108 protein-coding genes and 2 tRNA genes (2 of these 110 only partly in view) are annotated in these 115343 nt (G+C 29.8%); 60 read left to right on the top strand and 50 right to left on the bottom strand.

What is annotated here, in order from left to right; genetic code table 11:
* The 5 genes from HN587_01395 to HN587_01375 form a co-directional block, all read right to left on the bottom strand.
* Positions 1 to 796 carry the 5' portion of a pyruvate synthase subunit beta gene (locus tag HN587_01395; protein ID MBT7902487.1) on the bottom strand. It extends 86 nt beyond the left edge of the window, so the window shows 796 of its 882 coding nt (coding positions 1-796); the start codon lies at positions 794 to 796; its stop codon lies off the left edge, out of view.
* Positions 797 to 922: 126 nt separating this feature from the next.
* On the bottom strand, positions 923 to 1132 hold the full coding sequence (locus HN587_01390) for a hypothetical protein (protein MBT7902486.1): 210 nt from the start codon (positions 1130 to 1132) through the stop codon (positions 923 to 925).
* A 112-nt stretch (positions 1133 to 1244) separates the two neighbouring features.
* Complete coding sequence (gene porA / locus HN587_01385) at positions 1245 to 2408, bottom strand: pyruvate ferredoxin oxidoreductase (protein MBT7902485.1); 1164 nt, start codon at positions 2406 to 2408, stop codon at positions 1245 to 1247.
* 117 nt (positions 2409 to 2525) lie between these two features.
* Positions 2526 to 2840 carry a pyruvate ferredoxin oxidoreductase gene (locus HN587_01380; GenBank protein ID MBT7902484.1) on the bottom strand — a complete coding sequence of 105 codons (315 nt, stop codon included), beginning with the start codon at positions 2838 to 2840 and terminating at the stop codon, positions 2526 to 2528.
* 80 nt (positions 2841 to 2920) lie between these two features.
* Positions 2921 to 3484, bottom strand: a complete 564-nt coding sequence (locus tag HN587_01375) for a pyruvate ferredoxin oxidoreductase subunit gamma (protein MBT7902483.1) — start codon at positions 3482 to 3484, stop codon at positions 2921 to 2923.
* 184 nt (positions 3485 to 3668) lie between these two features.
* Here HN587_01375 and HN587_01370 point away from each other — a divergent pair, with 184 nt between their 5' ends.
* The 3 genes from HN587_01370 to HN587_01360 all read left to right on the top strand — a co-directional run bounded on the left by HN587_01370 (position 3669) and on the right by HN587_01360 (position 6881).
* On the top strand, positions 3669 to 4685 hold the full coding sequence (locus tag HN587_01370) for a hypothetical protein (protein MBT7902482.1): 1017 nt from the start codon (positions 3669 to 3671) through the stop codon (positions 4683 to 4685).
* Positions 4686 to 4747: 62 nt separating this feature from the next.
* Entirely contained in the window at positions 4748 to 5422 is a 675-nt protein-coding gene (locus tag HN587_01365) for a fibrillarin-like rRNA/tRNA 2'-O-methyltransferase (GenBank protein MBT7902481.1), read from the top strand.
* Positions 5423 to 5468: 46 nt separating this feature from the next.
* Positions 5469 to 6881 (top strand): cysteine--tRNA ligase, encoded by a 1413-nt coding sequence (locus HN587_01360; GenBank protein ID MBT7902480.1) that lies wholly within the window; start codon positions 5469 to 5471, stop codon positions 6879 to 6881.
* 92 nt (positions 6882 to 6973) lie between these two features.
* Here HN587_01360 and HN587_01355 read toward each other — a convergent pair whose 3' ends face one another.
* Together HN587_01355 and HN587_01350 are read right to left on the bottom strand one after the other, a co-directional pair.
* Positions 6974 to 7708: a hypothetical protein gene (locus tag HN587_01355; protein ID MBT7902479.1), complete on the bottom strand. Its 735-nt coding sequence runs from the start codon at positions 7706 to 7708 to the stop codon at positions 6974 to 6976.
* A 160-nt stretch (positions 7709 to 7868) separates the two neighbouring features.
* Positions 7869 to 10277: a valine--tRNA ligase gene (locus tag HN587_01350; GenBank protein ID MBT7902478.1), complete on the bottom strand. Its 2409-nt coding sequence runs from the start codon at positions 10275 to 10277 to the stop codon at positions 7869 to 7871.
* 232 nt (positions 10278 to 10509) lie between these two features.
* On the opposite strand from HN587_01350, the gene HN587_01345 reads away from it, so the two are divergent.
* From HN587_01345 to HN587_01315, 7 genes are all read left to right on the top strand, one after another.
* Positions 10510 to 11538 carry an adenosine kinase gene (locus tag HN587_01345; GenBank protein MBT7902477.1) on the top strand — a complete coding sequence of 343 codons (1029 nt, stop codon included), beginning with the start codon at positions 10510 to 10512 and terminating at the stop codon, positions 11536 to 11538.
* Between the two features lie 186 nt (positions 11539 to 11724).
* On the top strand, positions 11725 to 12960 hold the full coding sequence (locus HN587_01340; protein ID MBT7902476.1) for a replication factor C large subunit: 1236 nt from the start codon (positions 11725 to 11727) through the stop codon (positions 12958 to 12960).
* 128 nt (positions 12961 to 13088) lie between these two features.
* Positions 13089 to 14627 carry a glycine--tRNA ligase gene (locus HN587_01335; protein MBT7902475.1) on the top strand — a complete coding sequence of 513 codons (1539 nt, stop codon included), beginning with the start codon at positions 13089 to 13091 and terminating at the stop codon, positions 14625 to 14627.
* Positions 14628 to 14641: 14 nt separating this feature from the next.
* The gene (locus HN587_01330; protein MBT7902474.1) at positions 14642 to 15583 is read left to right on the top strand and encodes a hypothetical protein; all 942 of its coding nucleotides are present in this window, start codon (positions 14642 to 14644) and stop codon (positions 15581 to 15583) included.
* A gap of 85 nt (positions 15584 to 15668) precedes the next feature.
* Entirely contained in the window at positions 15669 to 16157 is a 489-nt protein-coding gene (locus HN587_01325; GenBank protein ID MBT7902473.1) for a hypothetical protein, read from the top strand.
* A 294-nt stretch (positions 16158 to 16451) separates the two neighbouring features.
* A tRNA-Phe gene (locus tag HN587_01320) sits at positions 16452 to 16601 on the top strand.
* Between the two features lie 97 nt (positions 16602 to 16698).
* Positions 16699 to 17538: a hypothetical protein gene (locus HN587_01315; protein ID MBT7902472.1), complete on the top strand. Its 840-nt coding sequence runs from the start codon at positions 16699 to 16701 to the stop codon at positions 17536 to 17538.
* Positions 17539 to 17549: 11 nt separating this feature from the next.
* On the opposite strand, the gene HN587_01310 is transcribed toward HN587_01315, so the two are convergent.
* From HN587_01310 to HN587_01300, 3 genes are read right to left on the bottom strand one after another with little or no spacing between them, the layout of a single operon-like run.
* Positions 17550 to 17948 carry a hypothetical protein gene (locus HN587_01310; GenBank protein ID MBT7902471.1) on the bottom strand — a complete coding sequence of 133 codons (399 nt, stop codon included), beginning with the start codon at positions 17946 to 17948 and terminating at the stop codon, positions 17550 to 17552.
* A gap of 13 nt (positions 17949 to 17961) precedes the next feature.
* The gene (locus HN587_01305; protein ID MBT7902470.1) at positions 17962 to 18369 is read right to left on the bottom strand and encodes a DUF2073 domain-containing protein; all 408 of its coding nucleotides are present in this window, start codon (positions 18367 to 18369) and stop codon (positions 17962 to 17964) included.
* A 20-nt stretch (positions 18370 to 18389) separates the two neighbouring features.
* A complete protein-coding gene (locus HN587_01300; protein MBT7902469.1) occupies positions 18390 to 19022 on the bottom strand; it encodes a GTP-binding protein in 633 nt (210 codons plus the stop codon).
* Positions 19023 to 19240: 218 nt separating this feature from the next.
* Here HN587_01300 and HN587_01295 point away from each other — a divergent pair, with 218 nt between their 5' ends.
* The 5 genes from HN587_01295 to HN587_01275 all read left to right on the top strand — a co-directional run bounded on the left by HN587_01295 (position 19241) and on the right by HN587_01275 (position 24404).
* Positions 19241 to 19786, top strand: coding sequence for a hypothetical protein (locus tag HN587_01295; GenBank protein MBT7902468.1), 546 nt, complete (start codon positions 19241 to 19243; stop codon positions 19784 to 19786).
* 65 nt (positions 19787 to 19851) lie between these two features.
* Complete coding sequence (locus HN587_01290; protein MBT7902467.1) at positions 19852 to 20580, top strand: hypothetical protein; 729 nt, start codon at positions 19852 to 19854, stop codon at positions 20578 to 20580.
* A gap of 216 nt (positions 20581 to 20796) precedes the next feature.
* Positions 20797 to 21306 (top strand): histidine biosynthesis protein HisIE, encoded by a 510-nt coding sequence (locus tag HN587_01285; GenBank protein MBT7902466.1) that lies wholly within the window; start codon positions 20797 to 20799, stop codon positions 21304 to 21306.
* 239 nt (positions 21307 to 21545) lie between these two features.
* On the top strand, positions 21546 to 23126 hold the full coding sequence (locus HN587_01280) for an ATP-binding protein (GenBank protein ID MBT7902465.1): 1581 nt from the start codon (positions 21546 to 21548) through the stop codon (positions 23124 to 23126).
* Positions 23127 to 24404 (top strand): DNA repair exonuclease, encoded by a 1278-nt coding sequence (locus HN587_01275; GenBank protein MBT7902464.1) that lies wholly within the window; start codon positions 23127 to 23129, stop codon positions 24402 to 24404.
* A 65-nt stretch (positions 24405 to 24469) separates the two neighbouring features.
* Here the strand turns inward: HN587_01275 and HN587_01270 are convergent, their stop codons facing one another.
* Together HN587_01270 and gatB are read right to left on the bottom strand one after the other, a co-directional pair.
* Complete coding sequence (locus tag HN587_01270; protein ID MBT7902463.1) at positions 24470 to 24844, bottom strand: NUDIX hydrolase; 375 nt, start codon at positions 24842 to 24844, stop codon at positions 24470 to 24472.
* A gap of 139 nt (positions 24845 to 24983) precedes the next feature.
* Complete coding sequence (gene gatB, locus HN587_01265) at positions 24984 to 26423, bottom strand: Asp-tRNA(Asn)/Glu-tRNA(Gln) amidotransferase subunit GatB (GenBank protein ID MBT7902462.1); 1440 nt, start codon at positions 26421 to 26423, stop codon at positions 24984 to 24986.
* Between the two features lie 191 nt (positions 26424 to 26614).
* Between gatB and HN587_01260 the strand changes: the two genes are divergently transcribed.
* Both HN587_01260 and HN587_01255 read left to right on the top strand, forming a co-directional pair.
* Complete coding sequence (locus HN587_01260) at positions 26615 to 27091, top strand: hypothetical protein (protein ID MBT7902461.1); 477 nt, start codon at positions 26615 to 26617, stop codon at positions 27089 to 27091.
* 63 nt (positions 27092 to 27154) lie between these two features.
* Positions 27155 to 27616: a hypothetical protein gene (locus tag HN587_01255; protein MBT7902460.1), complete on the top strand. Its 462-nt coding sequence runs from the start codon at positions 27155 to 27157 to the stop codon at positions 27614 to 27616.
* A gap of 90 nt (positions 27617 to 27706) precedes the next feature.
* Here the strand turns inward: HN587_01255 and HN587_01250 are convergent, their stop codons facing one another.
* From HN587_01250 to HN587_01220, 7 genes are all read right to left on the bottom strand, one after another.
* A complete protein-coding gene (locus HN587_01250) occupies positions 27707 to 28591 on the bottom strand; it encodes a hypothetical protein (protein MBT7902459.1) in 885 nt (294 codons plus the stop codon).
* Between the two features lie 139 nt (positions 28592 to 28730).
* Positions 28731 to 30173, bottom strand: coding sequence for an Asp-tRNA(Asn)/Glu-tRNA(Gln) amidotransferase subunit GatA (gatA, locus tag HN587_01245; GenBank protein MBT7902458.1), 1443 nt, complete (start codon positions 30171 to 30173; stop codon positions 28731 to 28733).
* Positions 30170 to 30913 carry a PHP domain-containing protein gene (locus tag HN587_01240; GenBank protein ID MBT7902457.1) on the bottom strand — a complete coding sequence of 248 codons (744 nt, stop codon included), beginning with the start codon at positions 30911 to 30913 and terminating at the stop codon, positions 30170 to 30172. Before HN587_01240 ends, gatA begins: the two co-directional genes overlap by 4 nt.
* A gap of 96 nt (positions 30914 to 31009) precedes the next feature.
* Entirely contained in the window at positions 31010 to 31309 is a 300-nt protein-coding gene (gene gatC, locus HN587_01235; protein MBT7902456.1) for an Asp-tRNA(Asn)/Glu-tRNA(Gln) amidotransferase subunit GatC, read from the bottom strand.
* Between the two features lie 105 nt (positions 31310 to 31414).
* Complete coding sequence (locus HN587_01230; GenBank protein ID MBT7902455.1) at positions 31415 to 31870, bottom strand: hypothetical protein; 456 nt, start codon at positions 31868 to 31870, stop codon at positions 31415 to 31417.
* Positions 31871 to 31977: 107 nt separating this feature from the next.
* The gene (aspS, locus tag HN587_01225) at positions 31978 to 33753 is read right to left on the bottom strand and encodes an aspartate--tRNA ligase (GenBank protein MBT7902454.1); all 1776 of its coding nucleotides are present in this window, start codon (positions 33751 to 33753) and stop codon (positions 31978 to 31980) included.
* A 69-nt stretch (positions 33754 to 33822) separates the two neighbouring features.
* Positions 33823 to 34281 carry a hypothetical protein gene (locus HN587_01220; GenBank protein MBT7902453.1) on the bottom strand — a complete coding sequence of 153 codons (459 nt, stop codon included), beginning with the start codon at positions 34279 to 34281 and terminating at the stop codon, positions 33823 to 33825.
* A 214-nt stretch (positions 34282 to 34495) separates the two neighbouring features.
* Here HN587_01220 and tgt point away from each other — a divergent pair, with 214 nt between their 5' ends.
* Positions 34496 to 35620 (top strand): tRNA guanosine(34) transglycosylase Tgt, encoded by a 1125-nt coding sequence (gene tgt, locus HN587_01215; protein ID MBT7902452.1) that lies wholly within the window; start codon positions 34496 to 34498, stop codon positions 35618 to 35620.
* On the opposite strand, the gene HN587_01210 is transcribed toward tgt, so the two are convergent.
* On the bottom strand, positions 35588 to 36685 hold the full coding sequence (locus HN587_01210; GenBank protein MBT7902451.1) for a hypothetical protein: 1098 nt from the start codon (positions 36683 to 36685) through the stop codon (positions 35588 to 35590). The two genes, tgt and HN587_01210, sit on opposite strands and share 33 nt — an antisense overlap.
* A 221-nt stretch (positions 36686 to 36906) precedes the next feature.
* Here HN587_01210 and HN587_01205 point away from each other — a divergent pair, with 221 nt between their 5' ends.
* Positions 36907 to 37878, top strand: a complete 972-nt coding sequence (locus tag HN587_01205) for a hypothetical protein (GenBank protein MBT7902450.1) — start codon at positions 36907 to 36909, stop codon at positions 37876 to 37878.
* A gap of 50 nt (positions 37879 to 37928) precedes the next feature.
* Here the strand turns inward: HN587_01205 and HN587_01200 are convergent, their stop codons facing one another.
* The 3 genes from HN587_01200 to HN587_01190 form a co-directional block, all read right to left on the bottom strand.
* A complete protein-coding gene (locus HN587_01200) occupies positions 37929 to 39161 on the bottom strand; it encodes an ArgE/DapE family deacylase (protein ID MBT7902449.1) in 1233 nt (410 codons plus the stop codon).
* A 59-nt stretch (positions 39162 to 39220) separates the two neighbouring features.
* Positions 39221 to 40282 (bottom strand): hypothetical protein, encoded by a 1062-nt coding sequence (locus HN587_01195; protein MBT7902448.1) that lies wholly within the window; start codon positions 40280 to 40282, stop codon positions 39221 to 39223.
* 110 nt (positions 40283 to 40392) lie between these two features.
* Positions 40393 to 40971: a hypothetical protein gene (locus HN587_01190; GenBank protein ID MBT7902447.1), complete on the bottom strand. Its 579-nt coding sequence runs from the start codon at positions 40969 to 40971 to the stop codon at positions 40393 to 40395.
* Between the two features lie 271 nt (positions 40972 to 41242).
* Between HN587_01190 and HN587_01185 the strand changes: the two genes are divergently transcribed.
* Positions 41243 to 47044, top strand: coding sequence for a S8 family serine peptidase (locus HN587_01185; GenBank protein ID MBT7902446.1), 5802 nt, complete (start codon positions 41243 to 41245; stop codon positions 47042 to 47044).
* Positions 47045 to 47065: 21 nt separating this feature from the next.
* Here the strand turns inward: HN587_01185 and amrB are convergent, their stop codons facing one another.
* From amrB to HN587_01160, 5 genes are all read right to left on the bottom strand, one after another.
* Positions 47066 to 47953 carry an AmmeMemoRadiSam system protein B gene (amrB, locus tag HN587_01180; protein MBT7902445.1) on the bottom strand — a complete coding sequence of 296 codons (888 nt, stop codon included), beginning with the start codon at positions 47951 to 47953 and terminating at the stop codon, positions 47066 to 47068.
* 39 nt (positions 47954 to 47992) lie between these two features.
* Positions 47993 to 49057, bottom strand: coding sequence for a hypothetical protein (locus HN587_01175; GenBank protein MBT7902444.1), 1065 nt, complete (start codon positions 49055 to 49057; stop codon positions 47993 to 47995).
* A 133-nt stretch (positions 49058 to 49190) separates the two neighbouring features.
* Entirely contained in the window at positions 49191 to 49796 is a 606-nt protein-coding gene (locus HN587_01170; GenBank protein ID MBT7902443.1) for a hypothetical protein, read from the bottom strand.
* 354 nt (positions 49797 to 50150) lie between these two features.
* Positions 50151 to 52151, bottom strand: a complete 2001-nt coding sequence (locus HN587_01165; protein ID MBT7902442.1) for a hypothetical protein — start codon at positions 52149 to 52151, stop codon at positions 50151 to 50153.
* A gap of 120 nt (positions 52152 to 52271) precedes the next feature.
* Positions 52272 to 53144, bottom strand: coding sequence for a hypothetical protein (locus HN587_01160; GenBank protein MBT7902441.1), 873 nt, complete (start codon positions 53142 to 53144; stop codon positions 52272 to 52274).
* Positions 53145 to 53394: 250 nt separating this feature from the next.
* Here HN587_01160 and HN587_01155 point away from each other — a divergent pair, with 250 nt between their 5' ends.
* The 10 genes from HN587_01155 (at position 53395) to HN587_01110 (ending at position 59351) form a co-directional block, all read left to right on the top strand.
* Positions 53395 to 53892: a hypothetical protein gene (locus HN587_01155; GenBank protein ID MBT7902440.1), complete on the top strand. Its 498-nt coding sequence runs from the start codon at positions 53395 to 53397 to the stop codon at positions 53890 to 53892.
* 44 nt (positions 53893 to 53936) lie between these two features.
* Complete coding sequence (locus HN587_01150; GenBank protein ID MBT7902439.1) at positions 53937 to 54371, top strand: hypothetical protein; 435 nt, start codon at positions 53937 to 53939, stop codon at positions 54369 to 54371.
* A 1-nt stretch (position 54372) separates the two neighbouring features.
* Positions 54373 to 54813 (top strand): hypothetical protein, encoded by a 441-nt coding sequence (locus HN587_01145; GenBank protein ID MBT7902438.1) that lies wholly within the window; start codon positions 54373 to 54375, stop codon positions 54811 to 54813.
* Between the two features lie 75 nt (positions 54814 to 54888).
* Complete coding sequence (locus HN587_01140; GenBank protein ID MBT7902437.1) at positions 54889 to 55350, top strand: hypothetical protein; 462 nt, start codon at positions 54889 to 54891, stop codon at positions 55348 to 55350.
* A gap of 30 nt (positions 55351 to 55380) precedes the next feature.
* Complete coding sequence (locus HN587_01135) at positions 55381 to 56178, top strand: hypothetical protein (GenBank protein MBT7902436.1); 798 nt, start codon at positions 55381 to 55383, stop codon at positions 56176 to 56178.
* Between the two features lie 14 nt (positions 56179 to 56192).
* Positions 56193 to 56843, top strand: coding sequence for a hypothetical protein (locus HN587_01130; protein MBT7902435.1), 651 nt, complete (start codon positions 56193 to 56195; stop codon positions 56841 to 56843).
* The gene (locus HN587_01125; GenBank protein ID MBT7902434.1) at positions 56837 to 57262 is read left to right on the top strand and encodes a hypothetical protein; all 426 of its coding nucleotides are present in this window, start codon (positions 56837 to 56839) and stop codon (positions 57260 to 57262) included. Before HN587_01130 ends, HN587_01125 begins: the two co-directional genes overlap by 7 nt.
* A 15-nt stretch (positions 57263 to 57277) precedes the next feature.
* The gene (locus HN587_01120; protein MBT7902433.1) at positions 57278 to 58129 is read left to right on the top strand and encodes a hypothetical protein; all 852 of its coding nucleotides are present in this window, start codon (positions 57278 to 57280) and stop codon (positions 58127 to 58129) included.
* Positions 58119 to 58946: a hypothetical protein gene (locus HN587_01115; GenBank protein MBT7902432.1), complete on the top strand. Its 828-nt coding sequence runs from the start codon at positions 58119 to 58121 to the stop codon at positions 58944 to 58946. The genes HN587_01120 and HN587_01115 overlap by 11 nt, the downstream gene beginning before the upstream one ends.
* 27 nt (positions 58947 to 58973) lie before the next feature.
* Complete coding sequence (locus tag HN587_01110) at positions 58974 to 59351, top strand: hypothetical protein (protein MBT7902431.1); 378 nt, start codon at positions 58974 to 58976, stop codon at positions 59349 to 59351.
* Positions 59352 to 59548: 197 nt separating this feature from the next.
* Here the strand turns inward: HN587_01110 and topA are convergent, their stop codons facing one another.
* Positions 59549 to 61918, bottom strand: coding sequence for a DNA topoisomerase I (topA, locus tag HN587_01105; protein MBT7902430.1), 2370 nt, complete (start codon positions 61916 to 61918; stop codon positions 59549 to 59551).
* Between the two features lie 87 nt (positions 61919 to 62005).
* Here topA and HN587_01100 point away from each other — a divergent pair, with 87 nt between their 5' ends.
* From HN587_01100 to HN587_01085, 4 genes are all read left to right on the top strand, one after another.
* Positions 62006 to 62491 carry a hypothetical protein gene (locus HN587_01100; GenBank protein ID MBT7902429.1) on the top strand — a complete coding sequence of 162 codons (486 nt, stop codon included), beginning with the start codon at positions 62006 to 62008 and terminating at the stop codon, positions 62489 to 62491.
* Between the two features lie 142 nt (positions 62492 to 62633).
* Positions 62634 to 63719, top strand: coding sequence for a hypothetical protein (locus HN587_01095; protein ID MBT7902428.1), 1086 nt, complete (start codon positions 62634 to 62636; stop codon positions 63717 to 63719).
* Between the two features lie 196 nt (positions 63720 to 63915).
* Positions 63916 to 64260 (top strand): hypothetical protein, encoded by a 345-nt coding sequence (locus tag HN587_01090; GenBank protein MBT7902427.1) that lies wholly within the window; start codon positions 63916 to 63918, stop codon positions 64258 to 64260.
* A 79-nt stretch (positions 64261 to 64339) separates the two neighbouring features.
* Positions 64340 to 64684: a hypothetical protein gene (locus HN587_01085; GenBank protein ID MBT7902426.1), complete on the top strand. Its 345-nt coding sequence runs from the start codon at positions 64340 to 64342 to the stop codon at positions 64682 to 64684.
* A gap of 81 nt (positions 64685 to 64765) precedes the next feature.
* Here the strand turns inward: HN587_01085 and HN587_01080 are convergent, their stop codons facing one another.
* Positions 64766 to 66064, bottom strand: coding sequence for a terpene cyclase/mutase family protein (locus HN587_01080; protein ID MBT7902425.1), 1299 nt, complete (start codon positions 66062 to 66064; stop codon positions 64766 to 64768).
* Between the two features lie 226 nt (positions 66065 to 66290).
* Here HN587_01080 and HN587_01075 point away from each other — a divergent pair, with 226 nt between their 5' ends.
* Together HN587_01075 and HN587_01070 are read left to right on the top strand one after the other, a co-directional pair.
* Positions 66291 to 67205, top strand: a complete 915-nt coding sequence (locus HN587_01075; protein ID MBT7902424.1) for an MBL fold metallo-hydrolase — start codon at positions 66291 to 66293, stop codon at positions 67203 to 67205.
* Between the two features lie 130 nt (positions 67206 to 67335).
* Complete coding sequence (locus HN587_01070; protein MBT7902423.1) at positions 67336 to 68211, top strand: hypothetical protein; 876 nt, start codon at positions 67336 to 67338, stop codon at positions 68209 to 68211.
* Positions 68212 to 68243: 32 nt separating this feature from the next.
* On the opposite strand, the gene nucS is transcribed toward HN587_01070, so the two are convergent.
* On the bottom strand, positions 68244 to 68981 hold the full coding sequence (gene nucS / locus HN587_01065) for an endonuclease NucS (protein MBT7902422.1): 738 nt from the start codon (positions 68979 to 68981) through the stop codon (positions 68244 to 68246).
* A gap of 127 nt (positions 68982 to 69108) precedes the next feature.
* Positions 69109 to 69654 carry a CBS domain-containing protein gene (locus tag HN587_01060; protein ID MBT7902421.1) on the bottom strand — a complete coding sequence of 182 codons (546 nt, stop codon included), beginning with the start codon at positions 69652 to 69654 and terminating at the stop codon, positions 69109 to 69111.
* Positions 69655 to 69800: 146 nt separating this feature from the next.
* Between HN587_01060 and HN587_01055 the strand changes: the two genes are divergently transcribed.
* Both HN587_01055 and HN587_01050 read left to right on the top strand, forming a co-directional pair.
* Positions 69801 to 70961: a methionine adenosyltransferase gene (locus HN587_01055; protein ID MBT7902420.1), complete on the top strand. Its 1161-nt coding sequence runs from the start codon at positions 69801 to 69803 to the stop codon at positions 70959 to 70961.
* A gap of 156 nt (positions 70962 to 71117) precedes the next feature.
* Positions 71118 to 72779: a hypothetical protein gene (locus HN587_01050; GenBank protein ID MBT7902419.1), complete on the top strand. Its 1662-nt coding sequence runs from the start codon at positions 71118 to 71120 to the stop codon at positions 72777 to 72779.
* On the opposite strand, the gene HN587_01045 is transcribed toward HN587_01050, so the two are convergent.
* The gene (locus HN587_01045) at positions 72762 to 73733 is read right to left on the bottom strand and encodes a methyltransferase domain-containing protein (GenBank protein MBT7902418.1); all 972 of its coding nucleotides are present in this window, start codon (positions 73731 to 73733) and stop codon (positions 72762 to 72764) included. The two genes, HN587_01050 and HN587_01045, sit on opposite strands and share 18 nt — an antisense overlap.
* A gap of 169 nt (positions 73734 to 73902) precedes the next feature.
* On the opposite strand from HN587_01045, the gene HN587_01040 reads away from it, so the two are divergent.
* The gene (locus tag HN587_01040; GenBank protein ID MBT7902417.1) at positions 73903 to 74232 is read left to right on the top strand and encodes a hypothetical protein; all 330 of its coding nucleotides are present in this window, start codon (positions 73903 to 73905) and stop codon (positions 74230 to 74232) included.
* Here the strand turns inward: HN587_01040 and HN587_01035 are convergent.
* The 5 genes from HN587_01035 to HN587_01015 all read right to left on the bottom strand — a co-directional run bounded on the left by HN587_01035 (position 74229) and on the right by HN587_01015 (position 81502).
* Positions 74229 to 75773 carry a hypothetical protein gene (locus HN587_01035; protein MBT7902416.1) on the bottom strand — a complete coding sequence of 515 codons (1545 nt, stop codon included), beginning with the start codon at positions 75771 to 75773 and terminating at the stop codon, positions 74229 to 74231. The genes HN587_01040 and HN587_01035 overlap by 4 nt on opposite strands.
* 33 nt (positions 75774 to 75806) lie before the next feature.
* Positions 75807 to 77309 (bottom strand): hypothetical protein, encoded by a 1503-nt coding sequence (locus tag HN587_01030; GenBank protein MBT7902415.1) that lies wholly within the window; start codon positions 77307 to 77309, stop codon positions 75807 to 75809.
* Between the two features lie 2 nt (positions 77310 to 77311).
* A complete protein-coding gene (locus tag HN587_01025; protein ID MBT7902414.1) occupies positions 77312 to 79513 on the bottom strand; it encodes a hypothetical protein in 2202 nt (733 codons plus the stop codon).
* Positions 79513 to 80034, bottom strand: coding sequence for a hypothetical protein (locus HN587_01020; protein ID MBT7902413.1), 522 nt, complete (start codon positions 80032 to 80034; stop codon positions 79513 to 79515). Before HN587_01020 ends, HN587_01025 begins: the two co-directional genes overlap by 1 nt.
* A 268-nt stretch (positions 80035 to 80302) precedes the next feature.
* Positions 80303 to 81502 carry a redox-regulated ATPase YchF gene (locus HN587_01015; GenBank protein ID MBT7902412.1) on the bottom strand — a complete coding sequence of 400 codons (1200 nt, stop codon included), beginning with the start codon at positions 81500 to 81502 and terminating at the stop codon, positions 80303 to 80305.
* 85 nt (positions 81503 to 81587) lie between these two features.
* Between HN587_01015 and HN587_01010 the strand changes: the two genes are divergently transcribed.
* From HN587_01010 to HN587_01000, 3 genes are all read left to right on the top strand, one after another.
* Entirely contained in the window at positions 81588 to 82103 is a 516-nt protein-coding gene (locus tag HN587_01010; GenBank protein ID MBT7902411.1) for a metal-dependent hydrolase, read from the top strand.
* Positions 82104 to 82223: 120 nt separating this feature from the next.
* Positions 82224 to 82799 carry a hypothetical protein gene (locus HN587_01005; GenBank protein MBT7902410.1) on the top strand — a complete coding sequence of 192 codons (576 nt, stop codon included), beginning with the start codon at positions 82224 to 82226 and terminating at the stop codon, positions 82797 to 82799.
* A 79-nt stretch (positions 82800 to 82878) separates the two neighbouring features.
* Positions 82879 to 83673 carry a ribonuclease Z gene (locus tag HN587_01000; GenBank protein ID MBT7902409.1) on the top strand — a complete coding sequence of 265 codons (795 nt, stop codon included), beginning with the start codon at positions 82879 to 82881 and terminating at the stop codon, positions 83671 to 83673.
* A 17-nt stretch (positions 83674 to 83690) separates the two neighbouring features.
* Here HN587_01000 and HN587_00995 read toward each other — a convergent pair whose 3' ends face one another.
* A complete protein-coding gene (locus tag HN587_00995) occupies positions 83691 to 84188 on the bottom strand; it encodes a hypothetical protein (protein MBT7902408.1) in 498 nt (165 codons plus the stop codon).
* A gap of 394 nt (positions 84189 to 84582) precedes the next feature.
* On the opposite strand from HN587_00995, the gene HN587_00990 reads away from it, so the two are divergent.
* Positions 84583 to 86208 (top strand): hypothetical protein, encoded by a 1626-nt coding sequence (locus tag HN587_00990; protein MBT7902407.1) that lies wholly within the window; start codon positions 84583 to 84585, stop codon positions 86206 to 86208.
* A 44-nt stretch (positions 86209 to 86252) separates the two neighbouring features.
* Here the strand turns inward: HN587_00990 and HN587_00985 are convergent, their stop codons facing one another.
* The 3 genes from HN587_00985 to HN587_00975 all read right to left on the bottom strand — a co-directional run bounded on the left by HN587_00985 (position 86253) and on the right by HN587_00975 (position 89769).
* Positions 86253 to 87695 carry a deoxynucleoside kinase gene (locus HN587_00985; protein MBT7902406.1) on the bottom strand — a complete coding sequence of 481 codons (1443 nt, stop codon included), beginning with the start codon at positions 87693 to 87695 and terminating at the stop codon, positions 86253 to 86255.
* Between the two features lie 165 nt (positions 87696 to 87860).
* The gene (locus HN587_00980) at positions 87861 to 89126 is read right to left on the bottom strand and encodes a radical SAM protein (GenBank protein MBT7902405.1); all 1266 of its coding nucleotides are present in this window, start codon (positions 89124 to 89126) and stop codon (positions 87861 to 87863) included.
* On the bottom strand, positions 89101 to 89769 hold the full coding sequence (locus tag HN587_00975) for a hypothetical protein (protein ID MBT7902404.1): 669 nt from the start codon (positions 89767 to 89769) through the stop codon (positions 89101 to 89103). The genes HN587_00980 and HN587_00975 overlap by 26 nt, the downstream gene beginning before the upstream one ends.
* A 219-nt stretch (positions 89770 to 89988) precedes the next feature.
* Between HN587_00975 and HN587_00970 the strand changes: the two genes are divergently transcribed.
* From HN587_00970 to HN587_00955, 4 genes are all read left to right on the top strand, one after another.
* Positions 89989 to 90873, top strand: a complete 885-nt coding sequence (locus HN587_00970) for a hypothetical protein (protein ID MBT7902403.1) — start codon at positions 89989 to 89991, stop codon at positions 90871 to 90873.
* A gap of 52 nt (positions 90874 to 90925) precedes the next feature.
* Positions 90926 to 92326, top strand: a complete 1401-nt coding sequence (locus HN587_00965) for a hypothetical protein (GenBank protein ID MBT7902402.1) — start codon at positions 90926 to 90928, stop codon at positions 92324 to 92326.
* Between the two features lie 141 nt (positions 92327 to 92467).
* Positions 92468 to 92968, top strand: coding sequence for a Fic family protein (locus tag HN587_00960; GenBank protein MBT7902401.1), 501 nt, complete (start codon positions 92468 to 92470; stop codon positions 92966 to 92968).
* 143 nt (positions 92969 to 93111) lie between these two features.
* Positions 93112 to 93912, top strand: coding sequence for a BtpA/SgcQ family protein (locus HN587_00955; protein MBT7902400.1), 801 nt, complete (start codon positions 93112 to 93114; stop codon positions 93910 to 93912).
* 17 nt (positions 93913 to 93929) lie between these two features.
* On the opposite strand, the gene HN587_00950 is transcribed toward HN587_00955, so the two are convergent.
* The gene (locus tag HN587_00950; protein MBT7902399.1) at positions 93930 to 94412 is read right to left on the bottom strand and encodes a peptidylprolyl isomerase; all 483 of its coding nucleotides are present in this window, start codon (positions 94410 to 94412) and stop codon (positions 93930 to 93932) included.
* A 3-nt stretch (positions 94413 to 94415) separates the two neighbouring features.
* Complete coding sequence (locus HN587_00945; GenBank protein ID MBT7902398.1) at positions 94416 to 95171, bottom strand: hypothetical protein; 756 nt, start codon at positions 95169 to 95171, stop codon at positions 94416 to 94418.
* 139 nt (positions 95172 to 95310) lie between these two features.
* Between HN587_00945 and HN587_00940 the strand changes: the two genes are divergently transcribed.
* The 6 genes from HN587_00940 to HN587_00915 are packed head-to-tail and all read left to right on the top strand — an operon-like array spanning position 95311 to position 98741.
* The gene (locus HN587_00940; protein MBT7902397.1) at positions 95311 to 95733 is read left to right on the top strand and encodes a hypothetical protein; all 423 of its coding nucleotides are present in this window, start codon (positions 95311 to 95313) and stop codon (positions 95731 to 95733) included.
* A 5-nt stretch (positions 95734 to 95738) separates the two neighbouring features.
* Complete coding sequence (locus HN587_00935; GenBank protein ID MBT7902396.1) at positions 95739 to 96671, top strand: hypothetical protein; 933 nt, start codon at positions 95739 to 95741, stop codon at positions 96669 to 96671.
* A gap of 4 nt (positions 96672 to 96675) precedes the next feature.
* Entirely contained in the window at positions 96676 to 97053 is a 378-nt protein-coding gene (locus HN587_00930) for a hypothetical protein (protein ID MBT7902395.1), read from the top strand.
* Positions 97054 to 97092: 39 nt separating this feature from the next.
* Positions 97093 to 97584 (top strand): hypothetical protein, encoded by a 492-nt coding sequence (locus HN587_00925; protein ID MBT7902394.1) that lies wholly within the window; start codon positions 97093 to 97095, stop codon positions 97582 to 97584.
* A gap of 54 nt (positions 97585 to 97638) precedes the next feature.
* Positions 97639 to 98466, top strand: coding sequence for a hypothetical protein (locus tag HN587_00920; GenBank protein MBT7902393.1), 828 nt, complete (start codon positions 97639 to 97641; stop codon positions 98464 to 98466).
* A gap of 2 nt (positions 98467 to 98468) precedes the next feature.
* Positions 98469 to 98741: a hypothetical protein gene (locus tag HN587_00915; GenBank protein MBT7902392.1), complete on the top strand. Its 273-nt coding sequence runs from the start codon at positions 98469 to 98471 to the stop codon at positions 98739 to 98741.
* 31 nt (positions 98742 to 98772) lie between these two features.
* Here HN587_00915 and HN587_00910 read toward each other — a convergent pair whose 3' ends face one another.
* A complete protein-coding gene (locus HN587_00910) occupies positions 98773 to 99444 on the bottom strand; it encodes a hypothetical protein (GenBank protein MBT7902391.1) in 672 nt (223 codons plus the stop codon).
* 121 nt (positions 99445 to 99565) lie between these two features.
* Between HN587_00910 and HN587_00905 the strand changes: the two genes are divergently transcribed.
* The 3 genes from HN587_00905 to HN587_00895 all read left to right on the top strand — a co-directional run bounded on the left by HN587_00905 (position 99566) and on the right by HN587_00895 (position 108766).
* On the top strand, positions 99566 to 100873 hold the full coding sequence (locus HN587_00905; protein ID MBT7902390.1) for a hypothetical protein: 1308 nt from the start codon (positions 99566 to 99568) through the stop codon (positions 100871 to 100873).
* 123 nt (positions 100874 to 100996) lie between these two features.
* Positions 100997 to 102394 (top strand): hypothetical protein, encoded by a 1398-nt coding sequence (locus HN587_00900; GenBank protein ID MBT7902389.1) that lies wholly within the window; start codon positions 100997 to 100999, stop codon positions 102392 to 102394.
* Between the two features lie 90 nt (positions 102395 to 102484).
* A complete protein-coding gene (locus HN587_00895) occupies positions 102485 to 108766 on the top strand; it encodes a hypothetical protein (GenBank protein ID MBT7902388.1) in 6282 nt (2093 codons plus the stop codon).
* A gap of 30 nt (positions 108767 to 108796) precedes the next feature.
* On the opposite strand, the gene HN587_00890 is transcribed toward HN587_00895, so the two are convergent.
* Positions 108797 to 109918, bottom strand: a complete 1122-nt coding sequence (locus HN587_00890) for a LysM peptidoglycan-binding domain-containing protein (GenBank protein MBT7902387.1) — start codon at positions 109916 to 109918, stop codon at positions 108797 to 108799.
* Positions 109919 to 110163: 245 nt separating this feature from the next.
* Between HN587_00890 and HN587_00885 the strand changes: the two genes are divergently transcribed.
* Complete coding sequence (locus HN587_00885; protein ID MBT7902386.1) at positions 110164 to 111033, top strand: hypothetical protein; 870 nt, start codon at positions 110164 to 110166, stop codon at positions 111031 to 111033.
* 206 nt (positions 111034 to 111239) lie between these two features.
* On the opposite strand, the gene HN587_00880 is transcribed toward HN587_00885, so the two are convergent.
* Positions 111240 to 111346, bottom strand: a tRNA-Thr gene (locus HN587_00880).
* Between the two features lie 242 nt (positions 111347 to 111588).
* On the opposite strand from HN587_00880, the gene HN587_00875 reads away from it, so the two are divergent.
* Both HN587_00875 and HN587_00870 read left to right on the top strand, forming a co-directional pair.
* Positions 111589 to 112041: a hypothetical protein gene (locus HN587_00875; GenBank protein MBT7902385.1), complete on the top strand. Its 453-nt coding sequence runs from the start codon at positions 111589 to 111591 to the stop codon at positions 112039 to 112041.
* A gap of 6 nt (positions 112042 to 112047) precedes the next feature.
* Positions 112048 to 112695, top strand: a complete 648-nt coding sequence (locus HN587_00870; protein MBT7902384.1) for an adenylate kinase — start codon at positions 112048 to 112050, stop codon at positions 112693 to 112695.
* A 25-nt stretch (positions 112696 to 112720) separates the two neighbouring features.
* Here HN587_00870 and HN587_00865 read toward each other — a convergent pair whose 3' ends face one another.
* The gene (locus HN587_00865) at positions 112721 to 113113 is read right to left on the bottom strand and encodes a hypothetical protein (protein MBT7902383.1); all 393 of its coding nucleotides are present in this window, start codon (positions 113111 to 113113) and stop codon (positions 112721 to 112723) included.
* Between the two features lie 5 nt (positions 113114 to 113118).
* Positions 113119 to 114009: a hypothetical protein gene (locus tag HN587_00860; GenBank protein MBT7902382.1), complete on the bottom strand. Its 891-nt coding sequence runs from the start codon at positions 114007 to 114009 to the stop codon at positions 113119 to 113121.
* A gap of 127 nt (positions 114010 to 114136) precedes the next feature.
* On the opposite strand from HN587_00860, the gene HN587_00855 reads away from it, so the two are divergent.
* Positions 114137 to 115000, top strand: coding sequence for a hypothetical protein (locus HN587_00855; GenBank protein ID MBT7902381.1), 864 nt, complete (start codon positions 114137 to 114139; stop codon positions 114998 to 115000).
* An 18-nt stretch (positions 115001 to 115018) separates the two neighbouring features.
* On the opposite strand, the gene truD is transcribed toward HN587_00855, so the two are convergent.
* Positions 115019 to 115343: the final stretch of a tRNA pseudouridine(13) synthase TruD gene (truD, locus tag HN587_00850; protein MBT7902380.1), read on the bottom strand. It continues 722 nt past the right edge of the window; the window shows 325 of its 1047 coding nt (coding positions 723-1047); its start codon lies beyond the right edge, outside the window; the stop codon is at positions 115019 to 115021.

Below are 115343 nucleotides of genomic sequence, written 5' to 3'. Positions count from 1 at the left end.
ATGGAGTTACATGTCTAAACCTTCCTTGATGTTTAAGATATTCTTGAACTGGAGTGTGATTTGAAGGTTTTCTAGTTATTGTCACAACTCCATTTTCGATTTCATACATTGGATAAATGTGTGTTTTAAATGCAAGTTTTGCAATTTCAATTGTCATGTGTGACGGAAATTTCCAGCCTGTAGGACAAGGTGATAAAATTAAAATAAATGCAAATCCATTATGTTCTAGTCCTTTAGTAATTCTTTTGATGATATCATGAGGGAATGCAACATTAGTTACTGCAACATATGCATTATGTGCTGCAAGGATGAATGGGAGATTTTTTTTAAATTCAGTTTTTCCATGAATTTTTTTACCATCTGGGCTAGTAGTTGTTGACGCAAATTTAGGTGTTGAACCACTACGTTGAATTCCTGTATTCATGTAAGCCTCATTATCATAACAAACATAACAAATATTTTCTCCTCTTTCGGCTGCACCTGATAAAGATTGAAAACCAATATCAAAAGTTCCGCCATCTCCGCCAAAAACAAGAACGTTAGAATTTTTATTAGTTTTTTTTAATGATCGTACAACTCCACTTGCAACGGCAGAAGCATTTTCAAATGCTGCATGAACCCAGGGTACTTTCCAAGAGGTCACGGGATATGGAGTTGAAAAAACTTCTAAACAACCCGTAGCATTAACTACTACTGTATCTTTTCCTGCAGCTTTTAATGCGTGTCTCACAATAATTGGAGTTGAACAACCCGCACATGCAGAATGCCCTTTAGTAAATAGTTCTTTTTCAGGAATTGCATTGATTGTTTTTTCAGGTCTCAATTTGATCCTCCAGTTTGATAATTTTTTTGAATTTTAATCATTATTTTGTTTTTGATGATTTTTTTTTATGATTTTTTTGTGATGTAAAATTTTTAATAGTTACATTAATTCTTTTGTTTCAAAATGTTTTATGCGACCATCCAATGAATTTTCATCGACAAGTATTTCTTTTCCGCAGTCACATTTGATTACGTTATAATCCCAATTTAAATGATGGATCTTTTCTGATTCTTGTGATTTAAATTCTGTTTTGCAATATGGGCAAACATCATTTAAGTTTGATGATTTAATCAAGTGGTGTGCAGTCATTTATGTTACCTCTGTAAATTATTAATTTCTGTTGTTAATGTTTTTTTGTAAGTTAATTAATTTTTATGAATTTAATATTTATTGATTTTTTGTGTGTGTTGTATTTTACTTTTTATTCTTTTAATAACCATTCGCAAATTGGTTTTTTAGTTTTAATAATTTTATTAAAAATTTCTTCAAAATCTTTAGTATTAATATCTTTCCCACCTAAACCTCCGACGAACGAATGCACTAGTGGTTTATTTTTTTCATTAAATAATGTTGATTTTACATCTGTAAAAAAAGCACCTTCAAATCCGAATGAAAAACTTTTATCAATAACTGCTAAGCCTTTTAATGATTTACACGCATTAATTAATGAGTCAACAGGAAAAGGTCTATAACTTTTGAGTTTGATTAACCCAATTTTCATATTTTTTGTTTTGCGTAAATTATCAATAACTACGCGTGCAGTTCCACAAATAGTTCCAGCACATAAAACTGCATATTCTGCATCTTTCATATTATACATTTCAATTAGTCCATCTCCATATTTTCTATGGAACTTAGAGTTAAATTCACTATTTATTTTTTTAATAATTTGTAATGCGTTAAGCATTGCTTCTTTTTGTTGATTTTTAAAATGAATAAATGAATCGGGATATCCAATTGGTCCCATAGTAACGGGTTTTTTTGTGTCTAATTTAATTGAAGGTTTATATTTTTGAAGAAAACGATTGACATTTCCTTGTTGAGGAATATCAACTGGTTCGTAAACATGAGTTAGGGTAAATCCATCTAAACAAACCATGATTGGTAGCATAACTTTGTTATGTTCTGCAATTTTAAATGCTTGAATTGTAGTATCGATTGCTTCTTGAGCTGATTCAACATATAATTGAATCCAACCAGTATCTCTTGCTGCAACTGAGTCTGAATGATCATTCCAAATATTAATTGGTGCTGATAATGCTCGATTAGCAACATTCATAACAATTGGAAGTCGCATTCCTGATGCTACAAATAATATTTCGTGCATTAATGCTAGGCCTTGCGATGCAGTTGCAGTATATGTTCTTACTCCGCTAGAACTAGAACCTACTGCAGCACTAATTGCTGAGTGTTCACTCTCGACGTGAATTAATTCGCAATCTAGATCTCCATCATTAACAAATTCAGAAATTCTTTCAACGATGTGAGTTTGAGGGGTTATTGGATACAAAGGAATTACTGCTGGTTTACAAAGTTTAACACCTTCAGCAACAGCCGTTGCAGCTTCCATGACCTTTCTTACCATTTAATCACCGTCTTATTTTTTTATAATTATTATTTGTGTTGTGATATTTTATTTTAATTATTTATGTGTTGATTTTATTTGATAACATATTTTTTTGATTTTTAGTTTTTTGTTGTATTATTTTTTTTCTTTGATCATGACAATTGAACTAAAAATGCATTCTTTTGCACAAATTCCACAACCTTTGCAAAATTCAAAATCAGTTTCAATACGTTTATTGTTTAATACAGGAATTGAACAATCAGGACAATACATCCAACAAGACATACATTGAGTGCATTTTTTTTTATCCCACTCTGGGCGAAGAGATCTCCAACTACCGGTTTTATTAATTATTGAAGATCCTGGTTCTGTAACGACTGCTCCAGGATTGATTTTGTGGGGCTTACATTTTTTGTGTTTTTTTCCAATAATCATTTTAGTTTTATTCATGTTAATTATCATATTTTTTATTGTTTAGTATGTTTGATTGTTGTTTATTTATTGTTTTTTTTTGTGTTTGTTTCGAATTTTTAGTTGTGATTTGCGTGCATATTTTTTTTAACAAGATTATACACTTCTTCAACTGCTTTTTTATTTTTTTCAATAAGATCTGAACGACGTTTGAATCTTTCTTCTAGTGATTTGTTAATTGATTTAATTGAAAGTTTGCCCGTTACTGCAGCATATGCTCCAAGCATTGCAGTGTTTACAATATCTGCGCCAAAAATAGAAAGTGCAACGTGGGTTGCATCAACATTAAATACTTTGAAATCTTTAAACATGTTTTTAGGAATTTCTTCTGAAGTATTAATAATAATTAATCCTCCTTTTTCTAGTCCGTGACAAACATCAACTGTGTCCATGAGTGAAGAATCTAGAATGATTATTAATTTAGGATTATATACTTGATCACGAAGATTAATTTGTTTTTTAGAAACTCTACAATAGGCTTCAACGGGAGCGCCTCTACGTTCTACACCAAACTTAGGGAATGCTTGAGTCTCAAATCCTTCATAAAACCCAGCGATTGCCAATAATTGCGCAAAAGTTACTGCGCCTTGTCCACCCCTGCCATGAACGCGAATTTCTTCGATTTCAGCCATTTTAACTGTATTTATTAAAGTTTTAGTACTGCTTCTTTTAAATACTTTTCTTGTTACTGGATAATAGAAAACTTTTTTTTGAGTTATTTTGGTTGTATTGGCCTTTTTAGGCAATGATAATTTGATTTAAACTGAAACATTTAAAAATCAATGCTTATTATTCTAATTTAATAAAATGTATATTTACTCAAATATTATCGGGACTTTTGTATTTGATTCGAAGTTTTTAGTAGTTGAAAAAGTGTTGTTTGACACTGCTCGATTAAGTTCTATTTTAAGTAAACTTGCAGTAGGAGAAATTTTAGATTCTGAGACTATTTTAATTGAGAAATATTCTTCAAAAAATCCAATTCTTGTAGGAAAAGAAAAAGAAAAAGTACCTCTTCAAATTCTTAGATATTTTAGAACTGAAAAACATTTGAATCTTATTCGCAGTTTAGTTATTGATGATGTGAAAAGAAAAATTGCGAAAGCTACCGGTCGAGATCATTTAATCATGCAAACAATAAATCAAATTGAAGAATTAGATAAAATTGCAAATAATATTGCTAAAAGATTAAGAGAATGGTATGGACTTTACAATCCAGAATTTGGGCATACTATTGAAAGTCATGAAAAATATGCAGATCTCATTATTAAAAAATCAAAAAAAGAATTACTTGATGAACTTGGAGTTATTCAAACTATGGGTATTGATTTAGAAGAACCTGATTTGGAAGCAATACGACGAGTTGCAAATCAATTAAGTGGACTTTATTTATTAAAAGAAACACAAAAAGAATATTTAGAATCAGTTATGAAAACAGAATGTCCTAATGTACTTGAATTATGTGGTCCTCTTATTGGGGGAAAATTTGTTAGTCTTGCAGGAGGTATTGAGAAATTAAGTTCATTTCCTGCGTCAACAATACAATTATTGGGTGCTGAAAAAGCATTATTTAGACATATTAAAACTGGTGCTAGATGTCCAAAATATGGAATTTTACTTAATCATCCACTAGTCACTCAAACTAATAAAAAAGATAAAGCCAAAGTTGCTAGGTTGATTGCTGATAAAGTATCAATTGCTGCCAAGGTAGATTTTTTTAAAGGAGAATTTATGGGTGCTAAATTAAATAAAGAAATTGAAACAAAAATCAATCATATAAAATCTCAATCAAAATCAAATTCGCGTACATCACGTACATATTAAACAAATATGCTGTGCTGATTAAACAAACAGCATATACTGATTAAACAATTGAATATATTAAAATGAGACTAAACGAATATAAGCTCAAAGGAATCTATGTTCTAGAAGGACGAAGAAAAAGATATCTGACTAAAAATTTAGTTCCTGGACAAGATGTTTATGGTGAAGAATTAATTAATGATTCTACTGGTGAGTATCGAGTTTGGGATAAAACACGATCTAAACTTGGTGCAGCACTATACAAAGGAGTAACTCAAATTGGAATATATCCTGGAGGACTAGTTCTTTATTTGGGCGCTAGCACGGGAACCACCGTATCACATGTTTCTGATATTGTTGGATCTAGGGGTAAAGTATTTGCTCTTGATTTTGCTCCAAGAACTACTCGAGAACTAGTATTTTTATGTGAAGATCGTAAAAATATTATTCCATTACTAGAAGATGCACATCATCCTGAAAATTATGTTCACATAGTTCCTGAAGTTGATTGTGTATTTCAAGATATAGCGCAGAGAAATCAAGCAACAATTTTTATTAGAAACTGCAAACAATTTTTGAAAAAAGATGGTTTTGGATTTTTATCTGTAAAATCAAGAAGTGTTGATGTTTCCAAAAATCCTAAAAAAATATTTAAACAAATTCGAGAAGAATTAGAAAAAGAATTAACCATTGTTGATTACAAAGAATTAGATCCTTTTGAAAAAGATCATTGTGTGTTTGTAATTAAGAAAAAATGAATTAGTTTTTTTATTTTATTATTTGTGTATTAAGTGGTGAATTAAAATGGTATTAAGATTTTATAATACGCTCACAAGAAAAAAAGAAGAATTTAAACCTTTGATAGAAGGACAAGTAAAACTTTATAGTTGTGGACCCACAGTTTATTCTTATGTTCATATTGGAAATTTACGTGCAGCAGTATTTAATGATTTGTTGAGAAGATATCTAAAATATAAAGGATTTAAGTTAACTCATGTCATGAATATAACTGATGTTGATGATAAAACAATACGAGACTCGCAAAAAGAAGGCAAGTCTTTACTTGAATTTACTACGTTTTACACTCAAGAATTCTTAAAAGATTTAAAAGAACTTAATTGTGAGACTCCTGAAATAATGCCCAAAGCCACTGATCATATTAAAGAAATTGTTAAATTGGTACTTGATCTTAAAGAAAAAGGGCTTGCTTACAAATCTGAATCAGGAAGTTGGTATTTTAAAATTAGCGGAATGAAAGAATATGGTCGTCTTGCAAATTTAAATTTTGAAGATTTAATGGAAAATGCAGATGGTCGATTGAATAGTTCTGATGAATATGATAAAGAAAATGCACGAGACTTTGCACTTTGGAAATCTTATTCTTCTGATGATGGAAATATTTATTGGGAAACTGAACTTGGAAAAGGTCGACCTGGATGGCACATAGAATGTAGTGCTATGAGTATGAAATACTTAGGAAAAACATTTGACATTCATACAGGAGGAGTTGATTTAATTTTTCCACATCACACAAATGAAATTGCACAGAGTGAAGGATGTACTGGTGCTAAATTTGTGAATTATTGGATGCATAATGCTCACTTAATTGTTAATGGAGAAAAAATGAGTAAGAGTTTAGGCAATTTTTTTACTCTGAAAGATTTGCGTGACAAAGGATATAGTTCAAAAGCAATAAGATATGAATTATTAAGAACTCATTACCGACAACAATTAGACTTTAGAGAAGATGAACTTAAACAAATACCTCAAACATTACAAAAATTTAATGATTTTTTAATTAAGTTAGACGAAATTTCTAAACCTGGAGAACTAAGTTCTGATATTTCAGAAAAAGTTAAATTAGTTAAACAAAAATTTGAAGAATCGCTGGATGATGATTTGAACATTAGTGGCGCAATTGCTGCAATATTTGAATTTATGACTTTTGTTAATACTATGATTGCAGCCAGTACTTTAAATTTAATTGAAGCAACTTTTATTAAAAAAACAATGTTAGGATTTGATTCTGTTATGGGTGTAATAACTGAAGATAAAGGAAGTCTTAGTTCTGACGAAGAAACAATAATTAAAGAACGCGAACAAGCAAGATCCCAAAAAAATTGGGCTAAGTCAGATGAACTTCGAGATTTATTAAAAGAAAAAGGAATTATTGTTGAAGATTCAAATAAAGGTACTCGCTGGAAAAGAGTTAATTAATTTTTTTTATTAAAAACGTTTTGTTTTAAAAATTATGTTTAAAATAAGAAAAAATAAAAAATTTTAAATGATTTCTATTTAATTTGTTATTGTTATTCTTGTAGATAATCTTGTAGGTCTTTAGGTCCTATGCTATCAGGTAGTTCTCCACTTATGAATTGGTGTACTATATCTGGCGCACCATAAGTTGTGGCTGCGGTTAAAACTAGCGGTGCTAATTCTAACTCTCCCTCATCTACCTCATCAGGTGTCAACATAATTAATCCAGATTCGTCATCAATTGCGTCGAGAAGCGATTCTTGGGGTCTAGTTCTTTCTTGTAATTGACTTAAATCTCCTAAAAGAACTAATTCTTGTCGATCTGGATCAAGATCAATTAAGTACTCGTTTTTTCCTACTGTTTCAACCATTAAATGAGTTTGTTGTTGTGCTAATGCGAGAACCATTGTTGGATTATTGTATAAATCTAATTCCCCATTACCTTCTTCAAACACTGCTTGTGCTCGAGAGGTAAAATAAACTGTAGCATCTCCAAAAAGTTTATAGCTAATGGTTGTGTCAAAACAATTTTCTGGATTGGTATCTCTAGGATCATCAATAACAAAAATTCCTTGAGCAATGTTATCTGCACGTAAACCTGCAATTTTTCTTGAGTTCATTACTATTGTGGTTGCAGGAGTTCCATTAATGCTGCCTCTCATTTTTTCATATCTTGCTAAGCCTCTTTCTGTGATGTGTACTGTGGGATTGCCGTTAGTTACACAAGCAATTTTGGATCCTTGATAACTTACTAATTCTTCTAATATTGTGTCTCTTCCTGCGCTCATTTAACTTCGCCCTCCGTAATGCGATTAATTTTTTTTGTATGGTGCAGTCTATCTAGCTGCCATCAATTTTTGTAAGTTGCTTTCCGCCAAAAAAGCAAGAATGAGACATAACTATTGTCTCTGTCTTAACGAGGGTAATAATCATATTTGAGTTTTAATTTTATTCTTCTTTTTTCTCTTCTTCAACTAATTCAATTTTGAATTCTCCTTCTTTAATCTCAATTGCTTTAGTAACTGATTTAAAATCGTTTAAAACTGAATTAAGTTTTTCTATTTTTTCTTTTTCAAGAGTTAAAATAACTTCAGTCTTCATAGATTTTTGATTATTAGTTTTCTCTTGTCGAATTTTTGAAAGAATATCTAAAAATAAACTTCCAATTTCTTCAATGTTATCGTCGTGAGTTACTTGAAGCGTTGGCCATTGAGATATGTGAATTGAATTTGTAGGTTCGAATTCATTAAAATACGCCAGATAAATTTCTTCAGTAATAAAACACGTAATTGGTGCAAAAACTTTAAGTGTTGAAATTAATACTTCATACAAAGCATGTTGTCCTGATCTTTTATCGTTTCCCGTTCCTTTGTAAACTCTATCTTTAACAATTTCTAAATAGTTATCGCAGAAAAAATGCCAGAAAAACTTCTCAGCTTCTCTTTTTGCTGCAGGAATGTTATAACTTTCATAATGTTTTTTTACTGAGTCTAACATTTTTTTTGTATTTTGTATTGCCCATTTATCAATTGGTAAAAGTTTTGAATCATCTGGCTTATCTGTTTTAGGATTGTAATCTTTTAATTGCATAAATACAAATCTAGATGCATTCCATAATTTTGTTAAAAACTTTTGACCTGCAACTAATTCTTGTTCATTAAATGGGAGATCGCTACCAAGACTTGCGCCTCCAACCCAGAATCTGAACGCATCAACATTATATTTGTCGATAATTGCATCAACCCATACTGCATTACCTTTACTTTTTGACATTCCGCGTCCTTTAGAATCCAGAACAAATGTGTTAATTGTAATATCTTCCCAAGGAATTCTATCAAAAAGTAAGTGACTTTTTAGAATGGTATAAAATGCCCAAGTTCTAATAATATCGTGAGACTGAGGTCTTAGACTCATAGGTGCAATTTTTTTATAAATTTCAGGATTTTTTGTCCATTGAGATGCAACTTCTGGACTATTAGATGAAGTCATCCAAGTATCAAAAACATCAGTTTCTGGAGTTGCTACTTTGTTACATTTAGGACAATTTTTTTGAGTCTCATTAGGATCAATAGGAAGTTCTGATTCTTCTGCAATAATTACTTCATCGCAATCTTCACAATACCAAACTGGCATTGGAACTCCATAATATCTTTGACGAGAAATAATCCAATCCCAGCCTAAATTTTCAGTCCAATTTTCGAATCTTGTACGCATAAATTCTGGATGCCAATTAATTTCTTTAGATCTTTTAATTAAATCTTCTTTGTATTTAATTGTTTTAATGAACCATTGTTTTGTTACAACATATTCAACAGGAGTATTACATCTCCAACAACTACCCACAGTTTGAGCAAGAGAATCGTCACCTATGAAATGACCGCTTGTTTTAAGATCTTGTATGATTTCTGCTCTCGCATCAGCAAGTTTTAAGCCTGCATATTTTCCACAATTATCATTAAGCTTACCTTCTTTTGTTACAACAATTCTTAAATCTAAATTAAGACGTTTCCACTTTTCTACATCTGCAGTATCGCCAAAAGTACATACCATCATAATTCCAGATCCGAATTCAGGATCAACATCTTTATCTGATTTAATTGGAACTTTAAGATTAAATAACGGGACAATTGCATTTTTTCCAACTAGCTCAGTATATCTTTTATCTTCAGGATTTACAAATACTCCGACACATGCGGGAAGAAATTCTGGACGAGTAGTTGCAATTTCAATTTTTTCACCATTTTCTAAATCAAAATGGATTCTATTCATTTTAGTATTTCTATTAAGATCTTCCACTTCTGCTTGAGCTAGTGCAGTTTCGTGAAATGGACACCAAATAGTTGGTTCTTCATTACGATAACAATCTCCTTTTTTTACAAGTTTTACAAATGCAGTTTGAGCAACTTTTTGTGAATCAGGAGAAATTGTAGTATAAAGTAAATCCCAATCATAACTATGTCCTAATTTTTTGAAAACTTTATCTGCATAAACTTCTTCAACTTTACGAGATTCTTCTAAACAAATTTTTCTAAAATCACTTCTGTTAGTCTCTGATTTTTTAATTCCTAATTTTTCTTCAACATATTTTTCAGTAGGAAGTCCGTTATCATCAAATCCAGGAGGAAAATAAACTTCAAATCCGAGAAGTCGCTTAACTCTTGCAAATATTTCAAATTGAGTATAAGACAAACCATGACCTACATGTAAGTGGCCTGCGGAAGCATATGGTGGAGGCGTATCAATAGAAAATACAGGTTTTTTTGAATTAGGATTAAATTTAAACACTTTTTGTTCATCCCAAAATTTAGTAATTTTTTCTTCTGTTTCCTTAGCTTGATATTTTTTTCCTAGTTCCATTTTGTTCACATTTGTTTTTTTGTTTATTTTAGATTAATTTTTGAGTTTTTTATTTGATTGTTTAATATTTTTGATTGATATTCTTGCAAGTAATATGAGTTAATCAATTGTTTGAAATTTTTATTATTTATATATAATATTTAAAATTATAGCATTTTTAGCGTTTTTAACTGATTTTTATTTAAATAGGCATAGTTAATTTTAAAAAAGGGATAAGATTGGCTAATTTTTGGTGAGATCAAATATGACACAAATTGCGAAGGATATGACAAAAAAAAGAGATTTAGATTTAATCTGTCTAACTAACACAGTAACTGATGTTTTGGTGCATGCATCACAGCAGGATGTTGAACGGTTTGGGTTGAATAAAGGCGGATTTATTAAAAAATCTGAAATGCCTGATTATGATTCATTTCTTAGTTGGGTTAGCAGTCAAGTTAAAGTAATGTTTCCAGGGGGGTCTCCTGCAAATGTAGCAAGAACTGCTTCAGGACTGGGACTTGATGTAGCAGTAATTGGTACTGTAGGTAATGATGATTATGGAGTTTCATTTCTTGAAAATCTTAAAGATTTGGACGTTGAATCTTTAATTGCCAGTACAGATGGTTTGAGTGGCGTTTGTTATGTTTTAGTAACTCCTGATGGTGAAAAATCAACTGTTGCAAATATGGGTGTTTCTAAAGACTTCTTGTTTGAACCTGATATTGTTATGGACCGATTTAAAGAAGGAGGCATTTTACACACATCCACATATGAACTTGAATCTGATTTTGATCGCGTGGTTGCTTTAATGCAGTATGCACAACATGAAGGAGTTGAATTAAGTCTTGATTTGGGAGATCCTGCTTCAGTAGCAAGATTAGGTGATAAGATTTGGGATGTTTTGGCAGATGTTTCTATTTTATTTGCAAAAGAAGATGAATTATCTATGCTTTATTCAGGACAAACTTCTGGACAAACTATAGCAATTTCTGATATGATTGGATCGCAATTAAGTGTAAATCATTTTGTCGTTCTTAAACGTGGTGCTGAGGGAAGTTTAGTTTGCACGCAAAAAGGAAGATGCCATATAGAAGCATTCAAAACTAATGTTGTTAATACTAATGGTGCGGGAGATTCATATGCTGCAGGTTTTTTATTTGGTCATGCAAATAAGTTAAATTTGGGTGTTTGTGGTGCGATGGGTACTTATTCTGCAGCAAAAGTTTGTGGTCAAGATCGAGCATATTTAGAAAAAGGTTTTTGTGGAGAAAAGTATTAATTCACTCTTTTTTTTGTTTTGATATTTTTTTTATTTTTTCTTTGATTTTTAATTTAGGTTTTTGATTTGATTTGTTCTTTAATTTGTTATTTGAGGTGTTATTTGACTTTTGATTTGATTATTATTTTTACTTTTAAACTAAATATTAACAAATAATATAAATCATTGTAAATTCTAAATTTAGGTATGAGTTCTGAATTTAAACACGACAAACCTTGGATATTAAAACACATACCAAAAAATTCAAGTGAAGTAGTTGGGCAAGATAATTCTATGGCTGTTTTGAAAGATTTTATTCAAAATTTTAAACAACAAAAAAGAAAAGCCGCATTTTTGTATGGGCCTCCTGGAAGTGGAAAAACAGTTTCAGTTCATGTGCTCGCAAAAGAATTAAGTTTAGAAATAATGGAACTTAATGCAAGTGATTTTAGAAATAAAGATGCCATAAGTAAAATACTTGGAAGTGCAGCAAATCAAATGAGTTTGTTTGCTAAAGGAAAAGTAATTTTAGTTGATGAAGTAGATGGAATTTCAGGTACTCGAGATCGAGGCGGACTAAATGAAGTTGCAAAAATAATGGCTACAAGTGCGTTTCCCATTGTTTTCACTGGTGAAGATCCGTATGATAAAAAATTCAAATCATTAAGAAAAAATTGTGAGGTTTTAGAATTTCAAGCATTAGATAATAAATCAGTGAGTGAAGTATTAAAACGAATTGCAGTTTTAGAACAAATTGAATATGAAGAAATAGCGTTGCAAGGAATAAGTCGAAGAAGTGGGGGAGATTTACGTGCAGCAATTAATGATCTTCAAATGTTATCTGTTGGATCAGGTAAGAAAAAACTCGTAAAAGAAGATTTGGATTCTTTATCTGATCGAGAACAAAAAGAATCAATACAAGAAGGATTACTAAAAATATTCAAAACAACTGATTTTAATGTTGCAATAACTGCACTAAATCAAGTTCCGGAAGGATTAGATCAAGTGATGCTTTGGGTTGATGAAAATTTACCTAAAGAATATGAACAACCTCACGAAATCGCAAAAGCATATGATTATTTGTCAAAAGCAGATATTATGAATAGACGAATTAGACGTTGGCAACATTGGAGATTCTTAATTTATGTTAATGCTTATTTGAGTGCGGGAGTTGCAATGGCCAAAGATAAAAAATACAAAAAGTTTTTAGAGTACAAACCCACCATGCGATTATTAAAAATTTGGCAAGCAAATATGAAATATCAAAAACGAAAAGCAATAGCTGAAAAAATTGCTGAAAAAACACACACTTCTAAACGCAGAGTAATTAAGGATGTGCTTCCTTATGTTCAAGAAATGATGAAACATAGTCCTGAATTAAAATCAAGTTTTGCGTCTGAATTTGATTTAGATCGTGAAGAAGTTGCTTGGATGATCAAATAATTCTACTTTTAGTAATTTAGTTAAATTTGAAGTGCGTAATTTACGTTATTTAATTATGCATAAGTTTTTTAAATAATGAGGTCTATCCTAATTCTAACGTAAATTTGTTTCATGAGGTTAGTTGAAAAATGAAAATTAATATTGACGAAATGGCAGTATTTTGTAAACGTAAAGGTTTTGTATATCCAAGTAGTGAGATCTACGGGGGTTTTTCAGGATTTTTTGATTACGGGCCACTCGGAGCAGAACTTAAACAAAATATGAAACAAGAATGGTGGAAATATCATGTTAAAACTCGTTCAGATGTTGTAGGAATTGATGGAAGCATAATTTGCAATCCAAAAGTTTGGGAAGCATCAGGACACGTATCTGGATTTGGTGATGTGTTAGTAGAATGCAGTAAATGCCAAGAAAGAATGCGAGCAGATCATGTAATAGAAGATCAAGTAGGTGTGCAAGCAGAAGGTTTAGAACTTGCAGAATTCAAAAAAATAATGAGTGAAAATGAAATTAAATGCGTGAAATGTGGAAGCGTTGATTTAGGTGAACCTAAAGTATTTAATTTATTGTTTAAAACATTTATTGGAGCAGTTGAAGGAGATAAAGCAAAAGCATATCTTAGAGGAGAAACAGCTCAATTAATATTTGCAAATTTTAAAAATGTACTTGAAACAAGTCGATTAAAATTGCCCTTTGGAATTGCTCAAATGGGAAAAGCATTTAGAAATGAAATTGCACCTAGAAATTTTTTATTTAGGATGCGAGAATTTGAACAAATGGAAATAGAATATTTTGTTCATCCAGATAATTCTAAAGATTGTCCATATATTGATTCAGTAATGAATTATGAACTTTTGATTTATTCAGCAGATATGCAAGAAAAAGAAGAAGAACACAAATTAATGACTGTAAAAGATGCACTTTCTGCGGGAATTATATCAAATCCTTGGCATGCATATTGGCTTGCGACAGAAATAACCTGGTTTGAAAATTTAGGTGCTAAAAAAGAAAATTTTAGAATTAGACAACATCAAAAAGATGAAATGGCACACTATAGTTCTGATTGTTGGGACTTAGAATATAATTTTCCATTCGGGTGGAAAGAACTACAAGGAATTGCAGATCGAAGTGATTTTGATTTACAACAACACATGAAACATAGTGGAAAAGACTTAAGTATTTTTGATGAAGAAGCAAAAAAGAAAATAGTTCCATTCGTTGTAGCTGAACCTAGTCTTGGAACTGATAGAGCATTCTTAGTTTTTATGTTTGATGCATACACCACGCGAAAAGATGAAAAAGGAAAAGAAGTAGTTGTGTTAAAATTACATCCTAAACTTGCGCCAATACAAGTAGCAGTATTGCCATTAGTAAATAAGTTAGGCGATAAAGCAAAAGAAGTATATCAAGAGTTATTAGAAGAATTCAATTGTTCATATGATCGAAGTGGATCTATTGGACGAAGATATGTTCGGATGGATGAAGTTGGAACACCATTATGCGTTACAGTTGACTTTGATACTCTTGAACAAAATGATGTAACTCTTCGAGATCGTGATACTGGTGCACAAGTTCGAGTTAAACTTGAGAATTTAAGTGAAAAAATAAGACAATTCTTTAAAGGAAAAAAGCTAGAAGAATTAGGAAATTTAATAAATACAAACTAATATAATCCCTATTAATGATAAAAAAAGGGGAGAGCACAAATAATTTTTTAATTCATATTGCTTTTATTTTTTTCTTAGTCTTAGGACTAGTGTTCATAATAGGTTCTGGTGGAGAAATAACTGGAAATTTAGTTGTTGATGTAGTTCAAGCTAAAACTAAATTGGGTGGAGCATTAAACTCAGCTGCATTTTTAAAAGATCAACAAGACATGAGTTTTTGTGTTGGAATAAATTCTGAAAATACTACTCCTACTTGGCTAAAAGCTACAACTGGACAATATGGTTGGAATGTCGAGGAGACAAAAGAATATTGTGCTGGTTTGAATTCTGAAGAATTAGTTGTAAAATTTAATGATTATAATTCTTTTTTAGAAACAATGAAATCATTCACTCCTTCATCATTACTTGCCGGTCGAGCAGGAGAAAAATTTTTCATATTAGAATCAAAATATGTTAAGAAGGGAGGAGATGTTGTTTGCGATCAAGAATTTAAAGAAAAGTATTGCAACTCTGCTATAACTGTTTATTCAAAAGAAGAATTAATACATGCCGACTTAATTTGTTGTGTGACTGATCTTTCTGAAGAACAACAAAATATCCTCAATCAACATCAAAAAGAAACTGGATTTGATAATGAACTTGCAAGTCAATCAAAAAAACCTGGATTTGTAGATGGAATAAAAAAATTAAGTTTAATCTTATTTTTAGCATTATTTGTGATGTTACTTGTTGTTGCGTTAGTTGTTCATCAAAAACACATAAAAAAAATTGAAAAATTAAGAAAATCACAAGAACTTCATGTACATCATAAAACCAAATTGATGAGTTTTATTGAAGATGCACAATCAAAAGGATACAATTCAGGAGATATTAGACAACATTTGTTGAAGCTTGGCTGGCAAGAAACAGCAATAAATCAAGCATTTATTGGGTTTCATAAACAAAAAAAACACTAAATATTCTATATTTATTTATAAATAAACCAAAAGTCTTTTAAAAATAAGCTTCTAAATTGGTTAAAAATTATAAAAAGTTGATAAAATGAAAATTAAAGAACTTGAACCAAAACAAGGAAATGTAGAAGTCCAAATCAAAATTAAAGAGATGGGCGATATAAGGGAATTTGAAAAATTCGGAAAAACTGGAAGAGTTGCAAATGCAATTGCGATGGATGAAACCGGAGAAATCAAATTAAGTCTGTGGAACGAACAAATTGATCAGATTAAAGCAGGAGATACTGTTCTTATCAAAAACGGTTACGTTAATGAATGGAAAGGAGAACTGCAATTAACTACGGGGAGAGCTGGATCAATGGAAGTTGTTAGTTCAGGAGACTCAGGAAGTCACATCTTAACTGATGATGAAAAAACTGAAGAAGAAATTCTCTATGAACAAAAAGAAACAGGCGGACATGTGATGACAAAAGACGAAAAAACAGAAGAAGAAGTCTTATGTGAAAAATCAGAAAAGCCCAGCATAGAAGAAAGTGCAACATCTGACGAATTAGATATCGAAGAAGAAAAGATATAAATAGATCCTTTAAATTTTTATTTTTTATAATAAATTATTTTAATTTATCCGTTATTTTTGCGGTTTTAAATTAAATAATATTTTAAATTTTTAAATAAATAATAAACTTATTTAAAACATGTTATGAACTTATTTTAAAAATGGTTTAAACTTGTTTTAAAATTATTTCGATAAGGGGCAGTAGCTAAACCACAAAACTTTTAAAAAGTTTTGATACAAATAACTTGATACAACACTTTTATCGCGTTGTACGAACTGGTGATGTGAAATTCCAATTATAAATTATTTCGATAAGGGGCAGTAGCTCAACCTGGGACGGGACATTCTTCGTGGTGTTTCCGCAGGAAAGAGCACTAGACTGAAGATACCAATGATCTGAAAAGGCAACTATGTCTATGATTAGCAGAGATCTAGGTGTTCCGGGTTCAAATCCCGGCTGCCCCATTTTTTTTCTTTAAATGAGGTAAACAATTATAATTAATTAGCTAGTTTGTTATTTAATTATTAATAATTTTAATGGAGTTATTAGATTAATTTTAAAATGTTTACAACACTTGATTTACTTATAGAACAAGGAAAAGCAACATCTCTTGATGGGGGATATAATCATTGTTTTTTAGTTAGTTCTAACGGTTCAGAAATTACCTATAAAGTTTTAAGAAATATTCCCTTCAAAAAACGAATTCGTCAAGCAGAACTGAAATTACTTCACTTGGTTTTTTCTCAAATTCCCTCTCATGCATATATGTTGAGAAGTAAGGGGGGAGTTATTTCTAGGGAGGTTGAAACACTAAAGATTTGGAAAAGTCAAGGAATTCCATCTCCTCAAGTTTTAGATTATTCTGTTGATTCTATTGCTTGCTTACACATACCTGGACACGATTATGATCAAGTATTAAAAAAACCATTTGCAGATCAAACATTTACTAAATTAGTTGAAACAATTAGTGCAATAAGAAAATTAGCTTTTGATTTGGATGATCCTAATTTACTTCATCCTGATATGAGGCCTCATAATTTTGTATATTCTTCTGACTTTGATTTGGCGTATGCAATCGATCCTGGAATGCTAATTCGACAAGACTTAAGTGTTTCTGACGTTGATTCCCGAGTTAATTTGTTTTTTTGTTTTTCGATGTTGGCAGGAAATTATCCTGGCAAAGTTCGTTATGTGGAACAATTTTTAGATTCAATTGAGAAGCCGCAATTAGAACTAATGCGAGAATTAAATCAGCCACTTGGATTGGTTGTTGGAAGTTATTTAACGTTGCGTGAACGGGCAGGAAATTTTGTAAGGCAAAGACGGCCAACAACTTTGTTTGAAGATTATAATTCTAATGTTTTATTAGTTAATGATTTGATTAGAAATTGCGTTGATTAAGATTTTTTGATTTATTCAACTTCTTTTTTAGAATTAAGTTCATTACGCCTACGGAAAGTTTCTGCAATATCAATAAAATATTTTCCATCATCTAATCGGTAAATAATTGGATAATCTTTATTGAACAATTGAACCAAATCTAATTCAAATTTTCCAGGACCAGTAACTCTTATGCTCTCTAAATCAAGAACAATTGGACTTTCTTCGTCGCTAAAGCCTATCATATCAGAAACATCTTTTTCAATCTGCTTTTTATCATTATCAGTTAAGTTAGATGTGAATGTTTTTGCTTTTTCAATAGCTGATTTTTTAACAAAGAAAAATAGTCGAGAACCACAAACGCAGCCTTTAAGAATCTCACTAGCACCATCTTCATAAAATATGTTACAACGAACGCATTGATGTGGCATTGAGTATTTCCTCCTATCTTCTTCGTTTCTTGCCTTTTTTAGGCTTAGATTTAACTTCTTTAGTAAATAATTGAATTTTATTAGGATCTTTTTTAATTTCTTTAACTATTGATGCTGGACCAATAATTGTTAAACCGCTACGATCACCTAGCAGCATATTTACAAAACTCATTTTCAACTTTTTAAAAGTATCCATGTTTTGACTTTCAGGATAAATAACTGCAAGTTCAATACCTTTAAACTCTGCATTGATTTCTTCCATTGTAGTCTTGATTAATTCAGCTTCTTCAGACTTTTTCAAACGACCTTCTAATAGCACAATTTTATTTTCTTTAACACTATTCAAAATCTTTCTGATTCGTCCTAAGGAACTTAAGTTTTCAATCTCAATATATGGAATGAATTGTAATGTCAAACTCATTTTCAAATAAACCTCTTTTTCTAATTAGCTAGTACGAACATAGCTTCGTAAAATTCGTCAATGTTATTTCCTTTCTTTGCGGAAATTCCTACAACATCATATTGTGGAAATGCATTTTTGATTCTTTTTAAATCACTTCTTTTTAAATCTGTTTTGTTGCCTATAATTAAAACTGGAATATTTCTTGCAGCAAGATTTCCAATAATTGTGATATTAACTTGAGAATACGGATCTTTGGTGGAGTCTAATACTATGATTACGACATCCATGTTGTCTAACCATTTGATTGAATCAATAACTCCTCTGGTTGCTTCTTTAGCTCTTTTTTTTGCGTCATTATCTTTCATGCCTTTTTTTAAGAAATCTTCGTAATCAATTTTTGTTGCGATTCCTGGTGTGTCAACCAAAGAGAAAGAAAGTTCTTTATTTCCGCTTTTGATATTTATTTGTTCTTTAATTTGAATTTCTCGAGTTTCATGAGCCATTCCTGATACAACGCCCATGTCTTCACCTAACCAATCTTGGCAGATTCTATTTGCAAGAGTAGTTTTGCCTCCATTAGGTGGACCATAAAGACCTATCTTAAGCTGTTTTTTCTTCTTAAACATATTCTTTATGACTTTATTAATGAACTTTTTAACAAAATTAATCATGTAATCACCAGTTTTTTTATCAAAATTCCCTCTTTTTGAATTTTTTAAATTAACTTCTCAAATATTTAAATTGAAGATAAAATTAGAAGTATTTAAAGTTTTTGGGCTGGGAATTAATTGTAGTTTGAGTTGATTTGGATTTTAGTTGTTTGTTTGTTTATTTTTTTCTATTCATTTTATAGTAACTTTTAAATAATTTAAAAATAGTATATAAACCAATGGAAGAAATAATTCGTAAAGACATATTATTGATGCTTAAGGATGCACATCGGTTTCTATTAAAACAAAAGTCTGAAGAAATGAAAAAACTTAGTAGTTTAACTATTAATAATGCAAGTATTTTTCAAGATTTAGATTCGGTAAATTTGGCAGTAATTGTATATGCTGTTGCTAAACTTATGGAGCGAAGAACTCCTGAAGGATTTAATGATAAATTAGGCTCGCTCATTCATTCGTCAAAAGACTATTTATTTAATAAGGATTTTCATAATTATAATGCCACAATTAAAGAAATTGGGTTTTTAATTTCAACAGTTGATAAAAAAATTGAATTATATATTGATCAAGTACTTGAAAAATCACGAATAAAAAAAGGAAGTAAAATTCATCAACAAGGAATCAGTCTTGCAAGAACTGCGCAAATGTTGGGTATTGGAAGATGGGAACTTATGAATTATGTTGGAAAAACAAAAATTCATGATAAATTTTATGTTAAATCTGATGTTAAGAATAGACTTGATTTTGCAAGATCTTTATTTAACTGATGTTTGGCAAATGAATAAAATTTAGTCGTATTTCGAAAATAAATAAAATTTAAAAATAAACAAAAATGGTTATCCCTAAGATTTTTAAGAAAAACAGTAGCTCATTAATTTTTGATTCTGGTCCAATTATTAGCTTTGCCACTACTAATTTGCTTTGGCTTGTTGAAGAATTAAAAAAAATGTATCCTGGGAAATTTTACATTACTGATTCAGTAAAACGAGAATTAATTGATTATCCTCTCAAAACAAAGAAATTCAAATTTGAAGCATTACAAGTTCAATATTTGTTGAGAAATGAGGTGCTTGATGAAATTGAATCTGATGAAATACATAGATTGGGGAAAGAATTAGCACAAATTGCAAATACTACATTTAAGGCAAAGGGGAATTATTTGAAATTGTTTCATTGTGCTGAAATGGATGTTGTTGCAGCAGCAATAATTTTAAAATCTGATGCAATTGTCGTCGATGAAAGGGCAACAAGAGTTATTTTAGAAGATCCCAAAAAGTTAAGAGCTCATTTAGAAAAACAAATGAAATCTCCAGTTTCAATTAATCAAGAATCATTAAGTAAGTTTAAGGATTTGACTGAAAGTGTTAGGGTTCTTCGATCGATTGAACTTGCGATGGTTGGTTACGAAAAAGGAATTTTGGATAAATTTTTACTTCGAAGACCTGATGCATCACGACTACTCGTTGAATCAGTTTTATGGGGTATGAAATTGAATGGTTGCGCTATTTCTCGACGAGAAATAGATGAATTAATTAAGTTGGAACAGAAGCCAACATCTTGATATTTCTATTAATTTTTCATTTGATTTGTCTTTTGATTTTTTTAATTTTGAAGTAAGGGGTTGGTAAAAATTTGCTTTGTTTTTTCTATTTTCTAAGTTTCTCGACGATTCTCTGACGAGTAAAACCAAAACATTTAAATACTTACTAAACTCGAATTGAGTTAAATCATTTAAAAACTATTTAGGAATAATCCTTTATAGGAGGTTTAAAACAAAATGGCAACAAAAGTAGCAAAAGTGGGAATTAAAAAACAGCCAGGACTTCTCTATTTCGTAGATAAAGATGGAGATGTTAGCTGTGCAAAGATGGCTCGTGGTAAAACAAAGAGCAAAGCAAAGCCTAAAAAAGTAGCTAAAGTAGGTATCAAAAAAACATCAGGATTTTTGTACTTCATTGACAAACATGGAGACATTTCATGCGCTAAAATGGTAAGAGGCGGAACTAAGAAAAAATCCAAGAAAAAAGTAGTTAAAAAGAAACCAGTTAAGAAAAAAGTAGTAAAGAAAAAGGTTGTTAAGAAAAAAGTAGTTAAGAAAAAAGCTGCTAAAAAGCCTGCTGCTAAGAAAAAAGCTGCTAAAAAGCCTGCTGCTAAGAAAAAAGTAGTTAAGAAAAAAGCTGTTAAGAAAAAAGTAGTTAAGAAAAAGGTTGTTAAGAAAAAAGTAGTTAAGAAAAAAGCTGCTAAAAAGCCTGCTGCTAAGAAAAAACCAGCTAAAAAAAAGCGATAAGTCTTTAATTTTTTAACTTTTTTTTATTTCTTTTTCTTTTTTTTATTATTTGTATGCGTTGTATCCTTCTTATTTTGTTCTTGTTAATTTAAATAAATTATGCGTGAATTATGCGTGAATTATGTGTGTTATATTTTTTATCTCATTTATAAGCTATTAAACTCACTTATAAATGATGTATTAGCATTAAATAAATCTTTAAATAATCGTGAAATTTCTATATCTCAATCATGAAACAGATTAAAGGAAAAATTATTGGAGGCGAATTTGGCAGTCTTCGGGTAAGAAAAAAAAGTGATGTTTCTTTTCAAATAGGTGAACTTTTAATTGCAGAAAGTGGAACTTGGGAAAAACAAAAAACTTTGTTACAAGTTTATGATTTAACTTACGGTAGTCAGATATCTCCACAAAACTTAGAAATGATATCGGGCCTCAGACTTGAACAACAAGCAGATTTTAAAATATTTGACGAAGAACTAAGAAACTATACTTTGGCATATCTAAAACCATTATTATCTATTGGAGTTTCGGGAACTAAGTCTTGTAAGGACTTACCTGTTTTTTTTTCTGATGTTAGGACTGTTGTGGAAGATGATCTTAATTTTATTACAAAACCACAATCATCGTTATTTGTTGGCAATATCCGAAGTGGTAATGAAACACTCGACTTGCCAGTTTATTTGAGGGGGAAAGAGGTGCTTTCCCATCACGTTTTAGTTCCTGCAACAACGGGTCGTGGAAAAAGTAATTTAGTTAAAACTATGCTTTGGAGTGTTGTTGATCAAAATTATTGTGGGATGTTAGTTTTGGATCCGCATGATGAATATTATGGTAGAAATTCTAAAGGGCTTAAAGATCATCCTGCTGCTCGAAATGGAAATGTTATTTATTATACTCCAAAAAATATTCCTCCGGGAGGAAAAACTTTAGTTTTTAATTTAAAATTATTAAAACCAACTCATTTTAATGGTGTGATTTCATTTTCTGATGCGCAAAAACAAGCAATGAGTAGTTACTACAGGCAGTACAAAGAAAATTGGATTGAATCAATTATTCAAGAAAAACCCCTCGATGTTGATTTTTTAGATGCGACTATTGGAGTTTTAAAACGAAGATTAGTTGCGGTTCTTGGAATTAAATTTGATCAAACTAAGTTTTTAACTGATGGGATTTTTAGTTTTTCTAGTGGGGAGACAACTATACAAGATATTTCAAAAGAATTAGAGTTGGGTAAAATAGTGATTATTGATACTTCTAATTTTGTGGGGTCTCTTGAAATTTTAGTTGGTAGTTTACTTACGACTGAAATATTTAGAAAATATAAATATTATAAAACTAGAGGGATGTTGGATGAAAAACCGATTATTTCCGTAGTGCTCGAAGAAGCACCAAGAGTTCTCGGAAAAGAAGTATTAGAAAAAGGTACGAACATATTTGAAACAATCGCAAGGGAAGGTCGAAAGTTTAAAATTGGACTTCTCGCAATTACGCAATTACCCTCACTTATTCCTCGACAAATACTTGCAAATATGAATACTAAAATTATTTTAGGGATTGAGATGAAACCTGAGCGTCAGGCAATAATTGATAGTGCATCTCAAGATTTATCGCGAGATGATCGAAATATTGCATCTCTTGATTTAGGGGAAGCAATAATTACTAGCAATTTCACAAAATTTGCAATTCCAGTAAAAATTCCTCTTTTTGAAAAAATAGTCAAACAAACCATTATTGATGCAAAGGGTAGTGAGTATAGTAAACCTGCAACTTCTAATAATTTAAGTTTTGATGGTGTTGGAATTGTTGAAGAGGATATTTAAATGACTGAGCAGGATTATGATTCTAACTTATCTGCTACTTCGAGTTTGGAGTCTAAATCAAATCTTAAATTTGCACACCTCGCAGATTGTCATATTGGTGGGTGGAGAGAACAAAAACTTAGAGATTTAAATTTTAAATCATTTCAAAAAGCAATACAACTTTGTAAGGAAAATTCTGTCGATTTTATAATAATAAGTGGAGACTTATTTAATACTAGTTTTCCACCACTACATGAATTAAAAAAAACAGTAAAAGTTTTAAAAAACTTATTAGAAAATCAAATTCCTGTATATGTTGTTGCGGGAAGTCATGATTATAGTCCTAGTGGGAAAACCATACTTGATGTGTTAGAAGAAGCAGGACTAATTATTAATGTTTGTAAGGGTCAAATTATTGAAGGTAAATTAAAACTTAATTTTACTATTGATAAAAAAACTAAAGTAAAACTCACTGGAATGATCGGTAAGCGAGGAATGCTTGAAAAAACTTATTATGAGGGATTAGATACTGATTCGTTAATTTCTGAAACTGGATTTAAAATATTTTTATTTCATACTACAATTGATGAACTTAAACCCGCAGAATTAAGCAGGATGGAGGGATCTCCAGTATCATTACTACCTAAAGGATTTGATTATTATGCCGGAGGACACGTACATATAGTTGAAAAAAAATCATTAGATGGATACGCCAATCTTTGTTATCCTGGACCCACATTTCCAAATAGTTTTTCTGAACTTGAAAAATTAAAAACAGGTGGTTTTTATATTTATGATTCCGGAGTTGTTAGATGGCAAAATGTTGTTGTTTGCAATGTCGAAACTTTTTTTATTAATGGTGATTTGAAAACACCGACTGAAATTGAATCCGAAATATTTGATTTAATTAATTCTAAAGAATTTTATAATTCTCTTGTTTTATTTCGAGTTCAAGGTAAATTAAAAGAAGGAAGGCCAGGAGATGTAAATTGGAAAAAAATATTTGAGTTAGTTATTCAAAAAGGCGCCATATTTGTTTTAAAAAATGCTAATAAATTGGTTTCTAAAGAGTTTGAAGAAATAAAAGTTATTGAAGGAACAACTGAAGAAGTGGAAAATAAACTTATTTGTGAGCATGTAGGGCAACTAGATTTTCTTAGTGAATCATCCGAAAAACAATTAGTTAATGACTTAATTAATATTCTTCAAATCGAAAAAGAAGAAGGCGAAAAATCAACTGATTATGAAAATCGAGTTATTCGAGAAGCCAACATGGTAATTAATGAAAATTTATTTTAAGAGAATTTTTGATATTTGTTATGCGTTTTTAATTTTTTTAGAATTTGACTGGGTATTAATTTTTTTTAAAGTTCGTCAATAACAAGAGAAACTTCTTCACTGACTTTTATATTTTTAATTTCTGCAAATTTAATCCATTTAACTTCTTCCATATTTTCTCCCGGAATTAGTTCACTTGTTGAAGGATCAACTGAACATTCATAAACAACAACTTCACAATTTTTGTTTTCTTCTCTAAATTCTACAATTCCAAACTGTTGAAGAACTAATGGTTTTATTCCAGTTTGTTTAGTTGTTTCATTAATTGCAATTTCTTCTGGATTATTTTTTTCACTAAATGTTCCTGAAGGAAGTTCAAAATAGTCTTTATTTTTTTTTCTTACTAGGAGAAGTCCGTCATTTTTAAGGATGAGACATCCTGCTAATTGTTCACTTACCATTTACATTGTTAAAATAATTTGTTATTTAAAAATTTAACTAAAAAAATGTGTTTAAATGTGGTTTAAGAGGTTAAAACACGATTTAAAGTATATTTTATACAATATATTTTAATTGGTTTGAAGGCATTGGTTTAGAATTTTATTTTGTTAATTCTTCCATAACTTCATTAACTTTAGAAGGGGATGCTTGTCCTTTAGTTGCTTTCATAACTTTGCCAATAATTGAATTTATTGCCTTTTTATTGCCGTCTTTAAAATCTTGTATTGCTTTTGGATTTTCTTTTATTGCTTCTTCACAAATTTCTCTAATGAGTGATTCGTCAGAAACTGATTCTAAATTATGTTCTTTAACATATTCAGTTGGAGAGAATGGACTTTCTATGAGTTTTTCAAGAATTTCTCTTCCAGTAAGATCTGTAATTTTTTTTTCTTGAACTAGTGTTAGTAATTCTATGATTTGAGTTTCATCAGTTTTAATTTCTTCTAAAGATTTATTTTGAAGATTAAGAACTTTATTTAATTCATGGCGTAACCATTTAGCTGCAAGGATTGGGTCAACTTGTGTTGCGACTTTTTCAAAAAGTTCTGCAAGTGATTTTTCTTGTGCGAGAATATGTGCATCTTCTTTATTGATTTTAAAATCGTTTACGAATTTTTTTGATTTTTCAAAAGGAAGTTCTGGTAATTTTGATTTAATTTTGTTAATATACTCGTCTGTTAATGGGATTGCTACTAAATCTGGATCTAGGATGTACCCATAGTCTGCTTCAGTTTCTTTTGTTCGCATTCTAAACGTTAGTCCTTTATTTGAATCCCATGCTCGAGTGTCTTGAACGAATGCTTCTTTTTTTTCAAAAGCATTTTTTTGTCTATCAACTTCATAAAATAATGCGCGTTCAATTTCTTTAAACCCTGAAATATTTTTTACTTCAGACCTAACATAACCACTTTCTTTAATTGAAATATTCGCATCTGCTTTTACTATGCAATTTTCTGAATTAAAAATATTAAGATACTTAACAATTGCAATTAATGCGTTAAGAAAATCTCTTGCTTCTTCAGGAGACTGAATATCTGGTTCGGTTACGATTTCACACAGGGGGTTTCCTGACCTATTGTAATCAACTAACGTGAATGAACTGGTATCAATTGATCCTTGATGAATTAAAGATGCAGGATCTTCTTCAATGTGTACTCTGGTTATTCCAATTTTTTTCCCATTAGGTAATTGAAGAAAGCCATTTTCGCCTAGTGGAAGTTCATATTGCGTAATTTGATAATTTTTGGCAAGATCTGGATAAAAATAACTTTTTCTAGAAAATATTAAATTTTTTGAAATGTTGCAATTTAGTGCAAGTGCGAGTTTAGTTGAAAATTCTAAAACTTTTTTATTAAAAACTGGCTTTGAACCTGGATGACCTAAACAAATTGGACAAGTTCTTGTGTTTGGGTTTTCTTTATTATCTGAATTGGTTGTCTTTTTTTCTGGTTGACAGGGGCAACTGCAAAATAACTTAGTCTTTGTTGCAAGTTGGAGATGAATTTCGAGTCCAATTACTATTGGTGTTGTAAATTTCATAATAGAATTGTTTTAAGACTAAGTTTTTAAATCTTTTTGAAAAAAAATGGATCAAAAATGAGTATTTAAGAGGTAAATTTAAATATTATGTTTGATTGAGTCAGATATAGAATTAGAATATTTTTAATAATTGAGTTATTTTTATATTTTTAATAATTGATGGTTATATTTTTATAATTGAGGTGATTTATATGAGTTGGTTAAAAAGATTATTTACATGGGTTGCGCCTAATTCTAAATCGTTCAAAAATGAACTTTCAGCACAAGTACGTGTATTTGATAATATGCTTAGAAAATTTGATACTCAAAGTTCTAAATTAAAACGTTTAGAGCGAGATTTTAAAAGATTGTGGGACAAAAATAAGGGGAGTTTTGTTTTGATGCCTGCTGACCTTCATAGGTTAGAACAAATTGAACGAGAATCAATAACTGCGTTTGATAATATGGCTGAATCGTTAAAACAATTAGATGCTGCGGGCATAGAAGTTGTTGGAGATATTATAAGATATGCTGATGCAGTTCGTGGACGCGAAAATGATAAAGAAGCTAATGAATTTAACCGTGCAGTTGCAAGGCAAGGCGATGCTTTTCAAGATATGATGCGTTCAGAATTATGGAAAACAAAGCAGGAATTAGCTGAAGATCGAAAGAAAAGAAGAGTTGCATAACTAATTGTAATTTGATTGAATGTAATTAATATTTTTTTAAAATTTTATTTTGAGGTTATTAAAATGGGTTGGATAAAACGAGTATTGGGAAAATCAGAAGTTGATTTAAAAAAACATGAAAGACAATTAGGGTCATCTCTTGATTTGGTTGTTGATAAAGTAAAAAAATTGAAATCATTAGAGCGAGAGTTTAGACAAATTTGGGAAAAAAATAAACAATTTCCTGAACTCATATCTTTAAAAGATAAACAAAAATTAACTCACATAGATTCCCTGGCTATTCAAACATTTAATGATTTAAGTGATTGTTTAAGAAAGTTAGGTCTTACTAGTGAGAAGGTTATGGGGGATATGACTTCTTTTTTATTTTTAGTTAATGCGGGAGAGAAAGGACTTTTTGATCGAGCATTAAAAGCGGAAGAAGCAAAATGGCAGGCATTCACTCGAGATGAAACTGATTGGTGGGAGCGAGAAAAAAGAGAAGCTATTCGTGAACAACGAGAAAGATTTAGAAAAACGGGTTAATTTTTTGTATTTTTTAAAATTTTTTTAGAATATTTTTGTTGAGATATTTTTTTATTATTGAGATTATAATTATTATTCTGTTTTGTATGTTTATTGAACATATGTTTGTTTAAATTCTGGTGCTACCTCTAAAGTTGGATCTTGTTTTAGTGCTTCACTAATTGCTGCAACATAATGTCTTGATCTGGCGCAACCTCGTTCATATGCTTGTGCTGCAAGATGATCTAACTGTTTGTATTGATCAAGTTGCAAGAATTTTGCTCTTCCAAGTTTTGGTTTTTGTAATGCGCATAACGTGGTATATGCGATTACTTCTGAATAAACTCTTAATTTTGCTGCTGCAAGATCCGTATCAGAAGTTAAATCTTGATCTGGTAAAATTTCTTTAAAAATTTCAAGTTCTAAATCTGTGACTTCTTCAGGTGTTAAAATACATCTTGGGGGATTTGCGGTTCCTTCCAATAATGAGTTTATAGAATCATATAATTGTTCTTGAGGCATGAATGGATTGATGTTGTTTTTGTAATTTTCTTTTCGAACTCCTGACAAATATTTTTGAAGTGTTTTTTCAAATTCTGAACTAAATACATTAAATTGGGGCGGAGTTACAATTAATGTTGCGTCTTTTGAAGTGATTCCAATTAAAGAACTTGCAAGATTTGCCATGACTCTATACTGAACAACGTCTAATGCTAATTTTGTTAGAATGTCTGTTTGTGGATTTGGATTAAAAAATGGATCGTTTAATGGTACAATTGTTAATTTTTTTTGTTTAGCAACTGATTTTATTCTATTTGCGAATACTTCTTCAATTGAAGTTGGTTCATTTGAATCTGTGGTTTGGTCTGGATATAGATCAGAATGTGTAGAATCAATGAATAATAGTCCATGATTTGGTTCTTCGTTTAATAATTTTGCAGCAACAAATGCTTGAGCAAGCACTTTGTCCATTCCATAACACGCAAACCTTTTCATTTTACTTCCTCTAAACTATTTTGTTGAGAAAATTGCTGTTAATTGCAATTTAGTAAGTTTTAGTTAAATCTCCACTGTTTATTACTATATTATTAGAAATGTATTTATAAATGTTTCGCTTTTTACTACTAGAAAGTTGTTATTTTTCCTTTCCGATTTGGATTAATTTACCTTCACAAAAGTGATTTGTTGTTAATAGTGCACCTACTGGAAGTCCATTAGAATTGCCTGCAGGTACGTTTAAATGGGGTAATCCTGCCAAATTAGGAGAAACTGTCATGATATCTAGTTTATAATGTTCTAATGGGGAAAGTTTTTCAATTTCACTAAATTTTGGAGGGAGAATTGGTGAAGTTGGAGTTAAAAGTGAATCAAATTTCTTAAACATTTTTTGATATTCTTGAATGATTTTAGTTCTAACTTTTAGTGCGCGTAAATAATAAGCATCTCTAAATCCTGCCATTCGAGCAAAACTACCTAACATAATTCTTCTTTTAGTTTCTTCATTAAAATTTTTGGAACGAACTTTAGCAAAATATTCATTGAATCCTTCATTTGCATTAATTTTTCCTTCTGCACCATAACGCATGCCGCAATATTTAGAAAGATTAGTTGAAGCTTCACAACAAGCAAGAATATAATATGTTTCAATACCATATTTAATTGGCATTTCTAAAGAAATTTCTTCATATTCAATTCCTTGAGATTCAAGCATTTTTATGTAGTCCCATATTTTTTTACTAACTTCTGGTTGGATTCCTTCTCCAAATGCTTCTTTGATAATTCCAACTTTCATACCTTTAACTGGTTTTGTTAAATAATCAGAATAAGTTTCAGTTGGTTTATTTGATGAAGTTGAATCATTACAATCATTACCTGAAATTGTTTCTAGTAATAATGCACAATCTTCAATATATTTACTCATAGGTCCAATTTTGTCTAATGAATTTCCATAATCTAGAAGACCGTGTCTTGATACTCGCCCATAAGTTGGACATAACCCATATACTCCGCAAAAACTAGCAGGTTCTACAATTGATCCGCCGGTTGATTCTCCTAACGAAACATGTGCGAAGGGGGCTTTATTACTTATTCCTGCGCTTCCTCCAGAACTGCCACCGCAAGCTCTTGAAGGATCAATAGGATTTTTAGGAATTTTAAATCCAATACCCACATTAACTGCAAAACTTCCAAATCCAAATGCATCTTGAGCAGTTTTACCTAAAATAATTGCACCCTCATTAATTGATTTCTCGACGCAAGTTGCATTAAATGTAGGTTTATATCCTTTAAGAATTTTTGATCCTGCAGTTGTTTTCACACCCTTAACACAAATGGCATCTTTAATTGAAATTGGAACTCCGCATAATTTTAATTTAGAACTATTATTATTAGAATTATTTTCTTGTTTAATTTTTTTATTTAATTGTTCGGCTAAATTAATTGCAAGTTCTTCAGATATTGTATTAAAAAAATTATATTCACTATTGATTTGTTTAGTTTGTTCTAAAACTTTTTGAGTATGATTTACTACATCAATTTCTCCTGATTTAATTTTTTCTACAAGTTCTTTAATTTTCATTTTGATTGAACCCATGATTCTTTTTTTTGTTGAATGAATGTTAATAATTCTTTTGGATAATTGTTCATGATCATTTCATCAGTTAATCCTAATTCAGCCCAGTATTCGCTAAGAATAGCATCATCTCCAATTTCGTGTAAAAAATGCGCATCTGAATTAATTATGACTTTTTTATTATTTTGTTTTACTAGTTTAATCATTCTTTTCATTCGGTTAATGCATTCTCGTTCAGAGTTATTTTTTAATCTGATTAATGAAGATAAATTTAATTCCAATAAAACATTATTTTCAAATGCAGCTTCACAAATTTTATCTAAATCAATGGGGTAAATGAATGTTGTTGGATGTGTAAAAATGCTAATTGGATATTTTTTAAAACAATTAATTGCAGCCTCAGTATTTTTTTTTATACCCCAATCTTTTGATACGGTTGTTGGATGAATTCCTACTAGTAATATGTCTAAATGTTTTATAGTTTCGTTTGGTAAATCTATTGTGCCGTCTTGATTTATTATATTTGATTCACAACCCCATAAAACTTTCATTCCTTTAAATGTTTTAGGCGCTCTTTTACCTAAATTAAATGCGATTGCTTCACATGCGCCGTCAACAGTTGGGCCATGATCTGTGATTGCGATTATTTCCATTTTATTATCGCTAGCATAATTTAATGTTTCATAAAAACTGGCAAATGCGTGTCCACTATAAATTGTATGTAGATGTAAGTCAACTTTTAACATGTAATCACCGATTGTTTTGTGTTATTATTTTTATAATATTTTTATTATTATAATTTTTTTTGGGTGTTGATTTGATTTTAATTAACTATTCGTAAATTATATTGATTTTGGACCTTTAAAGTAACCATCTTTGTTATGAGTTGAATTTTTTAACGCGTCTTCTTGCGATAAACAAGGTTTTGGTATGTCTTCTCTAAGAATAGGTTCAAGAGGTATTGCATGTGCTGATACATCTGAGTCTGAAATGTCTGATACATCAATTTCAGTTACTTTATCAAATGCATTAAGAATACTTTTAAAATCCTCTGTGAATTTTATTATTTCTTCTTGGGTTAGATTGAGTCTTGAAACTGTTGCTACTCTTTTTATTAACTCTTCATTAATTTTTATTTCCATTTTGTTGTAATATTAAGAAAAAGCGTGATTTATATATCTTTTGATGAATAAATGGATCATTAAGTTAAATTTAAATGGATTTATTATTTAGATTTATTTACTTGATTATTCTTTAAGAATGAATGTTCCAATAATTAATAAAATTCCTGATACTAAGTACATGGTGTAATTAATGAATGGAGAATAAGTTAATTCGAATGTGATTGCTCCCACTCTGCTGAGTGTTGGTATTGAAATCATAAGTATAATTAAACCTCCCACAATTATGCTAACATATTGTAAAACTGGAGTATCTTCTTTAAACCCATCTATAATTAATGTTTTTCCAGATAAAATAACGCTGCCTGTAAGAGCATATTTAAGAATTGGCCATTCAACAACATTGAATCCAATAATTTGAAAATTATGCAGTAAGGGAATTATTCCAAAACTAATTAAAAATCCTCCATGAATAAAATGGCGAATCATTTTTGGAAGTGCAAATGTTGCTATAATTAAAAAAGAAATAATGACTGCAAGAATATTAGTTACTAATGGACTAATAATAATATTTTCACTCATTTTATTAATTATAATTAAATAATATTTAAAAGATTATCTAAAATAAGACAAAAAAAATAAAAAATTTAAGATTTTTTGTTATTGGGTGTCGTCGAAATTTAAATTGTTTATTTGGTTTCTTCTTTTTTCTTTTCAACTAAGTCAAGCTTAATGTGGATCTCTTTAAGTTGTTCTGATACAACAATATTTGGAGAGTTATCCATTAGACATTGAGCATTCTTATTTTTTGGGAATGCAATAACTTCTCTAATATCTTGTTCTCCACACATTAACGCTACAAGTCTATCAAATCCAATAGCAAAACCGCCATGAGGTGGTGCGCCATATTTGAAAGCTTCAAGTAAAAAACCAAATTTGTTTTCAAGTTCTTCTTTTCCAATACCCATTACATCCATAACTTTTTCTTGAATATCTGATCTATATATTCTAAGAGAACCGGATGCAAGCTCAACACCATTCAAAACTAAATCATATAGTGATGCGCGAACTTTACCTGGATCTGTGTCTAACAATGGCAAATCTTCTTCATACGGCATGGTAAACATATGATGACATGGTGACCACCGTTCGTTATCCGCGTCCCATTCAAATAATGGAAATTCAGTAACCCAACAAAATTTAAATTCAGCAGGATCAAATAAATTAAGATCTTCACCTAATTTTAGTCTAAGTTTCCATAATAAAAAATTCGCATTTTTGAATTTTCCACCCACCATAAAAATTGTTGAATCGTTTTTTGCATCGATTTTTTCAATTAATTTTTTTTGTAAGTCTTCACTAAAAAACTTAGCGCTGCTTCCTTCAAGTTTACCATCTTTAACTTTTAACCAAACTAAACCTTTTCCGCCGAGTTTTTGAATAAAATCAGTATATGCATCAATTTCTTTTCGACTAAAATCTTTGTTTGGATTGACGCATTTAACAACTCCTCCTTGATCAATGATTGACTTTAGAATTCCAAAATCAGACTCTTTAGCAATTTCAGTAATGTCGTTAAGGAATAAATCAAATCTAATATCTGGTTTATCACAACCATACTTAGCCATAGATTCATCATAACTAATTCTTGGAATTGGTAGTTCTAACTTATAGTCAATAGCTTTTTTCATGATCTTTTGAAGTAATTCTTCTCCAATTTGGTAAATATCTTCAAGTTCTGGAAAACTCATTTCAATATCTATTTGAGTAAACTCTGGTTGACGATCTGCACGCAAATCTTCATCTCTTAAACAAACAGGTAGTTGAAAATATCTATCAAATCCTGCAACCATTAACAATTGTTTATACAACTGAGGTGACTGAGGCAAGGCATAAAATTTTCCTGGATTTACTCTGCTAGGAACAACATAATCTCTTGCACCTTCCGGAGTTGACCTGACTAATAGAGGAGTTAAAATTTCTAAAAAACCTTTACTATTAAGATATTCTCTTGTTGCCAGTGCTGCGTCATGTCTTACTTTTATTCTGTGTTGCATAATTGGTCTTCTTAAATCTAAATACCTATACTTCATACGCATTTCTTCAGATGCTGCTTTTCTATCATCAATTTCAATAGGTGGCACTTCTGATTTATTTAGAATAATTAAGTCAGTAACTTCAACTTCAACTTCTCCCGTAATTAAATTAGGATTAATCATGCCTTCTTTACGCGGAATAACTTTTCCTTTAATTTCAATAACCCATTCACGTCGTAGACTTTCTGCAAGTTCAAACATATTTGAATTATCAGGATTAAAAACAACTTGAGTAAGTCCATAACGATCACGCATATCAATAAAAATAATTCCACCATGATCTCTTCGGGAGTCAACCCATCCTTGTAAACAAACAGTTTTTTCGATCTCTTCAGATCTCAATTCACCACATGTGTGTGTTCTTTTCATAAAATCACCTTTTAATTCGTTTTTAATCCTTGAATTGTAAAAATTGTAATTTAATTACTTGTTGTAAAATTAATTCATTATTTTATTTTTTATTAAATGAACCAGTCCATATCCTATTATGCTCCCAAGGGAATATGTAATTAAAGTACTTAAAATAATAACTGTTAATGTAAGAAAAATATGTGATCCACTTAAACTAACATCCATCATTAGTGGATAAATAACTGATAAATTAATTAAACTCCAAACAGAGTGAGTTAATGCGGATATTAGTCCTGCATAAAGAGATTGAATCAAAATTCCTTTTTTGTATGTTAGCGCACCTGAAAAAATTCCTCCTAAAATAAATGCAACAAAGTTTGGAATTCCTATACTTGATCTAAAAAAAACAAAAGTAGATACTAATAACAATCCAAATATTCCACCAAACACCCCAATTCTAATAATTCTTCCTTTGTTTAATTTAGGTTTTTCAAATTTGGTTTTTTGGTTTTTATGGTCTTTTTCGCCCTTCTTAGACAATCTCATCCTTTCCCATTTAAACCCGAATCTTTATAAATTTTACCTTAATCAAATAGAACAATTAACTTTTTAAGGAAAGGGAGTTATTTTTTTAATATTAAATAAATAATGATATTTGTTTAATTGTTGAGCGTATTTGTTTAATTGCTAAAGATTATTGAATAATAAATGATCTTGGTTGAATAAATAATGAATTGAAAAATAAATGTTGAAATAGAAAATGAATTTTAAACTACTAAATCAAGAAGGAAAAGCAAGACTTGGAGAACTTAATACTGCGCATGGGACTGTTCAAACGCCCTTTTTTATGCCTGTTGCTACAAAACTTACTGTAAAACATATTTCTCCTTTTGAACTTAAATCGATGGGGCATAATGCCTGTATTTCTAATACTTATGTTTTATTCTTAAAACCGGGGCGAGACCTCATAAAAAAAGCCAAAGGAATTCATAAGTTTATGAGTTATGACAAAACTATGTTTACTGATTCAGGGGGATTTCAAATGGTAAATAGTTCTTTGGTTGGAGGAATAACTGACAAAGGAGTTACGTTTAAAGATCCATTTTCTAACAGAACTCATTTTTTAAGACCTGAAGATATAATGCATATAGAACGAGAGTTAGGATCAGATGTTGCTATGTGTCTTGATCATATGCCTGAAGTTAGAAGTTGTAAGGAAAAAATTGTAGAATCTGTAACTCGAACCATTGACTGGGCGAAAAGATGTAAGAAAGTACATGATGGAAAAAGCATATATGGACAAAAACAATTATTGTTCGGTATTGCACAAGGTGGTTTATTTAAAGATTTAAGAGAAAAAAGTGGGAAAGCAATAAATGAATTAGACTTTGATGGAAATGCCATAGGTGGTCTTGCACTTGGTGAAACAAGAAAAGAAATGCATCAAGCAATAAAATGGCAAATTCCTTTTTTAAGCGAAAAAAAACCTAGGTATGTAATGGGACTTGGAACGCCTCAAGATATAATTGAAGCAGTAAGTTCTGGAGTTGATTGTTTTGATAGTATATACCCAACACAAAATGCAAGACATTGTAATATATTTACTCAGAATGGAATGATTAGATTAAATAAGGGATTGTATCGAGAAGATTTTGGACCACTTGATCCTGATTGTGATTGTTATGTGTGTAAAAATTTTAGTAGGGCATTTTTATATCATTTATCTCGGAGTGATGAGTGGACACATCATAGATATTTAAGTTATCATAATGTTTATTTTATGTCAAAATTCATGGAAAAAATAAGACTTGCAATTAAAGAAAATAGATTTGAACAATATAAAAAAGAATTTTTAAATGGTTTTTGCAAAACTTCCTCTGATTAAAATATCCTCGAAGTATGCTAGTTTTTTTGAAATTTCGATACGCAATTTAATTATTTTTTCTAAACGATTGTCAAATTTCTCGTGATTTAAGTGGATGTGTTCGTCATGTTTTATTTGTCTTAATTCTTTTTCTAATTTTTTAAGGTCGTCTCGCAGATGAATGTGCGCGTGAGTAGTTGAATGTTTCTCTCTTTTCTCTTCTGTTTCAACAATGTGAATTTCTTTTTTTAATACTTCTCTAAGGTACAACATATTATTAATTTCATGTTCAATTCTAATTGATTGTTCAAAGTTTTTAGAATGCTTTTTGTTGTGACCTAATTTGTGATTAATTCTTGATATTTCAAAATCTGAAAATGCTAAAACCCAACTGTGGGGAATTTTAATTGATTTATGTTTTGGAACTAAAGAAAAATTAGGTGTTTTGATGTGTGCTAGTTCAATTAAACCACAGTAAGCTAAAATAATTCTGCAAAGATTATGTTCTTGAATAACATTATATTTTTTAATTGTGAAATGTTGATTTTTAGACGTGAATAAATAATGTGCAAACCAATTAGATGCAATAAATAAGGCAGTTCTAGTTCTTATTTTACTTGTACGAATAGAGTCATTTGTGATCATTATCTTGCCGACTCTACCTTTTATTATTTTTTCTTGGTCATTTGGAGATAAATTCCATAAATAAACTAAACTATTTCTTTTAACAGTAATTTCAGAAAGCCTGGGATATAATTCTTCTAGTTTAACCTGTAAATTATGTTTTTTATTAAATTCGTTATAAATAATCTTTAAAGCACTATGGATTTCTATTAGGAACATATTTTTAGCAGGATTTTTTATGTGCTTGTTAATTTTTTTAATTTGTCTAAATTTATCTTTAGCAACTTTAGTTTTTTGTTTTTTTAGTGCAATTTTTGCAGTTTCTTCTAGAATGTCTCTTCTATTAATATCAACTTTGCGCATGCTAAATAAGATTAAACTAACTTCTAATAAATAATCTAGAAAGAAAATGGTAGTTAAACCTGCAAAAGTCCAAAATAATAAAAAAACTAAATCTTCCATATTACCTCTTTTTGATGTTTTGTTAAAACTATTATTTTTAAAATAATGATTAATTAATACCTTGTTGTATTATTAGAGTATATAAAGGTTAATGTTTTTAAAAGTTCTTTTTTTAATTTACAATTTAATTAAGTTATTTGCTAAACCGTTTTTTTATTTAGTTTTTTTTAGTGTGAGATATTTAGAAAGAAATAAATACTTAATAATTCAGTTTAGTGTTTATGGGAAATATTGTTACTTTTACTGATCAATGGATTGAACAAAAGATGAAGCGAAATTGTGCTGCAGTAATTAAATTACTTAAATTTTTAGTTAAATCTATGGGATCTCAATTACAACGAGTAAAGTTTTCAGTATATTTTCAAAATAAACATTCAACTCCTGAGTTGTTGGGTGATTTACTCTCGAGAAATCTTAAAAAAACAAAACATTCACAGTTTCAGTATCGTTTTTTTTTGAATAGTATGAAAAATAGACTCTCTGGAATTCAATCTAATTTTGGTTTTTTAAATTTTTTAAAAGAGCAAGGACACGAAGTTAGATCTGCAGATCTTCCTGAAATTAATCAGCTTATGCGAGCGTTTCATAAATTTTCGTTAACTCCTATAATTGAACATTTTGAATTATTGATAGATTATTTGGAACGATTAAGTGTACTTTTGGATGAACAAGTGAGATTATTAGAATTTTTATTAACTAAACATGAAACTGATTTGGTTCATGAATTAAAAGAATTAGATCAATTAGATGTGGTATTGGCTGAAGAAGTAAAGTTGTTTGAAGAATTTGTTAGAAATATTCCCTTTTCAGATGAAAGTCTTAAAAAATATAATAAAGGATTTAATCGTGCTACACTCCATATACGAAATATTTTTGTGGGTTTTAATCAACATGTAGGTGATGAATGGAAAAAAAATACTGAGCAAGCGGGGAGAGTTGAAAAAGCATTTGTTGCAATAAAATTTATGCTTGGTGCTGGATTTTTTATTTATAAATTTCAAAGAACCCTTGGAGAAATTTGTTTTAAACAAAGTAAAAACTGGTTAGGTAGATTGATTGAACAACGACGAGAATCTCGAAGACTTAATGAGACAACTGCGTTAGAAAAAAATGCGGATAAAGCCGTTGAAGATGGTAGTGCTAATGTGTTTGCATCTTTTTTAAAAACTGCGGCCAATGCGTATTCTGATTAAATAATTTGCTTAAATGTGTGAATTATTTAATTTTGGACCTTCTTAACTTTTTACTCTGAACTTAATTTCCAACAAATAAGAGTTAATGCTTCAATAAATTTATGATACTCTTTTTCTTTAATATGTTCATTTGCAATATGCGCTTGATTGTTATTTCCAAATCCCCAACCAATTGCAGGAATTCCTGAGATATTTAGCCATTTAGCAAATGTTGCACCACTAATTCCATTAAGACTAGCTTTTATGTTTAATTCTTTATTTAACAGATTAAGCATGATTTGAACTTCTTTACTTTTTGGATTAATTTCATGAGGTTTTGCGTCGGCAAGAACTTCAAATTTAAATTTTCCATTTTTTCCTTTTTGTTCAAGCGGTAAAGATATTTTTTTAATTTCAGCAATTATTTTATTTTTTGTTTGAGAAGGAATATATCTGATATTTAGAATAGTTTCGCAATGAGCTGCCACCATATTTGCTGCGTCTCCCCCTAAAATTGTACCAAAATTAATTGTTGGTTTTGACAAATATTTGTGAGATTTGTGTTTAAGAGTATAATTTTTTAGTTTTTGGATTAGTTCAGTTAATAATATGATTGCATTGATTCCTTCATCCGGCGTTGATCCATGAGCTGATTTACCAAGTGCAGTAATTTTAAGATTGATAATTCCTTTTTCTGCAATATCTAAAATTTTCATATTTCCTGCAATATCTGGAACAATTGTGAAATCTGCAGTAATTAATTTTTTTTCTAATAAATATTCAATACCTGCATTACTTGTGCCACCAGTTTCTTCATCAGACACGCATGCAAGTAAAATTTGATGTTTAAGTTTTGACTCATATTGCTTTAAAAATTTTAAAGTCATAAGAGCTGCTCCGAGAGGCCCTTTATTGTCAGATGTTCCCCTTCCATAAATTTTTCCATTTTTAATTGTAGCTTTAAATGGGGGAGTATTCCAATTATCTCCTGCAGGAACAACATCTGTATGAAGAACAAGAAGAATTTTTTTAATTTTTTCTTTACTTTTTTTTGGAATATTTGATTTGTTACCTTGTTTTGGATCTGGACCGAGGTATCCAATAATATTTGGTCTATTTTTAGTTTTAGGATTGCAAATTATTTGGTATTTTATTTTGTTTTTTTGAAAAAATTCTTTAATTATATTGACTGCTAAAATTTCATTACCAGGAGGATTGTCTGTTTTTGCAGCAATTAGTTTACTTAGAATAGTTATGCTTTCTTTTTTGGAGTTATTTGTGAATTTTTTAATTTTATTTTTCATTTTGGTTTGGTCCTGGAGCTTTTTTTTATGTTTTTTTTTTGAATTGTTATTGGTTTTATTTATTTGAATTCAATAAGTATATTGATTCTATGAATTTGATGTGCAATAGTTGTTAATAATTCTTTTGTACTATCTAATTTTTCTTTAAGTATATTATTTGAGTCAGTATTATTTGTGTGTTGGTCATTATGTTGGTTTAATGACTTAAACAATTCGCGTAATTGATTAATATTTGTTTGTAATAATTCACTTTCTCTATGTGCTGATTGTTTCCCAACTTTTAAAATTAATTCTTCATCGGTTTCTAATAATTTAATTAATTCAGTTCCTTTTTTAATTAAGTGTTCTATATGGTGTTGTCTTGCAAGAGATAGTTTATGTATTTTTTGAGGAGTTCCATTTAATCTTTCTTCTCTTAGTAATTCACGTTCAATTTGTTCAATTTCCTCAGTTTCGATATGCATTAGCGTTCTATGTTTTTCTTCAATTCTTTCTTTTTTATGGAAGACATGAACTAAATCAACAGTTTCTTTTGATTGCAACTCAAGAAATTTACTCAAACCTGCAATTTTAAGAGTATCAGTAAAAATTCGTCTCATTTTACCTGTTTTTAATATATTTCCTTTGTAATGAAATATTTTAATTACATCTTCATTTCCTTGGCGAGAACAAAAATAAAGATTAAACCACCATGCAGCACTCATTGCGGCAGTTTTTATTCGATCTTCATGTTTCCAAATTGCGCCGCGATTAACTAAAATTTCTCCAACATCCCCTGTTAGAATTTTATTTCGAGAATTAGGTTTGATGTAATATACGCTAAACAAATAAATTGGTCTATCAGTTATTACGACTTGATCATGTGATGGGTAAGATCTTGGAAGTTTTATTCCTTTTTTATCAAATGAATCATATATTTTGTTTAGAAATGTGTGAGTGAGTGTTTGAAAATCTGAATTTATTTTTTCTTCTTCGGGTTTTATTGCATGTTTGTGATATTTACGTTTGATTACTTCAAAAATAATTAATGCAATTATTGCTAAAACTAGTACGTGCATTAAAGAACCAATTAATTCTAGGTTGGCAATATCTTGTAGGAATCTACCCCAATCAAAATTCATTTACTATCCTCTTTTGAATTATTATTGTTTTTTTATTACTGAATTTAGTAATTTGTTAAATTTTTTAATTATTGTTTATTTTCTTGTTTTTATTTTAAATTTAATGTGTTTTAGATTTTATCTGTCATTTTTAAATTCAAAACTAAATCTTCAAGTTTTTTAAGATCATATTTAACAGAATCAAACTTTTTTCTAAGTTCTCCACCTGAAAAGTCAAACTGCATAAGTTCATCATATAATTCAGAAACAAAATCTTTAATTTCAACAGACTCTGCATAATCTTCTTTTATTGCGCAATTAAAAGCTCGTCTAACAAGCTCGCCTGTTAAGTCAATTAAACCTAATAAATAATGATCTGGTTCAAATTTTAATTCAGAATTTGTGGGAATTCTTTTGTTTTTTACATATTCATAAAAACAAACTGCTTCAACATATTCTTGAATTGCAACTTTATATGATCCCGCATACTTTAGTTGGGGAAGTTTTATTGCATTGTTTAAATTTTTCAATTTTTTAGTCATGACTGCGATATCTTTTTTTGCAATTGAAAGATTATTTCTATGAACTGAATAAATTACTTTTTTTGACATTTTAACAATATCTCTTCCTTGAGAAATTGCGATATCTCTGTTCTTTTCAAATTTTTCAATTTGAGCTTTAATTTTTGACAAATCTTTTTTATCTAACATCGGATCACCACTCTATTAATTTAAGTTATTTTTTATTTAAGTTATTTTTTAATTATATTTGGTTAAATTTATTGTTATTATTTTTGATATGTGTTTTTTATTTGTTTATTTTTTTGTTAATTATTTGTCTATTTTGTTTTTATTTTTATTTTATTTTTTTAGTTTTATTTTTAAGAAAAGTTTATAAATCATTTAAAAACATACTTTTTATATAAATATTACGAAATATTTTTATATTAAATTGTTTTTAAACTCTATAAGTGGGTTAAATATGGTGAAAAGAGGAGAACGATTAGGTACGTTACTACTAGTCTTAGTTTTATTTTCTATTTTATTGTCTTCTGTTGTTTATTCTGTTGATGTTGATTCGGAAGTCATAACCCAATTAGATCTTAAAGATGAAGTTGAAGTCATTGTAGTTTTAACTGATGAGGGTTTAGCAGGGACGGAATCTATTGAGGAGATTGTTCAAAAAATATCTGATAAAGGAATTAATGATTTTTCAGATAAATCTCAAGATCAAATCGATCAAGAATTACAATTGATGCGAAAAGATCTGGATTTAGAATTAGATAAAAGAAGTCAAGAAGTAAAAGCAATACAAAAAGAAGTTCTTAAGGATCTCGATGCTAAAGATGAATCTGTTGAAGTTATCCCTGAAAAGTATGATGGCGAAGAAAAGATTATTGAATTTAAAGAAAAAACTAATCAAGATGATAATTTTGCATTAAAACTTACTAAAGGAACATTAACTGAGAAGATTGAATTAAACGCACCAGTTGAGTTAAGCCAAGAAGATGATTCAAAAAAATCCAATGTTGTTGTAGATCAAAAAAATGAACTGGTAAATTCATTTTCTGGAAAAGTAACTAAAGCAGGACTTGAAAAATTAAAAAATCATAATTTAGTTGAAAAAGTAATATACAATAAAGCGTTTTTATCAACTCAATTAACAGATAGTGTTGATTTGATTAATGCAACTCCAGTTTGGGATTTAGCACTTGAACAAACTCAAATAAAAGGAAGTGGTGAAACAGTTTGTGTTATTGATACTGGAATAGATTATACTCATGACGCGTTAGGTGGGTGTGATATCGAAACTGTTACTTTAACTGGAAGTCAAGAAGTTCATTCACTCGAATCAGATCATCCTTATTCTCATCAATCAAATTTAATGTGGCAAATTAATAAATCTGGTTTTACTAATATTTCTGTACATTTTACTTATCTTGATTTGGAGCCGGGATATGATTATGTAAAAATATATGATGGAGAGGGAACTCTTGTAAAATCATATACTGGGGAGCATGAAGATGTTTGGACTCCTCATGTTGAGGGAGATACTCTGTTTGTAGAATTAACATCTGATGAAGCAGTAAATGCTGATGGATTTGTGATTAATTTAGTTCGTGATGGAACGGTTGCAATTGATTATAATTGGAGTGGTTGTAAAGTTTTAGCAGGGTATGATTTTAGAAATAAAGATGAAAATCCTATGGATGATAATGGCCATGGAACTCATTGTGCAGGAATTGTAGCCTCAGAAGATGAAACATATATGGGTGTTGCGCCAGATGCAAATTTAGTTGCATTAAAAGTTCTTCCTTCAAGTGGGAATGGTGGGACTGTTGGAGATTTAGACTCTGCAATTGAATGGTGTGTTAATAATGCTGCAGAATATAATATTTCAGTAATTACTATGAGTCTGGGTGGTTTAAAATATGCTAATTCTTGTGACTCTGAACTTGCATTTGCATCTACAGTTCAAGTAGTAAGTTTAGCAAAAGCTGCAGGGATAACTGTTTTTGCAGCATCTGGAAATGATAATTATGATGATGGAATTTCTTATCCTGCATGTTTATCTGATGTAATTTCAATTGGAAATACTAACAAAGATGATGAAGTACATACTGGTGGTGGTGGATCTAACAGCGCAAATATTTTAGATTTACTTGCGCCTGGAACTTCAATAAGGTCAACATACTTAAATGGGGGATTTTCAACTTTAAGTGGTACTAGTATGGCAACACCTCACGTTGCAGGAGCTGCAGCTCTTATGAAACAATTTGGCAGATTACAAGGAACAATAAACATGACGCCTACGGTTATTAAAGATACTTTTAATTCTACTGGGGCTGGAATTGTTGATTCCCGAAATGGACTTAATAAATCAAGAATAAATGTTTTAACTGCATTACTTTCGTTAGATAATGTCCCTCCGTTATTTATTGATCCACAAACAACAGATGATTCTCCAGTTATTGGTGAAGAAGTTAATTTTACAATTACAGTTCATGATTTAAACTTGCAAAAATATGTTTTTTCTTGGAATGAATCAGGTGAGTGGGTTAATGATAGTGAACAAATAATTAGTGGGAGTGAAACTACTTTATTCTCAACAAAAACAATTAGCTTGGAAGATGGAACTATTGGGTGGAGATATCATGCACAAGATTTAACTGGAGCATGGCTTGCATCAAATATTTCAACAATTAAAGTTAATACTAAACCGATATTTCTCGAATTAAATATTGATTCTTCAGATTTGCTTAATAGAACAAATGGATCTTTAATATTTGATTATGAATATTTAGATAATGAAACTGATTCGATAACTGATTCTTATGCAAAATGGTATTTAAATAATTCTGAACAAGTTAGTTTAGAAAACAGTTCATCTATTTTATTTGGAAATACCACCAAAGCGGATGTTTGGACATTAAGTTTAAAATTATTTGATGGAGATTTTTGGAGTGAATGGCAAAATGCAACAATTACAATTGAAAATGCTGCTCCGCAAATAGCAACATTAAGTGATATTATTTTTTCAGATGATTCAATATATGAATTAAATTTAAGTGGTGCAGTAAGTGATTTAGATGAAGACTCAATGGTTATTAGTTCATCCACTCCTGCGAATGTTACTGTAGTTATTAATCAAACAAATAAATTAGTTTCATTTACTCCGCAAGCAAATTTTTCAGGAATAAATACAATACAATTTAATGTAACTGACGGAGAAATAATAACTCAAAGTAATGTTGTAACAATTAATGTAACTGATAATAATACTCCTCCTGTAGCAACACTCATACCTAATCAAAGTTGGTCTCAAAATGAAAACTTAACACTTAATTTATCATTATACTTTACTGATGTTGATGGCGGAATTGTGAGTTATAGTAGTTCTGCAGTATCTAATATAACTATTGCAATAAATGATGATACTGGAATTGCAACTCTTAACCCTGACTCAGAATTTATTGGTGCTCGCGAAGTAATATTTTATGCACAAGATAATAAAGGACAACAAACAGGTTCAAACTTAGTTGTGTTAACTTTGTTAGATGGCACTGCTCCCGTTGTAAATTTGTTTAGTCCAATTAATAATTCTAATAGTTCTGCAGTACCAATTACATTTAATTTTTCAGTAAGTGATAATTACGCTTCAAGTTTAAATTGTAGTTTGTTTGTGAATGATTCTAATTCAGGACAAAGTGTTATTGCAACAACTACCGGATATAATCAAATAAATAATACTCTAGCAACTGGAAATTATAATTGGGCAATAAATTGCAGTGATGGAATAAATTCAGGAATTAGTTCTGATAATATTATTAATGTAGATCGAACAGCTCCAGTTGTAACATTAATTAGTCCTGCTAATTTAACTAGGTTATCTTCTGATACTACTGATATCACTTTTAAATTTACTGATTCTTCTGCTACTGCTAATTGTAGCTTATATGTTGGAACGACGAAGGAAGTAACAAATGCTAGTGTATTAAATAATACTAATACTACTTTTGAAGATGTCGAAATTGACTCTGATGGACTCATAACTTGGAATGTAACTTGTGAAGATATTCAAGGAAATTCTGGAGGAAAATCAAGTAAATTATATGTTCCAGAATCATTTGAAACTCAACCTGGACTCATATTTGTTGAAGATATTCCTAGAACCATACCTGCAGTAGATGATTTAACTTTAACTGTTCGTTTAAAAGATACTATTTTAGGCGATATTAATACTTCCTTTTTTGATGTGAATCCCACTAGTGTTGCAACATCTTCTGCTAATGAATTTCCTGCAGTTGATATTGATAAATTTGTACGAATTGAGTCAAGTTCAACAGTTGATGAAAATATCGATTGGGCTTATTTTGAAATTGAATATTCTAATTCAGACCTTGATGATGACATAAATGAAAGTTCAATTAAAATTTATTATGCAAATGAAACTAGTGGGGAATGGCAATTAGAAGAAAATAGTGGAGTTAATACAACTGAAAATTATGCTTGGGCAAATGTCACTCATTTTTCTGTTTTTACTCTTGGTGCTAGTGAAGATGATGATTCAGATGATTCTGACGATGATTCTTCTGCGGGGGCAGGTGGTGCGGGGACAGGATCTGCAGATACAACTAGTGATACAATAAACATTGTTCCTACTCCTGGTGGTGCCACTGTAACTGTTGTAAAAGATAAAGTTTTAAATTTAGTATTGTCTGATGGGACATATTCGTTTACAGTAATATCTGTTAGTGCAACAAAAGCATATTTGAAATCAGTATCTAAAAATAAAGTTGTAGTATTATATTTGAATACTCCAATTGGATTTGATGTTGGAACTGATGGGCAAAATGATATTACTTTTATTTTAACTGCTCTTGCAAGTGGCCAGGCAACAATTAAAACCAAATTAGGCGATGCAACAATTAATTCTTTAAGCAGTCAAACCGAATCTAATTCGAGTAATTCAAGTTCAACCACTCAAGCTTCAAGTTCAACTACTAATAAAGATGGATCTCCTGCGTTAAGTGCATCTGGAGAATCTAAATCTGCAACTCCTACAACGAAAGGAAAACAAGTTAATCATTTTAAACCAGATGAGATCTCAGGCAATGCAGTAAAAGATGAGAAAGAAGATTTAAATTCAAAAGAAAAAAACGAAACTGAGAAAAAAGAAGAAAAACCTAAAAAAGATATTATGGGCATTTTTGCGGGTAAAAATATTTGGTATTTTTTAATTGGGTTTATGTTAATAGTATTTGTTGTTGCTATTGATTTATTCGCATTATCAGGGCCAAAGAAGCCTAAAGGTCCAGGTAAGAGTGGCAATAGTTCTCGACGAAGTAAGGTTTCTTCTGTATCTGTAACTAAATCTCCAAATAATATTTCTGCTGTAAATTCTAATCCTTCTAATAGTGTTAGGCCAATGGGTGTTAGTTTAAATGGGCAGGGCAAAACTGGATTTAAAAAAAGTTTTTCACCTATGACTGAAAAATTAAAAAATCTTTATTCCTCATTTAAATTTTCTACAGTATCTGGGTCAGTAGCTAGTTCTGCTAATTCCAACTCTAATGTTTCAACAGTTGCTTTAGATTCTGGTGTTGAAGGGTTACCCATTTCTGAAAAACAAAAATCTGAAGGTGATGCTTCTAGTTCTTTATTGGGTTCTGAAACTGAACATTCAGTAGTAATTGAACCTGAGATTAGTAATCAAAGTAAACTTACAAATTTTTTAAGACGATTTAAGTGGACTAGTTCAGATAAACATCAATCAACATTGGAATCATTTGAAACAAATCCTGGGATGTCTAAAAAAGATAAAAATCCACAAAAAACTTTAAAAAATAGTTGGTTTAAACAAAAAGTAAATATTGTTGAACCAATACCTCCTGTTAAATCCGAAAAAATGGTTAATTCTTTATCTTCTGAACCGTTATCTGGAGATTATATTCAAACTCAAAATATTTATGATGCAACAAAATCCACAAGTTCTGTTGGTAATGTTGATTCTGGTTATGATGATTATTCCGAAATAGCACAATCTAGTTCTGCTGTTAAATTAGTAAATATAAATACTGCAAAAGAAGATAATAAAATAAATTCTTTATTTAGAGAATTACATGAGCATAATGAAACATCAAGTATTCATCATGAACCCGTATCCTCTGAAGAAGTAAGTGAATTTAAGAATAAATTATTATCGAGTGCATCTACTCAGTCTAATTTTCAAACTAATTCTTCTACGGTACAATTAAAACCTTCTTTGAATCTGAATTATTAATTATTTTCTTAAATTTTGGTTTTATTCAAATTTTAATGCTGCATAGCTTACAGAATTCTTAAAATCCCCTATAATATCTCCGCTAGAATAATATTGGAGTAAAGATACATTAATTTTTTGATTGGGATTTAGTTTTTGTAATAATTCCATCATTGTAGCAATCGCAAATTGACCACATACAGTTCCCATTTTTTTATTGACTTCAGATAAAAATAAATTAGAATCCATTTTTTTAATTGCTTCAATATAATTCATATCGAATTCTTTAACTCTTTCTTTTATTCCCGTTTCAAATGGGATATATCTATAATTTCTTCCATAATGAGTGAAATCAGAAGAAACTATAATTAGAAAATTTCGGTTTTCTTTAAGGTTAGAATTAAGACTAGTTATTGCTGCAAATATTTTGCTTGCGATTTCTGAAACATTTGAATCTCCAATAAGAATTGGCGCAATTCTTAATTTTTTAAGATAATCTTTAGAAATAAATTGGAGAAATGGAAGTTGAACCTCAATTGAGTGTTCGAATTCATGATCTTGATTTTCTATTGGTATATTCTCTTCTGATAATTTTTGAATAAACTCTGAATCTGGTTTGACCATTCCAAAAGGAGTTTCCCAATCAAGATCAGAACAACAAGTTAAGTTATTGCTGTGATTAACTCCTAAAATAATTATTGTATCTGGAAATTTTGTTTCACCTAGTTCTTTAAATGCCCATGCAGCGCAAGGGCCAGAATATGCATAACCCGCATGAGGGACAATAACTGCTTTGATATTTTTAGATCGAGTATTTAATGAAAATTCTCCCGGACCATTTTTTTTAATAAAACAATTCTTTACCTGATCATTTAATTCTGCAAAATCATCAGAATAAAATTGTTCTGCAACATAGGGTTTTCTAATCATAAAAAAAAGAAACAAATTAAACTTTAAATATTTGACTATTTACTTAAAAACAAGTTCAAATTCATCTAAAAACATCTGTGCAACTTCTGTGTCGTGTATTATTAACATGTTTTCATCATTATTTGTATCTCCATTTTGGGTTGGATTAAAAGAGCCCGTGATAACTGTTTTATTATCAATAATGAATACTTTGTGGTGCATTGTTGCAGAATTTTTATCAAATTTGATTTTTAATTTATCTGATGAAAGTCCTTTATTTATTGTTGAGTTAAGTTTTTCAAATTCACTATATTTGCTTTGTTGGCGCTTTTCAAACACTCCTTTAATATCTAATCCTTCTGCATGTTTTGTTAATAAAAGATCGCCTATGAGGTCGTGTGTGAATGAGAATGTCATAAAATATACTGATTGATTTGCGTTTTCAATTTGGTTGAGTACTTGGTTTGCACACCAGTCTTCTGGGCAAAAATAATTTTCAATTAAAATATCATTAAACTTAACTTGCGTATTAATTGTTGTTGGGCCTTTGCCGAATTGGCCATTCCATAATTCTTGAAATTCTGCTTCATAATTTTTAGCAAGACTTTTAGAATTTAAAACAATGAAATTATTATTATTTTTTAAATAGCCATTCATAGTTGGATTAAAAGAGCCTGTAAATATCCACTCTTGGTCTATTATGCAAAATTTATTATGGGATAATTGTGATGACGAATCTTTTTTGGCAAAACTTAAATGTTTAACATCTTCAAAATTGTGATCATCTACGACTAATTTAACATCAACATATTGGTCCGCTTGATCTAAAAAAGTAATTATTTCGGGAATATTTAAGTCAAATAAAGCACAATGAATACTTGAGTTTGCTTTTTTGAGTGTTTCTAATGCTTTATCTGCACAGTTTTGTCTGGGACAAAAATATATTTGGAGAGGATCTTTTGAATTTTGAGTAGTTTCAGTTATTATAGTTGACACTTTATCTTCTATTATTGTGCTGCCTGTTATAATATTTGATTGCCACGTGTCTAGTAGACTTGGTTGAAATTTATAGGCTAAAGCGATGATTACGAATAATAAAATTAATATTTTTGTTTTTAGTTTCATTATGCCTCTATTTTTTGAATGCTTATAACTCTTATAATAATATAAGATAATTTTAGAATTTACATACTTTTGGGTTTTTATTTATATGCATTATATTTTTAGAGTTGTTCTAGAATTTGTTTTAAAAAGTATATTAGTTGATGATGTCTGAGAATATAATTGAACTTTTAGTAATGCTGTTTTTGGTTCCAGGATATTTTTTTTCAAATAAATCAATTCTTTTTGAAAGTTCTTTTCTTTTTGTTGGTGTGAACTGAATTTCTTTGAGTTTACAATATGTGTTTAGTGCAACATCTGAAATTGGGAGAAATAATTTAACAAATTTTTGTGGGAGTTCATTTTTTTTATCTTCAAACCAATTTGACAGAAATAATTCTACTTCATCGTCTTGAGTCCAAGGAATAATTACTTTTTGAATCTCATTTTTTTTTATGAATTCTTTTAGTTGTGTATTTTTATTAATTTCTTTGAGTGATTTAATTTTGAAGAAAGATAATTTTTTAATTGTTATATTGAGTGGTAATTTAATGACATCTTTAATTATGTGTTCTGAAATTGAATCAAATAGTAACACTTTTGTTTCTTTTTGGAGTTTGTTGCTGTTACGGGTACTTTTCTTTATTTTTCGTTCTAAAATGGAAACAAAGCATTTTTTGCAGAGATTTTTATCATCTAATTGTTGAAATGGCTTTTTTTCACAAATGCTGCATTTTTCGGTGCTTTTTTCTTTTGTGGACATGTGTTTTGTTGTGGGGTCAAATGTTTTTAAGGGTGTGTTACTACTTCGAAATGGGTAAAAAACCGAAACATTTAAATATGAGTTATAGCTACTATGTAGTAGAAATAAAAAAGAGCGCATACTACTTTTAATTTTCATATTCACCTCTTTTTCCCCAGCGGAACCTTCTTCGGAGGGTTCTGCCAGGGTTTTAAATTCTGAATTTTCATATTCACCTCTTTTTCCCCAGCGGAACCTTCTTCGGAGGGTTCTGCCAGGGTTTTTTAACTTCTAATAAATTTGATACTAAAACTAATAGAACTAGATTTATATTTAATAAAAATAAAAAATTTAAGACTTTTTTGAATTGCAGGGCTATTTTCTTAATTTGAGGGTTGTTTTTCTCCAAGAATCTGAATTAACTGGACTAAAAACTCTTTTTTTAGTTAGTAAACAAATAAGGTACCCTGTAAAAAATCCAATAAGTAATACAAAAAAACATGATGTAAATTGTGTTGTGGTAATACTTTGTAATGGGGGATTTTTAATTGAGTCTCCGGTGATTCCTGTTGCGCCACCAATGACTACTCGGTTATTTGGATTAACAAGTTTTAATGCAGGGGTGTTTTTGGTTTCAGAAAATACTTGAGTTGTTTCAAAATAGCTATCGATGTCTGATAATTCTAGTGCATATTCTGCATAAATAAATGCAGCACCTTTATTATCTGAGTCTTTTAATGAATCTGCATATTCATAATAGGAATAAGCTAGAATTGGGAAAATTCCATTATTGATTTGTTTTACTATTGATTTTTCTGCTGCTTCTAATTTTTTTGATAACACAATTTCAAAATCTGATTCTTGAACTCCTAATAAACTCCAAAACATATTAACTTCTGCATTGGTTTTAGATGCTTTGAACAAACATAATGCATATTTATTATCTTCAACATAACTAAATGCATCTTTAAAATTATTTTTTAATTCTTCTGCTGGTTTTGGGAACATTAAATTAAGATATTGGAGACGTTCATCAACTTCATTTAATTTATCAGAACAACTTTTTTTCAATGCGTCGTTATCTAATTTGAATTCTTTTCCAGGTTGGCCTAAAAATGAACTCCAACTTTGCGCACTATTAAATCTTTCAATAAGATATCCTGTATATCCTTTATTGTTTGATGATTCTTTAACTAGATTTTTTGATTCTAAAACTCTTTCTTTAACAATCATGTATGCTTGAAGATCTGCAATTGTTTTTATTTTAGTAGAATCAAGATTTTTTTCAAATAAATCTAAAGAAGCATTGATTTTTTCAATTTCAATTTTATTTTGTTCATCGTTTTTGTTGATTAATTCGTGAATTAAATTTTGAAATTGCACATTTGAACCAAAACAAAAAGACGCTGCGGTGTAAAAATTATTATTTTCAAACGCAAAATCTCCTTTTGATAGAAGACTATTTGCTTTTTCTTCTGAATTAATAATTATTTGGGGTGCGGTTTTATTTGGCTCAGTCATTTCAACATTATATTTGATACTTTCAAATTTAGTTTTTAATGTTTTACTTCTTCCACATAAATCCACTGCGACACCTTTCATCACATTTGCATATTGTGGATTAATTATTACGTCACCTTCAATTTCTTCAAATTGGTATCCTGTAAATTCTTTTAATGCATCATTTAAGTATGATACTTCTTTAACTGTTATTCCTAGTTCTTTTCCATATTCTATTAAATTAATTTGTGTTGTTGTTTTGTTAGTAGTTATATTTTCATTTGATTGGTTTGATTTAGGAATTATATTTTCTTCAAAGTCTGCTTGGCCAAAAGGAATTAGAACTGTAGTTAATCCTTCTGAATTGGCTGCTGCAATTTTTTGTTTTAGCATTCCAACTGGGCCTATTGTTTGACCTGAATTGAGAGTTCCGCTAAGAGCAACGGTTGGATCTAGGGGTAAGTCTTCTAGTAGTGCTATTGTTAAAATTGCAAAACTTGCACTAGCACTTGGTCCGCCAATTATTGCTGAGTTTGATTTAACTGTATAAAAAAAATCTAATTTGCTGCAATCAACACTACTTAATTTGCAGGCAGTGTCTTTTGCATATCTTGTGGATATTTGAGTATCAATTTTTGTTAAGGGGAATGTTTGAATAAATACTTCTCCGTTTCCAGGAGTTATTTTTAGAGAAAGTGTTGCACTTGCACCTTTGAATCCTGAATCAGTTGTGCTTACTGCAAGTATTTTTAGAGACCCTTGCTTTTCTTGATGTTCTGCTACTACAAATAATGATTGAGATAGTAGTAATAGTAAGCTGATAATTAGAAGAAATAATATTGAAATGTTTTTTGATATGCTTTTTTTTAACATCATGATGGTCCACCTTTATATTTATATTAACTTATTTGATTATTTTATGGGAGGACCTATAAAAAGTTTCTTTGTCATAACTATGTGACTAATTTCTGATTTATATAACTTTGAAAGAATTAGTTATTTATTTTCAAACAATGCTATTAGTGGGCTTGCTGCAAGATAAATCGTTCTGCCAATTTGTAAAATGTGGTGTGTTGATAAAGGGGATTTTTGAAGTGATTTTTTCCCTTTTTCTATGATTATTTTTTCTTCAATTTCGTGAATTTTTGAAATAAGTTTAACATCTTTTTTTAGGTATGATTTTTTGAGTAATTCGAACATTTGTTGGAGGTTTTGAATTAATTCTAAATTGGTTTTAGTTAGTTTTAATTTTTCTTTTTTGATATCTTTGTAAAAATAGTGACATTCTCTTGATATGAAATATGTTCTATTTAGGAAATGGTGTAGGGGACTTGTTGAAAGTGTTGAAAATATTCCTTTTGATAGTGCTCGATTAAGAAAATTATTGTAGCGAATTACTTTTTGAGCATAATTTGGAACGTCTGGTGATGATAAATCAGTTAGGAGTTCACTTATGATATGAAGTTGTCTTTGAATTATGTTTTCAAAGTTTTCATTTGTTGATTCGCTGATGGTATCAAGAATGTAGTCTGAGTCTCCTTTTTTAAATACTTCAAAACCTATTAAGTACTTTTCAGTTATTTCTTGTATTGTTTTTTCATTGCCATCAAAATGCACGTTTATTGTGTCAAATCCTGCGCGGTATGCATTTATTATGTGGATTCTTGTTGATCTTTGACTAACATTGGGGATATTTAATTGTATTACTTTTTTTTGAGTATTTTTTGAGGTTGAATTTATTTTTAAACTGCCATCTTCTTCTAGGAGTTCTATTTCATCTCCTTGCTTTAATTTCTTGCTTTTAATCCATTTAGCAGGTAAACTTACCATTAAAGTTACATCGCCGTGTTTGACTAGTTTCCTATTCATAATGTTTGGAATTACTCGGGTTTATTTAAACTTTTCTAAAATGTTTACATTGTTTGCGCAGAGGTTCTTTATTCGGCTATGTTTTGATTTGTGAGGGGTTATTGGTGTGTTGAGATTGATTTTTCGGGTAGAAAATGGGTTTTTTCTATTTTTTTGTTTACATTGTTTACCTTGTGTGAACTATATTCCTAAATATTGGCTTAATTCATTACTCATTAATAGTTATTAAATTTATGTTGAGGAGAAAAAAATGAATGTGATTCAAACTTTAGAAAAAAGATTAGATAAATTAGGACCTCGTGAAAGTAAACGAGAGTTATTGGGAGTATACAAACAACTTGCAGTAAGTCATAAAGGAAGACAAACAAATGGACCTTATCGGCGAGCAGTTGAAGATCAATCTCATTATGGACTTATGGGTGAAGTACTTGTTGATTATGTTGTTGAAAAATTAACTGAAGCAGGTTTAACTAGTCATGCAAAAAGATTGAAATCTCAATATGGGGTCAAATTTGAAAAAAATTATTTTGATTTTGCGAATTCCATTGGTGATGAACAAAATCCGTTGATTATTGATTTGGGTGATTTTGAGAAGTCAAATAATTATTTTAAGATATTGGAACCTGGATTGTTAGAGCTTGGGTTTAAACCGCTGAATGAATTTTCTTTTAATGAATTTTACAATTTAGATCGTGAGTATAGGCCAAGTTCTGAATTAAAATTAGTGGATAGAGTTGAAGAAGAATAGATTAGTTTAGAAAATTTATGATTAAATAATGGGTGTTGAGAAAAATGTTTGAAAAATTTAGATCGTTCAAAGCGGAGTATGATATTGCGCCTGATAATTTAAGATTATTCGTGGATGAATTGTGGGCTGAATTAAATCATAGTGCAGTATTTAGGAAATTTGGTTCATTGCAACTCGCAAGTAAAATGGATTTTTATGGTTCTGGTGGAGAACTACTATATTCTGCAGGGTCAGTAAATGTTTCTGAATTTAGGGACGTGAATGTTGCGGGTTTAACTATTGAGTTAGTTGCAAAACAAGTTCAAGGCGATCATGATACATTATTAGATGATATTTGTTTTGGACAAGTAACTGTTGGTTCTAAAACTGAGCCAGTACGGTTGTCAGTTGAAGGAGTGAATAATTTAGCGGTTAATCCTGAACCTGTTTATCGAGTTGCTGAAAAATATGCTATTGCTAATGTTAAAGGTGGTGATTGAAATGGTATATGAATGTACAATTAATTTAGCAAATGAAGATTTGGGTCTGCTTAGTGAACAAGGTTTGTTAGAACAAAAACTTAGTGAACGAGGCTTTCTAACTCCTGATTTTGTATATGTTGCTTTTCATCCTTTATTGTTGGGAGTTGTAGCAAGAGAAGGTTCGCCTAGAAATGCTGATTTAGAAATTCCTAATTGTTGTTATGTATTTGATGAATCTGAATCTTTTGATGGCACAATTAGAACAAGTGAATCTGAAGATGTTAATTTGGTTGATGTTATGACTTCAAAGTCAAACTCGGATGCACAAGGTGCGTTTGCAATTTATGATAAACGTAAATTAGTTTATGATTTTCGTCGAGATTCTTATTCTTTTAAGAATAATGCGGGAAAATTGAACGCAATTCAAGGTGTTGTTGAAGTGGTTAGGCCATTATTTTGAATTAATTTGTAAACAGTTTAAGCTGTATTTTATTTTAAATAAGTGATGTTGAGAATTTCGAGGAGTATAAGAAAAATGGTATCTGAATATTCAATTGATATATCTGGTGTTAATGGTTATATGCCAACAGAACCAGAATTATTAGAAAAAGAATTAGTGGCAAAAGGATTATTTGATCCTAAGTTTATTTATGTTGCGTTTGATCCTTCGTTAGTTGAACGGGTCAAAGTAGAGGGAATTCCTCTTGATGGAAGGGAGGGGTTAGCTCCGGATGATTGTTGTCATTTTGATGCATCTGCTGAGCCTATGTTTGGGCAACTTCAAACTAGTGCTGAAGCAGGTATTAATTTGGTTCGATTAATGGAATTAAAATCAGATTATGGTTTGACTGGGATGTTTGCAGTATATGATTCTCAAAGATTAAATCATGATCTTTCAACTGACACTTATTCGTTTGCGGATAAAGCTGCAAAAAAACAAGCAATGAAAGCAGTAGTGCAAGTTTCGTTAAAACCTAGTTTTTGGCTTGTTGATTAAAATATGATATTTATAATTTAGGTGAAAAAAATGAATGATGGAATTTCAAGAAGAGATTTGTTAAAAGTTGCAGGGGCAGTTTTAGGAGGACTTGCGCTTGGCCAAACTGGTTGTTTAGAAAAAGTTTTGGGTGATTTAGGTGAGCTCGAACAATCAAATGATTTAACTCTGGCGGTCAATCCAAGAATGAAATTTAAGTTAGAGTATGAGCTTGTAGATGTTACTCGTCCAGAAGTTGAATTTTCAAGAACGTATGCAAAACCAACTAAATTAGTTGGAACAATTGATCAATCCGATTCAGCAATTGTTTCGATGACAACTCCTGCGTTACTTTATTTTTTGACTGGAGATGTACCTTTAGAAAAGTTTGGTGTTAAGGGTCGGTGGCTTGATGAGGGTATTTTGAATGCTCAAACAAAGAGGGCTCAAGCACAAGCAAAATCTTTGAGTGGAAAAACTAGTTTAGGAGTGCCAGTTCAAAATAGAATTATAACTGCTTCAGTTGGCATACCTGGTTTTTTAGGAGATTCGCGTTGGAGTGAATTGAATGATTGTTATTTAATAATGTTTAAATCAAAGCCGTTAAATTCAGTTGAAGAATTAGATGATACTTCTAGTGCACAAGATTGTTGTCAAGTTGGATTTTTTTTGTATAAAGATGATTTTTCTTTGAACTCTGCAATGGTTTACAAACATGTTGAAGATGCAGATATATTTTCGCCAAACCGCGAAATTCAGAGGAGATTTAAGAGATGCAGGGCATTTGAAGGGATGTATAGAGTTGACAAAGAACTTGAACAATTCAAAGTTCCTGTAAAATATAGTTAAGTTGGTAATTTAAAATGGTATTTCAAGTAATTAAACAAGTGTTAGGTGCTGCAGGTTTTTCTATTGATGCATTTGCTGAAATGAGAGTGCCTGAGGTGAAAAAACGAACTCCAAAAAAAGATTTGGAACGAGTAGTTGTAACTCAAGCAGTTGAACAAGAATTTTTGGAAGCTGCGAAAAATAGTTTTTTTGAATTAACTTATGCCACTAATTATTCGTTAGGTCCTCGATTAAAAGTTGGACTAAAAGGCGCAGTTGAAAGTTATGGTTCAATTATTTTGCCAAATCCTGTTTCAGGTTTAGTTGTTTCTGATACTGTTAATAATATTATTAGATTTGAACCTAAATCTTCTGATTTATTAGTTGAGTTTTCAGATGATTTATCTTTGCCTGCATTGGTTGAGAAAAAATTGGAGCCAATTATGATTCCTCGCGGATATCGGTGCAGTTCTTTGTGTGTTGCAGCAAGATATGTTTCTTCTGGTGTTAATTATGATCCTACTGCCAATCCTGAAATGAGAGTTGATTTAGATATTTTACTAAATGGAGGGGGAGTTGATAATTTAGATTTACGATTTCAATTAACAAATGCAAAATATGATTTTTTAGAGGGAGAACATCCATTTTTGAAATTGTATCGTGCGATGGAGGGAAAAAAATGTTAGAAACATTTAGATCTTATCCTGAAAAATACTCAATTGATTCTGATCGTTTAATTTTCTTTTTAGATGAGTTAGCTCATGAAATAGAATTGGGCAATGGGTTGAGGAGAGATCAATTAGATCATCCTTGCGAGGAACATTATTCTCCTGCCAAATTAATGTGTTTTTATCCAGGTGGTAAAAGTGCGAAATCATACTGGGATAGTCAAAGTTTTGATGAGGATTTGTTACGTGGTTCTACGTTAAGAGTTGCGTGTGATCGTTATACGAGTCCATATTCGACTATTGGTGTATTTGTAAGTCATATCGATGTTGGACTTGATTTAGATTCGGTTAATATGATTATTAATCCAAATACAGAGTTGAGATTTAATCCAGATCCTTTGTATCGAGTTGCAGAAAAATATGAAATTAAAAAATAATTGAGTTGATAAAAAATGAGCAATAATAAAATTTCAAGAAGAGGATTGTTGGGTTTTGTGGGTGCTGCGGTTTTAGGATTTGCTGCAGGGAATTTAACCGATTTAGGCGATTTAGTTCAAAACATGTGTGGGCAGCCCAAACCTTCTGTTAGATTAGTTCCAAAGATTGATTCGTCAGTTCAATGTTATTTAGAAATGGGTCTGATGCGTCATTTAACTGAGTCTGAATTTGTGCCTCGTGAATTTGGAGTTCCTAAACGAATAATTAGTTCAAGAGAACCACAAAATCAAAGAAGAGATCCGTTAGTTTTTTTAGCAGATCCTTTAATTTATTTTATGACTGGGGATGTTTCTGTTCAAAATGTGGCTAAATATTTTAAAATGCTTAAAAGTTTAGCACCGCATAGACATTCCTCTGGACAATCAAAATTAAGTTCTGCTCGGGTAGTATTTGAAACTTGTTTAAAGTATTCTCCTAATTATGGGATTGATGTTGTGGGAACTCAAAGTCAAAAAATACCAACTAAATTTGAGGATAGAAAAAAAGTGCAAGTTAAATTATCTCAAGCTATGGATTTGTTAGGTAATTTTAATCATTATTTTCAATTTTCTTCTAAATCGATTGAACCTTCTGTGGATATACAATTAGTTGAGGTAACAGTTGATTCTCATAATTTAGTTCCAGTTACTATGAAATTTTATCGAGGAGACTATGCTGCCAATTCTGGTTTGGATGGGGAGTCTGAGTTATCTTATGTGAAAATTGATTTGAGAAAACCTGAATTTGCATTTGTGCAAGCGGAAGTTTATAGGGATATTCGTCAATTTTATGTTGAAGAACAATTAGGAGAAAAAAATGAAAAATAAAGCGTTAGAATTAATTGTTGGAAAAGAAGCAATGCAAGATATTGCAAATTTATTATATGTCGAATATTTGAGCGGCATGATTAATACGCGAGTTAGCGTAGGTTCAACTGCTGAATTTGGTAGGTTGCCTTCTTTTTTAGAAAGTGATGAATTCAAATTTATTCCTCAATTATATCAAGATGCATATTTGTTAGATTTTTTTGCAGATCAATTTAGTGAATTAGGCGCATTTAATTTAATGGCTGCGCCTGGGTCTCGAATGAAAAAAGCATTTGAAAAAGTATCTGATGTAAATAAAGGAGTTGCATTTAAATTATTTGATGCGGTTTTTGAACAATATGCTCAGTCTTTTTTTGCAATATCTGGTACGCCACCTCAGTATGAATCTGGTGCTGCGAAATTAGAATTTTTGTTAGGCAGTAGAATATTTTTAAGTCCAGAACAAAGAGATTTAATTATTGAATCAGAGATTGCAGTTGCAACAGAAGGAAAACCTCCACTACAAGGCCGAGATTTTTTGACATATTCTCTTTTAACTGAAGGAAAACTTATGCATTGGTCAAATTTTGGAACTAAACGATATGATGTCGAAGGAACTCCTGGCACTCAAAGCTTAGAATCTGTTCGACAAAAATATGTTGGAACGTTGATTATGAAATTAATTGAAGCTGGAAGTAAAAATCCTGGTTGGTTTGAGTCTGCAAGACAAATAATTATCAAAGAAAATCTTGGGGATTCTTATGGGGGGATACTTCATCAAGCATATGATCGATCTCTCAGTATCAAATCAGGTGTTAGGGGAGATATGTATTTGTGATTTTTAGAAAATACGAGTTTGTTTGAAATGAAAAATTTGTTTAGAATAAAACCAGACATAGAATTATCTGATATAGTTCGAGGTAGTAATGATTGGTTTACCCAACAATTTATTTTGAGCAGGGTAAAACAACGTTATGAAGATCCTCGTTTTACTTTATTTACTGAAAATGGTTCTTTAGTTGAAACAAGTGAAAATAGAGTTGCGTTTGTTGAAGCAAAATCAGTAACTGCAGTTGGAAACATAAATGGTTTTCCCGTTGTTTCAAATTCTCTTAAAGATTCTAATTATACTTATGTTCTTTATGCCTCAAATGTTTGTCGTAATCGTTCTTTGAGAAGTTGGGTCAAGTTTGATTATAATTTATTAGTGATTGATAAATCTCAAGGTATTGTTTTTAATTAGGATATAGAAAAATCAGTTATATCTCGAACACTACCTGCAATTACTGCTTTAAATTATGTGGGCCACTCTGGATTTTTAACGTTTGAAACCACTATCTCTCCTGCACCGAAGGTAAGAATGCTTGATCATAAACTTGGTAGATTTAGGCCGTATAATTTTGTAAGCGAGGAGCTTAAAGATTTTTAGAATTTTTTAATTTATTTTTTTATTGTTTTTTTTGTAACAGTTTTCTTTTTAGTTGTTTTTTTAACTGTCTTCTTTTTCACAGTTTTTTTCTTGGTAGTTTTCTTTTTAGTAGTTTTTTTCTTTGCAAACTTTGCTTGATTAGCTTCGCGTGCAATAGCTTTTTTGAGTGCAGTTTCTTGATCTTCTCCAATTCCTTGAAGGAACTTACATTTAGGATATTTATCACAACCATAAAATGCACCATAAATAGATTTTCTTAAAAGTAATTTTCCTTCTTTGCATTTTGGACAAGGAGTATTTTCTAGTTCTCCTTTACTTTGCTCTTCTTCTTTACTTAATGCTTTTGAAGGGCAATCAGGATTAATACATAATTCTTGAGGTCTTTTTGCTTTTCTAATAACTTGAATTAATGGGTATTTACAACTTTCGCAATCTTTGTCTGCGCCTTTGAATAATGCTCCTGCAGGCAAGGAAAATGTAGTTTTACATTCAGGATATGAATCGCATGCAACAAAGTTACCAAATTTACCTCGTCTAATTTCAAGAGTTCCTTCATTACAAACTGGACATTCGCCAACGCGCGCCATTGCTTTTGATGTTTGTTTGGTTGCATCACTTAATTCTTTACCAATATCTTTTTCATTTTTTCTGAATTGTTCGAGTATTTTAGTAAGAATTTTTTTTGCATCATCTAAAACATCTTCTTTTCGTTTTTTTTCTTCACGAATTTGTTCCATTTCAAGTTCAAAATTTCTTGTAAGATCTACATTAATAATATCTGGACAGAATTTTTTCAAAGTTGCAATAGTTTTAATTCCTAAATCTGTTGCTTCAATAGATTTGCTTTTCACATATCCTCTTTGAAATAAGTTATCAACAATAGTTGCTCTGGTAGATTTTGTACCAAGTCCATTTTTCTCAAGTTCTTTAATTATTGACGCTTGAGTGTAACGTTTAGGGGGAGTAGTTTCTTTAGAATGCAGTTCAATTTTGGATATGTCAATAATGTCTCCTTTTGTAAATTTAGGAAGTTCTTCTTCTTTAAAATTAGCATATTTTCCATAAAATACGTGCCATCCTTTTTTTATTGTTGTTGTTCCTTTAGTTACAAATAATTCAGTATTAACATTTAAAATTGCTTTAATTGTTTGTCTAATTGCAGGTTCTGCAAAACATGCGAGGAATCGTCGAACAATTAAATCGTATAAATCAAAATCTTTACCAGTTAGGTTTCCAACTTCTCCTGTTGGATGAATTGCTGGATGGGCTGGATCTGATTTTGTACCTTCATTTGGTTTTAAATCAGTTTTTAGAAGTTGCATACATAATTCAGTGTAATTTGGTTGACTTTTTAAACTTTGAATAATTGATTTTAAATTAAGTTCTTTTGGAAGTTTTTGGGATGATGTTCTTGGATAAGAAATCAAACCTGCTATGTATAAACTTTGAGCTAATTCAAGTGTTCTTTTAGGTGGAATTTTTAATGTACGATAAGCTTCGATTTGAAGTGAAGTTAAATCAAATGGTGTTGGTGGTTGTTGGTTGAACTCTTTTGTATCAATTGAATCTACAATTGCTTCTTTTTGATTTTGAGTTTTTGCCATAGCTTCGTCTGCTTTTGGTTTTTCCCAAAATTTATCTTCTTTATGCCAAGAAATTAATGGTTCTTTTAATTTAGTATTTCCATTTAATTCAATTTGCCAATATGGGACTGGAATAAATGCTTTAATATCTAATTCACGATCAACAATGATTTTTAGTGCTGGACCTTGAACACGACCTGAAGATAAAATTTTATACATTCCGGATGCTGCTTTTATTGATAATGTTAGTGCTCGACTGACATTTATACCATACATCCAATCAAGAAAGTGACGAGTTTCACCTGCGTTTGCTTGACCCCAATTAATTGTTTTATTTTTATTTTCATATGAATCAATAAGTGCTTTTTTTGTTAATGTGGAGAATTTCATTCGATTAGCATCATCTTGTTTTAATGCATATTTAATTACATTATGTCCAATAACTTCTCCTTCAATATCATAATCTGTTGCAACTGTAAATTTATCTGCATTTTTTCCAAGCTTTCGCAGTAATGTTATGAATTTTTTTGAAGGAGAACTACCTTTTTGAGTTTCAGATGCAGGTTTCCATTCAATATCAAAAACAGGATAATCCCATTTACCTTTATTTTTTTCAGCTAAACCATACAAATGACCTAATGCTGAACAAACAACAATGTCTTGAGAACCATGAGTTACAAGAAAATAAGGAACGCCATTTGCATTCTCTCTAATTGCTTTTCCATCTGCTAGCGCCTCTGCAATCTTTTTAGCTGCGGTTGGCTTTTCACAAATGATTAATTCATATTTTGCACTCATTTAGCGTTAAAAACCGGCAGCCTTTTAAAAATGTTATGGAAAAAAACAGAGTAACATTTAAATACTCCTCGATGTTTAAATCAAAAAATGAAATCTCATAAGCGCAGAAAATACATTCAAAACACAGTTATACTCGCAGGATTCTTTATTTTATTACTTAGTTTTCTGTTTGGAGTGACTACTGAGCCAGGAATTACTGGTAGTGCGAGTATGGATGTTACAAATTCAGGCGCTGAATCAAATATTATAACTAAAACCTGGGTTGTAACTGAAAGTGTAATGCTTACTCCAGGAGTTTATGATTTTACTTTTTCAAAAGAAAATGGGATTGCAATTGCAATAAAATCTGATAATTTGGTTTTGGATTGTAGGGGCTCAATTATTAGAGGAAATAATGTTGGTGTTGGAATTTATGCGATTGGAGTTAATAATGTGACTTTAAAGGATTGTAACATTGAACAATTTAAACAAGGGATATATGTTGATTTAGAACAAGTTGAATTGAATTCATTAAATTCATATGATAATTCTATTGAAGATATTTGTGTTAAAGGGCGATGCTCTGTTAATTAAGTAATTAGTTTATTTCTTTGATTTTGTTTTTATTGTTTTGTTTCTCTAAATTTGATTATTTGTGGTTTTTAAGTTTAGTTTTTATAAACTAATCACAATGTTTAAATTCTATTCTTTGTTTTAGTTTTAACGTGAATTGTGGATGAATACAAACGAATTATTAAATCAAATATGTAAAGAAATTAAAAAAATTAAGTTAGTAGATAAAAATTCAAATAAAATACTTTTTGGAAGTAAAAATTATGTTTCTTTACCAATTACTTCAACAAATTTTAAAAAAATACCTGATAAAATTAATCAAGACGCTTTATTATTTGTTGATGGGGGAAATTTTGAATTGATAAGTAGTCCTAATTTTTCAATTCAATTAATCAGACTATGTGCTAATTTGTATAAAAATAATGAGCGAATATCGACTCAAAGATTTGAATTTTTTTGTCTTATAAATTCAGAATCTGTTGGGGATAAAATTAATTATAAAGTTCATATATTTTCTCAAGAAAAAGAAAGCAAAATTCATTTTAAATTTTTAGATGGGTATTTGATTAATTCAACGCATGAGAGCATAGTTGCTGCGGGTAAAAGAGCAGATATACGATCAGTTGTTGATGTTTGTAGACGTCTTGCGGAAATAAATTTTGCAAAACAAGTAGTTGAGAACTTAAATGTTGATTTAGGATTTGTTATTCTTGATGGAGTTTTAGAAACAAAATACCCTATTGAAAAAGATTTGATGGATGAATTAGTATTTGTTGCAAATTCAAAAAATTTTAGGGTGTGTTCGCTTGCAAAATCATCTAATTTATTTACTGATAAAGCAGAGCCTGCAGTTTCTTTTTTAAATTCAAAAGCTCAATCAGATATTTGGTATTGTAAAAATTTAGTTCAAATTAATTGTGAAAATCATTTAGCAGAGATTATGTTTGTAAAATTAAATTTACATGCTAATTATGTATTTAGATTTGAACTAGGGAAAACAAGTCTTGTTGAACAAATACCTCTTGAGAAAATCGAAAAAGTTATTTGGTTACTTAAAGAAAATAGTTGTGATCCAGTTTTTTTAGGATACCCCTATGGTTTAATTGAAGTAGATCGTTTTGCAAGAGTAAGTGAAACAGAAGTTTCTAGTTTGAAAACAATTCTTATTTCTAGATTAAGTTCTGATAAAGAATTAGTTACTGGACTCAATGCATTTAATGCACACAGTATTTTAGATAATATTAGTTAGGTTACCTTAATTTTTTTTAGTTTACTTGTGAGTTTAATTTTAAGTTTAAATTATGTTTATTATTCTATTCTGGTTAAATATGTTATTTTTTTGAATTGTGTTTGATTATCTCCTCTCATATTATTCAAATATCTTTATAAAAAACATAAGATTTAAATACTCGATTTGATTGAATTGAGTTATTGAGGGGTTTAAATTGAATAAAAAAGCAGAATTATTACGTGCATTTGTAGTTACCGGATTATTCTTGTTAGCAATGGCTGGAGCATTAATTGTTGCGTCGCCACAAACAGATATGAGTTCTTCTATTAGTGGAATGACTAGTACTGAACAAGATACACTTAAGGGACCACAATCTGCTGCTGGAATTACTATTGCGCTTATGGTATTTGTTTTGGCTGCAGTGTTAATTGCAAACGTAGTAAAACTCGTTAAAATGAGACCTGTCAAACAAGTAAAAAATATTGGTCATATAAACAGTCATATTGATTCAATTGATCAGCAATTACAAGAAATTGAACAAAGAATAAAAACTGAATAATTATTTGTTTGATTATAATTAATAGATTTTATTTTCATAATTGTTTTTTTTATTAAATATTTAAAAAAGAGGTGAATTTATGGCAATACATCATAAACATGGACACTATGCGTTTATTGCAGGAATTCTATTAGCAATTATCGCCGCATTATTCCAAACAACTAGTTCTTGGGTTGTACTTGTACTAGTAGCTTTAGGTTTAATTGTTGGTTTTTTAAATGTAAATGCTAAAGAAACAACTGCATTTTTAATTGCAGTAATTGCATTAATCGCAGCAGGATCTGCAAATTTAATTGTATTAAATACGATATTTGATCCATTAGGTACGACTTTAAGCAGTATGTTAACATTCATTAAAGTGTTTGTTGCACCTGCAGCAATTGTTGTTGCATTAAAGTCTGTCAAAGAATTAGCAGAAAAATAATAAAAGAAATTTTATTATTAAATTTTTTATCAATTTTTTATCAATTTTTTTTCTATTTTTTATTTGAAGTCAGCAAGTATGTTATATTTTTATAACTGCATAATATTTTCTTCTTTCTTCATAAATTAATCCTAAATTCATCATTGCAACGACATCATTTTTTATTTGGGCAATGTGGGATCTTTTATGTAAATGTCTATATTCTGCGTCTTGTTTTAGTTCATCAATAATTTCTGCGGTATCTAGAGCACCTTTTTCTTCTAGAATTTTAAGAATTTGAAATCTTCTTTTTGCTGCTTGTTTAGTTGTTGCAATTGATTTTTCAACTAATAAATTTTTGTATGAGTTTTTGTAACGTGTTTTTAGATCTTCTGAAAATCTAGCTAATAAATAATGGGTGAATTCAGGACAGAGATCTGTTTCTAAAATATTTTTAAGTTCTTTCTTTTTAAGTTCGTCTTGTAAATAAACAAAATAGGTGAGTGCTTGAATTGCATAGAATGTAGTATACATTTGACTTTCTTCTCCGTGAGTAAGTGGCCAACCTCCATCTTTATTTTGCATATTTAATAAACACTTGATACCTTTTTCTATTTTTTCATTAATTGGATTATTCATGCAAAGCATTAATGCGACTAGAGTTGATGCAGTGCCATAACTAGTTGCAGAATCTGAATGAGTTAGATCTGAAGAATGCCAGCCTCCGCAAGGTAATTGATTTTCTAAAATGAATTTTTTTGCAATAATTATTTCGTTTGAAGAATGTTTTTCTCCACAATATAATAAAACTCTTATTGCTCCTGCAGTAAATGAAACTTGAGATTGAGTGGAATTTTCATTAAAGCCCCAGCCGATATTGTCTTTTGCTTTATTTTTCAAAAGCCATTGTTTCATTTTGGTAAGTGCACCATCACAAATAAATTTTTTTAATGTTGATACCACGCAAAAATTAGTTAGATTAGATGTTTTTGGAAATGAAGGCCAAAAACCTTTTGAATCTTGTTTGTTTAAAATAATATTTAATATTTTATTTTTCTTTTTTTCAATAATTGGGCAATTAGAATATTGTAATCCTGCTAATTGATATGCAAATAAATCAACAAGGGTGGTATTATCTAATTTTTGTGAATACAAAAAATAAATTCCTTTATTTATTTGTTCAGGAGTTCTTATTTTTAATAATACTAAACTTTTAATTGCAAGTGCGGTTACAATAATTGGTGAAAAATAGAATTCAGGTCCATTAATTTTGCTACCTTGTTTAAGGTTCCAAGATCCATTTTCAGATTGTTCGTTTAATATGTGATTTTGAGCATTAGATAATGCTTTTTTTATTTCTTTAGATAAACTTAGTTTGGATTGTATTTGAAGTTTATTCATTCTACTATTCTTTAGTGCATTAACTAATATAAAAACTTTGCTAAAAAATTTTATCTATTGAAGAAAATAGTTTCAGCAGTAGAAATCTTTTAAATGGGTCTGAAATCTTATGAGGTCAGCTCAAATTTCTTTATTTCTCATTTAACGCTATAAATTAATAGATAAGTTTGGTCATATACTCATAGTAAGGTCAGCTTATTTTATTGTGGCTTTGGAGGGTACACAAATGAAAATTAAGTATTGGGGGACGCGTGGAAGTGTAGCAACACCATCAACTGGGGATTTTTCTACATTAAAATATGGGGGTAATACGTCTTGCGTTGAGATAGAAACTGCAAATGGAGAATTAATAGTTTTGGATGCGGGTAGTGGACTTCGACTTTTAGGACAAAACTTAATGGCCAATGGTTTTTTAGATTCTGATCGATCTGTTAAATTATTGGTGGGTCATGTACATCCAGATCATGTGGAAGGACTATCTTTTTTTGCACCTGCTTTTATTGCGGGAACTAAAATAAATATTGTGAGTGGAGAACTTGAAAAACCACTAGAAGAAATACTTAGAGGGAAATATGAAAAACCCAAATTTCCAATAAGTATTGATCAAATGAGTGCAGATTTTTCCTTTTATCAATTAAGAGAGGGAGAAAGTTTAGAAAATGGTGTTGCGATAAGTCATTGTTTATCAAAACATCCGGATCTTTGTTATGCATTTAAAATTCAAGAAGAAACTGAATCTGGAATTGTAACTTTTTGTTATGTTCTTGACAATGAACATGATGGGGATCCTTCAAAAAACAGTTTTGGAGTTGAAGATAAACGAATAATTAAGTTTATGACTGGGGCAGATTATGTTTTAATTGATAGTGCATACACTCCTCAAGAACATGATCCTGCAAGATTTGGTTTGAGTACGATGACAAAAAAAGGTTGGGGGCATGCAACCTATGAATCAAATATTCAAAGAGCAATTGCTGCGGGAGTTAAAAATTTAGTTTTGGCACATCACGATCCATCACATGATGATGTATTTTTAGCGGTAATGGAGCGAGATGCTCGTCAGTATTTGCAACAATTAGGTGTGGATAAGTTTTTGCAAGTTAGTGTTGCGCGTGAAGGGGTTGAAGAGTATCTACATTAGAAATTTGATTTTTTGAATTTTTTTATTTCTTTTTTATTTGATGGGTATCTGGGTTTTTTTTATTTTGTTCTATTATTTCATTTAATTAATATTAGTTAAATTTATAAATGTTATTAGTTAAATTAGTATGATGGCTAATTCGAAATCATTGTCTCTATTAACCTTTAACACAGGTTTATTTTCGTTGAGATTTTTTAGATTAAATTTACTTGATTCAGTTCCATTTGCAAAAAAAAGATTACAAGTAATTCCTAAAATAATTTCTGAAAAATGTAACGATATTGTTGCATTACAAGAAGTATTTTATGAAAAACATAAAAAATTTTTAGTAGAAAAACTTAAACCCTTATATCCGTATGTTGCTCGAAAAAAACCAAATTTATTTGGGTTGGATAATGGACTTGTTATGTTTTCGAAAAATAAAATAATTGATTCTAAATTTATTCCGTTTAAATCAACAACTTTTGAAGAAAAATTATTTGCAAATCAAGGAATGCTTACAGTTACTGTTGATAATCCTCAATTTGGAGAGTTAAATTTTTTGAATGTGCATTTGGCTGCAGGTGGATTGTTTAGGCATCCAGAATCAAAATTAATGGAGCGAATACGTCAAGAACAAATTGAACAAGTGTTAACTGTAGCAGAACAAGAAAAAGATAATACTTTTATTATTGGTGATTTTAATGCAGGTCCGCAAGTTTCTATTCAAAATTATAAAACAATTATTCAAAAAGGATTTATAGATTTATTTAATTTAGCAAAAAAAGAAAAAAAATTTAAATTTACTTGGGATCCAAAAAATTATTTGAATCTTAAAGGATATTCTCCTTGGTCGCCCCCTCAAAGAATTGATCATATATTTGTTCCAAAACAGTTTAAACAATTTGTTGATCATATTAAATCTAATGTTGTTTTTAATGAAGCGGTAGTTCATGCAAAGAAATTTTTAAAAGTAACTCCTTCTGATCATTATGGGTTAAGTATAAAACTTGTAAAAAAGAATTAATATTTTTTTTAGGTTTTTGATAAATCGTGTGATTAATAGTTTTCTAAATTTGTTTGAGATTTATTAAATTTTTCTCTATAATTTGGGGGGATTACTGCTACAAAACTAAATTTCCAGTCAGTTAACATTTTTTTAGCATTAGGTGTTATTTTTGGAGCGGCAATAATTCCTCTAACGCAATCAATACCTTTTATTTTTTTAATTCGTTCAACATATCTTCTTAATTGAGTTACTGCAGATAAATCCGCTACGTAACGTTTACATTCAACAACTACTAAATTTTCTTTCGCATCTGTTCCAAATACATCAATAAATCCATATTTTGTGTGTTCTTCCATACTTAATGGTTTGAATCCTGATTCAATAAGTTCAGGAGTTTTATAAATCATTTCGGCCATATCTTTTTCGCTGCCAGATAATTGAATTTTTTGTCCATCTTTTAATGGGTGAGAATTAACAAAATGAATTTCAAATAATTTTATGTTAAGATATTCTTTTAAACTAAGATTTTGGCTTTTGAGAAAAAAGATTTTTTCATCTTTATCAAATTGTATTTGGTGATTGGTTCCGGGTTTCATATAATTAACTGGAGCAGTTCCTTCTGGTTGATGGACTAGTAGTGCTTTATCATTTTTAATTATGATTACTCTGTCTCCCTTAGCTAAGAACGCTTCTGCTCTGCCAGAATATTCAATTTCACAATTACAACTTAAAACAATGGTCTCACTTCTGTTTAGCGCCATTTCGATAAATGAGATATATGATTCCATGATGTTTAGTGTTCAAAATTAACTTTTATTTATATTTTCGGATTTAGTTTTTAAACAAACTATTATTTTTGCATATGTTTTAACTTATTAATTAAGAAATATTTAAGAAATTTAGGTAAACTGATTTTTATTTTCTGATTGCTTTTGTCAATATATCTACTTTAGAGATCAATCCATAACTTTTATTTGTTTGAATAAGTACTATTTGGAAATGTTGAAGAAGTGATTGGACAATATTTATTGATGTATCTTCAGATAATATGGGTGGTGGGGGAAACATACAATCTTCTGCAGTTAAAAGTGCTATGTTTTGAGTAATTGTTTTTTCAAGAATGCTTTTTTCAGTGATTACTCCTAAAATTCTATTATTTTTTAAAATGGGGATTTGAGATATGTTCTTTTTTTTCATTAATTTAATTATATCAATAACTTTTGTTGAAGGTGACGTTGTTGAAATGTTTTTTATCATAATGTCTTTTGCTTTTAATTCTTCATTTTGAGATTTTTCTTTTAGTGCTCCAAAAATTAATTGAGTTTTAGAATAAGTTGGATCTAATTTGCCTGATTCAATTTTTGCAATTAATGATTGTGATACTCCTGAAGTTTTTGCTAGTTGTGACTGAGTTATCCCTAATTGTTTACGAATTTTTTTAATATCTTTTATTTCAAACATTTTTTTTAGTTGATCTGTTTTTTTTGTTAATAGTTAGGAATATTTTAGGGTTTATAAATATTCTTATTAGAATAAGTCGTATTGGAATAAAATTGTCAAGATATATTAAAAAAGAGTATTTTTTTTAGATTGTTCAGGTGATACATATGAATGTTAATAAACAAAAATTCTTATTTACTAGTGAAGCAGTTTCAGAAGGACATCCTGATAAAGTTTGTGATCAAATTAGTGATGCGGTTCTTGATGCATGTATTAAATCAGATCCTCATTCGAGAGTCGCATGTGAGACCATGGTAAAAGGCAATAAAGTAATACTTGCCGGAGAAATAACTACTAATGCAGACCTTGATTATGACTCGATAGTTCGAAGAGTAATAAACCGAATTGGGTACACAAAAGATACGGGATTTGATCCTGAGACTTGTGAAATCTTTGTTCATATAACAAAACAAAGTCCAGATATTTGTCAAGGAGTAACACAAGGACAAGGATTATTTGAAGAACAAGGCGCTGGAGATCAGGGACTTATGTTTGGTTATGCATCAAATGAAACTTCTGAACTTATGCCATTATCAATGTCTATTGCAAATAAATTACTTCTTAAGCTTGCAGAGTTTAGACGGGGTAATCAAGTTAGTTATTTAAGACCGGATAGTAAGAGTCAAGTAACTGTAGAATATTTAGCTGGAAAACCAAAACGAATTGATGCAGTGGTTGTTTCAACACAGCATTCTTCAGATGTTTCTCATGAAACAATAAAACAAGACGTGATTGAAAATGTTATCAAACCTGTTTGTGGAACTTGGATTGATTCTGAAACAAAGTTTTATGTGAATCCTACTGGTGCATTTGTTGTTGGTGGACCTGTTGCGGATTGTGGACTTACTGGAAGAAAAATTATTGTAGATACTTATGGCGGGCATGGAAGTCATGGCGGAGGCGCATTTAGTGGTAAAGATCCGTCTAAAGTTGATAGGAGTGCTGCATATGTTGCAAGATATATTGCGAAAAATGTTGTTGCCGCAAATTTAGCAGATAAATGTGAAGTTCAATTAGCATATGCTATTGGCGTTTCTGATCCAGTTTCAGTATTAGTTCATTGTTTTGGCACTAATAAAATTCCTGAAGAAAAAATTGGTGAATTAGTTAGAGATAATTTTGAATTAAAACCAACTGATATTATATCCCAACTTGATTTGTTAAGGCCAATATATGAGAAAACCGCCGCATATGGTCATTTTGGAAGGAATGATTCTGATTTTACTTGGGAAAAAACTGATAAAGTTGATTTACTCAAACAAGAATAATTATGTTTTAAGAGTATGTTTTATTTGTTTTTTTTAATTTTTTTTTAAAGTTGTATTGAAAAAAATAGTATAATTATTTAAATAATAATTCTTTTTCTTATTTTATTATTGATTGTAAATGATTATTGTTGATTTACACAACAAAATGAGGTGTTTATGGCAAGACGAACAATTATGTTTAAAGAATTAGGTCAGTATACTATTAATTTAGTTGGTGGGAAAGCGCTTAATCTTGGAAAATTGTATCAGAACTTTAAAGTACCTAATGGTTTTGTAATAACTACTGATGTTTATTCCGAATTTTTAATAAAAACTCAATTAGATCTTAAAATTAAACATTTATTAAATGAAATTACTGACTTTTCTAATCTTTCTTTAGTTCAACAAAAAGCAAATGAGATTCAGAAATTAATTGTAACTCTTCCAATGCCTGATGAAATAAAAGAAGATATTCTTGCAGCATATCATGTTCTTAGTTCAGGAGGAATTAATCCTGATGATTTACTAAATCCCAAAGAATCATTTGTTTCTGTAAGGAGTAGTGCCCCAAAAGAAGATTCAAAAGAAGGTAGTATTGCAGGTCAACATGCAACTTATTTGAATGTTAAAGGTGGAGGAACCATAATTAAAGCTGTGAAATCTTGTTGGGCTTCATTATTTTTAGCTAAATCATTAGTCCATCGAAATTTAAATAATGAATCATTAGAAAATATGGGTCTTGCAATTATTGTTCAAACAATGGTTAATAGTGATAAAAGTGGAGTAATATTGACAAAAAATGTTAATGTTTCCGATGGAGATAATGAATTAATAATTGAAGCAGTATTTGGATTAGGTGAATCTTTAGTTCGCGAGGAGGTCAATTTTGATTATTATTTACTTGATAAAGAAACTCTTTTGGTCAAAGAAAATAAAGTTGGATTAAAACCGTTTGAATTACAACTTGCAATTGGAGGGGGAGTTGAAAAAAGAAAGTTACTTCCTGATAAGCAACAAGCTCCAGTTTTAGATCACATAACTGCGCAATCATTAACTCAAACTGCAAAAAAAATAGAAAGTTTTTTTGGAACTTCTCAAGATATTGAGTGGGCAATAGAAAATGATGAAATTTATATTTTACAATCAAGACCCATAAATCTAAGTGAAAAACCCGTGGAAGTGACGGAACCAGTTGAATCTATTATGCTCGAAAATGATAATTTGGTTGAACCAGTATTAATTGAATCTGAACATATTGAGCCAATATTAATTGAGGATGAACCAGTTGAACCAATATTAATTGAATCCGACTCTGTTGAGCCAGTATTGATTGAGGATCAGCCCGTTGAACCAGTCATGTTAGGGTCTGTAGAGATAAAAGAAGAAATTGAGTATTTTGAACCCACACTAATTGAAACTGAACCGGTGTCAGAAAAAATAGAATTTTTAGAAAAAAAAGAAATTGAATATGATAATTGCGAAGTTTCTGAAGACATTTCATCTCCCTCCCTGTTTGAACCTATTGGTGATTCTATTCAAAAAGTTATTTTTCCAGGAATTGCTGTTGGAAAATTAACAATAGTTAATGACGTAGCGGATTTGAGTAATGTTTTAGAAGGGGACATAGTTTTGTTTAATAATTATAAAAAAGATATGTTTGGAGTTGTTAAGAGATCTCGAGCAGTAGTTTTGAATGGGTTTAATAATTCTGAACTTGAACAATATTTAGTAGAACAACAAAAACCAAGTATGATTATTGATGCGAGTAATTGTTCTTTGGTTGATTCTAGTATAGTAACTTTAAATTCTAATGAACTTAAATTAAGTTGTGTTCAATAAAACAATATTTCTTGTTAAAGATCTGTGAACATACCAACTAAATTCTTTTTCAATAACTAAACTAGTTTTTTTGATAATTTTTTTGTGATCAATAAAATCGGGAAAAATAACTACTGCTTTATACTTTAAGTTTTCAGATAAACTAGTTAAAAAATCAAAATATAATCTTTTTAGGGAATCAGTTATTTTACTACTTTTTCCATAAGGTAAATCTGTTACGACATAATCAACACTTTCACATAATTTTGTCGAATCTCTTTCATCTAAAGAATAACCTTTAATTTTATAATAATCTAAATTCTTTTTAGCACTTTTTAATAAATTTTTGTCAACATCATATCCTATTGTTTTAAATCTCATTAATCCTGCTTCTAAAAGAATTCCTCCACTACCGCAGAAGGGATCACACAAAGTTTTTCCAGTTTGAATTCCTGTAAGATTAATACATGCGCGTGCTAGTTTTGGACTTAATGAAGTTGGACAAGGTGCAGGCCTTAGATGCGGTCTTCTAAGTTTATAATCATTTTTTGGTTCATGAAGAATTTTTCCTCCAAGGATTTTTTTTTCAGTTATTACTAATTCAAATTTAGTAACTGCTTGTTTTAAATCAACTCGGGGCTCTTTTATTTGATTCCAAATATGTTTTGCAAGTTGAGCTTCTTTTTCATAAAATTTGATATGGCCTACGTTACTAATTCGTAAAGAGAAATTTTTCTTATATGCTTTATTCCAATTATATTTCTCCATTTTTTTATTGATGTTTTTTGAAGTAGATTGAAATAAATATTCATAAACTTTTTTTGTTAGTGCAAGACGGGCTAATTTAAAATTAGCATTAGAAATAATTACATTATCAATAAGTTCCCAATTCTTGGGTTTGCGTTTGGTCAAAGCAAGAATTTCTGCTTGAGCTAACTCTAAATTCTCACCAGACAAAAGAAAGACTTTTTTCATTATGAATTGATAAGTTAATGAACTATATAAATTTTAAGAAACTAGCTCTATTTTGTTTAAAAACGATTGTGTTTTGTTAATTTGATTTTTCTAGAGGATTTGTTTTTACTTAAATTGTGAGAAACTTATAAATAGTAATTCGCTATGTTTAGTATTGAGGTAATTAATTGTGAGTTTGATTGGAAGAGGAAGACCCAGAGGGAGTATAATTCGACAAAATATAGTTGAGATATTGCATATTGTTGGGACTGGTTATGCTTATGAAATTTATCAAATTTATTTAGATATATTTCCAAAAGTTACTATGCGTTCTATTTATTATCATTTACATAAAGGTTTAACAACTAATGAATTTAAGATTGAAGAAGTTAAACAAGAAACAGGGGATTATAGTTGGGGTCCTGTAACTGAAAAAACATATTATTGTTTAGGAAGTTTGGCCGAAGCTCGAGGTATTTTAATTGTTAAAAAATACTTTGAGAACAAAAAGAAAGATTAAGCTAGTATTTGTGAGAGTTTGCCATATGTTTTATCAATTTCATCAGTATATTCTGGTAGGTTTTTTTTTAATTCTTGTTTTATATAATTAAGTTCTTTTTGATCTAAAGGGATTCCCATTTCCTCGTGGCTTTTAACAATGAATGATATTAGTTCAGCATAATTTTGTCGTTTTGTCGTTTTTTCTTTTAAATAAATAATTTTTTTATTTATTATTCCATTAGTGTTTGTTTCTAAAACAAGTTCAATGCTTGCGTACATATCTGCGTTGGGATCAACTTTTGTATTTAATTTATCATATTTTGCCCATAAGTCCAATTCAAAAAATATTAATGCTTGATAATCAGGATAATAATTTTTTCGAATGGCTTCATATTCGTCAGGGTAGTTTTGAGTTATTAGTTTAACCCATTCTTTCATGCGAGGGTGATCATACACATTTAAAATTATTGAAGATGTTTTTTTATTAAAAAAGTTTTTTATTTTTTCTGGAGAGTTTTTATCTGCGGATATAAATAATGTTAATAATATGTTATTGGAATTGTGTTTTGTGAAATTTGTGTATATTGCAGTTTCACTTAATGTTGCTATTTCAACATTTTGGTAAACAAATGAATTTCCTGAACTTGCCGCAGATTTAAATGCAGAATTAACTGCTTCAGATTTAGAATATCCATATCCATGATAATATGCATACTTTTTTTTATTTTTTTGAATATAATCAATAACTGTTCCCCACGATTCAGGATTTTCTTGATAGATTCTTAAAATATCTTCGCGATCTTTCAAATCACCTAAAGCATTATCTTGGTAAACTTCTACTATAAGTTCATCTTCTTCTCCAAAGTCGAATAAACCTTGAGCAAAACCAGTATTTGTTTTTAATAAGACCACTCCAATTATTAGAATAAATATTGCGACAAGTGCTATTTGGTGAGTTTGTTTTGAGTGGTGTGATCCTGGTGTGATTGGGTGATTGGGTTCTTGATCTGCTTTTTCTAATTGTTGTAGGTGAAGAATTATTTTTTCGATAATTGGTTTGTATTTTTTTAACTCTTGAGATAGTTGTACATCTTTTTGCATTGCTTGTTTGAGTGCATTTGCGTCATGGTTTTTTACATTTTTAATTTCATCACTCTCTGCTTGAATTCTTTTTATAATAAGTGGAATTATTTTTCCATGAATTAAATGATAAAGAAAATGAGTTAGCTTTGCTTCATTAGTTAATAATTGTTCGAGATGTGTGCTTTCAGTACTATTTTTTGTTTCACGTAATGCAATCGTTAAATCTTGTGCGCTTGTTCCTGCCGCGAGTGCTGTTTTTTTACATTTGGAAAGTTCTCGTCTGTCAGTTTGAAGTTCTCTTTTTAGATCTTTAAATAACTGATTAATTTTTCCATCGCGCATATCTTGTTTTTCTTTTTTTGCAAGTTTGGCAATTTTATCTTCGGTAGTAATAATTTTATGACACAGCCTAACTAAATGTTTAAGATCATTTTTTCTTTTTTTTACAGGTTTATGAGGGTTTAGTGGATTTGTCATATTTGTTCCTTTTTTGATTGAATTTTTTATCAATTAAGTAAGATATTTTTTTTGGATATTTAATTTTAGTTCGGCTAATTCCAATTCAGAAGAAATCGTATTTGGTTTTATGACTTTTTCAATAAAAACCTGAATTCTATTTTCATCTAATTGAAAATCATATTCTACTAATTGCATTAATATATAATCACTAATTTGCTGATAATTTTTTCGTTTAAATATTTTATATTTTTTTGATGTTACAACTTCTTCCTTTTCTTGTTTTTGTGTTTTAGTATAACTTTCCCAACTTATTCTTACTTTGGCATTTTCTTCATCAATTTTTTCTTCTTTGATTGCTTTTTCAAATCGATCAAGTTCATTTTGATCTAAACAAATTATCGCACTAACTTTTTTAGTAATTTGTTTGATTTTTTTATTAATTATTTTTGTGGGTGGAAATATTATCTCTGTTGTTTTAGTTTTAAGTTTTTTTCTAATATTTTCTCCTTCATATTTATCTGCAGAAATTATTAATCTTGCACTTTTTGAGTTTGATTTAGTTTGCATTTCTGATTCTTTCTGAATTGGTGTTACTGATTCAATTGATTGAGTGATTGCGAATATCTGGGTTTCAATATCCCTTCCCACTTTTGCGTATGCATTATTTATTGCATTTTTTTGATTATTTTCAGATCCGTAAAAACATTTTAAATTAGGATAATAACTTTCTAAAAGTTTAACTGAGTTGTGTAAATTTGTATTGCTTTCTTTTTTTAGTTTGTTAAGAATTGTTTGATTATTTTCTAGTTTCATTTGAGCATTGTCTTGAATAATTGAAATTTTTGTATCTGAATTAAATATTTGTTTTGCAAAAAGTTTTCCTGGAGTGATTACTACAACTCCAATTATTAGTATTAGAATTGCTGCGAGTGCTATTTGGTGGATGTGTTTTGAATGGTGTGATCCTGGTGCGATTGGATTAGGTGTTTGTTGATCTGCTTTTTCTAATTGTTTTAAGTGAAGAATTATTTTTTCGATAATTGGTTTGTATTTTCTTAATTCTTGACTAAGCTCGGCATCTTTTTGCATTGCTTGTTTGAGCGCATTTGCGTCATGTTCTTTTACATCTTTAATTTCATCACTCTCTACTTGAATTCTTTGTTCTACGAGAGGAATTATTTTTCCATGAACTAAATGATAAAGAAAATGAGTGAGTTTTACTTCATTAGCTAGAATTTGTTGTAAGTGTGTGCTTTCTTCGCTTGTTTTAGTTTCTCTCATTACTATTGTTAAATCTTGCGCGCTTGTTCCTGCAGCGAGTGCAGTTTTTTTACATTTAGAAAGTTCTCGTCTGTCAGTTTGAAGTTTTCTTTTTAGATCTTTAAATAACCGATCAATTTTTCCGTCGCGCATATCTTGTTTTTCTTTTTTTGCATGTTTGGCAATTTTATCTTCAGCAGTAATAATTTTATGACAAAGCCTAACTAAATGTTTAAGATCATTTTTTCTTTTTTTTACAGGTTTTAGATGTAATTTTCTTAGGGGGATTGTCATATTTATATTCCATTACCTACAACGTTTCCTGCAATCATATTGAATGCAAACATAACTCCTAGTGCAATAACACTATAAAGAATTGTTGCTCTCATAAGATTTGCACCAATCAAATATTTTTCATTAAGTTTATCAGAACCATTTTCGATACCATTAACCATAATTGTCATGATGTATACTAATTGAACTACATAAAATCCAACAATTATTTGAAAATAGAATGTGGGCATACCTTGACCAAATAAACTACTAAGTCCTAAGTTTGCACCTGCACCTGATGCTGCACCGTCTGCTTGAATTTTTGTTAGTTGTCCGGTGAGTTTAGTTAAAATTGTTGTAACCATTGATGTAATTCCAATAACAATTCCTGAAATACAAGGAGCTAAAAATCCAATTTGTGATTTTAAACTACTTACAGTATCACTCATTAAGTCTTTTAGTCTTTCATCAACACGATGCATTTCTTTAATATATCTTGAAACATTAATTACTGCTTGTGCTGCAATCATTGGACCTTTACGACTACTTTCAATTAAAACTTTCATGCTAGTTTCAATTAGGTCTGAAGGATATTCGTTAGCGCTGCCATTATTTTCATCAAAGATTGCTTGTTCAACACTCATTCCGAGTCTAGTTATATTATTTGCAGTGGCTGCAAAAAATTGTCCACTAAGGGTATCACTCATTGATTCTGCAACACGTTGAAATGCCAACTCTACTGGTATTCCATCTCCAAGTCTATTACCTAATTGGAATAATGCTGATGCAAATTCATTTTCAAGTTTTTTTGTTTGATCTCTGATTTTTTTAACATTCTTAGTTTTTAAACGATAAAATAATCCTATTGGCACTCCTAAAGATAATGGGAGAAATACGCTAATTAATGCACTTCCAAGACCATAAGGTCCATTGACTTTATCAGGGTCGGTTGCATCTGGAATGTAGCCTAAAAAATAAAATTTGGCTTGTTCATGTTCGTAGACTCCTGGATCAAGAAATTCCACGCTTCCATCTCTAGTAAAAATCATGTCCCATCCTGGATTTAGTTGGTGTATGATTAACGGGAGAAACGCAATAAACAAGAAAAATATGCCTATCGCTATACAAAAATAAAGTGGAGTTATTGACATCCCGAAAAAATTAACATTAGAAAATTTTTGTATTGCGGGATTTTTTGATATGTCTACATCACCATATCCGGTAGGTCTTGTTGATAAAATATTTTTACCTAAATAAAAGACTGATGCAGGCAATATTAAATTGTATAGTGTTGCTATGTGATACCAACCAACACCTTCCATAAAACTTACTGCTAAAGGTAAAATTACTAATCCTAAAATCGGGAGAATAATTCCTAACATGTGAAGCATTGTGATTGGACCTTTAAGATTTTGAGCATAATGCATCATTTTTTCAAAAGTTTCTTCTAAAATTACTGTTAATGATTTGTCAAGCATTATTAGTCGGTTATTATCATCACTTTCAAGAAGACTTCCTTCAACTAAATGTAGTGCTTCAATAAATTCCATGTTGTATTTACGCCAAGTTTGTAAATAATTATCCAAACTTTCTCTAACTGATTCATATTTTTCAGTTTCAACATTCCAAACAACTCTTTTAAGATCAAGACTTAATGGGGGTTTAAGATAATCTGATGCAAAATCAACTGCTAATTCTATGTTTGAAGTGTGTCTCATGTATGTTACAATGTAAAAAACTGCTAAGACCATTTGATTTGATGCTTGCATTCTCCAACTATTAGCCATCATGTGAGGTGCTTTGTTAAGTGGGCCTAGAAGTGCTGCTGCAAGTATTAAGAAAAATAAGGGGAAGAACATTCCTCCAGTTATTAAATATGAAATTGCAAACCCCATAAATCCGATGAGTAATGGAGCAACCATTGCAAGACTATAAACTCCTGATGGCGTAATATTTAGGTGACATACATCAATTGATTCTTTTAGTGCTAATTCTTTTTTAGGGGAGGGTTTTAATTTGAATATTTTATCAAATTGATTGCATGCTTTTTCATACCAACTCATGTGTTTTGGGAGATATTCATCTCTGAATTCTTGGTATACTTTTGTTCGAACTACTTTAATCGGAGCATTTTCTTCTGTTACTGGCGCTAATTGATTTGAAATTTGTCCTTTATATTTTGCAAGTAAGTTTTGTAATTCTTCCTTAGGTATTCCTTTTGGCATTAGTAATTACCTCTTGTTATGGTTTTTTCTCCTTTGTAGGTCCAATAATTTTCGGCACCAAATAAAATTATGCCTTCATTTAGTTCAGGTTTTAAATGTATTTGATCTGAGAAAATTATTTCTTGATGTTTAAAACTTTTTTTAGGTTTTTTTGATTTAATTAAATTAGAATTTTGACTGTGTGTTTGAGTAATTGATTTTTGAATAAATATGACTTTACTTTTTAGATAAATTCCACATAAATATTCTTTTTCTAAATCGTCACATTTTTTTACAACTCTTAATGCCCATTTGTTTTTTTTAAGCCATAAATTTCTTTTTTTATATTCTGTTAGAATTAAGTATGCAAGTGTTGTTTTTTCAGAAAAATTAAGAAAAATTGCACTTGATCTGCCAATTTTTTTAATTTGAATAACATTTTCCTGAGCTAATTCTTTTGTAAATTTATGTGCGTGACTATATGCTGATTTTAATTTTTTAGAAATGTCTGTAATTGTTAGAATTTCATTTAAATTATTCATTAATAATTCTATTATTTTGTATTTTAGAGTTTCTGCCACGTTTAGTTATTATTATATTTTTATTATGTTTATTTGCTATTAGTGGCTTTTGTTTATAAACTTATCTTTTTTTTAGATAATAAAAATTTTTATTAATTGATTTAATCTAATTTTTAGTATTTAATTATCTATTATTTAGATAGTTTAGTTTTTGTGTGAATTGGTCTATTTTACGTTAATTTGTGATAATTCGATTTAAACAAGGTTATAGATTTAATTGGGTTTAGAATTATTTATCACTAATAATTTCAACAACATCGCGGTTTTTAAGAAGATGTTCTTTACCTACCGTTCTTTTAGATTTAACATCAATTGCGCGAATAAAATGTTTTCCTAAATCAGTATGGATTTTGTATGCGAAATCAAGAGCAGTTGAGCCATTCTTTAGTAAGAAACAATCTGGAAGAACGTTACCGTCTTGATCTTCTAATTTATTAACTCCTCCTGGAAATATTGCAATATAATCTAGAATGTCAAAAATTGATTTGTTAAGTGCATCTTGAACTCCGGTTGTACCAAATTTTTCAAGAATTGTAGTTTTGATAAAATTTAATGCAGCTTTTTGTTTGTCATTAAGTTTTTCTGCATTTAATAATTCGAATGAATTTTCTCCTGGGAGATATTTGATGAGTCCGTGTTTATCTGCTTCTTTTAATGCGAGTTCACTTTCGGCACTACAAGGAATGATTGTGTAATCTGGAAAATCATTTTTTAATCTTTCAAAATTTTTCTCAGCTCCGGGAACATCAATTTTATTTGCTGCAATGATCATTGGTTTTGTGATTTTTCTTAATTCTGTTGATAAATTAAGAAGATGTTCTTCAGTCCATTCGCTTGGTTTTGTGGGATTTAATTCAAGTTTGTGTATTGCTGCGGCAACCATGTCTTCTGTTACTTTGAGAGCGGAGAGTTGTTTTCCTAGTGATTTTGCAATTTCTGTTTTTTCTTGCATTACTTGTCTGGCAAATTTAATCCAGCCTTTTTTAAGAATTCCTAAATACCAAAAATCAAGTTCTTTTTCTAAGAATTTAATATCATTTGCAGGATCATAACTTAATTGCGGAACTGGTTCTCCTTTTTCATTAACACTTCCTGAGATATCAATAACATGAACTAATGCGTCCGCTTGTCTTAAATCTTCTAAGAATTGATTTCCCATTCCTAGCCCTTCATGAGCTCCTGGAACTAGCCCTGCAACATCCATCAAATCAATAGGTACAAATCTCCAGTGATTAATGCAAAATCCAGTTCTGGGATTGCACTGTCTGTCAAATTCTTTATCGACACATTCTATTTTTATGAATCCGACTGCATGATTTGGTTTAATGGTTGTAAAAGGATAATTAGCAATATCTACATCTGCTAAGGTTGCTGCTTTGAAAAATGTACTTTTTCCACAAGATGGTTTTCCCACTATTCCTACAAACATAACTTTTGGGATAAGTATGAGTTATATAAATCTTTTTCTCAAATTTATCAATAATTATTTAAATCAATTATTGGTTTGGTTTCATATGCCTTATGCATTTGGTCACTTAGTTGGCTCTTGGATTATTGGAAAATTATATGAAAAAAAGAATAAAAAAAGTTTACATAATCTTGTTTGGTTTTTTTTACTTCTTGGCGCAGTATTTCCTGATTCAGATTATTTGATTGAATGGCTATTTAAAATAGAATTTCATAGAATGTTTACTCATAGTTTGATATTTTTGCTTATTGCAAGTTTTCTTGTGTTTGTATTTTCGGAAATTATAAGTAAACAAAATAAAGAATATGCTCTGTTTTTTGGACTTGGAATTTTAATTCATTTAATTTTAGATTCTATACTTGCACCTGGAATTATGCTTTTTTGGCCAAGTAAATTATTATTTTCAGTTCAAGGGATTTCTAATTATTCTTTGAATAGTTTTCAAATGTTAGACTCTGGTTCAAGATTGGGATATTTAAAATGGGCTATATTTGATATGGGTATTGGAACTGCGTGGATGTTTTGGTTAATTATTAATAAAAATATAAATTTTAGTAAATAAATTTTTAGTAGATGTATTTTAATTCTTATTGGAATTGTTTGAATTTTTATTTTGGGGTTACTCATAAATTTTTAATTTAAGGCGAAATGTTTATAAAGTATTTTTTATATGAATAAGCATATGGGAGATAAGAAGCCAGTAATAAATCTTAGAATTAATTATAAGGATGTTTTTAGTGTTAAAGGGCTTTACAAAATGGTCCATTTCTGGTTGGTTGAAAATGGGTACTGTAATGATAGTAATGATAAATGGATTGAAAAGTTATTTGTTGAACGTGTGAGTAATAATGGGATGAAAGAGATGTGGATGTGGTGGCGAACTGATAAATCTACTGATTCTATGTTTAAATTTTATTTTAATGTGGATTTTCATTTTCTTGGAATAACTACTACTGAAATAATGTATGAGGGAAAAAAATTTAAATCCAATAGTGGAGAAATAGATTTAGAATTTTTTACATTTATTGAATTTGATCCTTCTGGAAAATGGGATGATCATTTTATTCTTAGCAATAGTTTAGTTAAAAATTGGTGGAGAAATAAAGCATATAAAGACCAGTTTGATAAAAAAGCAGAAGAACTTTACAAAGATGCTTATAGGTTGCATAGTGCAATTTCTCAATATCTTGATTTGAAAGCATTTTTACATGAATATCAAGGAAAACCTTTCCATCCAAAAAAAGGACCTACTGCATAAATTTTATTTTTTCTTTAAACCAGTTTAAAGAGTTTATTGATTAGATTTATTTCTATTAATTGTCTGTATTAATTGTGAGATGACGTTGAAAAATGGTGATGTTAAATTTAATTTTGGGGTAACTGTTTTAGGAATTGGGAACTCTCATTCTGAGTTGTATTATAGAAGTAGTTTTTTATTACACGCAGCAGGAGAAACTGTTTTGGTTGATTGTCCTGATCCCATACAAAAAATGTTTAAAGAGGGGTATATGGCGCGAGAACGAAAAATTAAACCTGAATCAATTGATTCTGTAATAATCACTCATGCACACGGAGATCATTGTAATGGTCTGGAAAGTTTGGGATTTCAACTTTATAATGAAAAATGGTTTGGAAGAAGACTTAATCCAGTTAATTTATATTGTTTAGATTTTGATGCAATTTGGGGTAGACTTTGTGGGAGTATGGGTGAATTACTCAATCCATTTACGCAACAATTAGAGTGTAAAAGTCTTGAAGATTATTTTAATCTCATTTTGCTTGTTCCAGAAAAAGAGCGGGAAATTGGATATTTAACTGTCCAAATATATAAAACAAAACATCATGGGCTAAATTCATTTGGGTTTAAAGCAAGTGTTTGCAATCAAAGTTTGGGATATAGTTCGGACACTACATTTGATCCTGGACTTATAGAATTTTTTCAAGATTGTGATGTAATAATTCATGAATGCAATGGGGCTTTGCCGGGAATTCATACGGGTTATGAACAACTAATGAGTTTACCTGAGACTATACGAAAAAAAATGTATCTTATTCACTGTCCTGATCACTTCGATAGATTTAACTCTAAAATAAAAGTATTAGAAGAAGGACAATATTTGGAAATTGGATAAATATTTTTTTAAATTTATTATTTGATATTGAATTTTTTATTTAGCATTGTTGCAATGTATTTTTTAAATTTTAGTTGAGTTTCTATTTTGTTTTCGAGTTCGAGTGCAATGTCAGTACTAAAAATTTGTTTTGGAAGATTTTTTAGAAAATCAAATTGATTTTTGTTAGTTATAAAATGAAGATCTCTTTTTCTTTTTTTACTGTATCCATTTAAGTGGTTTGCGTGAAATTTTGTATTTTTGGCATGGTTCATGACATAATCATATTCTATTTTTTTTAGATCTCTTGCCGCGGTAAAATGCGCTAAGTCAATACAAAAACCACCTGCTTTGTTTGGTTCAGTTTTATTTTCTATTATGTTGTTGTAATTTAGTTCAAGAACTATGTTTTTTCTAAATTCTTTAAATTTTTTATAAAAATAATCAAAACTGTTTTCATGACAATTAAAATAAAATGTTTTAAATCTTTTATGAAGATAATTAACTTCAGAAGGGGTAAAATCTTCGACTCTCATATGAACTAATTTAATTTGAGTAACGCAGGATTTTTCTAATGCTGCATATAGGGGTTTTCTTTCTTGTTTAGTTAGAGTTGTTGGAAATAATGCTATTTTATTGATTTTAAATTTATTGATCTCTTTAATTTGGTCTTTCCAATGGTCTTTTTTGCGTTTGTTTGATGTACAAGTTACGCCGACAAATATTCTTTTATTAAAATTAAGCAGTTTGACACACCTCTTTTTGCTTATTTTGTATTTTTAAAGTTATTATTCTTTTCTTTTTAAATAATTCCTTTTTAAATGGCTCGGTTAGTTATATAACTTGTTTTGACGTTCTATGCCCTGTTCTCACTGTGCAGTAGTGTTTAATGGAAAGATTTAAATATGATTGCTTTTTTTTATTATTGATATGTTAGAGAAAAAATTATCTGGAAATAGAGTGGGTGATGCAATTATTAGATCGCACATTGCCACTAATAATGTTTTTGAAAATAAAAGTTTAGAAAATATAGTTTTTACGCCTCATAATTGGATTGCAAGAAAAAGATCTGATTATATTCGTAACTCTAAGCCTTCACGAAGTACTAATTTAGGTAAAATTGGATTTGGACTGGCTTATTTAACATCAGGATTATTAACTTATTCTACTTATGTTGGATCTGAAGTTTTTGGAAGAGTTGCAGAATCAACAGTTCGAGTTGCGGGTAGACTTGCAAAAGGTATTTTGAAAATTCCATATAAATTAATTGATAAAAAGGAAAAATCAGGAGTTAAACAAGTTATTAATTCTCTTGAGAGAACTGATTCTGAATCCCCTGTGTTTGAAGCAGAAGAAGGAACAGAATTAACAAAGTTAGAAAAAGGTTCAAATTTATTTTCTAGATTATATCGTCAAACTAAAAGTAAAATATCTCAATATTTTGGTGCAGAAGGAGTAGAACCTTATGATAAAAAAAGAAATGCTAGATGTCGAAGACAATTTGGCCGAGATTTAGGAACTCTAGGATTATCTGCTTATATTTTTTTGAAAGGAATCGGAGTAATATTTGGCGGGTCTGATCCGGTTGTTGAATTAGATAAACCAGTAGTTCAAGAACCTCTACCTCCTGTGACTACAAAATTACAAGGAGAAGAACTTTTTGAAGCGCAAGTCAATCGAGAGGTGGAAAGACTTGGAATTAAATATGATTCTTCTGCAATAGATTATGCTCGTCAAGTAATTGAAAATGGACATAAAATAAAACTGCATCCTGAAAAAAATCAAAAATTAAAAGGAGAAATGTTAGGAAAAATTAAAGGATCATTTCCAACTATTAAAGTATCAACTTTATTTGGGTTTGCAGATGATTCTACTGATTTAGAACATATTGCTGCACTTTATTCTGCACAACAAAGAGTGTTGGATAGAGTTGGAACAAAATATAATACTCATTTACCTATGACTTTTTTAGTTGCAGCACTTTCTGCAGAAGGGCACAGTCTAAATGTTGATCATTCTAGTTATCGATCATTACATGGTTTTCAAAATTATGGTCTAGATACTTTCGGAAGTAATTTTAAACATATTGTTAGGAGAGGTTTTTTAGATAAAGAATTTAAAGCTAATTTTAGGTTGGCGTATGCAACGAATGAAAAAGGACAATCAGTTCAAACTGCAAGATTTAACGATAAAGAATTTGCATTTGAAGCATTTGTTGCTGAAATGGGTAGTCGACAAATGTTATTTTACAAACATTTAGAAAAATATGGTATTGATTCTTCTCAAGTTACACCTGAAGAAGTTTTATTTTTTACATATGCATATTATAATGGCGGTCCGGGAAGTGTTAAGTCAGTTTTAAGACAAGGATCAATTGAGAAATTGCATAGTTATTTTGCAAATGTTCATAATGGTGGAGCTAAAGGAAATTCATTTGGAGTTTTAGCAACTCACTCTTGGTTAGATGATAGTGGTCATTTCAATGAAACTCCTGAAGGATCTTATTTTTGGGCAGATAAGTCTGCAGCACAAACAGTTATGAATTTGTTTGATTAAATAATTTTATTGTTTTTTTATTTTCTATATTTTTTAAATTTATTTTATAGTTTTGAATTAGTGGTATAAGTAATTCTTTTTCCTGATAGTGCTTGATACATTTGTTCACAAACATAACCTAAATGAATTCTTAAATTAGTATCTACATGTTGAACAGGTATTTCAATTATTGGACCTTTATGAAATCCTGAAGTTACAACATCAGTTGTGAATGTTTGATAAATTTTTGCTAATGCATTAATTTCTTCAGGAGTCCAACCTCCTTCTATTTCTGCAGGTCTCCCTCTTTGAAGTATTCGTTGCCAAGAAAAGTCACCTGGTGCTTTTAGATGAATCATTAAATCTGCTTGTGGTAGTTGTTCATTTGCTCGTCTAAATTCAGCCATTAAAACATCATATTCTCTGGGTTTTAGTATTCCTTGTTCTTTGAAAGCTCTGCTAAATGCGAGAATATCTTCTGGGAGGGATCTATCTTTAATATAACTTGTATTACCAGATTTGCCTTGTATTCTTTGTGCAGAACGAAATTCTAAAAAATTTCTTTGTAATTGTAAACAATGAGTTGGTTTGTCTGCTAAGAATGGATATAAAAGCGGATTTTTTTCTGGATTTTCATATAATCCTTGTAAATCTAATGCTTGGGCTAAGTTTGCAGTTAAAGAAGATTTACCTAATGCGACATTTCCTGCGATAGTTATTAATGAAGGATGCGCTGCTAAATACTCTCTTAAAATGTTTTCTGCGTGAATTGCTCTTGATGTTGCAAGTGTTTCCGGGAGCGATATCCAATCAATTAATCCAGGAGTTCTTATTCTTAAATCAAGTCGGTTTATTGTGTCCACTATTTTTTGAGCAGTATCTTCTAAATAACTTCTTTCTTCAATATCTTCATTTGCATCAACGAAAATAACTGGACAAGTTATATGCTGTGCGACAAATGCTTCATAAAGTTGGTTGAGTTTTTCAATATATTCTCGAGGAATTTGTTTTTCCATATCTCTTCCGCGAGTTGAAATTCTGGACATTAATGTGTCAATATCAGCTCTTAAATAAACCATTAAATCAGGTTCCTCAATTTCACGAGTCATTAAATCAAATGTTCTTTGATATACTGCAAATTGCGCTTCAGACATGTGGCCTAATTCTCTTTGTGCCATACCAAAAATAAAATAATCTTCTCTAAGAGTTCTGTCTTCAAGAACGATTCCTCTGCAATTTCTAATTTGATGTTCTCGTTCAAGACGGCCATTAAAGAATTCAATTTGGGCTTCGAATGCATGTGCTTTAGGATCTTTATAAAAATCTGCAAGTCCTGCATCATTAAAAATTTCTGAAAATTGATGAACTCCGTAAATTCCATTTGGAGGTAGAGTTCTAAGAAGGGTATCTTTCATTCTTGGACTTGATAAGAAATCGCATAATGTTGATTTTCCACTGCCTATGTTTCCTGTAACTGCAATTCTTAAATTATCTGCATAGTATGCCAAATGATCACCCTTTTATTGTTAATATTTTTTTAATAGATTTAGTTTTGAAATTAGAATATTAAAAGAATTATTGTGCTGATAAATATATGTTGGATTTGTTATGATAATTAAATTTGAGGTTTTGTTTTTTATTTTCTATATTTGTTGTATTTATTTTATGGGTTTTTATTTTGTGAGTTTGAGTTCTTCATTTAAAGAATGAGTGAATAAATTTATCATTTCTAAGTCTACTGCATCTTGAGAATTAGTTTTAATAATTAAACTGCTATTATTTTGGTTAAATCTTTGTAATTTGTGGTTCTCTTGTTCTCTAAAAAATTGAGTATTATTAAGGAGCATGAAATGATGAGCTCTAAGTTGGTTTTGTTTTCTTGAATTATTTAAAATAAATTTTGCAGAATTAAGAAATTTTAAAAAAGTGTCTCCAGGCAACCCATACATTAAATCAATTTTAGATTTAAATTTTGCAGTATCAAGTAGGTGCAAAGCAGTTTTTACTTTTTTTAAGTCATATGATCTTCCTGAGCTTTTTAAAACTGTTTGATCGGTTGATTGAAGTCCTAATTCGACATTAATATTTAAATTAAAAGATTCAAGTTGTGTTATTAATTCTTGGTCTATTAATTCAGGTTTTAATTCAAAGTTTACTGAAAGTTTTTTGTTTTTACAATTTTTTTGAATGATTTCTAAAACTTTTTTAAGTCGAGTTTTATTAATATTTAAATTAGCGTCAAGAATAGTTAAACTTTTGAATTGGTAGTTTTTAAATAAGTATGCAATATTTTTTTTTAAGTAATTAAATGAAAATTCCCTTGGTTTTTCACATTCTGCATAAAAACAATATTTGCAAGAGTAAGGACAACCTCTTGTTGTTTCTATTTTGATAGAATGATATGTGTCTTTTTCTTTAAGTCTGTAGGGAAAGGGAATATCATCTAAATTTTTAAGAGCTATTTTTTTTGTTTTAATGATTTTATTATTTTTTTTGTATATTAAATTAGGAACGCTATTTAGGTTAGGGGATTTCTTGTTTAATTGAGTAATTAAATTTGAAAATGCAAGTTCTCCTTCGCCCTGAATTACAAACTCAATATGCTTTGTGAGTGCAGACTCATTAACTTCAACCCCTCCTAAAATAATTTTAATTTTTGGGTTGATAGTTTTTATTGCTCTTGCCATATTTTTGATTACTTCAATACTCCAAATATAACAACTAAATGCGACAACATCTGGTTTTTGTAAAATAATGTAGGTTAGTGCTTGGAGTTCAATATTTTTGTTAATGTCATAACTAAATCTGTTTCCAAAAGAAAATTCTTTAATTATAAATTGATTAAGTGAATTGTTTTTTTGCGCAAAACTTTTTAGATAAGTTAAGCCTAAGGGGAAACTGTCCTCTTGCAGATTAAATCCTGTTAATAATATTTTCATTTTGTTCTAAAAATTCTAGTATTTCTTTAAATTTTATTTTATTTTTTATTGGTTTGAGTGGGAATTTATTATTTGGCTCGCAATATTTTTTGAAAATGCATTTTTGACAAGTAATATTTTTATTTTTATGTTCTATTTTATTGGTGAATAAGTCATAATTGTGTTGGATTAAACTAGTCTCATTGCAGAATGGAACTCCTCTAAAAATAGGATAAAATCTATTTGCTACGAGTGTTGCAAAATGGGTTTTAATATTTTTTAAGTCAGTTGGAGATTTAATATTAAGAATAATTCTATTAACTCTCTCTATTTGAGATAAGTGAATTTTTTCAAAAATGTTTGTGGGAATTATTAATTCGACAAAATTATTTTTAGATTTGCAATTGAGAATTGAAGAATTAATTTGATTTTTATTATTTATTATTATTGAAAAAAAATTGATTTTTGATTCTTTTAAATTTGGCTTTGTCAAATTTGATTTAATTTGAATTCCTTTGAATCTTTTTTTGTAATTTGTGTAGAATTTATTTACGTTAGTTAAGTCTAACTTATTAGAAATTTGTATTATTAATTGTTCTATGTTTTTTAAGTTGTCTTTTTGTTTGTTTACCTCTTTTAAACTACTTATTGTTTTTTTTAACATGTTTTTTTAAAATGGGAGTTGGTTTATAAATTTTAACTATTTGATGACGATTTTATTTGTTTATGAATTAGATCTATTTTTTGATTTTAACTTATTTATTAAACAAATTAATTTTAATTAAGAGTTTTAAATTTTATTTTTAAACGAGTAGTTAACTATAAATATGTTTGAAGTTACAAAAATATATTGTTAAAGATTGTTTAAAAAGAGTGGGTGGTTATGAAATTAAATAAGTTATTAGTTATTTTTGGATTTCTATTTATTCTATTAGTGTCATCTATAAATGGCGAATCTAATTGCGGGATTGTTGTTTATGAAGGTGATTTAGTTCAGTTAGATCCTGAAGCACAAGATCCTGATTCAGATATTGGGCCTGCAGGTGAATTAATTTGGGAATTTGGATCTCCCTTCGATTCAGCAGGAATATGGCAGACAAAAAAAGGTCAAAGAGGAATATTTGATTTTTGGGTGAGTGTTACTGATGGTGAATTTACGGATGTTCGGAATGCTTGTGTTGAAGTATTAAATAATAATCAAAACCCGATTATAGAATATGTTGATTCTGTTAAAATGATTCGAGGTCAATCAAAAACTTTGAATTCATATTGTTATGATCCTGATGGGGATATTGTTTCGGTTTCATATGCAGTTAATGGTCGTGAAATAAATTCATTAAATTATGAACCTCCTGGATTATATTATGTTGATGTAATTTGTGAAGATGGCTTTGGAGGAGTTGATACTGCAAGAACAACAGTTGAAGTTTTAATGCCTGAAATAATGAAATCACAACAAGAAATTAAAAAATCTATTAGTTCGCCAGTTGATCAGTCAATTGTTGTTTATCAATCATCTGTTGAATCAGAAAATTTATCAATTAAAATTAATGAAATCAAATCTGATATTGATTTAGTGGTTTTAGAAAAATCAGGAGTTAAAGTTATTATTTCTGAAGATGCTTTTTGGAATACTATCGAATCTGATGAAACTGCGAAAACAATTATTCTTGAAAATAATTTTGAAAATGATCTCGCGAGTGATTGTGAAACAAAAACTAAAAATAATTTAACTCGCACTTGTTATTGTGCAAAATATGGTAAATAATTGTTATTGTTATTATTAAATAAATTTATTAATTAAAACTCGAGGTGTTTAAATGACTGTAAGAAAAAAACATGTTTTTTTAAAAAAAGGAATTTCGTCTAAGAAAAAGACGTTTTTGCTAACAACGTTTGTTATTGCATTATTTGCTTTATCATTAATTGTTTATGGTGCTTTACAAGATCCACAAACATTCTTAAATCAAGAAGATGCAGAACACTATACCAAATACTTTTTCTCAAGAGATGAGTGTAGATATTTATTTCCTGAAGGAAGTTGTATAGTGGACGATCAATATTGTAATCAAAATTCATATGATTATAGCATTATGAAATTAGAACCATATTCGGATTATTGTGAACAAGGAACTGTTGTATTTAATGCACCAACCGTAGTTCCTTCAGTAGTTCCAAAACCCACTAGTACTGAATCAAAAGATTCCGTGGGAGATTGTACATTTGTGCAAGATGAAGGTAGTTTAGTAAGTTTAAGACCTGAAGGATATGATCCTGACAAAGACATTGGTCCTGCAGGAAAATTATTATGGACATTTTTTGAACCATTTAATAATCAAGGCGCATGGCAAACTGTTAAAGGAGATGCAGGAATTATTTGGTCTAAAGTAAAACTTTCAGATGGAGAATTTTACGATGAAAGAACATTTTGTATTGAACTTTTAAAAACTAATTCCCCTCCAAAATTAGTTGGAGCAGAAGATGTTTTTGCAAAAGAAGGAGAAACAGTAAACTTAGATGTAAGTTGTTCTGATCCTGATGGGGATAAATTAAAATTATACATTTCAGGATTTATGACTTCTGCACAAAAAGAATTAAGTTTTGAAGATGCTGGAACTCATGCAATCAAATTTGTGTGCCAAGATCCTGATGGAGAAACAGATGAGAAAACTATTACATTAACAGTTGAAGATGTAAATAGACCTCCTCAATTAGTAACTCCTGATACAGTTGTTGTTGATGAAAAACAAAAAGCAGTAATTACTGCAAAAGTTGCTGATCCTGACGGAGATTCTGTAACTGTTACTTTTGAATCGCCATTTGATGAAAAAGGCGAATGGGTAACTGTTAAAGGTGATTTTGGAACTAAAACAATTACAGTTGAAGCTAGTGATGGAAAAGCAAAAGTTAGTAAGGATGTAAAGGTAGTAGTAAATAAAATTAATTCTGCACCAGTTTTATCAGATATTAAAGATATTATTGTATACGAAGGTGAAGTTGTAGAAATTACTCCTAAAGCATCAGATGAAGATGGTGATAAATTATCTGTATCATTTGAAGGTTTTATGAGTGCTGCTACAAAACAAACTGACTATGATGGTGCAGGAGAATATACTGTAACTGTTACTGTAAAAGACTTAAGTGGAGAAGAAGATTCACAAGTAGTTAATGTGAAAGTAATTAATAGGAACAGACCACCATCAATTACGAAGTTGAAATAAATTTTTTAATTTTTTTTATTCTTCTTTTTTTGTTGTTTTAGGTTATCTACAATAAGTTTTGTTATATTGTTATATTTTTTTTGGTCTAGGTGTTGTTTTTATTCCGAAGAGTTTATATTGTTCTTTTTAACTTTATTTGGTATGAAACCTTTTGCAAGAGTTGTTCCTTATAATATTGAAAATCTTCTTTATTTTATTATGAACTCTAATAACATTGAAGATATTCCTCATGATGTTGAAAGTGTCACTTTCATTAATCATTATAGAGCATTTGATTATCTAAAAGGATCTGAGGGTAATTTTTCAATTTTAGAACTTCACAGAATTCTTATGGAAGATCAGCTTTCTAATCCAGGAACTTATCGTAAAGTTAAAGTAAGAGTTGCTGATCATGTTGCACCTGATCCAAGAAATATTCCTTCTCTTATGCGAGAGCTAGAAACAAGGTTTGACGAAGATCCTTGGTTTGTTCATAATCAATTTCTTTGGATTCATCCCTTTGTAGATGGTAATGGGCGTACTGCACGTCTTCTTCTTAATAATTTACACAGATTAAGTTATTCCGATCAAATGATTATTGTTGATTCAAATAAAAGAGATTTGTATTACCAGATGCTTGAGGATTTTGATAGAACTAAATAAATGTTTAAGAAATGCATTTTTTTATTAAGTCTTTTTATTGGTTTTTTATGTGTTTTTTTTGGTTTTTGTTGCTTTAAGTTCTACAACAAGAATTATTATATTTGGGGGGTATTCAAATGGGTAACTCTTTTTGAGGTAAAAAAATGAATTTTAAAGAATTTATTCAAGGGAAAAAATTAATTGTAGGTATGATTCATGTGAGGGCACTTGCTGGAACGCCTAAAAATAGTTTGTCTTCACAAGAAATTATTTTTAAAGCAGTTGAAGAAGCAAAAATTTATCAAAAACATGGACTAAATGTTGTCGCAATAGAAAATATGCATGATTTGCCATACACAAAAAATATTGGTCCGGAAATAATTGCTTTAATGAGCATTATTGGTAAAGAAATAAAAAAATTAGGATTATATTGTGGAATTCAAATCTTAGCTGCGGCCAATAAAGAAGCATTAGCAGTAGCGAAAGCTGCAGGACTTGACTTTGTTCGTGTAGAAGGATTTGTTTATGCGCATATTGGCGATGAAGGATACATAGAATCTTGTGCGGGTGATTTATTAAGATACAAAAAACAAATTGGTGCGGAAGATGTGTTAATTTTTACAGACATTAAAAAGAAACATTCCGCGCATGCTTTAACGTCCGATGTTGATATTGTGGAAACTGCGCATACTGCTGAATTTTTCTTGTCAGATGGAGTAATAATTACTGGTAGTTGTACTGGTAAAGAAGCTTCTCTTGAAGAGATACAAAAAGTCAAAGAACAAGTTAATGTTCCGTTAATAATTGGTTCAGGAATAACTGCTGAGAATGTTCATAAATTCATGAGTGCAGACATTTTTATTGTGGGATCTTACTTTAAGAAAAATGGTTTATGGTCAAATGAAATTGAGGAAGATAGAATTGAATCTTTGATGACAGAATTTGAAAAGAAAAAAATAATTTAATTTTTTTATAATTTTTTTTATTCTTCTATTGTGACTTTTTCTAAAACCACATCTTCATCAGGTTGATCATTATGATCTCGTTTTGTTTTAGAAATATCAATGACTATGTTTAATCCATCAATTACTTCTCCAAATACTGGATGTGCGTTATCTAGGAAATGGTTGCCTGCGACATTGATAAAAAATTGACTTCCACCTGTATTTGGTCCTGAATTTGCCATTGCAATAGATCCTTTAAAATTTTTATTATTATCTGTGAATTCATCAGAAATTTTATATCCAGGTCCGCCAGTTCCCCATTGTTGTCGTTTAGCATTATTTTTACTTTGAGGATCTCCGCCTTGAATCATAAATTTAGGAATGACTCTGTGAAATTTAGTATTGTCGTAAAAACCTCTTTTGGCTAAGTCGATGAAGTTTTTTGTTGTGATTGGCATTGAGTCTGTATAAATCTTTATTTTTATTGTTCCAAGGTTTGTGGTTAGTATTGCTTGTGTCATTTTTCAATTAAATATTTTTTTAATATTTATTAAATCTTTGTTTTTGATTATTTTTGATTTAGACCAGAGAAAATTAAAATTTTGTTTGTAAGTATCAGCTACATCTTTGTTTTTTATGAGTATGACGTGAAAGGGGGGTTGTAAAATGAATAGTGCAACTTTTGATCCGTAGATGTACGCAGTTGTAGGTATTTCTTTTTTAGAATCTAAATATTTATATGATCCATTTTTTGTTTTCACAATATATCCTTTTTTGTCGAATACAATTTTTTCTTGAATATTATTTTTTTCTATTCTTTTAAGAAATTGGACTAACTGAATGTGGATTTGAGGGTGTTTTTGTTTATTGGATTTGGCAATGCAATAATAGTTTTTCCCTGTTTTAATAATATCATTATATACTGATTTTATTCCTTTTAGTCCTTTGAATAATTCGACTGTAGTATTTTCTTTTGGAAGGTTTGATAAATCGATTAATTCGGGAAGTATTTTTTCTTCAATTTGAGTCTTTTTTTCTTCGATGTATTCTAATATATTTTCTGGAGGTGCTGCTTGAAAGTGTTTTTTCTGATCTGATGTGAATGTACTAACTAATCCCTTTTCTCTTAATTTTTCTAAAAGATCATATATGTGGGTTCTATGAAGGCCTGTTTCTTGGTGGATTTTGCTAACTAGTGTAGGTCCTAGTTTAAGCAATGCTTTGTAAACTATTACTTCTGCATCTAAAAATCCTAATTGTTTGAACACTTCATTGTCCATTTTATTGTTGGTTTGTTATTGTTCTATTTAAAGTTTTTGTCTCTGTAAAGACAGCAAGATTTTAAGTAGTTTTAATTATTTACTGGGGGGTAATAACTTATGATTTGTTGTTGAGATGAAAAATGTAAGGAGTGGGATAATGCAAATTGAAAACCAATTAGATCTTTTGATTGTGATGAATAATAAAGAAATTGCAGAAGCGTATGAGTTGGATGCGAAAGTTCAATTTGGCTTAACTGCATCAAGTATTACTCATGGTAGATTTGCAATGGAATATTTGAATTCCTGTTCTGATGAAAATTTGCCTAGAGCAACTTTAGTTGATTCAAGCTTGCAAAAAGATGAACTGAGAGATTATCCTGTTTTGATATTGGAACACCTTCAAAAAAGAAATGCCATGGAGTATTTTGGTTATGTTTGTTTTCACTTAGGTCCTTATGAGAGAGAACTTCATCGAAGAACTGGGGTGGATGATTTTTTTGAACAAACAAACGAATTTGGTGAAGGAGATCCAGTTTATGAATTTATGAAAAATTTAGCAAGAGAAAAATTGCGAGAGTAATAAAAATGGAATTAAATGAAAATATGATAAATGAATTTTATGGTTGTTATTTTGGAGATAAATGGGCAAAACCAGAATCAGCAACATCTAAAAAAGTTTTGTTTACTAGAACTTATGATTCTGGAATTAGAATTTCAGTTATGTTTCCTAAAAGTTTGAATGGGGATGAAGAGTATACTGTTTTGTTGGCGGTAAATCCAAAAGAACAAGAAACAACTCAAGACATTATTGATGTGTTTAACGAATTAGGTGTTCGAGCAGATCAAGTTTTATTTGAAAAAGGAGATTTAACTTCTGTTAATGGTTGGGCGCGTTATGTTTCATGTAAATCTGTTTATCATTACAAAGATTTGGAAACTGTAGGTGAACAAGTTAGACAAATGGAGTTGCTTTATGGAGATGCACCTTCACAAATCCAAAGAGAATTTAATGCTCATGGAAGAGAATTATTGGATATAGAAAGATTATATGCGCAAACTTTAGAAAAGTATGGCTTTAGTGCAAGGTTTGAAAAAGAAACTCCTAAAGCAAAGTCGCTTCCTAAAAATTTGCCTTCAAAACGTAGTAGCGAAATTGCACCAACGTGTTTTATTGAACATCCTGAATTGATGCCTAAAATTTATTTTACTTATTGTTCATTTTCAGGTGTCTTTGATATTGCCATGGATCCTTTCTTTAAAGAGTTTAAAAATTGTATCCGCGGTGAAGGTCCAATAAGTTCGCAACCTCTTGACGAATTGGCTGAGTTGTTAATTATGCAAAGCAGTTCTTTAGTGCAAGCAAATGATTTAGTAGAACTTTTGTCATTAAAACAAGGTGGGCGCGAAGATTTTTGGGTTGATAGATCAGATACTCGAGCTGAAGGTCCAAGAGACTTAATGGTTGTTGAGACTAAATTTCTAAAGCCTTTAGAAGAATATTTGAACGGTTTGGTGTAAACAAATGGGAAATTTATTGAGAGTTTATGAAACAGATAATAATGTTTTTGTAACAAATGAACAAAATGAAATTATTGATTCTTTTGGAAGTTTTGATATTTGTGAAGGAGATCATTTAGCCGAACTAGTTTCAGAATCAAAAAGAATTTATGAGAAAACTGAAGTTGTGGCTTTTGAAGAAAGATATTCTAAAGAAGTATATCGTCCAGGTTCGGATATGGTAATAACTAAAATTCCTTTTGATGAACCGAGATTTATGTTATCAAGTAAACAATCTTTTCAAAAATTTTCTGTTAAATTTGTTTCATTATATCCTGAGGAGTATATGGGACATATTGCTCGTAGATATATTACATTGGAATCTGCGTTAAGAACTGAATAACTATTTTATACATTTATTAAATTTAGAGGTTTAAAAAAAATGAGCGAAAATCAAGATTGGCAGTCAAAAGCATATGCACTTTTTTCAGAAGATACTATGGATCTTAGACGTTTACAGGGAGTTCTTGGAGCTGGTTTTAAATCTCAATCTGATTGTTGTGTGGGAAATGTTCTTGATGATTTAATCGCGTTAGGGGTAACTCAAAATCACACAATAGAATCTTTTGGACGTGAAGAAAAATCTTATTTAGCAAGTTCATCCAGTTCGGTTTGTGTTGGGGGAACACAGTTAGTTACGCACTTAAATCAAAAAATGAGTGGAGATTTAGGTTTAGCAAAAAATTTGGCAAACTATTTTTTATTAACTGAAGTTGCTATTTATTGTGAAAAATTATCTATGTTTCATAAAGACAAAAAAATAGTTGTTGATGTATCTTCATTAAATTTAGATAGGTTTAATTATGATTTTTATTATGGTCTTTGTTCATACTTTGGTTCTTGTGATTATTATTTGACAGAACCTATTGATTAATAATTATGATTAAAAAGGAGAATTTTGTTAATAATTTATAGGGAGATTAAATAAATGGTAGCATCAATAAATATGACTTACACTGGAGAATCAAGAGAGTTTGAAGATCCTAGAACTGAAACTTTGTATGATCTGTTAGTATTTAGAGATCATATATTTGAAGCATTAACTTATTTTCATATGAAAACTTCTAAAGGGGAAGAATTAGAATCTGTCGATGCGGTTCTTTGTAAGTATTTTCTTTTGAAGGATGAGGTTGCACAATTGCATTTAGAAGGCAGTGCAAAATTTGGTGGATTAAATATAGAAACTGGGAGAGTTATTTATGACATTTCAGGTTTAGTGCATAAAATTTCCTCCAGATTTGATTTTTCATCTTTATTGAGCGTTTCTTCATTGGATGGCGAAGTTGTAGATTTATTTTCTGAAAACTTTTTTGAAATTGCAGGACATTTTTTTAAAAAAGAATTTGACAATATATTAGGCCCAGATCCTGCTTTTAATTGTAAGGGTTGTTCAAATTTAGAAACAAAATATATTCCTGAAGAAGGAGGACCTGATCCTAGGATGGTTCGCGAAGAGGCATATTATTCTAAGTCTTGTGGAATTTCTAGTAATTTGGTTGAGTGGGGTGTTTTGGCAAGTCAACAGAAAGTAAAAGAAAGCAGTTCTAGTATGTTTTATTATCAATTTGAATCAGTTTGGGATGAATTAAGAGAGTCTCAGTTAAATTCTTTAGGTGTTTGTAAGAATCAAAAGCCTGTCGTAGATGCAACAGTTTACAACGCAGTTGCTAGTTTAGCTTCTTTTGTTGAAATTCTTAAAAAAGTTTGTGATCCTGAATTAACTATTGAAACTTTTTTAGAATCTGTTGGAGATTAAACATGGAATTAGAAAAAAGAAATGAAGAATACTTTAAAGAAAAGTATCGGTGCAGGCCTAAACCAAATAGATTTCAAGTTGTGCTAAGACAATTAGATGATCTTTCTTTTATCTACACAGATGTGGATCTAAGCTTGGCTAGAAGTTTTTCAGTAGCGTTAACTCATCTTCCTGATAAAGATAATTTTGAAGATATTTCGGATGTTGTTTTAGATAATTGGGAAAAAGTTATTGGAACAGCATATTCAGTTTATTTGAGTTTAAAGTATTTGTAGTTAATATTGAATTAGTCAGTTTATAATTTGCTTATTCATTTAACATTTGATAGTTGCCTAAAAGAAAAGGCATTATTTTTTTTTCTGCAATTCTTAAGTGATATTGGAAAGTTGATTTTGAAGTTTTCATAAGTTTTGCTAACTGATCTTGATCAATTTTTCTAGGGTAATCATAATAGCCATATTGATTAGCTAAAGAAATTGCTGTTCTTTGTTTATTTGTTAATTTAGCAGTTAAGTGAGGAAAAAAGAAATCGACAATTTTTTCTTCTTTAAGTTTAAGAATTTCTCCTTGCATGTGTTTTTTTGTCATGTCAACAAATTTTTGTAGTTCTTTACGATCCCAACTAGCAACCTCAAAAATCTCATGACCTGTTGGTGTGTTAATATCTGGTTTAAGATAGAATATTTTTGGATTGAAAAAATCAGAAAGATGTTTATTTTTTTTAGGTTCTTTAAATAATGTGAAAAACATTCCTTCACTTTCTTCAAATTTAACCATTCGTTTATCTTTTTTAACTTCTTTGATAAACGCTTTAACGTTTTTATCTTCGCCGCGTGGAAAATGAATTACATTAAAATATATGTGTGTTTTATCTTCATAAGTTCTTAAACCATAAACTAGGTTAGTTACATTATGTTTTTTTGTTAGTTGACTGGTTATGCATTCTTTGTGCACTATTTTAACTTTAGCAACCCACATAAGGTATAGTTTTGGGTTTCTTATTTATAATAATATCGTTTATGAACTAGGTAAGATTTATTATATATCTAGGTCATTTGAAGTATTGCGTAACAAATATATTTTAATGTGGGGTGGAAACTTGAGTTTTCCAATTAAAAAATTTATAGCGCTTATTGTTATGATTTTATTGGGTATTATTAATATCAATTTAGTTTTTTCTATGCAAAATGTTTTTTTAGAATATGATTTGTTAGGTAATTTAATTGTTGGAAAAGATAATAGTTATGAATATGATAGTTTAAATCAGTTAGAAAAAGTTTATTCTTCAACTGGAGTGTTGCTTGAAGAATATTTTTATGATGAATCAGGAAGTCGAATTAAAAAAATTGAATATTTGAATGAAGTTCAAACAACTTATTATGTTGGTGATTTTATTAGGGTTGTTAATTCTTCTGGGGAATTTGATCAAGTTTATTATTATAATTCTATTCAACAAGTTGGAAAAAAAGATTTTGATGGGGAAATGTATTTTTATCATCCAGATCATTTAGGTAGTACAAATTTAATGACTAATTCTGCAGGAGAAATTGTTGAAGAAACAAGATACTTGCCATTTGGTGCAGTTATTTTTAGAGGGGATGAAAAATTTTTGTACAATGGAAAAGAACTTGATAAAACAGGACTTTATTATTATGGTGCAAGATATTATGATTCTTTTTTAAGAAAATTTACTCAACCAGATTCAGTAATTCCTTCAGTTTATGATCCTCAATCATTAAACAAATACTCATACGTAAAAAACAATCCTTACAAATACATAGATCCAAGTGGGAATTATGTTGAAAGTGCTATTGATATGAGTCTTATAGGATATGATTTAACTCAATTATCTGAAGATCCATACAATGCAATTAATTGGTTGGCATTAATTGCTGATGGTGCGGGTCTTGTTGCTCCTGTGGTTACTGGGGCAGGTCCTGCTGTTCGTGTTGGGGCACCAGTAGTTGCTGATGCTGCAAGTGCGATAGTTCAAACAACAAAAAAAACAGCTAAAACTGTACTAAATTATGGATCTGAATTAATTAGTAAAGGGTGGGATGAAGCAGCAAGGTATATAGATGAACTGTCGCAAGGAACAAAAACCCAAGTTGATGAATTATTAACCTCTGGATATCCTAAACACATTAAAGATCCTTCAAAAATTGGGTTGGGTGGGCCTGGAAAAGTTATACAAACAAGTGATGATGTTGTTGAAAGATTCAGATTTGATACTCCTCATCAAGGATATGATGTATTTCATTATAATCATGAATATTATAAATTAGATCCTGAAGTTGGAAAATTAATTAAGAATGTAAAAGGTAAAATTGAGCCATATAAAAATTCACATATTGTTGAAGTTGCTGAAACCTTTGTTGATATTTTTAAGCTATTAAATGGAAAATGAATATATTTAAAATAAGTTGGAACATTGGAAACTTTATCGTTCATAGGCTAGGTAAGTTTTATTATCTCTGCAGGGTATTTAAACTACTGCGTAAATATTTAAGTTTTAATGTGGGGTGGAAAATTGAGTTTTCCAATTAAAAAATTTATCGCGCTTATTGTTGTGATCTTATTTGGCATTATTAATATCAATTTAGTTTTTTCTATGCAAAATGTTTCTTTAGAATATGATTCTTTAGGTAATTTAATTGTTGGAAAAGATAATAGTTATGAATATAATAGTTTAAATCAGTTAGAAAAAGTTTATTCTTCAACTGGAGTATTGCTTGAAGAATATTTTTATGATGAATCAGGAAGTCGAATTAAAAAAATTGAATATTTAGATGGTATTCAAACAACTTATTATGTTGGTGATTTTATTCGGGTTGTTAATTCTTCTGGAACGTTTGATCAAGTTTATTATTATAATTCTATTCAACAGGTTGGTAAAAAAGATTTTGATGGGGAAATGTATTTTTATCATCCTGATCATTTAGGTAGTACTAATTTAATGACTAATTCTGCAGGAGAAATTGTTGAAGAAACAAGATACTTGCCATTTGGTGCAGTAATTTTTGGAGGGGATGAAAAGTTTTTGTACACTGGAAAAGAACTTGATAAAACAGGACTTTATTATTATGGCGCAAGATATTATGATCCTTTTTTAAGAAAATTTACTCAACCTGATTCAGTAATTCCTTCAGTTTATAATCCTCAGTCACTAAATAAATATTCTTATGTAAAAAACAATCCCTACAAATACATTGATCCATCAGGACATTTTTCTATTGGTGCGATGTGGGACTCAGTTGTTGATACTGTTACAGATGCAACCAATTATGTTGCAGATGTTGCGGGAGATGCATATAATTCAGTGATGGATTTTGGCACCACTGTTGCTGATGCGGTTGCACCTGTTATGGATTTTATTGGTAATACTTTAGAAATGTTACCTGTTAGCGGAGATATTTCTGATGTTTGGGCTACTTTTACACATCAAACTTTATTTTCACAAGAAACCCTGTCTGAGTCAGATTATGAATTGTTGGCAGTATGTGCAACTTTGCCCGGTGTTACTTACAAAAATGCAAAAGCATTAAATTCGGTGGATGATATTGTGGCGGGAATTCGAAAAAGTACGTCGTCTTCTGCAAGAAATACAGTTCTTTCAGGAAATAATGTTGTGAAAGCTCCGATGAGTTCTGCATGGAAATGGAATAAAGGAACGTTTGATACTGCAAAGGATTCTTTCAAATATCATTATTGGAAACATGGCTATGGTAAATTATCTGAGAATGCTTACTTGAAAAAAGCAGTAAATTTGGGTAAAACAATTAGGAAATGGACATGGAAAGGTTATGTTAGATATGACTCTTGGCTTAACTCTGGTGGAACTGGAGACATACTTAAATCAAAAATAACAAAAGAAAAAGGTTTGTTTGATAATGCGGGAAAACCAATTTACTATATTCCTCCTAAATAATTTTTTTTAAGTTATTTTAATTTTTTAAGTTTTTTAAATGTTTTTAATAATTTATTTTAATAATTTATATTTAAAAAATCGGTTGAAAAAATGAAACTAAACAAAACAAAACTAACAATGCCTGTAACAATATTGATGATAGCTTTGATATTGTTATCTCCTGTAGCAATTGCAGATAATCCCCTGACTTATACTGAACCAAAATCAGTACAGACTGAGCAGTTAAGTTCGGATGGGACGTTTACAAATAATTTGTTTACTGGTTCTGCTACTTATTCTTATTCTATTAATGGTTTGCCAGGCATAAATGGTTTTCAACCGTCAGTTTCATTAAACTATAATCATCAATCAAAATATTCTGGTAAAGTTGGAATTGGTTGGTCACTAAATGATTTTGTAATATATAGAGATACAAATTCAACTAGATCTGACACGACTGATGACGAATATCATTTAATTATGGGTGGAAGTGATACTAAACTTATTTATGATTCTTCTGAAGGAGGGTATAAAACTGAATATGATAGTTATTTATTGGCATTGTATAGTTCATCTTCTGAGCAATGGACATTAAAAACTAAAGATGGAGTAAAATATACTTTTGGGGGATCTGACACCACAAAACAAGAATCAGTTTTGGAAGATTACACTTCAAGATGGTTTTTAAAAGAAATTGAAGATGTACACTCAAATAAAATTTATTATACTTATTTATCAGTTCCTTGGTTGTATGATGAGCCCGTATTAACAAAAATTAGTTATGGACAATATTCAATAACTTTTATGTATGATTTTGATTCGCATATTGGATTTAATGGATATAAATATGGAACAAAAGTTTTTGAATCAGTATTGGTTGATCATATTGATATTAGAAGTAATTATGATGCAAATATTATTAAACGATATGATCTTGAATACTCAACTGAAGATAAAACAAAATTACTAACAAAAATAACTGAATATGGCGAAGGTGGATCAGTTTATTATAATGATGTTGAGTTTGATTATTTTGATAATGAACCTGGTTGGACTCTAGATAATTCTTGGAAAGTTCCTAATGGCGCACAATTTGGAGAAATTAATGATAGGGGCGTTAGGCTATTTGACATAAATGGAGATGGACTTAATGATTTAGTAAAAACAACTTCTTCTCAAACTAATGTTTGGAAAAATAATGGGCTTGGATTTAATTCATATTCACAAGTTTATCCACCAATAATTGAGGGGGGATTTGTTGATGACGATAATAGGGATTTAGGTGTTAGGTTTGGTGATTTTAATGGGGATGGAAAAATAGATTTGTTTAAGGCAGTTGAAGGATCAACTATTTTTAAAGGAATGCGTCTTAATGATGGTGATGATTTTTCAACAATAAGTATTCCTTCTTTATTGTCTGATATATCTTTTATTGAATTAAGTAATTATGATGAATGTGATCCTGCGGATTGTGAAATGGGTTCAAATCAAGGAGTTGAATGTAATAATTATTATTGTGCTAGAACTTGTGAGGGAAATAATATAGAAGTTTGCGATGCTGATTGGAATTTAGTTTTTGAAGAAACATCTACTGGCTATTCTGAAGCAGGAGATAGTGAAATAAAAGATTATGCAGGATCATATAAACCAACTTCCGGATCTAAATGTTATAAATTTATTGTGGATACTCCTAACGATGTTGACTTAGAAGTTAATGATGATGAATGTTATTCTGGAGATTCTTCCACTGATGGAGATGGAATTATTTTTGCAACAATCTACACTCCTTCTTTTGATGAAGACTCTTGGTTAGCAACTGTTCCTCCTATGGGCGTAACTAAACATTGGTATGGTGAATTATATCCTCCATTTGAATCTGGAGATTTTCAATATGATTATTTATTTGCTAAAGAATCTGCAAATGATGATTTTGCTACAAGTACTAAAACTCATTTTGCAAATTCAGATTTTGAAGCTTATTGCGCTCCTGAATGGGAAATTTGTCATACAAGTTCTTTAGATAATATTTGCGGTTATGGCTGTGAAGATCAATCAACTAAAGCAAAAGTTCAATCAGGTTATTATGAAGATCCTGATTGGGATCTTGAAAGTAGTTGGTATGAAGCGTTAGGTTATGATCAACCTTGTGATGATTCTGAAGTATATTTGAATAAAGCAGAATTTCTTACATTAGAAGTTTATGAAGCTGACGTAATTGATGTTGATTCATATCAAATAAAATGTTCAGTGGATGCTCATATGGTTGACAATGGGATAAGACTTGCAGATTTAAATGGTGATGGACGAACAGATATTATTACTGGATATCCATTATTTACAAGATATCTTAATCTCGAATCTGGTTGGACTACAACATCTGATTGGAGTTTAAATTTTAACATATATGATTTTGTTGGAAGTGATGGGGAAGACGAAGGAAAACGACTTGCAGATGTTAATGGAGATGGTCTTGTTGATTTAGTTTGGGCTGCAAATTTTTATAGAGAAACATGGCTTAATACTGGTGATGGTTGGGGTGAACAAGAAGTTTGGGATTTACCTGAAGACATATTTTTTGTAAAACAAAAAAAACATCACGGAGTTCAACTAGTTGATATTAATGGGGATGGTTTTGTAGATATTTTGAAAAAAAATAAGGATGAAGAACAAGTATGGTTAAATCGAGGTATTGGCTGGGAAGAAAATTTTAATTGGGATATTCCTAACGAAGTTCAATTTAATATGACTACCACAATTGCTGATGTTAATGGTGATGGGATGCCTGATATTGTAAAAGCTGCAAGTTCTTCGTCTAGCGAAAGAAAAACTTGGATTAATAATTATGGGAAACAAAATTTGTTAAAAACTGTAAAAAGTGCAATGGGTGGAACAACTAATATTAATTATAAAAATATTCCGAGTTTAGATAACACTGGATCTGATGATATTAGTGATTTAAGTTTTAATGGATGGGTTGTAAATTATATTACTAAAAATAATGGTTTATCCGGTTCTAAACAAGTTTATGAAATTAAAAGTTATTTTTATGAAAATGGTAAATATGATTCAGAACATGGTGAATTTATGGGCTTTGAAATTGTTAAAGAAGTAAATGAATATCCTGGTGGAGCATATAATAGAATTGAACACAAATTTCATCAAGACAAAGCAAAAAAAGGACGAGAATATTTTACTTTGATTGAAGAATTACCATCAACTGATCCATATCAAAAAGTTGAAAGAACATTTGGGGTATCTGAAGAAAATGGGATATATCAAGTAAATTTAGAACATGAAACAGTTCGCATTTATGATGGAGATTCTAATGGACCACATATTACTGCTACTGAATACGAATACGATTCATACGGTAATGTTATTCAAATAAATTATGTTGGAAATATTGCTATTTTTGGAGATGAAAAAACTGAAACATATCAATATAATTATGATTTTGCAAATTGGATTTTTTATCAACCAACAGAACATAAAATATTTGATTCATCTGATCAGTTGTTATTGCACAAATATTATGAGTACAATAACAAAGACTTAATTTATGAATCTCAAGTAAATCTTGACGGTGGAGAAAATATTGCAGTGAGTTATGATTATGATTCTCATGGAAATTTAATTTCAGTAATATCTCCAAATGAACACGAGACTGAATATGAATATGACTCTACGTTCACTTATATGATTAAAGAAACTAATCCATTAGATCAAGAAATAAATTATGTATATGATTATTCAACAGGACAATTAAGTTCAGTAACTGATCCGAATGGTAATTCTGTTAATTATGTTTATGATGCTTTTGGACGGAAAATAAAAGAAATACGACAAGGAGATAGTACAATTAGTCCTAGCATAGAATACATATATGAAGTTAATGGGATTGCTCCTGAGAGTGTTATAACTAAAGTTAAAGAAAATAGTTTGGGAACATTTGATAGTTATATGTATTATGGTGGTTTTGGAAGATTAATTGAAACAAGAACTGAATCTGAAAATAATCAATGGATTTTAAATCAATATCATTATGATAATATGGGTAGATTAAGTAGTGAAGAAAATCCTGTACTATTTTCCAGTCCTAATTTTGGTAATTTTGTTTCGTACAATATAGAAACAATTTATGAATACGATCCTGTTGGGAGAATTGTTAAATTGACACATCCTGATGGGTCTGAAATAAATATGGAATATGATAAATTAACAATATCTATTTATGATCAAAATAATGTTCGTCATGATTATGTAAAAGATGCTTATGGAAATATTAAACAAGTTATAGAATACGATGAAGGAGAGCAATACGTAACAAATTATGAGTATGATTCATTAGGCAGATTATTAAAAGTTATTGATGATCAAAACAATGAAATTAATTATGAGTATGATACTTTTGGTCGTCGAATAACTGCAATAACTCCGAATTCTGGAACTTGGAATTATGTTTATGACTTGGAAGGAAATTTAATTGAACAACAAGATGATGAAGGAAATATTGTAACTATTCAATATGATGACTTGAATAGGGAAATTTCAAGAACTGCAGATGGTGAGATGACCACATATGTTTATGATTTAGATAAAATAGGAACATTATCCTCAATTACTACATCAGTTGTTGAAAAAAACTATGAATATGATTCTCGTTTAAGACTTACACAGGAAACTCAAACAATTGATGGGATTGATTTTGTAACTTCATATACTTATGATAATGTAGATAGGGTGATTTCTAAAACGCTACCTAATGGTGAACTTGTAGATTATGAATATAATAATCAGGGAGAACTTGAATCAATAAGTGAAGTATTGCCAAATATTGACTATGATGAGCATGGAAGTATTGTTTTAAGAGAATATGATAATTCATTACAAACCAAATATGATTATGATAGTCAAATTCATAAATTAGAAGAAATAAAAACAAAAAATCCTTCGACAGAAGAAGTAATGCAAGATTTAAGTTATGAATATGATTTAGTATTAAATTTGTTAGGTATAACCGATGCAGTTAACAGTATTGAATACTCTATGGGGTATGATGATCTGAATCGTTTAATGAGTGCAGAAAAAATATCTGAGGATTTGGATGAATCTGATACGGATTACAACATAAATTATGCTTATGATAGCATTGGTAATATCTTAAATGCATTATTTTTTGATGAGTTTGATGAGTTTATTGGTGAAATAGCTTACACCTATGGGGCTAATCCAATTCATTCACCGTCTATGATTTCAATTATGGGGGATGTTTTTGATGATTCTGTTTGTGAAAGTCAAGTATTAGAACCTTATTGTTCTTCTGAATCTGTAAATGAAGTTTATGCAGATTACGTACAAGAAAATTGCGAAGTTGTTTCCGAATTACAAGAAGTATGTGAGTTTGGATGTGACTCTGGTGCGTGTTTAAGTGATCCTTGCGACACGGTTGTTTGTGATAATTACTGTGAGGGCTATTCCTACTATGAAGGTAGTTGTGTGGTCGGAGAATGCGAGTTTGATTTAGTTTCTTTAGAATCTGATGCTTGTGGTTGGTCGGAACCTATTTGTTCAACAGATGATGATTGTGGCAGTGATGGTTGGTTAAATAATTTAGTTTGTGATAATACTTATGAAAATGTTTATGGTGATTTCATAAGTTACACTTGTTTGAGTGCGGGGACACCAGAATCTACTTGTATTGAAAACACTGAATATACGCTCAAACAAGAATGTGAGTTTGGTTGTGAAGATGGCGAATGCGTAGCTGAAACTATTGAAACTGGAGAATTAAAAGTAAGAGTAAATGCTTTTTCTTGTGAGGAATATTATTGGATTAGTCCTGTAATTGTTAACATATATGAAAATGCAGAAACAGATGAAAACAATGAAATAATAACTGGGATTGATACTGCACTTTTGGCATCAAAAACAATTACTTTTAATTCACAGAATGTGAAATTTGATTTAGAACCTGGATTTTATGCTGTTGAAGCAATCAAGAGCGGATATAAAGATCGAGCAGTACATTATGGAGTCGAATTACAAAATAATCTGATATTGTCCATAACTATGAATCCTATTGATCCAGTTTGTAGTGATAGAAATGGTGCTGGAAACACTCCTGCTGCTCAAGAAGAATCTAAATCGGAAAAGAGCAATAGTTCTTCTACTAAAGTTCAAAGTACAAGAAAAACAAAAAGTGTTAGTGCGATCAATCCTGATTTAATTGATAGTAGAATTGATTCAAACTCTGCTGTGAATTCTAGGGGTGTTAGTGGTGATGTGCGAGCCAAAATTACAAAAACTTCAAAAGATATGAGAACAGAATATCAAATAAATAATTTTTCTCATATTTTGAAAAATTCAATTCATCGTAAAGATTTGTTGATTTAGAATTAAGTTATTTGAATTATTTTTTTTTTTTTAACTTGTATTATCTGAGTTTTTTTTTTGAGATATTTTATTAATTATTGTTCCTATTTGTAGCAAAGTTGGTTCTTCAACGTCTGATTCTTCAGCCATATTTTCCCAGGTATCAGGATCTCCTCTGAATTGTTGAGCAAGATTCCACAAAATATCTCCTTTTTGAACTCTATACTTTCCAGGCGGAAGAACTTCTTGTTTAGTTAAAATAGGCGGTTGTGTTTGTGGTGTGATCTTGTTTGGTTTAAGAATAAGAGTTTTTTGACTCGTTGAATTGCCATAATTTGGATCTAGTTGGATTTTGGCAGTGGAAGATGATGCATGAACATATTTATTTGAAGCACAATTCATTTGGAATTGCCAGGCAAGAACTACAACTCCACACATAAATAAAAAACTACTAGCATGTCTGCGTGTAAAATATCCAATTTGATCAATTAAGGGATGACTAATTTCAGGAATTATAGTTTGTGGAGGAAGATCTAAATTTGTTTCGTGAACGAGGGTTAATTCTTCAAACTTAGCAGGTTCATGATATTTAGCAGATATTCTGATATCCATTAATTCAGTCATTAGTGCATCATAAGCTTTTTGTTCGCCAAATGTTACTTTTTGATCTGTTCTTAATTTAGTTTCTAAAATTTCATTAGTTAATCTGCATGCACGATCAATAGACGCTAAACCTTTAGAAGATCTAAGTTTAGTATAGCTTTGGTTTGCTAAATGATATTTTGCTAAAATAAATTTTTGATATTCATTTGTTTTAGTAGATGTTAAGAGTTCATCTAATGTTTTTCCTTCTGTCATTTCTGCTTGAAAACTAAACCTGGCAATTCTTGCTAAAGATGAACGATAATTTGAAAGTAAAGACTTATTTTTTTTATGTTTGACTTGCGCATATGCGTCTTTAAGGTGAGCTCTTATAGAAGTTAATTCTATTTTACTATAAACTTCTCCGCGTGTTTTAAGTTCTTGTGTTACTGTTGTAATGTATCCTGTAGGGCTAATAGAATTTACAAATCCTTTGGCAGGATTTTGCATTAATACTTCTGGTTCTGTTCGAAAGTTTTGAGCTACATAATCTTCTAGCCTGTAAACATTAGAACTTTGGCATGCTTGCATGTAATTACTACAGATAATTTTGGATAATATAAATTTTTGCTTAGAATTTAAGTGATAAATGTTTATTTGGGGTTTTTTTTTAGGTTGTTATACTTGTTTTTATTTGTTATTTTATAAGAAATTTTCGTGTGTTCTTGTAAGCTTTTATTATTAAATCAATATAAGAATTTAATATATTATTTTATTATTTTGAATTAATTTTGTGACGAAAACTTCATAAATATCTGTGGGGGTATAATTAATATATGGTAAGTACTAGACCTTTTATTGATGGAGAAAAAGAATATTTTGGTGATTTAGAAGAGATTTTATTAGCTGAAAAAGGTTTTAGAGTTGTAGGACCAATAGCTGAAATTACAACAAAACATCCAGTTTGGATTGTTGAAAAAGAGGGTAAAAAGTATATTATGAAATTTAATTTTGATCATCCTTTAGTTTGCAGTCAAAATAATATACTTAATGAAGCAAGATATCTTGAATTGTTAAAAAATATTCCTGGGATTGTTGGTTACGTTGATTCAGGAACAATTAGAACAAATAAAAGTCGTGATCATGAAGGAATGGAAGGGAAAGGTGATTTACATTATGTAATTAAGGAACTATTGCCAGGGCCAACACTAGCTGGAGCAGTAATAACGTCTGAACTGAAAAAGCAAATGCTTGAAACAATGGAAAAGGTTCATGAATTAGGATATTTGTATGAAGAAGAAGTAGGTGCCTTTGATTTTGTTTTAGATAAAGAAGAAAGACCAATTCTTGTTGACCTAGAATATATGAGATATGCAGGTGTTAAATCTGCAAGTATTGAAAAAGCTAAAGATAAAATGGGTCTTTTAGGAAATGTGTTGAAGGTTAGATCACCAAAAGCAATATTAAAATATTGTTGGGAATATTCAAAACATAGTATTGGTATTTGCGTAGAAAAAATAACCTATGGTGCGGGTACTTTGGCAATATCTTTTGCTTGTGTAGATGCGATTAGTAAATTTATGGGCAGGGATTTTTTTCAGTTTTTGGGTCAAGAAGGAGATTATACCCCAAATATTATAATCGGTTTAGTAGGTGCCACTCTCTATGCGGGTTCTTTTTTTATTGGAGAAAAATTTAACTCTTAATTAATCATTTTATTGAAATAAATTAGTATCTTGAATTAAATCTGTTGATTATTTCTTGAATCTTGAAAACGTGTTTGTGTTAATTCAGTTTTTTAGTATATTGATTTATTTTGTTATGGTGTGTTTTAGAGTACTTTTTCTATTTAGCCAGACTGTAAAGTTAGCTAACTCACTAACTAAGTTAAGTTTACGTTTAGAAATAAGAAAGCCTCCGGCGAGAGTTGAACTCGCGACCTGCTGATTGCTTGGTCAACAATTTTGGGTATTATGTTGGTTTACAAGTCAGCCGCTATAGCCACTAAGCCACGGAGGCAGTTTGTAAGTGTCTGAAATTTAGACCCCTACATTTTTAGTTAAGTTAGGCAAAATTGGGGCTCATTTATAAAGTTTTTTGTGTTCTATATCCTAATTATAGGCGTTTTGTTAGGTTTTTGACGTTAGTTAGGGTTAAAATGTTATTTAGATTTATGGTTCTTAATTTTATTTAATTTGTATATTTAAGCAAAATTATGTATAGGCAAATATTTATAAAGCAATTCTAAATTTACATCTGATATGAAAAAAGAATATGGACTAATAAAAAAGAAATTTGATTTACCTGATTTTAATGTTATGGATGATTATTTTGAAATAAGTAAAGCTGAAACAGAGCCGTTTATTCTAAGAAATATCCGAAATAAAATTTATGAGTATGTAGAACATTCTGGAAGCATACTTGATGAGTTAATACATCCAGATAGTAAGTTTTGTATAATGATTGAATCTTCAACATTTACAGATCAAGAACGAGACCAATTAATGGTTTTGTATAAACAAATAATGTTTTTTAATCGGTGGGCTGTAGAAATAAGTATATATGATAGTGATAAAGAAAATGCAAAGTTCATCAAGTCAGTATTTGATTTTTGGAAACCCTTCAGAAAAGATTTACGCAAACAAGTAAGTAAACTCAAAGAAGTATGGATCAAAGAAGACGAACAAAAAGAAAAACTTGGATATTTGGGGTGAATAATGATGAAAAATTTAATATTTCTAGGACCTCCTGGAGCAGGAAAAGGAACAATAGCTCAACAAATTTTAGAAAAATTAGAATTAATACAAATTTCAACTGGAGATTTACTTCGAGGTGCAGTAAAAGAAGGAACTGAAGTTGGTTTGAAAGCTAAAGAATATATGGATAGTGGAAAATTAGTTCCAGATGAATTAGTTGTTAACATATTACAAGAAAGAATTAAAAACGATGATTGTAAAAATGGATTTATTCTTGATGGATTTCCACGAACAATTCCTCAAGCAGATTCGTTAAGTAGTTCTGATGTGCAAATTCACAAAGTAATTAATTTTACAGTTCCAGAAGAAGTGATTGTATATAGGCTTGCTGCAAGAAGAACATGTAAGTCCTGTAGTAAGGTATATAATATTAATCCTGATGGTTTTCCACAACCAAAAGAACATGGGCGTTGTGACTCTTGCGGAAGCGATTTATTTCAGCGAGATGATGATTGTGAAGGAACAATTAGGGGAAGATTAAAAGTATACCGAGATCAAACAGAACCTTTAATTGATTATTATAAACAAAAAGGAATTTTAGATAGTGTTGATGCAAACAGAAAAGAAATTGCAGCAATAGTTAATGATGCATTAACTGCAATTGAAAAATAATTATTTAATTTTGTTTATTTTTTTTCTATTCTTTTTTTATTTTATCATAAATTGATTTAACTAGTGCATATTGGGGATAAGTTAAATTAGTTATGTAAGCCGTAAATGCGAATGTTTGATTATTGTTTAAAAAAATTATTTTTTCGGCAGAAATATATTTTTTCCCATGACTGTTCGTAACTGCGATGATGTCGTCATTGTCGCTGTGTGTTTTTGAGATATATTCCCCTAATTTATTTAATCGGGAAAATAAAGGAGATTCTTGTCTTAAATGCGCTGTTGGTTTAGTTTGTGTTATTGTGTTAAGTTCACTAAATAATCCATACGCATAAACTTCTGGAACAGAATGAGAGTCCATATCTAATTCATTATAATTTCCATCTACGCATTCAACTCTTAATATTTTTAACAATGACATTTTTATTACCTCATTAAAGAATCTAGAGCTTTATCTAGTTCATAATCTAATTCATTCTTTTTTGGTTTTGGATTAGAATTATATTCGGAATCAGTTTTGACTTTTTGATGTTTACACATTCCTTTGTATAATTTACTCATTAGACCTTTGAACTTTTTTTCTGTAAATTTATCGCGGATCGCATGTAAAACTAATCTTGATTTATTTCCTTGGTATTCTATTATTTGGATTTCTTCGGGAGTCCCATCTCCATCACTATCTACAAATCTGTACTTGAATTTTTTATCTGGAGAATAAAATGTCAGGAATCCGCTGTGGTCTTCAATAAAATAATTTTTACCTTCATTTTTTGGTAAAATATATTTTCCTTTTTGAACATATTCGTCTATGTTTTTTAAATGCTGATCTATCAATTGATCTCTTACTGCTACGAATTTTTTTTTGTATTGTTTACAATTATTTCCTGTACAAACTATTTTTCCATTAAGTTCTATTACATCTGGAATTTCATCTGCGTCACGAAAATGATCTGCAATATCTGTCATTTTTATGGTTGCATTATTTGTGTGAATAACAATTCTTGCTAAATCATGGTCTGTTGCAGGTTGTCCTTTTGCTAAATATGAAATTCTAGTTTTAGACGAATTAGGATTTGCTTGATTTACTATTTGAGATAAGCTTCTTGTTTGAGTAGTGTTAGTTTTAATTTTGTGAGTTGGTTGTGATGTTTTTCTTTTTGTTTTAGCAATGATTAGTGTGTTTATTGTTTCTTCTGGCTTTTCAGCTGCCTGTGCTTGGTTGATTGTTCCAATCTGTGTTGGGCCATATATCATTGATGTAGCTATTGCGATAGTAAAAATTTTTCCTATTTTTGTTAAAAATTCGTTTTGTTTCATTTTAAAGATCTCTCATTTTTGTTATTCTTTAGTAGTTAAGGTCTCTTATTAATATCTTTTTACTATCTTCCATATCTAAGATATTAAAATCGTAAATTTTAAATATGATGCTTGATTTGGGGGTATTATGAATAGAAAACTGATAAAACAAGGAGGAACAGGTCTTACACTATATGTTCCTAAAAAATGGGTTAATAGATTAGAATTAAATCCGGGTGATGAAGTTGCAGTATCTGAAGATGGAAATAACTTAATAATTGCGCCTCAATCAGTATTAAAAGAAAAAAAAATTGAGTTGGATGCAACTGATTTAGATGATAATTCTTTACGAATTGCGTTATCTTTAATATATTGGCAAGGGTATAATTTGATTGAAATAATAAATAAAAATAAATTTTCCTTTGTAGGTATTAATAAATTAATTGATAAATTTACTGGTTTAGTAATAATAGATCAGAAAAATGATAAGATAATAATTAAAAATAGCATAAAAGAAGAACCAAAAGATTTTGATAAAATATTAAATAAATTATTTATTACAGTAAAATATATGTTTTCTTTGATTTTAGAGGGTTTTAATAATTCATTTGAAAAAAATCAAGAAATATCAGAATTAAGGCAATCTATATTAAAGCAAAGTAATTATTGTCAAAAATTAATATTCATAAATAATTTTGGAAAAGAAAAAACATATGAATATGTAGTTTTAGTTTTAATGCTAAAAAAAATATCTGGGTCTTTGTTTTATTTATCGCAAATTAAAGAATTTAATTTAAGTCTAGAAAAATATTTTATTAATTTGTTTAATATATTTGGTCAATTACATGAAAGTTTTTTTAAACAAGATTATAAATTTGCTTTAAGAATATATGAACAACTAAATAAAGCAAAAGATCAAATTTATTTAAAAACTAAAATGCCTATTGCTATGGGGACATTAGTTGAGCATTTGTTTAGTTTAAGTTTGAGAATAGTGAGTGTTTTTATCTAATAAAAATTAAATTATTAATTATTTAGATTTGATTAATTGCCCAAATATCTTTTTAATTACTATTGTCGCATATGAACCTTTAGGTAAAATAAATTTAAGAACAATTTTTTTCTTGTCGGAATTTAGGTCATCATCCATGAGCTCATATTCGAATCCGCTAACTTTGAAGTATGCAGGTCTTAAATCTCCCTCGCAAGATAGTGCGGGAATTGATCTGATGGCAAAATCTCTTAGTGTGATATCATATTCTTTTAGGTAACTTGTGAATAACTCATTGATTTTTCCAGTTTCAAATTCTGACGCGAAACCAATTAATGGTAAATTTTGTTCAGTTATTGTGTCT

This window comes from Candidatus Woesearchaeota archaeon (assembly GCA_018675335.1).
Classification (GTDB): domain Archaea; phylum Nanobdellota; class Nanobdellia; order Woesearchaeales; family UBA11576; genus JABJCP01.
Note: the sequence above shows the minus strand (reverse complement) of the source record. Positions and strands in the feature narration are given on the sequence as shown.

What these genes read in the sequence shown, in the direction of transcription:
- HN587_01390 (MBT7902486.1), bottom strand. Translation starts at nt 1,132, where the DNA reads ATGACTGCACACCACTTGATTAAATCATCAAACTTAAATGATGTTTGC.
- porA (MBT7902485.1), bottom strand. Translation starts at nt 2,408, where the DNA reads ATGGTAAGAAAGGTCATGGAAGCTGCAACGGCTGTTGCTGAAGGTGTT.
- HN587_01380 (MBT7902484.1), bottom strand. Translation starts at nt 2,840, where the DNA reads ATGAATAAAACTAAAATGATTATTGGAAAAAAACACAAAAAATGTAAG.
- HN587_01370 (MBT7902482.1), top strand. Translation starts at nt 3,669, where the DNA reads ATGTATATTTACTCAAATATTATCGGGACTTTTGTATTTGATTCGAAG.
- HN587_01365 (MBT7902481.1), top strand. Translation starts at nt 4,748, where the DNA reads ATGAGACTAAACGAATATAAGCTCAAAGGAATCTATGTTCTAGAAGGA.
- HN587_01360 (MBT7902480.1), top strand. Translation starts at nt 5,469, where the DNA reads ATGGTATTAAGATTTTATAATACGCTCACAAGAAAAAAAGAAGAATTT.
- HN587_01355 (MBT7902479.1), bottom strand. Translation starts at nt 7,708, where the DNA reads ATGAGCGCAGGAAGAGACACAATATTAGAAGAATTAGTAAGTTATCAA.
- HN587_01350 (MBT7902478.1), bottom strand. Translation starts at nt 10,277, where the DNA reads ATGGAACTAGGAAAAAAATATCAAGCTAAGGAAACAGAAGAAAAAATT.
- HN587_01340 (MBT7902476.1), top strand. Translation starts at nt 11,725, where the DNA reads ATGAGTTCTGAATTTAAACACGACAAACCTTGGATATTAAAACACATA.
- HN587_01335 (MBT7902475.1), top strand. Translation starts at nt 13,089, where the DNA reads ATGAAAATTAATATTGACGAAATGGCAGTATTTTGTAAACGTAAAGGT.
- HN587_01330 (MBT7902474.1), top strand. Translation starts at nt 14,642, where the DNA reads ATGATAAAAAAAGGGGAGAGCACAAATAATTTTTTAATTCATATTGCT.
- HN587_01325 (MBT7902473.1), top strand. Translation starts at nt 15,669, where the DNA reads ATGAAAATTAAAGAACTTGAACCAAAACAAGGAAATGTAGAAGTCCAA.
- HN587_01315 (MBT7902472.1), top strand. Translation starts at nt 16,699, where the DNA reads ATGTTTACAACACTTGATTTACTTATAGAACAAGGAAAAGCAACATCT.
- HN587_01310 (MBT7902471.1), bottom strand. Translation starts at nt 17,948, where the DNA reads ATGCCACATCAATGCGTTCGTTGTAACATATTTTATGAAGATGGTGCT.
- HN587_01305 (MBT7902470.1), bottom strand. Translation starts at nt 18,369, where the DNA reads ATGAGTTTGACATTACAATTCATTCCATATATTGAGATTGAAAACTTA.
- HN587_01300 (MBT7902469.1), bottom strand. Translation starts at nt 19,022, where the DNA reads ATGATTAATTTTGTTAAAAAGTTCATTAATAAAGTCATAAAGAATATG.
- HN587_01295 (MBT7902468.1), top strand. Translation starts at nt 19,241, where the DNA reads ATGGAAGAAATAATTCGTAAAGACATATTATTGATGCTTAAGGATGCA.
- HN587_01290 (MBT7902467.1), top strand. Translation starts at nt 19,852, where the DNA reads ATGGTTATCCCTAAGATTTTTAAGAAAAACAGTAGCTCATTAATTTTT.
- HN587_01285 (MBT7902466.1), top strand. Translation starts at nt 20,797, where the DNA reads ATGGCAACAAAAGTAGCAAAAGTGGGAATTAAAAAACAGCCAGGACTT.
- HN587_01275 (MBT7902464.1), top strand. Translation starts at nt 23,127, where the DNA reads ATGACTGAGCAGGATTATGATTCTAACTTATCTGCTACTTCGAGTTTG.
- HN587_01270 (MBT7902463.1), bottom strand. Translation starts at nt 24,844, where the DNA reads ATGGTAAGTGAACAATTAGCAGGATGTCTCATCCTTAAAAATGACGGA.
- gatB (MBT7902462.1), bottom strand. Translation starts at nt 26,423, where the DNA reads ATGAAATTTACAACACCAATAGTAATTGGACTCGAAATTCATCTCCAA.
- HN587_01260 (MBT7902461.1), top strand. Translation starts at nt 26,615, where the DNA reads ATGAGTTGGTTAAAAAGATTATTTACATGGGTTGCGCCTAATTCTAAA.
- HN587_01255 (MBT7902460.1), top strand. Translation starts at nt 27,155, where the DNA reads ATGGGTTGGATAAAACGAGTATTGGGAAAATCAGAAGTTGATTTAAAA.
- HN587_01250 (MBT7902459.1), bottom strand. Translation starts at nt 28,591, where the DNA reads ATGAAAAGGTTTGCGTGTTATGGAATGGACAAAGTGCTTGCTCAAGCA.
- gatA (MBT7902458.1), bottom strand. Translation starts at nt 30,173, where the DNA reads ATGAAAATTAAAGAACTTGTAGAAAAAATTAAATCAGGAGAAATTGAT.
- HN587_01240 (MBT7902457.1), bottom strand. Translation starts at nt 30,913, where the DNA reads ATGTTAAAAGTTGACTTACATCTACATACAATTTATAGTGGACACGCA.
- gatC (MBT7902456.1), bottom strand. Translation starts at nt 31,309, where the DNA reads ATGGAAATAAAAATTAATGAAGAGTTAATAAAAAGAGTAGCAACAGTT.
- HN587_01230 (MBT7902455.1), bottom strand. Translation starts at nt 31,870, where the DNA reads ATGAGTGAAAATATTATTATTAGTCCATTAGTAACTAATATTCTTGCA.
- aspS (MBT7902454.1), bottom strand. Translation starts at nt 33,753, where the DNA reads ATGAAAAGAACACACACATGTGGTGAATTGAGATCTGAAGAGATCGAA.
- HN587_01220 (MBT7902453.1), bottom strand. Translation starts at nt 34,281, where the DNA reads ATGAGATTGTCTAAGAAGGGCGAAAAAGACCATAAAAACCAAAAAACC.
- tgt (MBT7902452.1), top strand. Translation starts at nt 34,496, where the DNA reads ATGAATTTTAAACTACTAAATCAAGAAGGAAAAGCAAGACTTGGAGAA.
- HN587_01210 (MBT7902451.1), bottom strand. Translation starts at nt 36,685, where the DNA reads ATGGAAGATTTAGTTTTTTTATTATTTTGGACTTTTGCAGGTTTAACT.
- HN587_01205 (MBT7902450.1), top strand. Translation starts at nt 36,907, where the DNA reads ATGGGAAATATTGTTACTTTTACTGATCAATGGATTGAACAAAAGATG.
- HN587_01200 (MBT7902449.1), bottom strand. Translation starts at nt 39,161, where the DNA reads ATGAAAAATAAAATTAAAAAATTCACAAATAACTCCAAAAAAGAAAGC.
- HN587_01195 (MBT7902448.1), bottom strand. Translation starts at nt 40,282, where the DNA reads ATGAATTTTGATTGGGGTAGATTCCTACAAGATATTGCCAACCTAGAA.
- HN587_01190 (MBT7902447.1), bottom strand. Translation starts at nt 40,971, where the DNA reads ATGTTAGATAAAAAAGATTTGTCAAAAATTAAAGCTCAAATTGAAAAA.
- HN587_01185 (MBT7902446.1), top strand. Translation starts at nt 41,243, where the DNA reads ATGGTGAAAAGAGGAGAACGATTAGGTACGTTACTACTAGTCTTAGTT.
- amrB (MBT7902445.1), bottom strand. Translation starts at nt 47,953, where the DNA reads ATGATTAGAAAACCCTATGTTGCAGAACAATTTTATTCTGATGATTTT.
- HN587_01175 (MBT7902444.1), bottom strand. Translation starts at nt 49,057, where the DNA reads ATGAAACTAAAAACAAAAATATTAATTTTATTATTCGTAATCATCGCT.
- HN587_01170 (MBT7902443.1), bottom strand. Translation starts at nt 49,796, where the DNA reads ATGTCCACAAAAGAAAAAAGCACCGAAAAATGCAGCATTTGTGAAAAA.
- HN587_01165 (MBT7902442.1), bottom strand. Translation starts at nt 52,151, where the DNA reads ATGATGTTAAAAAAAAGCATATCAAAAAACATTTCAATATTATTTCTT.
- HN587_01160 (MBT7902441.1), bottom strand. Translation starts at nt 53,144, where the DNA reads ATGAATAGGAAACTAGTCAAACACGGCGATGTAACTTTAATGGTAAGT.
- HN587_01155 (MBT7902440.1), top strand. Translation starts at nt 53,395, where the DNA reads ATGAATGTGATTCAAACTTTAGAAAAAAGATTAGATAAATTAGGACCT.
- HN587_01150 (MBT7902439.1), top strand. Translation starts at nt 53,937, where the DNA reads ATGTTTGAAAAATTTAGATCGTTCAAAGCGGAGTATGATATTGCGCCT.
- HN587_01145 (MBT7902438.1), top strand. Translation starts at nt 54,373, where the DNA reads ATGGTATATGAATGTACAATTAATTTAGCAAATGAAGATTTGGGTCTG.
- HN587_01140 (MBT7902437.1), top strand. Translation starts at nt 54,889, where the DNA reads ATGGTATCTGAATATTCAATTGATATATCTGGTGTTAATGGTTATATG.
- HN587_01135 (MBT7902436.1), top strand. Translation starts at nt 55,381, where the DNA reads ATGAATGATGGAATTTCAAGAAGAGATTTGTTAAAAGTTGCAGGGGCA.
- HN587_01130 (MBT7902435.1), top strand. Translation starts at nt 56,193, where the DNA reads ATGGTATTTCAAGTAATTAAACAAGTGTTAGGTGCTGCAGGTTTTTCT.
- HN587_01125 (MBT7902434.1), top strand. Translation starts at nt 56,837, where the DNA reads ATGTTAGAAACATTTAGATCTTATCCTGAAAAATACTCAATTGATTCT.
- HN587_01120 (MBT7902433.1), top strand. Translation starts at nt 57,278, where the DNA reads ATGAGCAATAATAAAATTTCAAGAAGAGGATTGTTGGGTTTTGTGGGT.
- HN587_01115 (MBT7902432.1), top strand. Translation starts at nt 58,119, where the DNA reads ATGAAAAATAAAGCGTTAGAATTAATTGTTGGAAAAGAAGCAATGCAA.
- HN587_01110 (MBT7902431.1), top strand. Translation starts at nt 58,974, where the DNA reads ATGAAAAATTTGTTTAGAATAAAACCAGACATAGAATTATCTGATATA.
- topA (MBT7902430.1), bottom strand. Translation starts at nt 61,918, where the DNA reads ATGAGTGCAAAATATGAATTAATCATTTGTGAAAAGCCAACCGCAGCT.
- HN587_01100 (MBT7902429.1), top strand. Translation starts at nt 62,006, where the DNA reads ATGAAATCTCATAAGCGCAGAAAATACATTCAAAACACAGTTATACTC.
- HN587_01095 (MBT7902428.1), top strand. Translation starts at nt 62,634, where the DNA reads ATGAATACAAACGAATTATTAAATCAAATATGTAAAGAAATTAAAAAA.
- HN587_01085 (MBT7902426.1), top strand. Translation starts at nt 64,340, where the DNA reads ATGGCAATACATCATAAACATGGACACTATGCGTTTATTGCAGGAATT.
- HN587_01080 (MBT7902425.1), bottom strand. Translation starts at nt 66,064, where the DNA reads ATGAATAAACTTCAAATACAATCCAAACTAAGTTTATCTAAAGAAATA.
- HN587_01075 (MBT7902424.1), top strand. Translation starts at nt 66,291, where the DNA reads ATGAAAATTAAGTATTGGGGGACGCGTGGAAGTGTAGCAACACCATCA.
- HN587_01070 (MBT7902423.1), top strand. Translation starts at nt 67,336, where the DNA reads ATGGCTAATTCGAAATCATTGTCTCTATTAACCTTTAACACAGGTTTA.
- nucS (MBT7902422.1), bottom strand. Translation starts at nt 68,981, where the DNA reads ATGGAATCATATATCTCATTTATCGAAATGGCGCTAAACAGAAGTGAG.
- HN587_01060 (MBT7902421.1), bottom strand. Translation starts at nt 69,654, where the DNA reads ATGTTTGAAATAAAAGATATTAAAAAAATTCGTAAACAATTAGGGATA.
- HN587_01055 (MBT7902420.1), top strand. Translation starts at nt 69,801, where the DNA reads ATGAATGTTAATAAACAAAAATTCTTATTTACTAGTGAAGCAGTTTCA.
- HN587_01050 (MBT7902419.1), top strand. Translation starts at nt 71,118, where the DNA reads ATGGCAAGACGAACAATTATGTTTAAAGAATTAGGTCAGTATACTATT.
- HN587_01045 (MBT7902418.1), bottom strand. Translation starts at nt 73,733, where the DNA reads ATGAAAAAAGTCTTTCTTTTGTCTGGTGAGAATTTAGAGTTAGCTCAA.
- HN587_01035 (MBT7902416.1), bottom strand. Translation starts at nt 75,773, where the DNA reads ATGACAAATCCACTAAACCCTCATAAACCTGTAAAAAAAAGAAAAAAT.
- HN587_01030 (MBT7902415.1), bottom strand. Translation starts at nt 77,309, where the DNA reads ATGACAATCCCCCTAAGAAAATTACATCTAAAACCTGTAAAAAAAAGA.
- HN587_01025 (MBT7902414.1), bottom strand. Translation starts at nt 79,513, where the DNA reads ATGCCAAAAGGAATACCTAAGGAAGAATTACAAAACTTACTTGCAAAA.
- HN587_01020 (MBT7902413.1), bottom strand. Translation starts at nt 80,034, where the DNA reads ATGAATAATTTAAATGAAATTCTAACAATTACAGACATTTCTAAAAAA.
- HN587_01015 (MBT7902412.1), bottom strand. Translation starts at nt 81,502, where the DNA reads ATGTTTGTAGGAATAGTGGGAAAACCATCTTGTGGAAAAAGTACATTT.
- HN587_01010 (MBT7902411.1), top strand. Translation starts at nt 81,588, where the DNA reads ATGCCTTATGCATTTGGTCACTTAGTTGGCTCTTGGATTATTGGAAAA.
- HN587_01005 (MBT7902410.1), top strand. Translation starts at nt 82,224, where the DNA reads ATGGGAGATAAGAAGCCAGTAATAAATCTTAGAATTAATTATAAGGAT.
- HN587_01000 (MBT7902409.1), top strand. Translation starts at nt 82,879, where the DNA reads ATGACGTTGAAAAATGGTGATGTTAAATTTAATTTTGGGGTAACTGTT.
- HN587_00995 (MBT7902408.1), bottom strand. Translation starts at nt 84,188, where the DNA reads ATGAGAGTCGAAGATTTTACCCCTTCTGAAGTTAATTATCTTCATAAA.
- HN587_00990 (MBT7902407.1), top strand. Translation starts at nt 84,583, where the DNA reads ATGTTAGAGAAAAAATTATCTGGAAATAGAGTGGGTGATGCAATTATT.
- HN587_00980 (MBT7902405.1), bottom strand. Translation starts at nt 89,126, where the DNA reads ATGAAAATATTATTAACAGGATTTAATCTGCAAGAGGACAGTTTCCCC.
- HN587_00975 (MBT7902404.1), bottom strand. Translation starts at nt 89,769, where the DNA reads ATGTTAAAAAAAACAATAAGTAGTTTAAAAGAGGTAAACAAACAAAAA.
- HN587_00970 (MBT7902403.1), top strand. Translation starts at nt 89,989, where the DNA reads ATGAAATTAAATAAGTTATTAGTTATTTTTGGATTTCTATTTATTCTA.
- HN587_00965 (MBT7902402.1), top strand. Translation starts at nt 90,926, where the DNA reads ATGACTGTAAGAAAAAAACATGTTTTTTTAAAAAAAGGAATTTCGTCT.
- HN587_00960 (MBT7902401.1), top strand. Translation starts at nt 92,468, where the DNA reads ATGAAACCTTTTGCAAGAGTTGTTCCTTATAATATTGAAAATCTTCTT.
- HN587_00955 (MBT7902400.1), top strand. Translation starts at nt 93,112, where the DNA reads ATGAATTTTAAAGAATTTATTCAAGGGAAAAAATTAATTGTAGGTATG.
- HN587_00950 (MBT7902399.1), bottom strand. Translation starts at nt 94,412, where the DNA reads ATGACACAAGCAATACTAACCACAAACCTTGGAACAATAAAAATAAAG.
- HN587_00945 (MBT7902398.1), bottom strand. Translation starts at nt 95,171, where the DNA reads ATGGACAATGAAGTGTTCAAACAATTAGGATTTTTAGATGCAGAAGTA.
- HN587_00940 (MBT7902397.1), top strand. Translation starts at nt 95,311, where the DNA reads ATGCAAATTGAAAACCAATTAGATCTTTTGATTGTGATGAATAATAAA.
- HN587_00935 (MBT7902396.1), top strand. Translation starts at nt 95,739, where the DNA reads ATGGAATTAAATGAAAATATGATAAATGAATTTTATGGTTGTTATTTT.
- HN587_00930 (MBT7902395.1), top strand. Translation starts at nt 96,676, where the DNA reads ATGGGAAATTTATTGAGAGTTTATGAAACAGATAATAATGTTTTTGTA.
- HN587_00925 (MBT7902394.1), top strand. Translation starts at nt 97,093, where the DNA reads ATGAGCGAAAATCAAGATTGGCAGTCAAAAGCATATGCACTTTTTTCA.
- HN587_00920 (MBT7902393.1), top strand. Translation starts at nt 97,639, where the DNA reads ATGGTAGCATCAATAAATATGACTTACACTGGAGAATCAAGAGAGTTT.
- HN587_00915 (MBT7902392.1), top strand. Translation starts at nt 98,469, where the DNA reads ATGGAATTAGAAAAAAGAAATGAAGAATACTTTAAAGAAAAGTATCGG.
- HN587_00910 (MBT7902391.1), bottom strand. Translation starts at nt 99,444, where the DNA reads ATGTGGGTTGCTAAAGTTAAAATAGTGCACAAAGAATGCATAACCAGT.
- HN587_00895 (MBT7902388.1), top strand. Translation starts at nt 102,485, where the DNA reads ATGAAACTAAACAAAACAAAACTAACAATGCCTGTAACAATATTGATG.
- HN587_00890 (MBT7902387.1), bottom strand. Translation starts at nt 109,918, where the DNA reads ATGCAAGCATGCCAAAGTTCTAATGTTTACAGGCTAGAAGATTATGTA.
- HN587_00885 (MBT7902386.1), top strand. Translation starts at nt 110,164, where the DNA reads ATGGTAAGTACTAGACCTTTTATTGATGGAGAAAAAGAATATTTTGGT.
- HN587_00875 (MBT7902385.1), top strand. Translation starts at nt 111,589, where the DNA reads ATGAAAAAAGAATATGGACTAATAAAAAAGAAATTTGATTTACCTGAT.
- HN587_00870 (MBT7902384.1), top strand. Translation starts at nt 112,048, where the DNA reads ATGAAAAATTTAATATTTCTAGGACCTCCTGGAGCAGGAAAAGGAACA.
- HN587_00865 (MBT7902383.1), bottom strand. Translation starts at nt 113,113, where the DNA reads ATGTCATTGTTAAAAATATTAAGAGTTGAATGCGTAGATGGAAATTAT.
- HN587_00860 (MBT7902382.1), bottom strand. Translation starts at nt 114,009, where the DNA reads ATGAAACAAAACGAATTTTTAACAAAAATAGGAAAAATTTTTACTATC.
- HN587_00855 (MBT7902381.1), top strand. Translation starts at nt 114,137, where the DNA reads ATGAATAGAAAACTGATAAAACAAGGAGGAACAGGTCTTACACTATAT.